At 71.9% G+C, this 113577-nt stretch carries 103 protein-coding genes, 1 tRNA gene and 1 pseudogene (1 of these 105 only partly in view); 67 read left to right on the top strand and 38 right to left on the bottom strand.

Annotation, left to right across the window (positions count from 1 at the left end):
- Window positions 1–187, top strand: the final stretch of a protein-coding gene (locus ABT123_RS21270) for an Rv3654c family TadE-like protein (protein WP_351316819.1). 206 nt of this gene lie to the left of the window's left edge; only the last 187 of its 393 coding nucleotides appear in the window; its start codon lies beyond the left edge, outside the window; its stop codon occupies window positions 185–187.
- Here ABT123_RS21270 and ABT123_RS21265 read toward each other — a convergent pair.
- Entirely contained in the window at window positions 153–2606 is a 2454-nt protein-coding gene (locus tag ABT123_RS21265; RefSeq protein WP_351316816.1) for a DEAD/DEAH box helicase, read from the bottom strand. The genes ABT123_RS21270 and ABT123_RS21265 overlap by 35 nt on opposite strands.
- Before the next feature lie 81 nt (window positions 2607–2687).
- Here ABT123_RS21265 and bldG point away from each other — a divergent pair, with 81 nt between their 5' ends.
- The 11 genes from bldG (at window position 2688) to ABT123_RS21210 (ending at window position 19013) form a co-directional block, all read left to right on the top strand.
- Window positions 2688–3029 carry an anti-sigma factor antagonist BldG gene (gene bldG / locus ABT123_RS21260; protein WP_030152678.1) on the top strand — a complete coding sequence of 114 codons (342 nt, stop codon included), beginning with the start codon at window positions 2688–2690 and terminating at the stop codon, window positions 3027–3029.
- 88 nt (window positions 3030–3117) lie between these two features.
- Entirely contained in the window at window positions 3118–3546 is a 429-nt protein-coding gene (locus ABT123_RS21255) for an ATP-binding protein (protein ID WP_351316812.1), read from the top strand.
- Window positions 3547–3803: 257 nt separating this feature from the next.
- The gene (locus ABT123_RS21250) at window positions 3804–6182 is read left to right on the top strand and encodes a sodium-translocating pyrophosphatase (RefSeq protein ID WP_351316809.1); all 2379 of its coding nucleotides are present in this window, start codon (window positions 3804–3806) and stop codon (window positions 6180–6182) included.
- A 185-nt stretch (window positions 6183–6367) separates the two neighbouring features.
- Entirely contained in the window at window positions 6368–6934 is a 567-nt protein-coding gene (locus ABT123_RS21245) for a small secreted protein (protein WP_351316807.1), read from the top strand.
- A gap of 226 nt (window positions 6935–7160) precedes the next feature.
- Window positions 7161–8669: a DUF7059 domain-containing protein gene (locus ABT123_RS21240; RefSeq protein ID WP_351316804.1), complete on the top strand. Its 1509-nt coding sequence runs from the start codon at window positions 7161–7163 to the stop codon at window positions 8667–8669.
- 102 nt (window positions 8670–8771) lie between these two features.
- Entirely contained in the window at window positions 8772–8969 is a 198-nt protein-coding gene (locus ABT123_RS21235; RefSeq protein ID WP_351316802.1) for a hypothetical protein, read from the top strand.
- A 266-nt stretch (window positions 8970–9235) separates the two neighbouring features.
- Window positions 9236–12064 carry a type I DNA topoisomerase gene (topA, locus tag ABT123_RS21230; protein WP_351316799.1) on the top strand — a complete coding sequence of 943 codons (2829 nt, stop codon included), beginning with the start codon at window positions 9236–9238 and terminating at the stop codon, window positions 12062–12064.
- A 300-nt stretch (window positions 12065–12364) separates the two neighbouring features.
- Window positions 12365–15655 (top strand): dTMP kinase, encoded by a 3291-nt coding sequence (tmk, locus tag ABT123_RS21225; protein WP_351316797.1) that lies wholly within the window; start codon window positions 12365–12367, stop codon window positions 15653–15655.
- A 110-nt stretch (window positions 15656–15765) separates the two neighbouring features.
- Window positions 15766–16977, top strand: a complete 1212-nt coding sequence (locus ABT123_RS21220) for a DNA polymerase III subunit delta' (protein ID WP_351316794.1) — start codon at window positions 15766–15768, stop codon at window positions 16975–16977.
- 244 nt (window positions 16978–17221) lie between these two features.
- Complete coding sequence (locus ABT123_RS21215) at window positions 17222–18808, top strand: alpha/beta hydrolase (RefSeq protein ID WP_351316791.1); 1587 nt, start codon at window positions 17222–17224, stop codon at window positions 18806–18808.
- A gap of 131 nt (window positions 18809–18939) precedes the next feature.
- Window positions 18940–19013: transfer RNA gene (locus ABT123_RS21210), tRNA-Thr, on the top strand.
- A gap of 81 nt (window positions 19014–19094) precedes the next feature.
- Here the strand turns inward: ABT123_RS21210 and ABT123_RS21205 are convergent.
- Complete coding sequence (locus tag ABT123_RS21205) at window positions 19095–19340, bottom strand: hypothetical protein (protein WP_351316788.1); 246 nt, start codon at window positions 19338–19340, stop codon at window positions 19095–19097.
- A 549-nt stretch (window positions 19341–19889) separates the two neighbouring features.
- Here ABT123_RS21205 and ABT123_RS21200 point away from each other — a divergent pair.
- From ABT123_RS21200 to ABT123_RS21190, 3 genes are read left to right on the top strand one after another with little or no spacing between them, the layout of a single operon-like run.
- On the top strand, window positions 19890–20378 hold the full coding sequence (locus ABT123_RS21200; protein WP_351316785.1) for a GNAT family N-acetyltransferase: 489 nt from the start codon (window positions 19890–19892) through the stop codon (window positions 20376–20378).
- Window positions 20379–20435: 57 nt separating this feature from the next.
- A complete protein-coding gene (locus ABT123_RS21195) occupies window positions 20436–20942 on the top strand; it encodes a SigE family RNA polymerase sigma factor (protein WP_351316782.1) in 507 nt (168 codons plus the stop codon).
- 53 nt (window positions 20943–20995) lie between these two features.
- Entirely contained in the window at window positions 20996–22261 is a 1266-nt protein-coding gene (locus tag ABT123_RS21190) for a hypothetical protein (RefSeq protein WP_351316780.1), read from the top strand.
- A gap of 22 nt (window positions 22262–22283) precedes the next feature.
- Here the strand turns inward: ABT123_RS21190 and ABT123_RS21185 are convergent, their stop codons facing one another.
- Entirely contained in the window at window positions 22284–24002 is a 1719-nt protein-coding gene (locus tag ABT123_RS21185) for a bifunctional 3'-5' exonuclease/DNA polymerase (RefSeq protein WP_351316777.1), read from the bottom strand.
- Window positions 24003–24543: 541 nt separating this feature from the next.
- Between ABT123_RS21185 and ABT123_RS21180 the strand changes: the two genes are divergently transcribed.
- Complete coding sequence (locus ABT123_RS21180) at window positions 24544–25773, top strand: DUF2786 domain-containing protein (protein WP_502971005.1); 1230 nt, start codon at window positions 24544–24546, stop codon at window positions 25771–25773.
- Between the two features lie 45 nt (window positions 25774–25818).
- Here the strand turns inward: ABT123_RS21180 and tatA are convergent, their stop codons facing one another.
- On the bottom strand, window positions 25819–26016 hold the full coding sequence (gene tatA, locus ABT123_RS21175) for a Sec-independent protein translocase subunit TatA (RefSeq protein ID WP_351316772.1): 198 nt from the start codon (window positions 26014–26016) through the stop codon (window positions 25819–25821).
- Window positions 26017–26134: 118 nt separating this feature from the next.
- Between tatA and ABT123_RS21170 the strand changes: the two genes are divergently transcribed.
- A complete protein-coding gene (locus ABT123_RS21170; protein WP_351316769.1) occupies window positions 26135–28189 on the top strand; it encodes an FUSC family protein in 2055 nt (684 codons plus the stop codon).
- Window positions 28190–28317: 128 nt separating this feature from the next.
- Complete coding sequence (locus ABT123_RS21165; protein ID WP_351316766.1) at window positions 28318–28563, top strand: DUF397 domain-containing protein; 246 nt, start codon at window positions 28318–28320, stop codon at window positions 28561–28563.
- A gap of 135 nt (window positions 28564–28698) precedes the next feature.
- Here the strand turns inward: ABT123_RS21165 and ABT123_RS21160 are convergent, their stop codons facing one another.
- The gene (locus tag ABT123_RS21160; protein ID WP_351316763.1) at window positions 28699–29202 is read right to left on the bottom strand and encodes an ATP-binding protein; all 504 of its coding nucleotides are present in this window, start codon (window positions 29200–29202) and stop codon (window positions 28699–28701) included.
- Window positions 29203–29524: 322 nt separating this feature from the next.
- Between ABT123_RS21160 and ABT123_RS21155 the strand changes: the two genes are divergently transcribed.
- The 6 genes from ABT123_RS21155 (at window position 29525) to ABT123_RS21130 (ending at window position 35055) form a co-directional block, all read left to right on the top strand.
- Window positions 29525–30403: a Sco1979 family transcriptional regulator gene (locus tag ABT123_RS21155; protein WP_351316760.1), complete on the top strand. Its 879-nt coding sequence runs from the start codon at window positions 29525–29527 to the stop codon at window positions 30401–30403.
- Between the two features lie 71 nt (window positions 30404–30474).
- Entirely contained in the window at window positions 30475–31932 is a 1458-nt protein-coding gene (locus ABT123_RS21150) for an aldehyde dehydrogenase family protein (RefSeq protein WP_351316757.1), read from the top strand.
- A 93-nt stretch (window positions 31933–32025) separates the two neighbouring features.
- Window positions 32026–32538 (top strand): DinB family protein, encoded by a 513-nt coding sequence (locus tag ABT123_RS21145; RefSeq protein ID WP_351316754.1) that lies wholly within the window; start codon window positions 32026–32028, stop codon window positions 32536–32538.
- A gap of 45 nt (window positions 32539–32583) precedes the next feature.
- Entirely contained in the window at window positions 32584–33201 is a 618-nt protein-coding gene (locus ABT123_RS21140) for a PadR family transcriptional regulator (protein WP_351316751.1), read from the top strand.
- 103 nt (window positions 33202–33304) lie between these two features.
- On the top strand, window positions 33305–34246 hold the full coding sequence (locus ABT123_RS21135; protein WP_351316748.1) for an ATP-binding cassette domain-containing protein: 942 nt from the start codon (window positions 33305–33307) through the stop codon (window positions 34244–34246).
- A complete protein-coding gene (locus ABT123_RS21130) occupies window positions 34243–35055 on the top strand; it encodes an ABC transporter permease (RefSeq protein ID WP_351316745.1) in 813 nt (270 codons plus the stop codon). Before ABT123_RS21135 ends, ABT123_RS21130 begins: the two co-directional genes overlap by 4 nt.
- A 10-nt stretch (window positions 35056–35065) precedes the next feature.
- Here the strand turns inward: ABT123_RS21130 and ABT123_RS21125 are convergent, their stop codons facing one another.
- Window positions 35066–36313, bottom strand: a complete 1248-nt coding sequence (locus ABT123_RS21125; protein WP_351316742.1) for an ion channel protein — start codon at window positions 36311–36313, stop codon at window positions 35066–35068.
- A 113-nt stretch (window positions 36314–36426) separates the two neighbouring features.
- On the opposite strand from ABT123_RS21125, the gene ABT123_RS21120 reads away from it, so the two are divergent.
- Together ABT123_RS21120 and ABT123_RS21115 are read left to right on the top strand one after the other, a co-directional pair.
- A complete protein-coding gene (locus tag ABT123_RS21120; protein ID WP_351316739.1) occupies window positions 36427–37185 on the top strand; it encodes a MerR family transcriptional regulator in 759 nt (252 codons plus the stop codon).
- A 94-nt stretch (window positions 37186–37279) separates the two neighbouring features.
- Window positions 37280–37930 (top strand): annotated as a pseudogene (locus tag ABT123_RS21115) (DedA family protein); the annotation flags it as partial.
- 130 nt (window positions 37931–38060) lie between these two features.
- Here the strand turns inward: ABT123_RS21115 and ABT123_RS21110 are convergent.
- Complete coding sequence (locus ABT123_RS21110) at window positions 38061–39719, bottom strand: threonine/serine exporter family protein (RefSeq protein WP_351316737.1); 1659 nt, start codon at window positions 39717–39719, stop codon at window positions 38061–38063.
- Window positions 39720–39886: 167 nt separating this feature from the next.
- Window positions 39887–40381, bottom strand: coding sequence for an inorganic diphosphatase (locus tag ABT123_RS21105; RefSeq protein ID WP_150212202.1), 495 nt, complete (start codon window positions 40379–40381; stop codon window positions 39887–39889).
- A gap of 156 nt (window positions 40382–40537) precedes the next feature.
- Here ABT123_RS21105 and dacB point away from each other — a divergent pair, with 156 nt between their 5' ends.
- The 6 genes from dacB to folE all read left to right on the top strand — a co-directional run bounded on the left by dacB (window position 40538) and on the right by folE (window position 48008).
- Complete coding sequence (dacB, locus tag ABT123_RS21100; RefSeq protein WP_351316734.1) at window positions 40538–42025, top strand: D-alanyl-D-alanine carboxypeptidase/D-alanyl-D-alanine endopeptidase; 1488 nt, start codon at window positions 40538–40540, stop codon at window positions 42023–42025.
- Between the two features lie 93 nt (window positions 42026–42118).
- Window positions 42119–43264, top strand: coding sequence for an Rv3626c family coenzyme F420 biosynthesis-associated protein (locus ABT123_RS21095; protein WP_351316731.1), 1146 nt, complete (start codon window positions 42119–42121; stop codon window positions 43262–43264).
- 188 nt (window positions 43265–43452) lie between these two features.
- Window positions 43453–44496: a tRNA lysidine(34) synthetase TilS gene (tilS, locus tag ABT123_RS21090; protein ID WP_351316729.1), complete on the top strand. Its 1044-nt coding sequence runs from the start codon at window positions 43453–43455 to the stop codon at window positions 44494–44496.
- A gap of 40 nt (window positions 44497–44536) precedes the next feature.
- Window positions 44537–45076, top strand: a complete 540-nt coding sequence (hpt, locus tag ABT123_RS21085) for a hypoxanthine phosphoribosyltransferase (RefSeq protein ID WP_351316948.1) — start codon at window positions 44537–44539, stop codon at window positions 45074–45076.
- Window positions 45077–45259: 183 nt separating this feature from the next.
- Window positions 45260–47287, top strand: coding sequence for an ATP-dependent zinc metalloprotease FtsH (gene ftsH, locus ABT123_RS21080; protein WP_351316726.1), 2028 nt, complete (start codon window positions 45260–45262; stop codon window positions 47285–47287).
- A 115-nt stretch (window positions 47288–47402) separates the two neighbouring features.
- Entirely contained in the window at window positions 47403–48008 is a 606-nt protein-coding gene (gene folE / locus ABT123_RS21075) for a GTP cyclohydrolase I FolE (RefSeq protein ID WP_351316723.1), read from the top strand.
- A gap of 85 nt (window positions 48009–48093) precedes the next feature.
- Here the strand turns inward: folE and ABT123_RS21070 are convergent, their stop codons facing one another.
- The 6 genes from ABT123_RS21070 to ABT123_RS21045 all read right to left on the bottom strand — a co-directional run bounded on the left by ABT123_RS21070 (window position 48094) and on the right by ABT123_RS21045 (window position 52963).
- Window positions 48094–48582: a DUF3180 domain-containing protein gene (locus tag ABT123_RS21070; RefSeq protein ID WP_351316720.1), complete on the bottom strand. Its 489-nt coding sequence runs from the start codon at window positions 48580–48582 to the stop codon at window positions 48094–48096.
- A gap of 58 nt (window positions 48583–48640) precedes the next feature.
- On the bottom strand, window positions 48641–49240 hold the full coding sequence (gene folK / locus ABT123_RS21065; protein WP_351316717.1) for a 2-amino-4-hydroxy-6-hydroxymethyldihydropteridine diphosphokinase: 600 nt from the start codon (window positions 49238–49240) through the stop codon (window positions 48641–48643).
- Window positions 49237–49596, bottom strand: coding sequence for a dihydroneopterin aldolase (gene folB, locus ABT123_RS21060; RefSeq protein ID WP_150209025.1), 360 nt, complete (start codon window positions 49594–49596; stop codon window positions 49237–49239). The genes folK and folB overlap by 4 nt, the downstream gene beginning before the upstream one ends.
- Before the next feature lie 103 nt (window positions 49597–49699).
- Window positions 49700–50086, bottom strand: coding sequence for a nuclear transport factor 2 family protein (locus tag ABT123_RS21055; protein WP_502971008.1), 387 nt, complete (start codon window positions 50084–50086; stop codon window positions 49700–49702).
- 115 nt (window positions 50087–50201) lie between these two features.
- Complete coding sequence (gene folP, locus ABT123_RS21050; protein WP_351316711.1) at window positions 50202–51074, bottom strand: dihydropteroate synthase; 873 nt, start codon at window positions 51072–51074, stop codon at window positions 50202–50204.
- Window positions 51075–51103: 29 nt separating this feature from the next.
- The gene (locus tag ABT123_RS21045; RefSeq protein ID WP_351316708.1) at window positions 51104–52963 is read right to left on the bottom strand and encodes a phosphatidylglycerol lysyltransferase domain-containing protein; all 1860 of its coding nucleotides are present in this window, start codon (window positions 52961–52963) and stop codon (window positions 51104–51106) included.
- Between the two features lie 149 nt (window positions 52964–53112).
- Here ABT123_RS21045 and ABT123_RS21040 point away from each other — a divergent pair, with 149 nt between their 5' ends.
- On the top strand, window positions 53113–54222 hold the full coding sequence (locus ABT123_RS21040; RefSeq protein ID WP_351316705.1) for an alpha/beta hydrolase: 1110 nt from the start codon (window positions 53113–53115) through the stop codon (window positions 54220–54222).
- 38 nt (window positions 54223–54260) lie between these two features.
- Here the strand turns inward: ABT123_RS21040 and ABT123_RS21035 are convergent, their stop codons facing one another.
- A complete protein-coding gene (locus ABT123_RS21035) occupies window positions 54261–55223 on the bottom strand; it encodes an ABC transporter ATP-binding protein (protein ID WP_351316702.1) in 963 nt (320 codons plus the stop codon).
- Window positions 55224–55356: 133 nt separating this feature from the next.
- Between ABT123_RS21035 and ABT123_RS21030 the strand changes: the two genes are divergently transcribed.
- From ABT123_RS21030 to ABT123_RS21015, 4 genes are all read left to right on the top strand, one after another.
- The gene (locus ABT123_RS21030; RefSeq protein ID WP_351316699.1) at window positions 55357–56040 is read left to right on the top strand and encodes an ABC transporter permease; all 684 of its coding nucleotides are present in this window, start codon (window positions 55357–55359) and stop codon (window positions 56038–56040) included.
- A gap of 4 nt (window positions 56041–56044) precedes the next feature.
- The gene (locus tag ABT123_RS21025; protein WP_351316696.1) at window positions 56045–56728 is read left to right on the top strand and encodes an ABC transporter permease; all 684 of its coding nucleotides are present in this window, start codon (window positions 56045–56047) and stop codon (window positions 56726–56728) included.
- A 24-nt stretch (window positions 56729–56752) separates the two neighbouring features.
- Window positions 56753–57748 carry an ABC transporter substrate-binding protein gene (locus ABT123_RS21020; protein WP_351316693.1) on the top strand — a complete coding sequence of 332 codons (996 nt, stop codon included), beginning with the start codon at window positions 56753–56755 and terminating at the stop codon, window positions 57746–57748.
- Between the two features lie 94 nt (window positions 57749–57842).
- Window positions 57843–58826, top strand: coding sequence for a hypothetical protein (locus ABT123_RS21015; RefSeq protein ID WP_351316690.1), 984 nt, complete (start codon window positions 57843–57845; stop codon window positions 58824–58826).
- Between the two features lie 24 nt (window positions 58827–58850).
- Here ABT123_RS21015 and ABT123_RS21010 read toward each other — a convergent pair whose 3' ends face one another.
- The 3 genes from ABT123_RS21010 to ABT123_RS21000 form a co-directional block, all read right to left on the bottom strand.
- A complete protein-coding gene (locus tag ABT123_RS21010) occupies window positions 58851–59444 on the bottom strand; it encodes a TetR/AcrR family transcriptional regulator (RefSeq protein ID WP_351316687.1) in 594 nt (197 codons plus the stop codon).
- 55 nt (window positions 59445–59499) lie between these two features.
- A complete protein-coding gene (locus ABT123_RS21005; RefSeq protein WP_351316684.1) occupies window positions 59500–60351 on the bottom strand; it encodes an arylamine N-acetyltransferase family protein in 852 nt (283 codons plus the stop codon).
- Between the two features lie 68 nt (window positions 60352–60419).
- Window positions 60420–61562: an NADH-quinone oxidoreductase subunit D gene (locus ABT123_RS21000; protein ID WP_351316681.1), complete on the bottom strand. Its 1143-nt coding sequence runs from the start codon at window positions 61560–61562 to the stop codon at window positions 60420–60422.
- A gap of 80 nt (window positions 61563–61642) precedes the next feature.
- On the opposite strand from ABT123_RS21000, the gene ABT123_RS20995 reads away from it, so the two are divergent.
- Window positions 61643–62161, top strand: a complete 519-nt coding sequence (locus ABT123_RS20995; RefSeq protein ID WP_351316678.1) for a PH domain-containing protein — start codon at window positions 61643–61645, stop codon at window positions 62159–62161.
- Window positions 62158–63543, top strand: a complete 1386-nt coding sequence (locus tag ABT123_RS20990) for a PH domain-containing protein (RefSeq protein WP_502971004.1) — start codon at window positions 62158–62160, stop codon at window positions 63541–63543. The genes ABT123_RS20995 and ABT123_RS20990 overlap by 4 nt, the downstream gene beginning before the upstream one ends.
- A gap of 29 nt (window positions 63544–63572) precedes the next feature.
- Here the strand turns inward: ABT123_RS20990 and ABT123_RS20985 are convergent, their stop codons facing one another.
- Window positions 63573–64250: a response regulator transcription factor gene (locus ABT123_RS20985; RefSeq protein ID WP_351316675.1), complete on the bottom strand. Its 678-nt coding sequence runs from the start codon at window positions 64248–64250 to the stop codon at window positions 63573–63575.
- Window positions 64251–64276: 26 nt separating this feature from the next.
- A complete protein-coding gene (locus tag ABT123_RS20980; protein WP_351316672.1) occupies window positions 64277–65485 on the bottom strand; it encodes a sensor histidine kinase in 1209 nt (402 codons plus the stop codon).
- Window positions 65486–65601: 116 nt separating this feature from the next.
- Between ABT123_RS20980 and ABT123_RS20975 the strand changes: the two genes are divergently transcribed.
- Window positions 65602–67050: an SAM-dependent methyltransferase gene (locus tag ABT123_RS20975; RefSeq protein ID WP_351316669.1), complete on the top strand. Its 1449-nt coding sequence runs from the start codon at window positions 65602–65604 to the stop codon at window positions 67048–67050.
- A gap of 106 nt (window positions 67051–67156) precedes the next feature.
- On the opposite strand, the gene ABT123_RS20970 is transcribed toward ABT123_RS20975, so the two are convergent.
- Window positions 67157–68707 carry a M28 family metallopeptidase gene (locus tag ABT123_RS20970; protein ID WP_351316666.1) on the bottom strand — a complete coding sequence of 517 codons (1551 nt, stop codon included), beginning with the start codon at window positions 68705–68707 and terminating at the stop codon, window positions 67157–67159.
- A 229-nt stretch (window positions 68708–68936) separates the two neighbouring features.
- A complete protein-coding gene (locus ABT123_RS20965; RefSeq protein WP_351316663.1) occupies window positions 68937–70061 on the bottom strand; it encodes a DUF5937 family protein in 1125 nt (374 codons plus the stop codon).
- A gap of 150 nt (window positions 70062–70211) precedes the next feature.
- Here ABT123_RS20965 and ABT123_RS20960 point away from each other — a divergent pair, with 150 nt between their 5' ends.
- On the top strand, window positions 70212–70409 hold the full coding sequence (locus tag ABT123_RS20960; RefSeq protein WP_351316660.1) for a hypothetical protein: 198 nt from the start codon (window positions 70212–70214) through the stop codon (window positions 70407–70409).
- Between the two features lie 115 nt (window positions 70410–70524).
- On the opposite strand, the gene ABT123_RS20955 is transcribed toward ABT123_RS20960, so the two are convergent.
- Window positions 70525–71706: a threonine aldolase family protein gene (locus ABT123_RS20955; RefSeq protein WP_502971003.1), complete on the bottom strand. Its 1182-nt coding sequence runs from the start codon at window positions 71704–71706 to the stop codon at window positions 70525–70527.
- Between the two features lie 157 nt (window positions 71707–71863).
- Between ABT123_RS20955 and ABT123_RS20950 the strand changes: the two genes are divergently transcribed.
- From ABT123_RS20950 to ABT123_RS20925, 6 genes are all read left to right on the top strand, one after another.
- Window positions 71864–72796: a Rossmann-like and DUF2520 domain-containing protein gene (locus tag ABT123_RS20950; RefSeq protein ID WP_351316657.1), complete on the top strand. Its 933-nt coding sequence runs from the start codon at window positions 71864–71866 to the stop codon at window positions 72794–72796.
- Window positions 72793–73785, top strand: a complete 993-nt coding sequence (gene panC, locus ABT123_RS20945) for a pantoate--beta-alanine ligase (RefSeq protein ID WP_351316654.1) — start codon at window positions 72793–72795, stop codon at window positions 73783–73785. Before ABT123_RS20950 ends, panC begins: the two co-directional genes overlap by 4 nt.
- Window positions 73782–75548: an L-aspartate oxidase gene (locus tag ABT123_RS20940; protein ID WP_351316651.1), complete on the top strand. Its 1767-nt coding sequence runs from the start codon at window positions 73782–73784 to the stop codon at window positions 75546–75548. The genes panC and ABT123_RS20940 overlap by 4 nt, the downstream gene beginning before the upstream one ends.
- Window positions 75549–75649: 101 nt before the next feature.
- Complete coding sequence (nadC, locus tag ABT123_RS20935; protein ID WP_351316939.1) at window positions 75650–76630, top strand: carboxylating nicotinate-nucleotide diphosphorylase; 981 nt, start codon at window positions 75650–75652, stop codon at window positions 76628–76630.
- A gap of 3 nt (window positions 76631–76633) precedes the next feature.
- The gene (locus tag ABT123_RS20930; RefSeq protein ID WP_351316648.1) at window positions 76634–77443 is read left to right on the top strand and encodes a type III pantothenate kinase; all 810 of its coding nucleotides are present in this window, start codon (window positions 76634–76636) and stop codon (window positions 77441–77443) included.
- A 1169-nt stretch (window positions 77444–78612) separates the two neighbouring features.
- On the top strand, window positions 78613–79059 hold the full coding sequence (locus ABT123_RS20925) for a helix-turn-helix domain-containing protein (protein WP_351316645.1): 447 nt from the start codon (window positions 78613–78615) through the stop codon (window positions 79057–79059).
- Window positions 79060–79567: 508 nt separating this feature from the next.
- On the opposite strand, the gene ABT123_RS20920 is transcribed toward ABT123_RS20925, so the two are convergent.
- Both ABT123_RS20920 and ABT123_RS20915 read right to left on the bottom strand, forming a co-directional pair.
- Window positions 79568–79879 carry a hypothetical protein gene (locus ABT123_RS20920; RefSeq protein ID WP_351316642.1) on the bottom strand — a complete coding sequence of 104 codons (312 nt, stop codon included), beginning with the start codon at window positions 79877–79879 and terminating at the stop codon, window positions 79568–79570.
- 4 nt (window positions 79880–79883) lie between these two features.
- Window positions 79884–80126: a hypothetical protein gene (locus ABT123_RS20915; RefSeq protein ID WP_351316639.1), complete on the bottom strand. Its 243-nt coding sequence runs from the start codon at window positions 80124–80126 to the stop codon at window positions 79884–79886.
- Window positions 80127–80237: 111 nt separating this feature from the next.
- Here ABT123_RS20915 and ABT123_RS20910 point away from each other — a divergent pair, with 111 nt between their 5' ends.
- From ABT123_RS20910 to ABT123_RS20885, 6 genes are all read left to right on the top strand, one after another.
- Complete coding sequence (locus tag ABT123_RS20910) at window positions 80238–80990, top strand: GntR family transcriptional regulator (RefSeq protein ID WP_351316636.1); 753 nt, start codon at window positions 80238–80240, stop codon at window positions 80988–80990.
- A gap of 70 nt (window positions 80991–81060) precedes the next feature.
- A complete protein-coding gene (locus ABT123_RS20905) occupies window positions 81061–81675 on the top strand; it encodes a hypothetical protein (RefSeq protein ID WP_351316633.1) in 615 nt (204 codons plus the stop codon).
- A gap of 14 nt (window positions 81676–81689) precedes the next feature.
- Window positions 81690–81860: a hypothetical protein gene (locus ABT123_RS20900; RefSeq protein ID WP_351316630.1), complete on the top strand. Its 171-nt coding sequence runs from the start codon at window positions 81690–81692 to the stop codon at window positions 81858–81860.
- 92 nt (window positions 81861–81952) lie between these two features.
- On the top strand, window positions 81953–82387 hold the full coding sequence (locus ABT123_RS20895) for a BlaI/MecI/CopY family transcriptional regulator (protein ID WP_351316936.1): 435 nt from the start codon (window positions 81953–81955) through the stop codon (window positions 82385–82387).
- Window positions 82388–82396: 9 nt separating this feature from the next.
- Window positions 82397–82945 (top strand): amino-acid N-acetyltransferase, encoded by a 549-nt coding sequence (locus tag ABT123_RS20890; protein ID WP_351316627.1) that lies wholly within the window; start codon window positions 82397–82399, stop codon window positions 82943–82945.
- Between the two features lie 142 nt (window positions 82946–83087).
- Complete coding sequence (locus ABT123_RS20885) at window positions 83088–83426, top strand: histone-like nucleoid-structuring protein Lsr2 (RefSeq protein ID WP_351316624.1); 339 nt, start codon at window positions 83088–83090, stop codon at window positions 83424–83426.
- On the opposite strand, the gene ABT123_RS20880 is transcribed toward ABT123_RS20885, so the two are convergent.
- Window positions 83405–84016 carry an SCO3374 family protein gene (locus tag ABT123_RS20880; RefSeq protein WP_351316621.1) on the bottom strand — a complete coding sequence of 204 codons (612 nt, stop codon included), beginning with the start codon at window positions 84014–84016 and terminating at the stop codon, window positions 83405–83407. The two genes, ABT123_RS20885 and ABT123_RS20880, sit on opposite strands and share 22 nt — an antisense overlap.
- A gap of 454 nt (window positions 84017–84470) precedes the next feature.
- Here ABT123_RS20880 and ABT123_RS20875 point away from each other — a divergent pair, with 454 nt between their 5' ends.
- Together ABT123_RS20875 and ABT123_RS20870 are read left to right on the top strand one after the other, a co-directional pair.
- Window positions 84471–86996, top strand: coding sequence for an ATP-dependent Clp protease ATP-binding subunit (locus tag ABT123_RS20875; protein ID WP_351316618.1), 2526 nt, complete (start codon window positions 84471–84473; stop codon window positions 86994–86996).
- Between the two features lie 397 nt (window positions 86997–87393).
- Window positions 87394–88008, top strand: a complete 615-nt coding sequence (locus tag ABT123_RS20870; protein WP_351316616.1) for a M23 family metallopeptidase — start codon at window positions 87394–87396, stop codon at window positions 88006–88008.
- Here ABT123_RS20870 and ABT123_RS20865 read toward each other — a convergent pair.
- The 7 genes from ABT123_RS20865 to ABT123_RS20835 all read right to left on the bottom strand — a co-directional run bounded on the left by ABT123_RS20865 (window position 88005) and on the right by ABT123_RS20835 (window position 94232).
- Window positions 88005–89168 (bottom strand): LamG domain-containing protein, encoded by a 1164-nt coding sequence (locus ABT123_RS20865; protein WP_351316613.1) that lies wholly within the window; start codon window positions 89166–89168, stop codon window positions 88005–88007. The genes ABT123_RS20870 and ABT123_RS20865 overlap by 4 nt on opposite strands.
- 92 nt (window positions 89169–89260) lie before the next feature.
- Window positions 89261–90574, bottom strand: a complete 1314-nt coding sequence (gene cseC, locus ABT123_RS20860; protein ID WP_351316611.1) for a two-component system sensor histidine kinase CseC — start codon at window positions 90572–90574, stop codon at window positions 89261–89263.
- Window positions 90571–91269, bottom strand: a complete 699-nt coding sequence (cseB, locus tag ABT123_RS20855) for a two-component system response regulator CseB (protein WP_351316609.1) — start codon at window positions 91267–91269, stop codon at window positions 90571–90573. The genes cseC and cseB overlap by 4 nt, the downstream gene beginning before the upstream one ends.
- Before the next feature lie 15 nt (window positions 91270–91284).
- Window positions 91285–91905: a hypothetical protein gene (locus ABT123_RS20850; protein WP_351316606.1), complete on the bottom strand. Its 621-nt coding sequence runs from the start codon at window positions 91903–91905 to the stop codon at window positions 91285–91287.
- Between the two features lie 23 nt (window positions 91906–91928).
- Entirely contained in the window at window positions 91929–92486 is a 558-nt protein-coding gene (locus ABT123_RS20845; protein WP_351316603.1) for a SigE family RNA polymerase sigma factor, read from the bottom strand.
- 196 nt (window positions 92487–92682) lie between these two features.
- Entirely contained in the window at window positions 92683–93597 is a 915-nt protein-coding gene (locus ABT123_RS20840; RefSeq protein ID WP_351316601.1) for an iron-sulfur binding domain-containing protein, read from the bottom strand.
- A 23-nt stretch (window positions 93598–93620) separates the two neighbouring features.
- Entirely contained in the window at window positions 93621–94232 is a 612-nt protein-coding gene (locus tag ABT123_RS20835; RefSeq protein ID WP_351316598.1) for a phosphatase PAP2 family protein, read from the bottom strand.
- 160 nt (window positions 94233–94392) lie between these two features.
- Between ABT123_RS20835 and ABT123_RS20830 the strand changes: the two genes are divergently transcribed.
- Window positions 94393–95235, top strand: a complete 843-nt coding sequence (locus tag ABT123_RS20830) for a hypothetical protein (RefSeq protein WP_351316596.1) — start codon at window positions 94393–94395, stop codon at window positions 95233–95235.
- 3 nt (window positions 95236–95238) lie between these two features.
- Window positions 95239–95784, top strand: a complete 546-nt coding sequence (locus ABT123_RS20825) for a hypothetical protein (protein ID WP_351316593.1) — start codon at window positions 95239–95241, stop codon at window positions 95782–95784.
- Here ABT123_RS20825 and disA read toward each other — a convergent pair.
- Both disA and radA read right to left on the bottom strand, forming a co-directional pair.
- Window positions 95781–96905, bottom strand: coding sequence for a DNA integrity scanning diadenylate cyclase DisA (gene disA / locus ABT123_RS20820; protein ID WP_351316590.1), 1125 nt, complete (start codon window positions 96903–96905; stop codon window positions 95781–95783). The genes ABT123_RS20825 and disA overlap by 4 nt on opposite strands.
- Before the next feature lie 271 nt (window positions 96906–97176).
- Complete coding sequence (gene radA / locus ABT123_RS20815; protein ID WP_351316587.1) at window positions 97177–98574, bottom strand: DNA repair protein RadA; 1398 nt, start codon at window positions 98572–98574, stop codon at window positions 97177–97179.
- Window positions 98575–98750: 176 nt separating this feature from the next.
- Between radA and ABT123_RS20810 the strand changes: the two genes are divergently transcribed.
- The gene (locus ABT123_RS20810) at window positions 98751–100538 is read left to right on the top strand and encodes a BACON domain-containing protein (RefSeq protein ID WP_351316584.1); all 1788 of its coding nucleotides are present in this window, start codon (window positions 98751–98753) and stop codon (window positions 100536–100538) included.
- A gap of 38 nt (window positions 100539–100576) precedes the next feature.
- Here ABT123_RS20810 and ABT123_RS20805 read toward each other — a convergent pair whose 3' ends face one another.
- Window positions 100577–101422: a DUF3109 family protein gene (locus tag ABT123_RS20805; protein ID WP_351316581.1), complete on the bottom strand. Its 846-nt coding sequence runs from the start codon at window positions 101420–101422 to the stop codon at window positions 100577–100579.
- Window positions 101423–101484: 62 nt separating this feature from the next.
- On the opposite strand from ABT123_RS20805, the gene ABT123_RS20800 reads away from it, so the two are divergent.
- The 4 genes from ABT123_RS20800 to ilvD all read left to right on the top strand — a co-directional run bounded on the left by ABT123_RS20800 (window position 101485) and on the right by ilvD (window position 106076).
- Window positions 101485–102438, top strand: a complete 954-nt coding sequence (locus ABT123_RS20800; RefSeq protein ID WP_351316578.1) for a Ppx/GppA family phosphatase — start codon at window positions 101485–101487, stop codon at window positions 102436–102438.
- An 88-nt stretch (window positions 102439–102526) separates the two neighbouring features.
- Window positions 102527–103363: a sugar phosphate isomerase/epimerase family protein gene (locus ABT123_RS20795; RefSeq protein ID WP_351316575.1), complete on the top strand. Its 837-nt coding sequence runs from the start codon at window positions 102527–102529 to the stop codon at window positions 103361–103363.
- A gap of 59 nt (window positions 103364–103422) precedes the next feature.
- Window positions 103423–104034 (top strand): TetR/AcrR family transcriptional regulator, encoded by a 612-nt coding sequence (locus tag ABT123_RS20790; protein WP_351316933.1) that lies wholly within the window; start codon window positions 103423–103425, stop codon window positions 104032–104034.
- A 191-nt stretch (window positions 104035–104225) separates the two neighbouring features.
- A complete protein-coding gene (gene ilvD / locus ABT123_RS20785; protein WP_351316573.1) occupies window positions 104226–106076 on the top strand; it encodes a dihydroxy-acid dehydratase in 1851 nt (616 codons plus the stop codon).
- A 47-nt stretch (window positions 106077–106123) separates the two neighbouring features.
- Here ilvD and ABT123_RS20780 read toward each other — a convergent pair whose 3' ends face one another.
- On the bottom strand, window positions 106124–108277 hold the full coding sequence (locus tag ABT123_RS20780; RefSeq protein ID WP_351316570.1) for a serine/threonine-protein kinase: 2154 nt from the start codon (window positions 108275–108277) through the stop codon (window positions 106124–106126).
- A 105-nt stretch (window positions 108278–108382) separates the two neighbouring features.
- On the opposite strand from ABT123_RS20780, the gene ABT123_RS20775 reads away from it, so the two are divergent.
- From ABT123_RS20775 to proC, 5 genes are all read left to right on the top strand, one after another.
- Window positions 108383–108700, top strand: coding sequence for a peptidase (locus tag ABT123_RS20775; protein WP_351316567.1), 318 nt, complete (start codon window positions 108383–108385; stop codon window positions 108698–108700).
- A gap of 36 nt (window positions 108701–108736) precedes the next feature.
- Window positions 108737–109255 carry a hypothetical protein gene (locus ABT123_RS20770; protein ID WP_351316564.1) on the top strand — a complete coding sequence of 173 codons (519 nt, stop codon included), beginning with the start codon at window positions 108737–108739 and terminating at the stop codon, window positions 109253–109255.
- A gap of 65 nt (window positions 109256–109320) precedes the next feature.
- Window positions 109321–110163, top strand: coding sequence for an ABC transporter ATP-binding protein (locus tag ABT123_RS20765; protein WP_351316561.1), 843 nt, complete (start codon window positions 109321–109323; stop codon window positions 110161–110163).
- Window positions 110160–110912: an ABC transporter permease gene (locus tag ABT123_RS20760; RefSeq protein ID WP_351316558.1), complete on the top strand. Its 753-nt coding sequence runs from the start codon at window positions 110160–110162 to the stop codon at window positions 110910–110912. The genes ABT123_RS20765 and ABT123_RS20760 overlap by 4 nt, the downstream gene beginning before the upstream one ends.
- An 87-nt stretch (window positions 110913–110999) precedes the next feature.
- Window positions 111000–111809, top strand: a complete 810-nt coding sequence (gene proC / locus ABT123_RS20755) for a pyrroline-5-carboxylate reductase (protein WP_351316555.1) — start codon at window positions 111000–111002, stop codon at window positions 111807–111809.
- Between the two features lie 48 nt (window positions 111810–111857).
- Here proC and trpS read toward each other — a convergent pair whose 3' ends face one another.
- Complete coding sequence (trpS, locus tag ABT123_RS20750) at window positions 111858–112853, bottom strand: tryptophan--tRNA ligase (RefSeq protein ID WP_351316552.1); 996 nt, start codon at window positions 112851–112853, stop codon at window positions 111858–111860.
- Between the last annotated feature and the right edge of the window lie 724 nt (window positions 112854–113577).

The following is a 113577-nucleotide window of genomic DNA, read 5'->3' as shown; positions in this document are numbered from 1 at the left end:
CCGGGCGCAGGATGCCCGGCCGGCCGGGTGCCGGCTGAAGGGCGAGATCGCGGAGGTCGCGGCCGAGGCCCGCGCCGGGCCCTTCACGGTCCGCATCCCGGCCCGCGCGGGCCCCGCGGCGGAGCCGGGGCCGGAGGCCGCCCGGAGCGGGCCTAGTCCTGGGGTGCGCCGGTCAGGAGGCGGGTGAGGAGGCGGACCGCGCCGCGTTTGTGGAGGGGGTCGTTGCCGTTGCCGCACTTGGGGGACTGGATGCAGGAGGGGCAGCCGGCCTCGCACTCGCAGGCGGCGATCGCGTCCCGGGTCGCGGTCAGCCATGGGCGGGCCGTACGGAAGGCCCGTTCGGCGAATCCGGCACCGCCGGGGTGGCCGTCGTACACGAACACGGTGGGCAGCAGGGTGTCCGGGTGGAGCGGCACGGAGACGCCGCCGATGTCCCAGCGGTCGCAGGTGGCGAACAGCGGGAGCAGGCCGATGGAGGCGTGCTCGGCGGCGTGCAGGGCGCCGCCGAGGATCTCCGGGTTGATCCGGGCCTCGTCGAGCTGGTCCTCGGTGACCGTCCACCACACGGCCCGGGTGCGCAGGGTGCGGGGCGGCAGGTCCAGTTTGGCCTCGCCGAGGACCTCGCCGGTGATCAGTTTGCGCCGCAGATAGGAGACGACCTGGTTGGTGACCTCGACGGAGCCGTAGCAGAGCCGGGCCGGGCCCCAGGGGACCTCCGCCTCGGTGTCGAGGACGGTGATGGATGTGGTGTCCCGGGCGGTGGTGGAGAAGGGCGGGTCCGACTCCTCGACCAGGGCCACCGAGTCCTCCAGGTCCAGGTGCCTCACCAGATAGGTGCGGCCCTGGTGGAGGTGGACCGCGCCGTCGTGCACGGCGGTGTGGGAGGCGGATTCGTCGACCGTGCCGAGCAGCCGGCCGGTGCCGGCCTCGACGATCTGCACCGGACGGCCGCCGCCGCCCCGGATGTCGGTCAGGTCCGAGGCCCGCTCCCGGCGGGTCCAGTGCCAGGCGGTGGCGCGGCGGCGCAGCAGCTTGGCGGATTCAAGCTGGGGGAGGAGGTCGGCCGCGGCCGGGCCGAAGAGGGCCAGGTCGGTGTCGGTGAGCGGCAGCTCGGCCGCTGCCGCGCACAGATGGGGGGCGAGTACGTACGGATTGTCGGGGTCCAGCACGGTGGCCTCGACGGGCTGCTGGAACAGGGCCTCGGGGTGGTGGACGAGGTAGGTGTCCAGCGGGTCGTCCCGGGCGATCAGCACGGCCAGGGCGCCCTGGCCGGACCGTCCGGCCCGGCCGGCCTGCTGCCACAGCGAGGCCCGGGTGCCCGGGTAGCCGGCGATCAGGACGGCGTCCAGGCCGGAGACGTCCACGCCCAGCTCCAGCGCGGTGGTGGCGGCCAGGCCGAGCAGCTCGCCGGAGTGCAGGGCCCGCTCCAGGGCACGGCGCTCCTCGGGCAGGTAGCCGCCCCGGTAGGCGGCCACCCGGCCGGGCAGGGAGCGGTCGACCGCGGCAAGGCGCTCCTGGGCGATGAGGGCGATCAGCTCGGCGCCGCGCCGGGAGCGGACGAAGGCGACCGTGCGGACCCCCTGCACGGCCAGGTCGGTGAGGAGGTCGGCGGTTTCGGCGGTGGCGGTGCGGCGGACCGGGGCGCCCCGCTCCCCGGCGAGCTCGGTCAGGGGCGGCTCCCACAGGGCGAAGACCACCTCGCCGCGCGGGGAGGCGTCGTCGACCACTTCGGTGACCGGGACGCCGGTCAGGCGGCTCGCGGCGGCGGCCGGGTCGCTGGCGGTGGCCGAGGCGAGCAGGAAGACCGGGTCGGAGCCGTAGCGGGCACAGAGGCGGCGCAGCCGGCGCAGCACCTGGGCGACGTGCGAGCCGAAGACGCCCCGGTAGGTGTGGCACTCGTCGATGACGACATAGCGCAGGGCGCGCAGGAAGGAGGACCAGCGCGGGTGGGCCGGGAGTATCCCGCGGTGCAGCATGTCGGGATTGGTGAGCACGTAGTTGGCGTACTGGCGGACCCACTCGCGTTCCTCGACGGGGGTGTCGCCGTCGTACACGGCGGGCCGGACGGCGTTGCCGAGCGGGGCGGCCAGTTCCCGTACGGCGCGGCGCTGATCGGCGGCCAGGGCCTTGGTCGGGGCCAGGTAGAGGGCGGTCGCGCCCCTTCCGTTGGCTGCCTCGGCCCCGTCCGCGAGGGCGCTCAGGACCGGGGCGAGGTAGGCCAGCGACTTGCCGGAGGCGGTGCCGGTGGCGACGACCACCGAGGTGCCGTCCAGGGCGTGCTCGGCCGCCGCGGCCTGGTGTTCCCACGGATGGTCGATACCGGCCGTTCGGATCGCGGCTACGACATCCGTTCGGATGCGGTCCGGCCAGACTGCATGACGACCCTCCCGAGGGGGCAGATGCTCCGTATGGGTGATGCGCGCAGCCCGGCCCGGCCCCCGTGACAGGCGGTCCAGGACCGTGCCGGGGGTGGGTCGGGAGTCCGCGGCGGCCGTGGGCCGACCGGGGCGGTGAGTACTGGCCATTGCCACCGAGTGTGTCACCGGCGTCGGGGACAATGGACGGAAGGCGTCGTGCGCGCCTGCCGGTAAGTGATTGAATGCCATTGCGGCAGCCAATCCCTCCACTACCTTCGGGTGGGGAGGCCCCTGGGGGGCGCCGCTCGATAGCAAGGTGCTGGAGGATCCGTGGACCTGTCCCTGTCGACTCGCACTGTCGGCGACCGCACAGTCGTCGAGGTCGGTGGCGAGATTGATGTGTATACCGCGCCCAAGCTGCGCGAGCAGTTGGTCGAGTTGGTGAACGACGGCAGCTACCACCTGGTTGTCGACATGGAGCGAGTGGACTTCCTCGACTCCACCGGCCTCGGTGTGCTCGTGGGAGGCCTCAAGCGTGTCCGTGCGCACGAGGGCTCACTGCGTCTGGTGTGCAACCAGGAGCGCATCCTGAAGATCTTCCGCATCACCGGTCTGACCAAGGTCTTCCCGATCCACACGACCGTGGAAGACGCCGTCGCCGCCACCGACTGACGGCTCCCGAAAACAGCAGAAGCAGCGGGGGCACCGGGCCGGAGGGCCCGGGCCCCTGTCAGCACGCCCGTAGTCCGAGGGGGAGTACATGGCCACCGTTGAACTCCGCTTCAGCGCCCAGCCCGAACACGTGCGGACGGCCCGCCTGGTCGCCGCCGCCGTGGCGCGCCGGGCCGGAGTGGAGGAGGCTGTGCTCGACGAGGTGCGCCTCGCCGTGGGCGAGGCGTGTTCGCGTGCCGTCGGGCTGCACCGGGGTGGCGGGCTGAGCGCACCCGTCCGGGTTGTGCTCACCGAGGAGGAGAAGGTTTTCTCCATCGAGGTCGGGGACGAGGTTTCGACCCCGTCCGGCGGGCCGTCCGCCGGCGATGCGGCTGCGGACCCGGATGCCGAGGGTGAGGACGAGATGGGCCTCGCGGTGATCCGCGGACTCGTCGACGACGTCGAGGTCACCCGTGGGGATTCGGGCGGAGTCATCCGGATGAGCTGGCCCGCCGCGGGTACTTCCGATCTTCCTTAGATCATTTCATCTCGGATTCCGATCTTATTCACAGACGATCAAAGGCCCTGCTGAGCAGGGCCTTTTTTCATGTCCGGAGATCAATGACCGGGCGTCAATGCTTTTGCCCCATTACCGCTTTCGGGCGGTAATGGAGTGGCGCGATCTTTCGTTGAGGAGCACCGGGAGGCCAATTCCGTTTCCCGCGTACTGTTTTGATCAGGTGAGGCTCCCTACAATCCGTCCACATCTTGAGCTCATCACGTCAAGGAGGACGTATGACGGGGCTCTTCACCCCCACGGCGGCAGCGGTACTGACCGATGAAAATCGGTTGATCGTGATTGTCATCGCAGCCGTCGCACTTGCCGCGCTCGTCGTTGCCCAGATCCTGGTCCGCCAGGTGCTCGCAGCCGACGAAGGCACCGACAGTATGAAAAAGATCGCAGCAGCCGTTCAGGAAGGCGCCAACGCCTACCTCGGCCGGCAGTTGCGCACCCTCGGCATCTTCGCCGTCGTGGTGTTCTTCCTGCTCTTCCTGCTTCCCGCCGACAACTGGACCCAGCGCGCCGGACGTTCCGCCTTCTTCCTGGTCGGCGCACTGTTCTCGGCAGCCACCGGCTACATCGGCATGCGGCTGGCGGTACGCGCCAACGTCCGCGTCGCCGCCGCCGCCCGCGAGGCCACCCCCGCCGAGGGCGAACCCGCCAAGGACCTGACCGCCGTGGCCCACAAGGCCATGAAGATCGCCTTCCGTACCGGTGGTGTGGTCGGCATGTTCACCGTCGGCCTCGGCCTGCTCGGCGCCTCCTGCGTCGTCCTGGTCTATGCCGCGGACGCGCCCAAGGTCCTGGAGGGCTTCGGCCTCGGCGCCGCCCTGATCGCCATGTTCATGCGCGTCGGCGGCGGCATCTTCACCAAGGCCGCCGACGTCGGCGCCGACCTGGTCGGCAAGGTCGAGCAGGGCATTCCGGAGGACGATCCGCGCAATGCCGCGACCATCGCCGACAATGTGGGCGACAACGTCGGCGACTGCGCCGGTATGGCGGCCGACCTCTTCGAGTCCTACGCGGTCACCCTGGTGGCCGCCCTGATCCTCGGCAAGGCCGCCTTCGGCGACCTCGGCCTCGCCTTCCCCCTGATCGTCCCCGCCATCGGTGTGGTCACCGCGATGATCGGCATCTTCGCCGTCTCCCCGCGCCGCACCGACCGCAGCGGAATGACCGCCATCAACCGCGGCTTCTTCATCTCCGCCGTGATCTCCCTGGTGCTGGTCGCGATCGCCGTCTACGCCTACCTGCCGGCCACCTACAAGGAGCTCCGCGGCGTGGAGAACCCGGCTATCACGGGCCACGCCGGCGACCCGCGCATCCTCGCGCTCGTCGCCGTCGCCATCGGCATCGTGCTCGCCGCCCTCATCCAGCAGCTCACCGGCTACTTCACCGAGACCAACCGTCGCCCCGTCCGGGACATCGGCAAGTCCTCGCTGACCGGCCCGGCCACCGTCGTCCTGGCCGGCATCTCCGTCGGCCTCGAATCCGCCGTCTACACCGCGCTGCTCATCGGCCTCGGCGTCTACGGCGCGTTCCTGCTCGGCGGTACGTCGATCATGCTCGCGCTCTTCGCGGTGGCCCTGGCCGGCACCGGCCTGCTCACCACCGTCGGCGTGATCGTCGCCATGGACACCTTCGGCCCGGTCTCCGACAACGCCCAGGGCATCGCCGAGATGTCCGGCGACGTCCAGGGTGCCGGTGCGCAGGTCCTCACCGACCTGGACGCGGTCGGCAACACCACCAAGGCCATCACCAAGGGCATCGCCATCGCCACCGCCGTCCTCGCCGCGGCGGCGCTCTTCGGCTCGTACAGCGACGCCATCGCGGGCGCCATCAAGGAGGTCGGGGTCAAGACCGGGGACATGGCGCTCAGCCTGGACATCGCCCAGCCCAACAACCTGGTCGGGCTGATCCTCGGTGCGGCGGTGGTCTTCCTCTTCTCCGGTCTGGCCATCAACGCGGTCTCCCGCTCGGCCGGTTCGGTGGTCTACGAGGTGCGCCGCCAGTTCCGCGAGCACCCCGGGATCATGGACTACACCGAGAAGCCCGAGTACGGGCGCGTCGTGGACATCTGCACCAAGGACGCGCTCCGCGAACTCGCCACCCCCGGACTGCTCGCCGTACTCACCCCGATCGCGGTGGGCTTCTCCCTCGGTGTCGGCGCGCTCGGCTCGTTCCTCGCCGGGGCCATCGCCTGCGGCACCCTGATGGCCGTTTTCCTCGCCAACTCGGGCGGTGCCTGGGACAACGCGAAGAAGCTGGTCGAGGACGGACACCACGGCGGCAAGGGCAGCGAGGCACACGCCGCGACCGTCATCGGCGACACCGTCGGCGACCCGTTCAAGGACACTGCAGGCCCAGCCATCAACCCGCTGCTCAAGGTCATGAACCTGGTGGCGCTGCTGATCGCCCCGGCCGTCGTGCAGTTCAGCTACGGCGACGACGCGAGCCCGGTGGTGCGGGCCGCCGTGGCGGCCTTCGCGATCGCCGTCATCATCGCCGCGGTGTACGTGTCGAAGCGGCGCGGCATCGCGGTCGGCGACGACAGCTCCGGCGGGGCCACCGAGCGGGTCGCCCAGCAGGCCGACCCGGCGGTGGTCTCCTGAGCCCTTCCTGAGCCCATCCTGACCTGCTCCAGGGCCCGTTCCGGGCTCTGGGGGCACGGTCGGGGGGCGTAGGCCCGAAAGGCGGACGGGCGGCGCGGACCAACGCGTCGTCCGTCCGCCTTTCTGCACACCCGGATGGCGGGCGTGTATGTTCCGGGCCGAGAGCCTTGGAAGGGACCAATCCGGTGAAGAAGAAGCTTGCGGCCGCGGTCTCCGGCGGTGCGGTGCTGATGCTCGTGCTGTCCGGCTGCGGCGGCGACGACGGTGACACGAAGGCCGATGACTGGGCCAAGAAGGTCTGCGACAAGTGGCAGCCCGAATACAAGAAGATCGATGCCGCCAACGCGGAGATGAAGCGGGTGGCCTCCGAGAGCAGCAAGCCCGAAGAGGTGCAGAAGACGGATTCGGCGGCCTTCCAGACCATGTCCGAGGCGTTCACCGGGATCAGTTCCGCGCTGCGCGCGGCCGGGGACCCGGGGGGCAAGGACGGCAAGGCGACGGCGGAGGCCGCGGCCAAGAGCTTCGAGGACACGGCCAAGGGCTACACCGAGCTCAAGACCAAGATGGATGCGCTCGACGCCAAGGACCAGGCGAAGTTCGCCGAGGGGCTCCTGGGGCTTTCGGGCGGCCTGGAGAAGGTGGCCGCGGACGAGAAGGCGGCCAAGGAGAAGCTCAAGGCGGGCACCCTGGAGAAGGCCATGGCGAAGCAGAAGGGCTGCCAGGCCACCACGCCTGCGCCCGCGCAGAGCTGACGGCCCCAGCCGGGCCCGCCGGCGCGCCCGGCCCGCCGATGCGCCTGACGCGTCGGCGCCCGGTGCGCGTCGGCAACCCGGCGGGCTGGAACTCGTCGGCAGCCGTAGCCGGGCCCGTGCCGTGCGCGTCTTCGTCCCCCGGGGCGGTCGGGGTCCCTCTTGGACCCCGGCCGCCCTGCGGCATGCCGGGGACCGGCCGGGGGCGTGCAGCCGACACAATGGGCGGGTGAGTACCAGCAGCCTGCCCTCGCCCGCCCGCGCCGCCGCTCTGCGCGCCGCCCTGCTCTCCGCCGGCTTCACCGCCGATGGCCTGCTCGACCTGCTCGGCGCCCCCGCGTACGCGGCGCTCGCCCGCAGCGAGACCGTGCCCGCGCTGCGCGCCACCCGGGGCGACGGCCCGCAGCAGAGCCTGGTCCGGCTGTTCCTGCTCCAGCAGCCCGTCCCGTACGCCCACGCGGAGGCCGCCCTGCCGGTCGAGGAGGCGCTGGCCGACGGCTGGCTCCGCCGTGAGGGAGCCGAGGTGTACGCCACGGTCGATGTGCGCCCGTACGGCGGCCCGGACGGGGAGGACTGGTTCATCGTCTCGGACCTGGGCTGCGCGGTCGGCGGTGCCGGCGGCATCGGCAGCCACGAGGAGGGCGTGGTCCTCGGGGTCGGCGGCGCCTCCACCACCCTCGCCGGGATCACCGTCCGCACCCCGGTCGGTTCCGCGCTGGACCTCGGCACCGGTTCCGGCATCCAGGCGCTGCACGCCGCCCAGCACGCCACCCGGGTCACCGCCACCGACGTCAACCCGCGCGCACTGGAGTTCACCCGGCTCACCCTGGCCCTCTCCGGCGCGCCCGAGGCCGAGCTGCTCACCGGTTCGCTGTTCGAGCCGGTCGGCGAGGCGACGTACGACCTGATTGTTTCCAACCCGCCCTTTGTGATCTCTCCCGCCGCCCGGCTCACCTACCGGGACGGCGGCATGGGCGGCGACGACCTGTGCCGCACCCTGGTGCAGCAGGCGGGCGCGCACCTCAACCCGGGCGGGTACGCGCAGTTCCTGGCCAACTGGCAGCACGTGGAGGGCGAGGACTGGCGGGACCGGCTGCGTTCCTGGGTGCCGCGCGGCTGCGACGCCTGGATCGTGCAGCGCGAGGTGCAGGACATCACGCAGTACGCGGAGCTGTGGCTGCGCGACGCGGGCGACCACCGCACCGATCCGCAGGCGTACGCGGAGCGGTACGAGGCGTGGCTGGACGAGTTCGAGGCCCGCAAGACCAAGGCCGTCGGATTCGGCTGGATCACCCTGCGCCGCAGCGACACGGACACCCCGTCCGTCGTGGTCGAGGAGTGGCCGCACCCGGTGGAGCAGCCGCTCGGCGAGACCGTCCTGGCCCACTTCGCCCGTCAGGACTACCTGCGCAAACACGATGACGCCTCCCTGCTGGAGGGCCATTTCCGGCTGGTCGCCGAGGTGATGCAGGAGCAGGTCGGCGCGCCCGGCGCCGAGGACCCCGAGCATGTGGTGCTCCGGCAGAACCGCGGGATGCGGCGGGCCACCAAGGTGGACACGGTCGGGGCGGGTTTCGCCGGAGTGTGCGACGGCTCACTCAGCGCGGGGCGGATTCTGGACGCGATCGCCCAGCTGGTGCAGGAGGACCCGATCGTGCTGCGCGACCGTACGCCCGAGTCGATCCGACTGCTGGTGGAGCAGGGCTTCCTGGAGCCGGCGGAGCTGCCGGAACGCTGAGTTCACCCGGGGTTCGCGTGCCGTACGCCGCCGGGTGCCAGGCTCGTTCGCACAGGAATCCGGGGGGATTCCGGGGAGCGGCTCGGGGGGAAGGGGTGCGGCATGGACAGAGTTCCGGCGATCTTTGCGGCCACGGTGTTCCTGCTGTTCGGAGCCGCTCTGCTGACGTGGACCGGGGCGCGCGCACTGCATCGCGCGCCGGTCGCAGAGGGCGCGCGCCCCGCGCTGGCGCTGCCGCTGGCCCTGCTGGCCGGCGGCACCTCGCTGGCCCTCGGTGTGTGGTGCCTGGGCCGGCTCTGAGACGGGTATTCCGACGGGTTTCCGACGGGTTTTCCGGCCCGCTCCGGGGGGCCGCGCCGGGCGGGGCCAGACGGCCCTCCGGCCACCCGGCCCGGTGATCGACAAGCGCCGGGCGCGGTATCCGGGCGGCACGAATGGCACTAGTCGGGTTACCGTTCGAGTGGCCGTTGCGGGCTTGTGCCGTTTGACACGGGGGCGGGTTGTACCGTCACACTCCGCAGCGTCGCCGTACTGCGACCGAGTGCCGACCGGAGAGAAGAGCCAAGTTGTCCCCGACTAGCGAGACCGCAAAGGGCGGCCGCCGACTCGTCATTGTCGAGTCCCCTGCCAAGGCGAAGACGATCAAGGGCTACCTCGGCCCGGGATACGTCGTCGAGGCGAGCGTCGGGCACATCCGCGACCTCCCGAACGGCGCGGCGGAGGTGCCCGAGAAGTACACGGGTGAGGTGCGTCGCCTCGGCGTGGACGTCGAGCACGACTTCCAGCCGATCTACGTCGTCAACGCCGACAAGAAGGCCCAGGTCAGGAAGCTCAAGGAGCTGCTGGCCGAGTCCGACGAGCTCTTCCTCGCCACCGATGAGGACCGCGAGGGCGAGGCCATCGCGTGGCACCTGCAGGAAGTCCTCAAGCCCAAGGTCCCGGTCCACCGGATGGTCTTCCACGAGATCACCAAGGACGCGATCCGCGACGCCGTGGCCAACCCGCGCGAGCTGAACCAGCGCATGGTCGACGCCCAGGAGACCCGCCGCATCCTCGACCGCCTCTACGGCTACGAGGTCTCGCCGGTCCTGTGGAAGAAGGTCATGCCGAAACTGTCGGCCGGCCGCGTCCAGTCCGTCGCCACCCGCCTCGTCGTCGAGCGCGAGCGCGAGCGCATCGCCTTCCGCTCCGCCGAGTACTGGGACCTGACCGGCACCTTCGCCACCGGCCGCGCCGGTGACGCCTCCGACCCGTCCTCGCTGGTCGCCCGGCTGAACTCGGTCGACGGCCGGCGTGTCGCCCAGGGCCGCGACTTCGGGTCGAACGGGCAGCTCAAGAGCGATGTCCTGCACCTGGACGAGGCGAATGCGCGGGCTCTGGCCGCCGCCCTCGCCGAGACCTCCTTCGCGGTCCGCTCGGTCGAGTCCAAGCCGTACCGCCGGTCCCCGTACGCCCCGTTCCGTACGACCACGCTGCAGCAGGAGGCCTCGCGCAAGCTCGGCTTCGGCGCGAAGGCGACCATGCAGGTGGCGCAGAAGCTGTACGAGAACGGCTTCATCACGTACATGCGTACGGACTCGACCATCCTGTCCGACACCGCCGTCGCGGCGGCCCGGGCCCAGGTCACCCAGCTGTACGGCGCCGACTACCTGCCGCCGCAGCCGCGGGTCTACGCGGGCAAGGTCAAGAACGCGCAGGAGGCGCACGAGGCGATCCGGCCTTCGGGCGATCGTTTCCGCACGCCTGCCGAGACCGGCCTGACCGGCGACCAGTTCCGCCTGTACGAGCTGATCTGGAAGCGGACCGTCGCCTCCCAGATGAAGGACGCGACCGGAAACTCGGTCACCGTGAAGATCGGCGGCAGGGCGAGCGACGGCCGGGACGCCGAGTTCTCCGCCTCCGGCAAGACGATCACCTTCCACGGGTTCATGAAGGCGTACGTCGAGGGCGCGGACGACCCGAACGCCGAGCTCGACGACCGCGAGCGGCGGCTGCCGCAGGTCGCCGAGGGCGACGCGCTGACCGCCGAAGAGATCACGGCGGACGGCCACGCCACCAAGCCGCCGGCCCGCTACACCGAGGCCTCGCTGGTCAAGGAGCTGGAAGAGCGCGAGATCGGCCGCCCGTCGACCTACGCGTCGATCATCGGCACGATCCTGGACCGCGGCTACGTCTTCAAGAAGGGCACCGCGCTGGTCCCGTCCTTCCTGTCCTTCGCCGTGGTCAACCTGCTGGAGAAGCACTTCGGCCGGCTCGTCGACTACGACTTCACCGCGAAGATGGAGGACGACCTCGACCGCATCGCACGCGGCGAGGCGCAGTCCGTGCCGTGGCTGAAGCGGTTCTACTTCGGCGGCGAGGCGGCGGCCGGTACCGCCGACGCGTCCGCCGCCGGAAACGGCGACGGCGACCACCTCGGCGGTCTGAAGGAACTGGTCACCGACCTCGGCGCGATCGATGCGCGGGAGATCTCCTCCTTCGCGGTCGGCGAGGGCATCGTGCTCCGGGTCGGCCGGTACGGCCCGTACGTCGAGCGCGGCGAGAAGGACGCGGAAGGCCACCAGCGGGCCGACGTGCCGGACGACCTCGCTCCGGACGAGCTGACGGTTGCGTACGCCGAGGAGCTGTTCGCGAAGCCGAGCGGCGAGTTCGAGCTGGGCAAGGACCCGGTCAGCGGCAACGAGATCGTAGCCAAGGACGGCCGGTACGGCCCGTACGTGACGGAGATCCTCCCCGAGGGCACCCCGAAGACCGGCAAGAACGCGGTCAAGCCGCGGACCGCCTCGCTCTTCAAGTCGATGTCCCTGGACACCGTCACCCTGGACGAGGCGCTGAAGCTGATGTCGCTGCCGCGGGTGGTGGGCGCGGATGCCGAGGGCGTGGAGATCACCGCGCAGAACGGCCGCTACGGCCCGTACCTGAAGAAGGGCACGGACTCGCGGTCCCTGGAGACCGAGGACCAGCTCTTCACCATCACGCTGGACGAGGCGCTGGCGATCTACGCCCAGCCGAAGCAGCGCGGCCGGGCGGCGGCCAAGCCGCCGCTGAAGGAGCTGGGCACCGACCCGGTCAGCGAGCGGCCGGTGGTCGTGAAGGACGGCCGCTTCGGTCCGTACGTGACGGACGGCGAGACGAACGCGACGCTGCGGCGGGACGACGACGTCGAGACGATCACGCCGGAGCGGGGCTACGAGCTGCTGGCGGAGAAGCGGGCGAAGGGGCCGGCGAAGAAGACGGCGAAGAAGGCTCCGGCCAAGAAGGCGCCCGCGAAGAAGGCCACGGCCGCCAAGAAGGCGACGGCCACGAAGACGGCGGCTGCGAAGAAGACGACGGCGGCGGCCAAGAAGGCGGCGCCCGCGAAGAAGACGGCGGCGTCGGCTCCGCCCGCCGAGTAGCAGCACCGGCAAACGGCGCGGGGCTGGGGTTGCGCAGCAATCCCAGCCCCGCGGCGTTTGAGGCGCGGGGTCCGGGGCGGAGCCCCCCGCGCGGCGGAGCCGCATATCCGGGACGGCGGGAAGGGGCGGGGTGGGGGAAGGCTCCGCGCAGCGACCCCCGCCCGCGCCCCCGGCTTCGGCGCAGGTCGGCGCTGTGCGGGCCCGGGCCCGGCCGGCGCGGGACGCCCCCCGGCGGCGTCCCGGCAGGGTGGTGCGGTGCTCGGACTCCGCCGAGCCGGGTGCAGCGGATAGGCTGGGCGGATGACGCGAGCCGAGCAGCCGACGGTCGTGCCCTCCGGGAAGGACCCCGTGAACCCCACCTACGACGAAGCCCTGGCCGCGGACTCCCGCGAACGGGCGGTGCGCGCCCTGCTGCGCACGCCCCGGCTCCGCCGGCTGTGGAGCGCCCAGCTGGTCAGCGGTATCGGCGATGCCCTCGCCCTGCTGGTCCTGGTCCTGCTGGCCTTCCAGGCGGCCGTCAGCGAAGCCGCCTTCGGCGGCGGCTACCGGGGCGCCGCCCTCGCGGTCACCGCCGTCTTCGGAGTGCGGATCCTCGCCACGCTGCTCACCGGCGCGGTGCTGCTGGGCCCGCTGTCCGGGCTGCTCGCCCCGCGCGAGCACGGCGGCAGGCTGGACCGCCGCTGGACCATGATCGGTGCCGATGGCGTCCGGCTGGCCCTCTTCGTCGTCGCCCCGCTGTGGCTCGACTGGATCCCCGCGCACGCCCTGACCGCCCTGCTCGCCACCGTCTTCGCAGCCGGTGTCGCCGAGCGCCTGTGGACCCTGGCCAAGGAGAGCGCGGCCCCCGCCCTGCTGCCCGAGCCGCCGCCCGAGGGAGCGACCGTACGGCCGCTGCCGGACCATCTCGACGCACTGCGCCGGCTGACCCTCCGTACAAGTGCCGCTGCTCTGCCCGTCGCCGCCGCGGTGCTGCTCGCCGCCACGCTGGTCGGTGCGGCCCTCGGCCTCGGCGTGGACTGGTTCGCCCAGAACCGGGCCGCCCTCGGCTCCTACGTGGCCGCCGGCCTGTTCGCCGCCTCCGTGTCGCTGCTGCTGCCGCTGGAACTGCCCGGTGCGAAGACCCCCCGGCCGCGTTCGCCGCTGGAGGGCCTGCGCGCCCCGAAGGCCGGAGACGGCCCGGAGAAGGGCCGTACCGGTGTCATCCCGCTGCTCGTCCTCGCCTGCGCGGCCGTCGCCGGAGCGGTGTCCTGCGCAGTCGCCGTCTCGGTGCTGCACGCCTTCGACCTGGGCGGCGGCCCGGCCGGCTTCGCGCTGCTGGTCCTCGCGCTGAGCGGGGGCACCGTGGCCGGCATCCGGGCCACCCAGGCCGGCAAGGTGCTGCCCGGGCTGTCCCGGCGCCGCCTGCTGGCCCTGGCCATAGCGGTCACCGGGCTGGCGCTGCTGCTGATGGGCCTGGTCCCGGACCTGGCCACAAACGTTTTCCTGGCGGTGCTGGCCGGCACCGCCGCGGGTGTCGCCGCCAACACCGGGCACACCCTGATCGACCAGGAGACCGAGGAGTTCCGCCGGGCCCGGGTCACCCAGCACCTCCAGGCCGTCGTACGGGTCGCCGTGGCGGTCGGCGCGATCGCCGCGCCCGTCCTGGCCGCGGCCATCGGCCCGCACCGGCTGGGCGGCGACGAGGTGGTGTTCGCCCACGGCGGCGCGGCCTTCACCCTGATGCTGGTCGGCGCGCTGCTGCTGCCGGTGGCCGTGACCGTGCTGGCCCGCGCCGACGACCGCAGCGGCGTACCGCTCCGGCGCGACCTGCGGGAGGCGCTGCGCGGCGGCGAGCCGGACCAGGCACCGTCCGCCAGCGGATTCTTCATCGCCCTGGAGGGCGGCGACGGGGCCGGAAAGTCCACGCAGGTGCAGGCGCTGGCCGAGTGGATACGCGGCAAGGGCCACGAGGTCGTGGTGACCCGCGAGCCCGGCGCCACGCCGGTCGGCAAGCGGCTCCGCTCGATCCTGCTCGACGTGTCCTCGGCCGGACTGTCGAACCGCGCCGAGGCGCTGCTGTACGCCGCCGACCGGGCGGAGCACGTGGACACGGTGGTGCGGCCGGCCCTGGAGCGGGGCGCGGTGGTCATCTCCGACCGCTACATCGACTCCTCGGTGGCCTACCAGGGCGCCGGGCGCGACCTGTCGCCCACCGAGATCGCCCGGATCTCGCGCTGGGCGACGGACGGGCTCGTGCCCCATCTGACCGTGCTGCTGGACGTGTCGCCGGAGGCGGCCCGGGAGCGGTTCACCGAGGCGCCGGACCGGCTGGAGTCGGAGCCGGCGGAGTTCCACCAGCGGGTGCGCGCCGGATTCCTGACCCTGGCGGCGGCCGACCCGGGCCGCTACCTGGTGGTGGACGCCGGACAGGACCCGGAATCGGTGACCACGGTCGTACGTCACCGCCTGGACCGGATGCTTCCGCTCTCCGAGGCCGAGGTGCAGGCCCAGGCGGAGGCCCGCCGGCTGGCCGAGGAGGAAGCGAAGCGCAAGGCCGCGGAAGAGGCGGCGCGCAAGGCCGAGGAGGAGCGGCTGCGCGCCGAGGAGGAGGCACGGCGCAAGGCGGAGGAGGAAGCCGCCCGGATCAAGGCCGCGGAAGAGGCCGCCCGCAAGGCGGAGGAGGAGCGGCTCCGCGCCGAGGCGGAGGAGCGCGCCCGGGCGGAGGCCGAGGCCGCCCGCCGGGCCGCGGAGGAACGGCAGCGCGCCGAGGCCGAGCAGGCCCGCGCGGAAGCCGAGCGACGGCGCGCGGAGGCCGAGGAGAAGGCCCGCAAGGCGGAGCAAGAGCGGCTGCGGCGGCAGGCGGAGGAGGAGGCCCGGCTGCGGGCCGAGGCCGAGGAGAAGCGGCGCGAGAAGCAGCGGCGGGCCGAGGAGGCCCTGCTGAAGGCGGAGGAGGCGCGGCGGCTCGCGGCTGCCACTGCCGCCTCGGCGGCGGCTGCTTCTGCGGCGGCGGCTGCGGCTGCCGCGGCTACGGCCTCGGGTCCGGCGGCTGCGCCGGCGGCGTCGGCCGGCCCGGCCGCCTCCGCTGCGTCGAAGGCCGCGGGGCAGGCCAAGCCGCGGGTTGGCCTGACCAAGGAGCCCGCGCCGGACGCCGCACGCGACCCGCGCCGGTCGCAGCAGCACCACCCCGACGACGCGGTGACCGTCGAGACGCCGGTGGTGCCGGCCGCCACCGACCGTCGGGTGATGAAGCCGGACGACATCACCGAGACCGTTCCGGTCCCGAAGATCGACCCGGCGGCCGAGACCTCCGTATTGCCCCCCGTACGGGTGACCGGTCCGGCCGAGGAAACGGCGGTACTGCCGCCGGTCCGGCCGGAGGAGAACCCCGCGGACCGGGTGCCGCCCGGCATCTTCCGGGACTCGGCCCGCGGCGCGGACGTCACCCGGGAGCTGCCCGTGATCGACGACTCGGGCCGTCCGCGGCGCCGGTCCGACTGGGCCGAGGAGACCCCGCTGGACGATCTCCCCAGCCTGGCGGACGAGCTGCTCGGCCCCCGCCGGGACGAGGACGACGGGGACGACACGGCGCCCCCGCGCCGGCCACGCCGCTGACCCACCGCCCGGCCGCCGGACCGGATTGTCAGTGGCCCGCGCCACAATGATCGGTGGCACTGGACAGAACACGACGGAACGCGACGAGCACGACGGAAGGAGGCGGCGGCATGGCCGTCTGGGACGACCTGGTGGGTCAGGAGCGCGTGCAGACGCAGCTCGCCGCCGCCGCGCAGGATGCCGACGCGCTGGTCACCGCGATCGAGGCCGGGCAGCCGGCGCCCGCCGCCTCCAAGATGACCCACGCCTGGCTGTTCACCGGACCGCCCGGTTCCGGCCGGTCCACCGCCGCCCGGGCCTTCGCCGCTGCCCTGCAGTGCACCAGCCCGGACCGCGCCCTCGGCGCGGCCCCGGGCTGCGGTTTCTGCGACGGCTGCCACACCACCCTGGTCGGCACCCACTCGGACGTCCAGATCGTCCGTACGGACCTGCTCTCCATCGGTGTGAAGGAGACCCGCGACCTGGTCCGCCGGGCCCAGCTCTCCCCGGCCGTGGGCCGCTGGCAGGTCATCGTCCTGGAGGACGCGGACCGGCTCACCGAGGGCGCGGGCAACGTCCTCCTCAAGGCCGTCGAGGAGCCCGCTCCGCGCACGGTGTGGCTGCTCTGCGCGCCCTCGCTGGAGGACGTGCTGCCCACCATCCGGTCCCGCTGCCGGCACCTCACCCTGCGCACCCCGTCGGTGTCCGCGGTCGCCGATGTCCTGGTCCGGCGGGACGGCATCGAGCCGGCCGTCGCCGCTGCCGCCGCCCGGGCCACCCAGGGGCACATCGGCCGCGCCCGCCGGCTGGCCACCGACGAGCGGGCCAGGTCGCGCCGTGCCGCCGTGCTGAAGCTCCCGCTCCGGGTGGACGACGTGGGCGGCTGCCTCAAGGCCGCCCAGGAGCTCGTCGACGCCGCCGCGGAGGATGCCAAGCAGGTCGCGGAGGAGGTCGACGTCAAGGAGACCGAGGACCTGCGGGCCGCGCTCGGCGCCGGTGCCGGGACGGGCGGCCGGATGCCGCGCGGTACGGCCGGCGTGATGAAGGAGCTCGAGGACCGGCAGAAGCGCCGCCGCACCCGCACCCAGCGCGACAGCCTCGACCTGGCCCTCACCGACCTGACCGGGTTCTACCGGGACGTCCTCGCCCTGCAGCTCGGCTCGGCGGTGGCCATTGCGAACGAGGAGATACGGGCCGACCTGGACCGGCTGGCCCGCGCGTCCGGACCGGAGCGGACCCTGCGGCGGATCGAGGCGATCATCGCCTGCCGGGACGCCCTGGACCGGAATGTGGCCCCGCTGCTCGCGGTCGAGGCAATGACGATGGCCCTCCGGGCCGGCTGACCCGGGCGGAACCCGGCTGACCCGGCTGGCCCGGATGAACCCGGCGGGCCGGATCCGGCGGGTCCGAATCCGGCCGGGCGGTCCGGGCCGGGCCCGCCGCCGGGCCGGACCCGGCCCGCCCGCCGGTTGACGGCTCACCCGTACGGGCGGGCGCCCGCCCCGTCGGGTGGCGGGGGTCGATCGGGTGGGGGTCCCGCCGGGGCAAGATCACCCCGGACCGGCCGGGAAGACGTAGGCTCCGGGGATGGACAAAGGTCGTCTGCTGCGCACCACCGGAACCGTGATCGCAGCCGCCGGGCTGCTGCTCTCCGGCTGTACCTCCGGCGGGCCCGCTCCGCATGCCTCGGCCTCCTCCGGCGGAGCCGCGACCGGCAGCGGGACCGGCGCAGGGACCGCCGCCGCCCAGCCCGCCCCCGCCCCGGCCGCGCTCCGCCGGTACTACGAGCAGAAGCTGAAGTGGCGGGACTGCGGCGTGCCCGGATTCCAGTGCGCCACCATGAAGGCGCCGCTGGACTACGCGAACCCCGGCTCCGGCCAGGAGGTCGAGCTCGCCGTGGCCCGCAAGAAGGCCACCGGCCCCGGCAAGCGGCTCGGCTCCCTGGTGGTCAACCCCGGCGGGCCCGGCGGATCGGGCATCGGGTACCTGCAGGCGTACGCGGGCATCGGCTATCCCGCCCCGGTCCGGGCCCGGTACGACATGGTCTCCGTCGACCCGCGCGGGGTCGCCCGCAGTTCCCCCATCGAGTGCCTGACCGGGCCGCGGATGGACGCGTACACCCAGGTCGACCAGACCCCGGACGACGCCGCCGAACAGGCCCGGCTGGTGGAGGCGTTCAAGGAGTTCGCCAAGGGCTGCGAGGAACGCTCCCGCAGGGTGCTGCCGCACGTCTCCACCGTGGAGGCCGCCCGCGACCTGGACGTGCTGCGCGCGGTCCTCGGCGACGAGAAGCTGACCTACGTCGGCGCCTCGTACGGCACCCTCCTCGGCGCGACGTACGCGGACCTCTTCCCCGGCCGGGCCGGCCGGCTGGTCCTGGACGGTGCGATGGACCCGTCCCGTACGGCGATCGAACTCAACCGGGACCAGACCGCGGGCTTCGAGACGGCGTTCCGGTCCTTCGCCCGGGACTGTGCGAAGCAGCCGGACTGCCCGCTCGGCCGGGGCACCCCGGAGCAGGTGGCCCAGCGCCTGAAGGACTTCTTCCGCAAGCTCGACGCCCAGCCCGTCCCCACCGGGGAGGCCGCCCGCCCGCTCGGCGAGGCACTGGCGACCACCGGCGTGATCGCGGCGCTCTACGACGAGACCGCCTGGCCGCAGCTGCGCGAGGCGATCACGCAGGCGATGGACGGCGACGGGGCTGGCCTGCTGGCGCTCGCGGACAGTTACTACGAGCGCGAGCCGGACGGCAAGTACGCCAACCTGATGTACGCGAACGCGGCGGTGAACTGCCTGGACCAGCCGCCCGCCTTCGCCGGCCCGGAGGCCGTGGCAGCCGCGGTCCCCTCCTTCGAGAAGGCCTCGCCGGTATTCGGCGCCGGCTTCGCCTGGGCCTCGCTGAACTGCACGTACTGGCCGGCCAAGGCGACCGGCACGGCCCGTCGCCTGGAGGCGAAGGGCGCCGCGCCGATCGTGGTGGTGGGAACCGTCCGGGACCCGGCGACCCCGTACCGGTGGGCCGAGTCACTGGCCGGCCAGCTCGACTCGGGCGTGCTGCTGACCTACGACGGCGACGGCCACACGGCGTACGGGCGGGGCAGCGACTGCATCGACTCCGCGATCAACCGCTACCTCCTGGAGGGCACGCCCCCGGCGGACGGCAAGAAGTGCTGACCGGCCCGCCCTCCGGCTGCCGCCGCCCCGCCCGACCGCAAACCTGGTTCGGGGCACCCGGATGGACCCTGTAGACTTAGCGCCGCTGCTGAGGACGCTCCTGTCATGCGGGAACCTGTTCCGTGCAGCATGCCGCCTTAGCTCAGTTGGCCAGAGCAACGCACTCGTAATGCGTAGGTCTCGGGTTCGAATCCCGAAGGCGGCTCTGTGAAAGCCCCAGGACTCACTCGCCGTGACCTGGGGCTTTTGCTTTTTTGCGACACTGCTCCCCGCGTGCGCGGGGCCCTTATGATCCGCCGACGCTGCCGGTGCCGGAGCGGTTTTTTGCGGTTCGCGCCAGCCATGCCCAGCGGGCCAGGCCGCCGACGATGAGGGACGTGATGATGGCGCCCCAGTCGATCACGTGGGGGAGGCCCGGGAAGAAGGCGAAGAAGGCGAAGGCTGACGCCGTGCCGACGGCGAAGGCGGCGAGGCCGGCGCGACGGCGGTTGCCTTCCCGGGCGAGGTCTTCGGGAGTGGGCTGGGTGGTCATGCGCGGCTCACTTCGTGATGTGGTGGCACTGGCCGGCCCGCCGGACACCGTTGACGTTGATGTACGCGCACGCTTTTCCGTAACGGGGCAATTTCTGGGGTGCGTTGTCGCGCATGGGGTTGATCTTGCACTCGGTGTGGGTCTTGCCGCGGGAGGTGCGGTAGATCTTGTTGGCGGTGTGACCTTCATGGTGACGCCGCCGACCTGATAGTCGAAGGTGGCCACGGGTGTGGAGCCGATTGCGCCGGCGTGTGCCTGCGCGGGAGGTAAGGCGGCCAGTGTGGCCATGGTGGCGAGAGCGGTGAAGATCCGGGCTGCGACGATTTCGCCCATTGGTGTCCCCTTCTGGCGGAGTGTGTCTGTAGATCGGAACTCCTGCTCGTCGGCCCGGGGTGTTGTTCCGCGAGACAGTCCACTGCGAAGAGTGATCAGCAGATTGGCATGCTGACTGCCCGTAACCATCGCCGTCCGGTGCGGTCTCGTGCGGGAGCGGACCGGGTGGCTCTGGGGAGAATGGGGGCGGCGCGTGGGGTGGATGAGGAGGCAGTGGTGAGTGACAGTCCTGTCGTGCGGGTGGCCGGGGAAGGGGATCTCGAGGTGGCCGCCGGGTTGTTCCGTGGCTATCTCGACTTCTACGAGGTCACGGTGGCGGACCCGGAGCAGCCCCGGGTGTTCCTCGCGGACCGGATGAAGGCCGGTGAGTCGCTGGTGCTGCTCGCCGAGGTGGCCGGGAAGGGGACGGTCGGGTTCGCGCAGATCTACCGGACGTTTTCCTCGCTTTCCATGCAGCCGCTGTGGATCCTGAGTGATTTGTACGTGGCGCCGGCCGGGCGGCGGACCGGGGCCGGGCGGGCGTTGTTGGGGGAGACCCTGCGGCGGGCGCGGGCGGCGGGGGCGGGCGGGGTGCAGCTGGAGACGGCGTACGACAACCGGATCGCCCAGGCGCTGTACGAGTCCGAGGGGTTCGTGCGGGAGGAGTTCCACGTTTACCTCCATGACCTGGAGAAGGTCTCCCAAGAGGTCTTCGAAGAGGGGTGAAACATTTCTGGTTTGCCGGTGCGTCGATGAGGTGAGACGGACGGCGAGGGGGAGTGGATGCGGCAGCGACGCAGGGAGGGGTTCCGGGAGTTCGCGGAGGGGCGGACCGGGCAGTTGTACCGGTCGGCCTGTCTGCTGACGAGCGGGGACACTCACCTGGCCGAGGATCTGGTGCAGGAGACCCTGGGGCGGATGTACCTGCTCTGGGGGCGGGTCTCCCGTATCGACAATCCTGCGGCGTACGCGCAGACCGTGCTGGTCCGGGCGTTCCTCACCCATCGGCGGCGGCGTTCGGCCGCCGAACACCCGGTGGGGGAGGTGCCCGAGGCGGTCGGGGGTGGCGCGGATCCCGTGCTGCGGATGACGCTGCTGGGGGCCCTGGGGCGGCTCGCGCCCAAGGATCGGGCGGTGCTGGTGCTCCGGTACTGGGAGGACCGCAGTGTGGAGGAGACCGCCGACGTGATGAACGTCAGCTCGGCGGCCGTGCGTACCCGGAGTTCACGCGCCCTCGCGCGGCTTCGGCAGGAACTCGGCGGCAGTCTCACCGAGTTCGCCGGCTGCTGAGCGTTCAGCGTTCGCGGCTGCATTCAAACCAAACGTGGAAGGTCTGGTTCCCCATGCCCTTTGAAGACGAACTCGGCGATGCCCTGCGGCGCACCGGCGACGGTTTCGCCACCGACCAGCAGGCCCTGGTGGACGGCGGCGAGCAGCGCGGCCGGCGGCTGGTGGCCCGTCGGCGGGTGGCCGCGGTCACCGGCACGGCCCTCGCGATGGCGGTGATCGGCGGCATCGGGGCGTACTCCGGCGGGCTGTTCGGCGGCGAGGGCAACGGCAAGGGGGGCGGGGGGAGTGTCGCCACGGCGCCGTCGCCGGCGCCCTCGGCCGGGAAGAGCGACGCTCCCGATAAGGGGGCCGGCACCGGGGCGGTGACCGCCGCGCAGATGGCCGCCAACCTCCAGTCGCTGTTGTCGGGGGGCACGTTCACCGGCACCCATGCCCGAGGAACCGACACCTCCGGGCCGTCTGTCTCCGGGGTGTACGACGACGGGAAGGGCAAAGCCGCCATCGGGTTGAGCCTCTCCCGGATCGACCCGGCCGGCACCATGGGCAAGCAGATGACCGAGTGCGGGGACAGGGAGCTCATCGGCTACGACAGCTGCACCTCCGAGAAGCTGGCGGACGGCTCGCGGCTGCTGCTCGTGCGTGGCTACGAGTACCCGGACCGGCGTGAGGACACCAAGCTCTGGAGGGCCACCCTGGCCACCCCGCAGGGCTTCCTGGTCGACGCGTCCGAATGGAACGCCCCGGCCGAGAAGGGCGAGGCGGTCTCCCGCCCCAACCCGCCGCTCACCCTGCCGCAGATGAAGGCCCTGGTCACCTCGACCACGTGGCACGCGGCCCTGAACGACCTGCCGGCCGCCAAGCCCGAGAAGCCCGCACCCGGCCTGTCGGGCGGGCCGGAGGCAGGGCCGATTCTGCAATCGTTGCTGCCGAAGGACGGGGTCACGGTCGTCGGCAAGGGCGGGGAGGGGGACTATGCCTATGCCGTGCTCGACGACGGCAAGGGCAAGTCGTTCGTCCAGGTCAACGTCCAGCCGAAGATGCACGACGTGGCCGGCCCGCTGTTCGGCAGCGGCGATGTCACCACCCTGCCGGACGGCACCAAGGTGAAGATCGAGAAGAAGCCCGGCGAGAAGGGCGGCGCCGGGGTGGTGTGGTGGACCGTGGACACCCTGCGGCCCAATGGCCTGCGGGTGGTGGTCTCCGCCTTCAACACCGGCAACCAGAACAAGCCGGCGACCCGGCCGGCCCCGCTGCTGACCATCGAGCAGTTGAAGGCGATCGCGCTCAGCCCGAAGTGGGTGCAGGGCGCCGCGTCGTAGCTGGTGCGGGTGGGCGCCCGGGTTATTTGGCGTCCGCGTAGCACTGCACTACCGCCGTGGTGAACGGGAACCGGACCGGGGTCTCGCCGAAGGCGATGCGTCCGGCCCGGTCCGCGGCGGTGCGGATCGCCTCGGTGACGGCCTCCGCCTCCTCGGCCGGGCAGTGCACGATCACCTCGTCGTGCTGGAAGAACACCAGCTCGGCGCGGAGCCCGGCGGCGGCTGTGGCCTGGCGCAGCGCCGCGAGCATCAGCAGGGCCCAGTCGGCGGCACTGCCCTGGACCACGAAGTTGCGGGTGAAGCGGCCTCGGGCCCGGGTGTTGGTGGAGGCGTAGCCGGGGGTCCACTCGTCCCGGGCCGCCTGGTCGTCGCCGGTGTCCGGCCCCGGCCCCGGTTCCTGGGGGAGGCCTGCCTCCTCGGCCTCCGCCGAGCCGGCGGCGGGCGGGCAGGTGCGGCCCAGCCAGGTCCGTACGAGCCGGCCCTCCTCGCCCGCGCGGGCGGCCTCGTCCACGTACCCGACGGCGCGCGGGAAGCGGCGGCGCAGGGCGGCGAGGTTCTTCAGGCCGTCACCGGAGGTCTGGCCGTAGACCGCGCCGAGGACGGCCAGTTTGGCCTGGTCGCGGTCGCCGGCGAAGCCCTGGCGGGAGATGGCCGTGTAGAGGTCCTCCGGGCGCCCGGCCACGTCCATCAGGCCGGGGTCGCGGGAGATGGCGGCGAGGACCCGCGGCTCCATTTGGTCGGCGTCCGCGACGACCAGTCGCCAGCCGGGGTCGGCGACCACGGCGCGCCGGATCACCTTCGGGATCTGCAGGGCGCCGCCTCCGTTGGTCACCCAGCGGCCGGTGACCGTGCCGCCCGGGATGTACTCCGGCCGGAACCGGCCCTCGTGCACCCAGTCCTTGAGCCAGCTCCAGCCGTGGGCGGTGTAGATCCGGTACAGCTTCTTGTACGCGATGAGGGGTTCGACGGCGGGATGGTCCAGCTCCTGGATCTCCCAGCGGCGGGTGGACTTCACCTTGATCCCAGCCTCGGCGAAGGCCTTGATCACATCGGCGGGGAGGTCGGGGCGGACGCGGCGGCCGAAGGCGGCGGACACCTGGTCGGCGAGCTCGGCGAGGCGGCGGGGCTCGCCGCCGCCCGCGTACCGCTCGCCGAGCAGCTCGGTGAGTACGGCGCGGTGTACGTCGGCCCGCCAGGGCAGCCCGGCCCGGTTCATCTCGGCGGCGATCAGGAAGCCGGCGGACTCGGCGGCGGTGAGCAGGCGCATCCGGTCCGGGTGGGCGGTGGCCTCGTGGCGGCGCATCTGGTCGGCGTAGACGGAGAGGAGGGCGTCGAGGGGGAGCGGGGCGGCGGGCTGCGGGTCGAAGAGGGAGGACTGGGTCCCGGGCTCGGCGGAGCGCTGTGGGGGGTCGGGCGGTACGGGTGTGCCATTGAGCCGGGCCAGGGCGGCTGCGGCGGACCGGGGCTGGCCGAGGCGGCCCTCGTGGCCGAGGAGGAGGAGCTCGGCGTCCTCGATGTCGTAGCAGCGGTCAATGCGGAGGCCTGCGGCGAGCAGGCGGGGGTAGACGGCGGCGGTGGACTGCCAGATCCAGCGGGTGTGGGGCGGGGCGGCGCGGACGGCGGTGGCGGGGTCGGGGGCGGTGATGGGGCTGGTTGGGCCGGTTGGGCTGGTGATGGGCGCGGCGTGCCAGCGGGCGTCGCCGTCTTCGGCCAGGGCCCAGCGGGTGGCTTGCTCGCTCATGAGTGCGAGTGTGGCAGGCGGGGCGGACATCGGCGGGGCGGCGCGCGTCGGCCCGCTGCGCGGAGCCATTCCCCCACCCCGCCCCTCCCCAAAACCGGGGCTCCGCCCCGGGCCCCACCGCTGTGCGGGCACCGCCCGGCACCCGGTCCGACGCTGCGCCCCGCCCCTGCCGGTGTGCGGGCTCCGCCCGGCACCCGGTTCCCGGGGCTGGGCCCCGGTCCCCTGCGGGGGCGGGCTCTGCCCGGTACCCCATAGTCGGGCTGGGCTCCGGGGCCTGCGGGCTGTGCCCGGTACCCGTTTTTTCGGGGCTGCGCCCCGGCCCCTGCGGGCTCCGCCCGGCAGCCGGTTCCGGGGCTGCTGCGCCCGGCCCGATTCGGGGCTGGTCCCCGGGCCCAGCCGGTGTGCGGGCTCCGCCCAGGGCCTCTGCGGGGGCGGGCTCTGACCGGTACCCCGCTTCGGGGCTGCGCCCCCGGCCCTGCGGCTGTGCCCGGTGCCCGTTCCGGGGCTGCGCCCAGGGCCCTGCGGGGGCTGGGGCCGGGGTATGGCGTGGGAGGGTGGTGGGGTGACTTTGGATGCCTCGCAGATTGTTGAGCGGGCCTGTGCCGCTGCCCTCTATGCCCAAGACGACGCCGGGCTCGACACCGGCGCCTCGCTGCTCGCCGCCGATCCGGCTGCCTGGAGCGGGGTCGGGCAGGCGTTGCTCGCGCGCGGGGAGACGTACATACGGCAGGCCTGGGAGCGGGGCTGGCAGCCCGCCGACCTGCTCCGGCTGGTCCGGCGGGACCTGGAGGAGCGGCAGCTGCGGATCACCGGCGATCTGATCGCCGCCGAAGCCCGCCGCTACGCCCGGCTGCCCGCCCGGTGGCCCGAGGCCGAGGTGTGGTGGGGCGCGGACACCGAGTACGCCGGGCAGCTCGCGCAGCGCGAGCGGACGGACCGGTTCACGCTGGCCACCGCCGTCCTCGAGGTGCTCAGGCTGCTGATCCGGCTGCCGTCGATCGAACCGGTGGGACCGATCCCGGGCGACCCCGCCGAGGTGCTCGAGGCTGCGCACATCGAGCCGCGCATGCTGGCCCGGATCCGGGCGCTGCTCGCCAAGGCCGAGGCGACCACCTACCCGGAGGAGGCGGAGGCGCTCAGCGCCAAGGCGCAGGAACTGATGGCCCGCCACACGGTGGACGAGGCGCTGCTGGCCGAGCGCGGCGGCGCGCCGGGGCAGACGCCGGGGGCCTGCAGGATCGGCGTCGAGCCGCCGTACGAGGAGGCGAAGGCGGTGCTGCTGGACGCGGTGGCCACGGCGAACCGCTGCCGGGCGGTGTGGAACGGCGCGTTCGAGTTCTCCACGGTGGTGGGCTTCGAGAGCGACCTGGAGGCGGTCGAGCTGCTGTACACCTCGCTATTGGTGCAGGGCACCGCGGCGATGACGCGGGCGGAGGCCGGCCAGCGGGCCGGCGGGCGCAAGCGGACGAAGACGTTCCGCCAGTCCTTCCTGCTGGCCTACGCCAGCAGGCTGGGCCACCGGCTGGCCGAGACGGCGGAGCACGCGGCGGCCGAGGCGGGCGGGTCGGACAACCTGCCGGCGCTGGTCGCGCGGGACGTCGCGGTCGGTGCGCGGGCGGAGGAAATGTTCCCGCAGACCACGACGACCCGGCTGCGCGGGGCCACGGACCATGCGGGCTGGACGGACGGCACGGCGGCGGCGGACGCCGCCATGGTGCACCGCGGCCGAGGCCGCACCCCGATCGACACCCGGCCGGGCAGGGCCTCGTAGAGCCTCGTAGGGGTGTCCGGTCGCGGCCCGGCAAGTGCCCTGCGGTCAGGGGGCTTCCGGGTGTCGGTCCGGTCGCGGGGGTTGTTCCTCCTCGGTGCGCAGTGCCCGGGTTTCCGCCTTCAGGATCCGCATCGACTTGCCCAGGCCGCGGGCCATCTCGGGGAGCTTCTTCGAACCGAACACCAGCAGGCAGACGACCAGTAGGACGATCAGGTGCCAGGGCTGCATTGCGTTCCTGAGCATGCGAGTACCCCTCCTCCGCGAGACGGCCGAGACGGCCGGGACGATCTGCTCATCGAACTCCTATGGCACAGTTCGGCACAAATCTGAAGAAGTCCTGAAAGAAGCTACTCTCGACCCCATGAGCTGGCTCCGGGCCCTGAAGGAGAGCGCCCGATCCGGGATGAAGGTCGAGCGGAACCGCTTGGAGCCGCTCCTTGCCCTGCGGGCCGCGGCCGGGCTGGCCATCGTGATCGGGGGCGGGCTGGTCCTGCTCGGTCCGGGTGCTGCCGCCAGTTCCGCCTTCGGGGCCTTTCAGGCGGCCATCGCCACCTTCCAGCGGAGCTGGCGGCCCCGCCCGGTGCTCGCCCTCGTCTCCGGGCTGACCCTCGCCGTCTCCACCTTCGTCGGCTATCTCGTCGGGTCCTCGCACACCGCCGCGTTCCTGGCGCTGCTCGCCCTCTGGGCCTTCCTGTCCGGGATGGCCTGGGCGGCCGGCCCCACCGCCGGAATCATCGCTTCCAGCAATGTGGCCATCATGCTGGTGACCGTCACCCTGCCCACCTCGGTCGCGCAGGCCGCCGGGCACGCCGCGCTGATCGCCGCCGGGGGTGTCGTCCAGGCCGCGCTGATCGTGCTCTTCCCGGTCCGCCGCTGGGGTGCCCAACGCGACGCGCTCGCCGATGCGCTGGCCGCCGAGGCCGACTACGCCCGCCGGCTGCGCCACGACCCCGAGGCCCCCTTCGACCCGGAACCGCTGATGACCGCCCGGGCCGCCGCCACCGTCACCCCGCGCCAGGCCCGCCGCCGCCCCGCCGAGCTGCACGGCGCGCGCGGGCTGGCCGAGCGGATCCGGCCGGTGCTGGCCTCGCTGGCCGACCCCGCCGTCGGGGCGCCCGCGGCGGGCCCGGCCCGGCACCGGGTGCGGGAACTGCTCTCCGCCGCCTCGACCGTGCTCGATGCCGCGGCCCACGCGATCCGGCACGGCGAGCCGGTGCGCCTGCCCGGCCCCGCGCTCGCCGTGCTCACGTCCCCGGACACCGCCGACCTGCTGGAGGGTCCGGCCCTGCGGGCGGCGCGGCGGCTCGCGGCCCTGCTGGAGGACGTCACGGAGACCGCGGCCCCCGGCTCCGGCCGCACCGCCGACCCCGCGGAATCGAAGCTGCGGCCCACCCTGCCGGCGCTGGTGCCGCTGGTCCTGCGCGCGGTACGGGCGGAACTCCGGCCCGCCTCACCGGTCTTCCGGCATGCGGTCCGGGTCTCCGTGGTCGCCCCGGTGGGCAGTGTCATCGGGTACGCGCTGCCGTTCGGGCACGCCTACTGGGCGCCGATGGCCTCCGTGATGGTGATGCGGCCCGACTTCAGCCAGACCTACTCCCGGGCCGTCGCCCGCTTCGGCGGCACCCTGCTCGGGGTCGCGGCGGCCACCGGGATCGTGCAGCTGGCACAGCCCGGGGTGTACCTGTCGGGGGCGCTCGCGGTGATCAGCGCGGGCCTGATGTACGCGCTGCTGCGCACCGGGTACGCCGTCTCGCAGGTCTTTGTGTCCGCGTATGTCGTGTTCCTGCTCGGCATGGGCGGCACCCGCTGGGACCAGACCGTGCCGGACCGGGTCGGGCTCACCCTGGTCGGCGGACTGCTCGCGATGATCGGGTACGCGCTCTACCCGGCCTGGGAGACCCCGCGGCTGCGGACCCGCCTCGCCGACTGGCTCACCGCGAACGGGCAGTACGCGGCAGCCGTCCTCCGGCAGTACGCCGATCCGGCCGGCGCCCACCGGCCCGACGTGCGCAGGGCACTGCTGGCGGCCCGCGATGCCCGGGTGGACTGGCAGGAGGCGCTGGCCCGGGCGGCCGGCGAACCGGTCCGGCACCGCGGGCTGTCCCGGGCGGCGGCGGACGCGGCGGGGGACGCCCTGGCGGAGCTGGGCCGTACCGCGATGCTGCTGGAAGCCCACCTCCCGGACCAGGAGCACCCGCCCGTCCCGGCGGCGGCGGAACTCGCGGAGGCCCTGCAAGCGTCTACAGAGGCGGGGGCGAAGGCCGTACGGGAGCGCCGGGTGCCGGAGTGGGAGGGGCTGCGGGCCGTGCTGGCGGAGTGGGACGGGGTCGAGATGCCGGAGTCTCCGCTGCTGCACAACGGGGCGGAGCTCTTGCTGGACTGTCTGGACGAGGTTTCGGAGGCACTCCGCCCCTGACCGGGCACCGGATCAGGCTCTCTGTGATCAAGGGAGCACCCCGCGTGCACGTGCATCTGCCCATGCAGATGCTAATGAACACAGCTATGATCCGGTGCAGTTGACATCTGCACTATCGGGGGCTTCCTGTGGACCACGCGTACAACGGGATGGCAGCTGCAGAACTCGCTTCTATGTACGGGCTGACCTGGCAGAAGAGCAGGCACAGCAACTCGCAGGGGTCCTGCGTGGAGTTCGCCAAACTGCCGGGCGGCGATGTTGCCGTGCGCAACTCGCGCTACCCGGACGGACCGGCGCTCGTCTACACGCCGGCCGAGATAGAGGCCCTGCTGCTCGGCGCGAAGGACGGCGAATTCGACCACCTCATCGGCTGACCGCCGGCTGATCGTCAGCACCACCGATCAAGCCATGCACGTGCACTGGCCGGGACCGATCGCAAGGATCGATCCCGGCCAGTGACATGTGTGTGTCCGTGTACGTGTGCGCCCTGCGCCGTGCTCCCGCCGCAGTCAGTCCTGGAGCAGGAACAGCGCCCAGACCACCTTGCCGGTGAGCCGCCCGGCCAGCGGGTGCCAGCCCCAGCTGTCGCTGTAGGAGTCCACCAGGAACAGTCCCCGGCCCGACTCCGCGTCGCTGTTCTCGTCCGTCTTCTCCGGCGAGAAGCAGCCCCCGGGGCTGTCCTCGCTGGGGTCCCGCACCGCGCACACCAGCCGGGTGCTCCACCGCATCAGGTGCAGCCGCACCGGCGGCTCCTGCTCCCCGCTCCGGACATCCTCCGGCAGGGCGTGCCGCAGTGCGTTGGTGACGAGTTCGGAGACCACCAGGGAGACGTCGTCGAAACGGTCGTCGAGGCCCCACTGGCCGAGCGTGGATCTGGTGAACGAGCGGGCGCCGCGCACCGCCTCGTACCGGGCGGGCAGGGCGCAGGAGGCGGACCCGGAGACGGCCGTGGGGTCGACCGGGGGCAGCCCCTGCCGTAACGGCTCGAGCATGGTCGATCCATTCATCCCCATGCGAGGCACTCCCGGGATTCGCGGACTGAGCGGCGGCTGTGTCCATGAAAAAACTGCGGGGTGGGTCCTGCGCCGGCGCGAACAGCACGCAGGTGCGCGGCACCATGCTTCCGAATGCGGAAGCCGGATGCAAGGGCAGATGCACGTGCACGCGCCGGTCCTGTCCACTCCCGTGACGGTTCTTGCCCATTTCTTCCTACGCATACTTACGGACTTCTTTTCCGAGAGCGCGGATTCCGTTACAGAACGAGTACGGGCCGATGCGTTTTGGTGGCAGACTGCGGGCCCTGGGGCACGGGGGCCCCGCGACGCGCTCATTGCGATGGGGAGGGCAGGACTAGTGACCGCAGACACCAGCGGTTCTGTGGTGCGCCGCATCCTCCTGGGCTCTCAGCTCAGGAGGCTCCGTGAATCCCGCGGGATCACCCGTGAGGCGGCCGGCTACTCGATCCGCGCATCCGAATCGAAGATCAGCCGCTTGGAGTTGGGAAGGGTGAGCTTCAAGGCCAGGGACGTGGAGGACCTCCTCACGCTCTACGGAGTCACGGACGGCGCCGAGCGCGAGTCGCTCCTCGGTCTGGTCCGCGAGGCCAACGCGGCGGGCTGGTGGCACAGTTACGGCGACGTGCTGCCGGGCTGGTTCCAGACCTACATCGGCCTGGAGGGCGCCGCCTCGCTCATCCGGATCTACGAAGTCCAGTTCATCCACGGTCTGTTGCAGACCGAGGCCTACGCCCACGCGGTGGTCAGCCGCGGCATGCCCGGGGCCACCCCGGCCGAGATCGACCGCCGGGTCGCCCTCCGCCTGGAGCGCCAGAAGGTCCTGGTCTCCGAGAACGCCCCGCTGTTCCACGCCGTCCTCGACGAGGCGGCGCTGCGCCGCCCGTACGGCGACCGCGCGGTCATGCGCGGCCAGCTGGAGCACCTCATCGAGATCTCCCAGCGGCCCAATGTGCGGCTGCAGGTGATGCCCTTCTCCTTCGGCGGCCATGCCGGCGAGAGCGGCGCCTTCACCCTGCTCCGCTTCCCCGAGTCCGACCTCCAGGACATCGTCTATCTGGAGCAGCTCACCAGTGCCCTCTACCTGGACAAGGATGAGGAAGTGGCGCAGTACAGCCGGGCGATGGAGCGGCTCCAGCAGGACTGCCCGGACCCGGGCCAGACCAGGGATCTTCTTCGAGGACTGCTCCAACTGTCTTGATTCGCACGTAGTATGACGTCTGTTCAGTCTCCGGTGCAGCGCACGGGTGCGCGCCTGCAGTAAGGGATGGCATGCCCATATTCGAGGACCTGGCTCACCAGTACATCGACGGCGAATGGCTGGCCGGCACCGGTTCGTGGGACATCATCGACGTCAACCCGTACAACGGGGAGAAGCTCGCGGCCATCACGGTGGCCACCGTCGATCAGGTCGACCGGGCCTACCGTGCCGCCGAGCGTGCCCAGACCGAGTGGGCCCGCGTCAGCCCGTACTCCAGACGTGCAGTCCTGGAACGCGCCCTGAAGCTCACCCAGGAGCGCGAGAAGGAGATCGTCGAGGCGATGATCGACGAGCTCGGCGGGACCCGTCCCAAGGCCGAGTACGAGGTCCACCTCGCCATGGAGTTCCTCCGCGAGGCGATGCAGCTGGCCGTCCGTCCCGAGGGCAGCATCCTGCCCTCCACGGTCGCGGGCAAGGAGAACCGGGTCCAGCGCCTCCCGGTCGGGGTGATCGCCGTGATCAGCCCCTTCAACTTCCCCTTCCTCGTGACCATGAAGTCGGTCGCACCCGCCCTCGCCCTCGGCAACGCCGTCGTGATCAAGCCGAACCAGAACGCCCCGGTGGTGGGCGGCGGGGTGATCGCCAAGATCTTCGAGGACGCGGGGCTGCCGGCCGGCCTGCTGAACGTCCTGGTCACGGACATAGCCGAAATAGGCGATGCACTGCTGACCCACCCCGTGCCCAAGGTGATCTCCTTCGCGGGCTCCGACCGCGTCGGCCGGCACGTGGGCTCGGTCGCCGCCCGCCACTTCAAGCGGACCGTGCTGGAGCTCAGCGGCAACAGCGCCCTGGTGGTCCTCGACGACGCCGACCTCGACTATGCGGTGGACGCTGCCGTGTTCAGCCGCTTCGTGTACCAGGGCCAGGTCTGTATGGCGGCCAACCGGATCCTGGTCGACCGGTCGATCGCCGAGAAGTTCACCGAGAAGTTCACCACCCGGGTGAAGGCCCTGCGGACCGGCGACCCGCACGACGCGGACACCCACATCGGCCCGCTGATCAACTCCTTCCAGGCGGACGCCCTGACGGCCCTGGTGGACCGGGCGGTCGAGGAGGGCGCCCAGGCACTGGTCCGCGGGTCTACGCGCGGCAATCTGGTCGAGCCCACCGTGCTGGCCGGGATCCCCGAGGACTCCCCGCTGCTCGGCCAGGAGATCTTCGGCCCGGTCGCCCTGCTGGTGGTGTTCGACGGCGAGGAGGAGGCCGTACGGCTGGCCAACGCGACCCCGTACGGACTCAGCGGCGCGGTGCACACCCGGGACATCGACCGCGGCGTGAAGTTCGCCGAGCGGATCGAGACCGGAATGATCCACGTCAACGACTCCACCATCGGGGACGAACCGCTGGCCGCGTTCGGCGGGGAGAAGGCGTCCGGGCTGGGCCGGCTCAACGGCCAGGCCACGATCGAGGCCTTCACCACCCAGAAGTGGATCTCCGTACAACACGGCCGGAGTTCCTTCCCGTTCTAGGACAGCAGCTGACCTAATCGGTCCGTAGCGTGGTTCTTGTCAGCAGGAGACACCAAGAATCCGCTACGACATCCGCTACGAAAGAGGTCGGTCATGGCTTTCCTTTCCACCGAGGTCCCCGGCGACGAGCGGGCCACGCTCCTGGCCTTCGTCGAGTCCCAGCGGGGCGCGCTCCGCGAGACGTTGGAGGGACTGACCGCCGAGCAGGCGGCGAGCCGCCCGACCGTGAGCGAGCTGTCCCTGTCCGGGCTGGTCAAGCACGCGGCCGAAGTGGAGTACAACTGGCTGCGGATGGCCCAGCAGCGGCCCAACGACCGGCTGCGCTCGGCGGGGGACTACCAGGACGGGTTCCGGCTGAGCGACGAGGAGAGCATCGGCGAGGTGCTGGCCTTCTGGGACCGGGTCAAGGCCGAGCTGATCACGTTCATCGAGGGTGTGCCGAGCCTGGACGACACCTTCCCGCTGCCCGATGCCCCCTGGTTCCCGAAGGACACGAAGGTCTCGATGCGCTGGCTGCTGCTGCACCTGGTGGAGGAGTACGCCCGGCACGCCGGCCACGCGGACATCATCCGGGAGACCGTGGACGGCACCAAGGCGATGGGCTGACGGTCGGGGCAGGTCGGGGCCGGTCGGCTGGATAGCCTGGGGCGCATGTCAGCGATCCGGCTTCTCGTCCTCGGGGCGGTCCGCCAGCACGGGCGGGCCCACGGCTATCAGGTGCGCAACGACCTGGAGTACTGGGGCGCCCACGAGTGGTCGAACGCCAAACCGGGTTCGATCTACCACGCGCTCAAGCAGATGGCCAAGCAGGGAGTGCTGCTCGCGCACGAGGTGGCCCCGAGCGCGGCCGGCGGACCGCCGAGGACCGAGTACGAGGTGACGGACAGCGGCCGGGAGGAGTACTTCCGGCTGCTGCGCACCGCGCTCTCGGCGTACGACCAGAAGCGCGATGCGCTGTCGGCGGCGCTGGGCTTCATGGTGGACCTGCCGCGCGCGGAGGTGCTGGAGCTGCTCGGGCGGCGGCTGAGCGGGCTGGCGGAGTGGCGTACGGCGGTGACCGAGTACTACACGCCGGAGGGCGGCCCGGAACGGCTCGGCCACATCGGCGAGATCATGCACATGTGGGTGCACTCGGCGGATGTGGAGGCGGAGTGGACCCGCGGGCTGATCGCCCGGATCGAGGGCGGGGCCTACTCCTTCGCGGGTGAGGGCGGGGATCCCTTCGTGGGGGTGCTGGCCGAGGGTCAGGAAAATCCGTACGCCCTCTAATCAAGTTTGACTAACCCGGTGGCCGGGTATAGCTTGACCGCCCGCAGCTAGTCAAGTTTGACTATCTGGCGGTCGGTGTCGGACTGGGTGTCGGACTGAGGGAGTGGTTCTTCTGATCGTGCTCGAAGGCGTTCACAAGCGGTACGGCGAAAAGCGCGCCCTGGCAGGACTCGACCTGGAGGTGAAGCCCGGAACCGTGCACGCCGTCCTCGGCCCCAACGGGGCCGGCAAGACCACGGCGGTCCGGGTGATGAGCACCCTGCTCCGGCACGACGAGGGCGTGGTCCGGGTGGCCGGACACGACGTACGGACCGAGGCGGCGGCAGTACGCGCCCGGATCGGCCTGCTCGGCCAGCACGCGGCGCTGGACGAGGAACTGGACGGGCGGCAGAACCTGGAGATGTTCGGCCGGCTCCACCACCTCGGCGCGCGCCGGGCCGGCCTGCGGGCGGACGAGCTGCTGGACCGCTTCGGGCTCGCGGACACCGGCCGCAAACCGGTCAAGCAGTACAGCGGCGGCATGCGCCGGCGCCTGGACCTGGCGGCCTCGCTGCTCACCGAGCCCGCGGTGCTGTTCCTGGACGAGCCGACGACCGGACTGGACCCGCGAGGCCGCTCCGAGGTGTGGAACGCGGTCCGCTCGCTGGTGGGCGGCGGGACGACCGTCCTGCTCACCACCCAGTACCTGGAGGAGGCGGACCGGCTGGCCGACCGGATCGCCCTGGTCGACGGCGGCCGGATCGCCGCCGAGGGCACCGCCCGGGAGCTCAAGGCCCGGGTCGGCGGGGCCCGGGTGGAGGTGGTCCTGGCGGACGGGGTGGCCCTGGCCGCGGCGGCCAGGGCCCTGCCGGGGGCTGCGGTGGACGAGGCGGGCCTCCGCCTCGGCCTGCCCGCGGGCGGGGCGACCGGCGCGGCCGACCTGGCGGCGGCCGTCCGGGCGCTGGACGAGGCGGGGGTGGAGGCGACGGACATTGCGCTGCGGCGGCCGACGCTGGACGAGGTGTTCCTGCAGCTGACCGACGGCGCCACGGAGGTGACCGCATGAGCGCGGCTACGAGTACGAGTGCGAGCACGGGCATCGCCTGGGCGGTGCAGGACTCCTGGACCATGACCCGGCGCGAGCTCGCGCACTGGGGGCGGCAGCCGGTGCAGGTGATCGTCGGGCTGGTCTTCCCGGTGATGATGCTGCTGATGTTCGGCTTCCTGGTCGGCGGCGGGCGCGGCATCGACGGCGACTACGTCGAGTTCCTGGTGCCCGGCATGCTGGCGCTGACCATGGCCTTCGGGCTGGAGGCCACCATGACGGCGGTCACCCAGGATCTGAACAAGGGGGTGATCGACCGGTTCCGGTCCATGCCGATGTCCTCCTCGGCGGTGCTGGTCGGCCGGAGCGCGGCGGACATGATCCAGTCGGCGCTGGGGCTGGCCGTGCTGGCGGGCGTCGGCATGCTCCTGGGCTGGCGCTGGCACGGCTCGCTCCCGGCGGCGCTCACCGCCTTCGGGCTGCTCCTGCTGTTCCGGTTCGCCATGCTGTGGATCGGCATCTGGCTCGGGATGCTGGCGGGCCGGCCGGAGCTGGTGCAGGCGGTCCAGATCCTGGTGTGGCCGGTGGGTTTCCTGTCCAACGCCTTCGCGACCCCGGCGTCCATGCCGGGCTGGCTGGGCGCGGTGGTCGAGTGGAACCCGATGTCGGCGACGGCCACCGCGGTCCGTGACCTGTTCGGCAACCCGGCGGCGGGGTCCGCGTCCTGGGCATCGGACCACGCCGCCCTGCTGGCGGTCCTCTGGCCGGTGCTGCTGCTGGCGGTGTTCTTCCCCCTGGCGGTGGGCCGCTTCCGCGGCCTCAGCCGCTAGCTCAGTTGGCTCAGTGCTTTGACCGGCCGTCTTCCGTCAGTTGGAGCAGGGGGCGGCCGGTCACCAGCAGCCAGGCCGGCAGTACGGCCACGCAGAGCAACGGCAGCACCCCCGGATCGGGCGCCAGCACGCCCGCCGTGAACAGGCTGAGCCAGCCCGACCGGGTGGTTGCCAGCAGTACGCCCAGTACCCCGCAGGTGACCCCCACCACGGGGTGGACGGCGGGCACCAGGGCGTTGGCCGACAGGCCCAGCGCCACCCCGACGAAGACCGCCGGGAAGATGCGCCCGCCCCGGAACCCGGCCGCCGATGCGGTCACCATGGCCACCAGCTTGACCACGCACATCAGCAGCAGCGTGCCCCAGCTGTACGCGCCGATGTCGGCGGTCAGCTCCTTCATCTGTTCCAGGCCCTTGAACAGGGTGAGCCGGCCGCCGAGCGCCCCCAGCAGCCCGAGCACCACGCCCCCGGCGGTCAGGGCGAGTACCGGGTTCCGGAGCGCGTGGAACACCCGGTGCAGGTAGGGGAACACGTAGATCGCGGCCAGGCCGAGCAGCGCGGCCACCGAGACGACCACCAGCGCGGCCAGCAGATCGATCCAGCCGGGCTTGCCGAACTCGGGCAGGTTCGTGCTGAAGGACTGGTCGGAGAGCAGGAAGGCGGTCAGGCCGGCCGCGCCGGCCGCCACCAGCGGCCCGAACAGCCGGTCCCACAGGGGGGTCGTGTCCTTGGTCGTGGACATCGTCTCGGTCAGCACCAGGGCCGCCGCCACGGGCGTGCCGAAGAGGGCGCCGACCGTCCCGGCCGCGCCCAGCCCGACCCACAGCGAGCCCTCCGCAGCCGGGAACGCCCGGTGCCCCAGCCAGTACGCGAGGGCGATGTTCGCGGCGAGGATGGGGTTCTCCGGGCCGAGGCTCACCCCGCCCGCCAGGGTCAGCCCGGCGGCCAGGAGCAGTCCGGGGACCCACCGGGGATCCAGCGGGGTCTCCACCAGCCCGGTGGTGGCCGGGTCCGGGCCGGCGTGGCCGTACACCTTCCACACCACCAGTCCGGCGATCGCACCGATCGAGGTCAGCATGATCATCATCCAGGCCACCGAGTACGGGCCGAGCCCCACCGCGTCCGGCAGGGTCCCCCACAGCACGTCCTGGAGCGCCTCCGCCGCCTTGCTCACCCCGATGTAGAGCAGGGCGGAGCCCACGCCGGCCACCAGCGAGGGGAGGATCAGCGGGAGCAAGGCGCGGGCCTGAGGCGTCATTCGCTTAACGTAAACCGACAAATAGCGCATATCGCGGAGGCGCCGCAGGCTTGCACCTCACGCCGCGTGAGGGCCCACAGTGAAGGGCGTACCCGATCAGAGGAGCGGAAGAAGTGAGCTATTCCGTGGGCCAGGTCGCCGGTTTCGCTTCGGTCACGGTGCGCACCCTGCACCACTACGACGAGATCGGCCTGCTCTCTCCGAGCGGTCGCAGCCACGCGGGCCACCGGCGGTACGAGGACGCCGACCTGGACCGGCTGCAGCGGATCCTGTTCTACCGGGAGCTCGGCTTCCCGCTCGACGAGATCGCGGTGCTGCTGGACGACCCGGACTCGGACCCGCAGGCACACCTGCGCCGGCAGCACGCGCTGCTGTCCGACCGGATCGACCGGCTCCAGCAGATGGCCAAGGCCGTGGAACACGCGATGGAGGCAGGAAAGATGGGCATCAACCTCACCCCCGAGGAGCGGTTCGAGGTGTTCGGGGAGCACGACCCCGAGAGGTACGCGGCGGAGGCCGAGGAGCGGTGGGGCGACACCGAGGCGTACGCCGAATCCCGGCGCCGGACCGCTTCGTACACCAAGGAGGACTGGCAGCGGATGCAGGATCAGACCGCCGACTGGGGTGCCCGCTACACCGCGCTGATGGAGGCCGGCCAGCCGGCCGACGGCGAGCGGGCGATGGACCTGGCCGAGGAACACCGGCAGCACATCCGGACCTGGTTCTACGACTGCACGTACGACGTCCACTGCTGCCTGGGCGAGATGTATGTCGCGGACGAGCGGTTCAAGGCGTTCTACGACGCGATGCGGCCCGGGCTGGCCGAGCACCTGCGGGACGCGATCATGGCGAACGCCGTCCGGAAGGCATAGCTGGAACCGGGGGGTGGCGGTGTGCGTTGATAATTGAGGGCACGACCTCCCGATGCACCGCCACCCCACCCCGAATTCCAGGAGTCCGGATCTCGTGAACACGCTTGCCCTCGCCCCGGAGTGGCTGTCCCCGGACTACCTGATCTCGAACTTCGGGCTGCCCGGCATCCTGATCATCGTCTTCGCGGAGTCGGGGCTGTTCGCCTTCCTCCCGGGGGACTCTCTGCTGTTCACGGCCGGTCTGCTGGTCGCGGACGGGAAGTACATCACGCAGCCGCTGTGGCTGGTGTGCACCCTGATCGTGGCCGCCGCGATCATCGGTGACCAGGTCGGCTACATGATCGGCAAGTTCTTCGGGCCGAAGCTGTTCAACCGGCCGAACTCGAAGCTCTTCAAGCGGGAGAACCTCGACAAGGCGCACGAGTTCATGGACAAGCACGGCCCCAAGGCCATCGTCCTCGCCCGGTTTGTCCCGATCATCCGGACCTTCGCGCCGATGGTCGCGGGCGCCGGCTCCATGAAGTACCGCACCTTCCTGACGTACAACATCATCGGCGGCGTCTGCTGGGGTGCCGGTGTGACCGCCGCCGGTTACTGGCTCGGCCAGATCGATTTCATCAAGGAGAACGTCGAGCCGATCCTGGTCGGCATCGTGCTGGTCTCGGTCATCCCGGTGGTCATCGAGGTCATGAAGGCCCGCAAGGAGTCCCGCGAGGCCGCCGCTGCCGAGGGCATCGACCCGGCCGACGCCTCGGCCCCCGCCCCGACCCAGAACGGCCGCGGTCGCCACGCCAAGCGCTGAGCGCACCGCACGCCCCCGCGGGGCCGGAGCTGCCACGGGCGGCTCCGGCCCCGCGGCCGTGTCCGGACAGGACCTAGAAGCCGCGGGTCCGCTTTGCCGCGCGGCGTTTGGCGGCGCTCGTCGCCCCCGGCATCCGCATGAACAGCCGCGAGGTCTCCGAGCCCAGGTTCACCCCGATGGCGATGGCCAGCGCGATCGCCGCCGCGTTGATCAGCGAGGCCAGCCCGGCGTCCAGCCGGTTCTCGGCGATGGACAGCAGCCCGTAGTACGTCGCCGAGCCCGGCAGCAGCGGCCCGATCGCCGCCGTGACGTACGGCAGGGCCGAGGCGTACCGGTAGCGCGAGAAGAGCTGCCCGAACAGGCCGACCAGCCCGGCCGCGATCGCGGTCGACGGCACCGGCGGGAGCTCGGCCGCCCGCAGCGCACCGAAGGTCACCCAGGCGACCCCGCCGTTCAGCGTCACGATCCACACGGTGGACCGCTCCTGCTGGAGCAGGATCGCGAAGGTGAACACCAGCACCATCGAGGCGGCGATCTGGAGCAGCGGCCGGCTCGGGATCTGGAGCACGTCGTCGGGATTGGGCGCGGCGCCCATCTGGAGGCCGACGTAGAGCACCGCCAGCACCCCGATGATGATCCCGATGAACAGGTACATCACCTCCAGCAGCCGGGCCGAGGCGGTGATGTAGTAGCCGGTCAGGCCGTCCTGCACGGCGGCCACCAGCGCGCGGCCGGGCAGCAGCGCGAACAGCCCGCCGGTGATCACTGCGGAGGACCGGACGTCGATCTCGGCGAGCTTGATGGCCACGCCGATCGCGGCGGGCGGCATCGCCGCCATCACGAACTGGTAGAACTCCGGCAGCCCGCGGCCCGCGCAGAACCAGGCCAGCCGGTCGCCCAGGACCGCGCCGAGCACAGCGGCGAAGAACACGAACACCCCGCCGCCGACCAGCGTGGAGGCGGCACCGGCGAGCAGTCCGGCGGCGGCCGTGAGCACCCAGGTGGGGTACGGGTGCCGGTTCCGGCGGATCTCCGCCAGGCGCCGGTAGGCCTCCTCCAGGGAGATGTCGATCTCGGGCGCGCTGATGTCGTCCACCAGCTGGTACACGGCGGCCAGCCGGGTGTAGTCGGTGCCCCGGCGGCGGACCGTCCGGCTCGCCGAGACCGGGTCGTCGACCAGGGAGGGCTGGTGGGTGATCGACAGCATCGTGAAGGTGACGGTCGGCTCGCAGCGGTCCAGACCGTAGCTGCGGGACACCGCGAACATCGCGGCCTCGACGTCCTCCGCGCCCTCGCCGCCGGCCAGCAGCAGCTCGCCGATCCGCAGGGTCAGGTCGAGCACCCTGCCGACGGGCGGCCCGGCCTCGCTCGGCTTCTGCGCGGGCTCGGCCACCGGACGGATGTCCACCGGCATCCGGAGCATCGTCCGCATCCGGTCCTGCCAGGGCGAATCCTTGATCCGGCCGAGCGGGAGGCCCTGCCCGGGGGTCTGGGCGTGCGGGGAGTTGGCGGCCCGGTAGGTGCTGGGCGTGGCGAACGAGGAGCCTTCCCGTTCGGCTGCGGCCGACTCGGTGCCCGCCGGAAGGGCGAATTCTGAGGTCGGGGCGTCCTCGGGCGGTACCCCCGGGCTCGTTCCGGAGGGTGTGGTGAAGGCGCTCCGCGCCTCGTCGGAGCGAGGCTTGCGGTCCTCTGCCCCCTCGGCTCCCTCTGCCCCCTCGGGCTCTGCCGCCACGCGCCCTCCAGTCCCCAGTCCCCGGCCCCGTTCCCAGGTCACCGGCCAGGGTCACCGGGCACCCGGGTATCAGTATGCGGAATCGTTTCGTCCACGGCTGCCCCGGATACGCCGAAGGGCACCCCCGGTCGACCGGGAGTGCCCTTCGGGACAGCGGTGGGGCGGAATCAGTGGTGGCCGCCCTGCGCCTGCAGGCGCTTGAAGGAGGCCTCGATCTCGGCCTCGGCCTCGGTGCGGCCGACCCAGTTGGCGCCTTCGACCGACTTGCCCGGCTCCAGGTCCTTGTAGACCTCGAAGAAGTGCTGGATCTCCAGGCGGTCGAACTCGGAGACGTGGTGGATGTCGCGCAGGTGCTCGACGCGCGGGTCGGAGGCCGGCACGCAGAGCAGCTTGTCGTCGCCGCCCGCCTCGTCCGTCATCCGGAACATGCCGATCGCGCGGCACTTGATCAGGCAGCCGGGGAAGGTCGGCTCGTCCAGGATGACCAGCGCGTCCAGCGGGTCGCCGTCCTCGCCGAGGGTGTTCTCGACGAAGCCGTAGTCGGCCGGGTAGCTGGTGGAGGTGAACAGGCGACGGTCCAGGCGGATCCGGCCGGTCTCGTGGTCCACCTCGTACTTGTTCCGCGAACCCTTGGGGATCTCGATGGTGACGTCGAACTCCACGTCCTGCTCCTCCATGATCAGCTTCTGCAAGCTCGATTGCTTCGAGTGATAGCGCGTCCGGCCCAGCCCTGCGGGTGGGGTGCCATGCTCGCGGCAAGACGCAGTGGTTAAGTGTCCCTCACGCACACGTGTGATCGCGAAAGGGGCTGGTCCGAGATGCCATTGATCAGAACCTGGCAGCTCGTCGCTGGTTCGGCCGCCGTAGGCCTGGTCCTGTCGGCCGGCGCGGTGGTGGCCGCCGGTCCGTGGGACTCCGGCCAGCGTAAGGCCGAGCGGGACGTGGCCGCCTCCCGGGGTCGGACGGGTGGCACAGATCACGGGGAACGGCGGCTTCCGCAGGCCGCGCCCAGTGCCCCCGGCGTCCTGTCCGCCGTACTGGCGCCCGGTGCGGCCCCCGGGTCGGTGGTCGGCGGCGGGGGCGGTCGGCAGCCGGCCCCGCCCGGCACCGGCGCCCCCCATGCCCCCGCCCCCGACGCGGCGGCGCTGGCCGCGGCCCTGAAGCCGCTGCTGGCCGATCCCGCGCTCGGCGGGCTGCGTACCGCCTCGGTCCTCGACACGGCCACCGGCACCGTCCTCTACCAGGCGAAGCCGGAAGAGCCGGTCACCCCCGCCTCCACCGTCAAGATCGCCACCGCGGCGGCTGCGCTGGCCGCCCTCGGGCCCGAGCACCGCTTCGCCACCACCGTGGTCCCCGGCCCCGGGGCCGGCCACATCGTCCTGGTCGGCGGCGGCGACCCCTCCCTCACCGCGAAGAAGAAGGCCCCGGCCGGCTCCGGCGGCAGCCTGGTCGCGCTCGCCGCCGACACCGCCCAGGCCCTCAAGGCCGCCAACACCACCAGCGTCACCCTCGGCTACGACGACTCCCTCTACTCCGGGCCCGTCCGCCACCCGATCGGCACCCTCGACAACATCGCCCCGGTCACCGCCCTGACGGCCGACGAAGGACGCCCCGACAACTCCTTCTCCGGCCCGGTCGACCGCACCGCGGACCCCTCCGGGGACACCGCCCGCGCCTTCGCGGCCCTGCTCCGCGAACGCGGCATCAAGGTCACCGGCAGCCCCGCCCGCGCCACCGCCCCGGCCGGCGCCACACCGCTGGCCGCCACCCGGTCCACCCCGGTCGCCGGCCTGGTCGAGCGGATGCTCACCCACAGCGACAACGACATCGCCGAGGCTCTGGCCCGGCAGACCGCCCTGGCCTCCGGGCAGCCCGCCAGCTTCGAGGGCGCGGAGAAGGCCGTCGCCGCCAAGCTCAACGGCCTCGGCCTGGACCTCACCGGCAGCCGCTTCGCCGACGGCAGCGGCCTCAACCGCGCGGACAAGGTCTCCGCCGGACTCCTCACCGGCCTCCTCGCCAAGGCCGCCGACCCGGCCCGGCCGGAACTCCGCCCGGTGCTCACCGGCCTCCCGGTGGCCGGCTTCACCGGCACCCTGCGCACCCGCAACTCCGGCAGCTCCCCGGGCGCCGGACTGGTCCGCGCCAAGACCGGCACCCTGCGCGGGGTCAACGCGCTGGCGGGCACTGTGGTCACGCCCTCCGGGCGACTGCTCTCCTTCGCCTTCCTGGCGGCGGACAACGACGACGGCCCGGCGGCGGAGAAGGCCCTGGACAAGCTGGCCGCCGCGGTCGCGACCGCCGGATAGCCCCGGACAGGCCCGGATGAGCCTGGACGGGCCCGGCGAGGTCCTGCCGTCCGCAGGGCTCCGCACCGGGCCCCGCCCACGTACGGTTGACGCATGACGAGCCTCGGTGGTGCTGCAACAGGGATGGTCGACTGGAACCTCGCGGTGACGACTGCGACCCGACTGGTACGGCCCGGCCCGGAGGTCACCCGGGACGAGGCCCGGGCCGTGGTGGCCGAGCTGCGCGAGTACGCCAGGACCTCGGAACGGCATGTCCGCGCGTTCACCCGGATGATTCCCGAGGGCGCGGCCGTCGAGGACACCCCCGTCCTGGTCGTCGACCGGGCCGGCTGGGTCAGGGCCAATGTCGCCGGCTTCCGGGAGCTCCTCGGGCCGCTGCTCGGCCGGATCCAGGACCGCCGCGGTGCGGCCCCCGGCGGCGCCGTCCTCGGCGCGGTCGGCGGCAAGGTCACCGGCGTCGAGCTGGGCATGCTGCTCAGCTTCCTGGCCTCCCGGGTGCTCGGCCAGTACGAGACCTTCGCGCCGGTCACCCGCGAGCTGCCCGGCTCCGCGGCCGGCGGCGGCCGGCTCCTCCTGGTCGCCCCCAACATCGTGCACGTCGAACGCGAGCTCGGCGTCTCCCCGCAGGACTTCCGGATGTGGGTCTGCCTGCACGAGGAGACGCACCGTACCCAGTTCACCGCCGTCCCGTGGCTCCGCGACCACCTGCAGGGCGAAATCCAGTCGTTTCTCGGCGCCACCGAGATGGACCCGATGAGCGTGCTCGAACGGCTCCGCGAGGCCGCCCAGTCGCTGGCCGGCGCCCGTCCCGAGGGCGAACGCGGCGACGAGGGACGCTCGCTGGTCGAACTCGTCCAGACCCCGGAGCAGCGCGAGGTGCTCGGCCGGCTCACCGCCGTGATGTCCCTGCTGGAGGGACACGCCGACTACGTCATGGACGGGGTCGGACCCGAGGTGGTGCCCTCGGTCGCCGAGATCCGCGAGAAGTTCCAGCAGCGCCGGGCCAGCGGCGCCGGCCGCCTCGACGCAGCCCTGCGCAAGCTGCTCGGCCTGGACGCCAAGCTCCGCCAGTACCGGGACGGCGAGCGGTTCGTACGCGCCGTCGTCGAGCAGGTCGGCATGGACGGGTTCAACCGGGTCTGGACCTCACCGAACACCCTCCCCACCAAGGCGGAGATCGCCAAGCCCGCGGACTGGGTGGCCCGCGTACACCGCAAGGGGACGGGCGAACAGGCGTAAACATGTCCCACTGGGGGAAGCAGCATCACCCGTCCGAGGGACCGTGGGGCGTAGAAGCGCGTGCGATGCTCGGGGAACGGCTCGGTTCTGTCACCATCAACGCACTCTGAGTGACATCTCGATCCCGGGCCACCACGCCTGAAGAGCATTCCGACTCGGTATCCGAACTCCACCGAAGGGCACCGGACATGGGTCCCCATCCTGCGGTCGCGGCGATACGCCTGGCGGTCCGCCGCGTACTCCACGACGTCCTCACCGACCTCACCCCCCGGCCGGACGGGCAGCAGCCGCTCGTCCTCGTCGCCTGCTCCGGCGGCGCCGATTCCATGGCGCTCGCCTCCGCCCTCGCCTTCGAGGCCCCCAAACTCGGCGTCCGGGCCGGCGGAGTCACCGTCGACCACGGTCTCCAGCCCGGCTCCGACCTCCGCGCCGCCGAGGTGGTCAGCCGTATGACCGCGCTCCGCCTGGAACCGGTGGAGTCCGTCGCCGTGCGCGTCGGCCGCGACGGCGGACCCGAGGCTGCCGCCCGCGATGCCCGGTACGCCGCCCTCGACTCTGCCGCCGAACGGCTCGGGGCCGCCGCCGTGCTGCTCGGCCACACCCGCGACGACCAGGCTGAAACCGTCCTGCTGGGCCTCGCCCGGGGCTCCGGCATCCGGTCTCTGTCCGGCATGCCCGAGGTCTCCGCCGGCCCCGGTGGGCCCGTCGGCCCCGGCGGATCCCGCCGTGGCGCCCGCTACCGGCGCCCCTTCCTCCAGATCGACCGCCAGACCGCCCGCAAGGCCTGCATGGTCCAGTCCCTCCCCGTCTGGGACGACCCGCACAACATCGACCCGGCGTACACCCGCTCCCGGCTCCGCCACGAGGGACTGCCCGCCCTCGAGAAGGCCCTCGGCAAGGGAGTGGTCGAGGCCCTCGCCCGGACCGCCCAGCTGTCCCGGGACGACGCCGACGCGCTCGACGCCTGGGCCGCCGAGGCCGAGGGGACCGTACGGGACGAATTCGGCCGCCTGGAGTGCGCCAAGCTGTACGCCCTGCCGCCGGCCGTCCGCCGCCGGGTGCTGCGCCGGGCCGTGGTCGCGGCCGGGTCCCCGGCGGGCTCGCTCTTCGCCCGCCACATCGAGGAAGTCGACCGGCTCATCACCGGCTGGCGCGGCCAGGGCGCCATCAACCTGCCCGGCCGGGTCGAGGCCCAGCGTCAGGGTGGCAGACTTGTCATCCGGCAGGGCTGATGGCACAACGAAAGTGATGTAGCGGGTGGACGAGAAGGACATGGGTGCCGACCTCAAGTCGGTGCTCATCACCAAGGAAGAGATCGACGCGAAGCTGGCCGAGCTGGCCGCGAAGATCGACGCGGAGTACGCGGGCAAGGACCTGCTCATCGTCGGCGTCCTCAAGGGCGCGGTGATGGTGATGGCGGACCTGGCGCGCGCCTTGTCCACCCCGCTCACCATGGACTGGATGGCGGTGTCCTCCTACGGCGCCGGAACCCAGTCCTCCGGTGTGGTCCGGATCCTCAAGGACCTGGACACCGACATCAAGGGCAAGCACGTCCTGATCGTCGAGGACATCATCGACTCGGGTCTGACGCTTTCCTGGCTGCTGTCGAACCTGGGTTCGCGCGAGCCGGCCTCCCTCGAGGTGGTCACGCTGCTGCGCAAGCCCGAGGCCGCGAAGGTCGCGATCGACGTCAAGTGGATCGGCTTCGACATTCCGAACGAGTTCGTCGTGGGCTACGGCCTCGACTACGCGGAGAAGTACCGCAACCTGCCCTTCGTGGGCACGCTCGCCCCGCACGTCTACGGCGGCTGAACCTGCGCGCGGCCCCAGGGAACCCTGGGGCCGCTCCCGCCGTTGGAGGTTCGAAGGCGGGTCTGTCAGCCGTACCGCAGGGCAGCGGGTGACAATACAGGGGTACATTCCGAAGAACAGTCTTTACTCACAGCAGCATTTACCTACGGGCAGGAGGGACGGGGCGATCACCGCCCCGTATGGATGGACGTGAAGCGATACTTCCGTGGGCCGGTCATGTGGATCGTGCTGGCCGTCCTCGCCGTGGTCGTGTTGATGAACGTCGTCGGCTCCGGCGGCGGCTATAAGTCAGTGGAGACCAGCGAGGTCGTCCAGGCGATCAACCAGAACCAGGTGCAGACAGCAAAGCTCACCACTGGTGACAGCCAGATGATCAAGATCGAGCTGAAGGACGGCCAGCAGCTCGGCGACAACAAGGGCAGCAAGTTCCAGGCCAACTACATCGGCGACCAGGGTGTGCAGCTGGCGACGATCCTCGACACCAAGGTCAAGGACCAGCAGCTCCCCGACGGGTACACCGTCTCCCCGGACAAGACCAGCCCGTTCCTGAGCGTGCTGCTCTCGCTCCTGCCCTTCGTCCTCATCGTCGTGGTCTTCCTGTTCCTGATGAACCAGATGCAGGGCGGCGGCTCCCGAGTGATGAACTTCGGGAAGTCCAAGGCCAAGCTGATCACCAAGGACACCCCGAAGACGACCTTCGCCGACGTGGCGGGCTCGGACGAGGCGGTCGAGGAACTCCACGAGATCAAGGAGTTCCTCCAGGAGCCGGCGAAGTTCCAGGCCGTCGGCGCCAAGATCCCCAAGGGCGTGCTGCTGTACGGCCCGCCCGGCACCGGCAAGACGCTCCTCGCGCGCGCCGTCGCGGGCGAGGCCGGTGTCCCCTTCTACTCGATCTCCGGTTCCGACTTCGTCGAGATGTTCGTCGGTGTCGGTGCCTCCCGGGTCCGCGACCTCTTCGAGCAGGCCAAGGCCAACGCCCCGGCCATCGTCTTCGTCGACGAGATCGACGCCGTCGGCCGGCACCGCGGTGCGGGCCTCGGCGGCGGCCACGACGAGCGCGAGCAGACCCTCAACCAGCTGCTCGTCGAGATGGACGGCTTCGACGTGAAGGGCGGCGTCATCCTGATCGCCGCCACCAACCGGCCCGACATCCTCGACCCGGCGCTCCTGCGCCCCGGCCGCTTCGACCGGCAGATCGCCGTCGACCGTCCGGACATGCAGGGCCGTCTGGAGATCCTCAAGGTCCACCAGAAGGGCAAGCCGGTCGCTCCGGACGTCGACCTCTCGGCCGTCGCCCGCCGCACCCCCGGCTTCACCGGTGCCGATCTCTCCAACGTCCTCAACGAGGCCGCGCTGCTCACGGCCCGCTCGGACAAGAAGCTGATCGACAACCACATGCTGGACGAGGCGATCGACCGCGTCGTGGCCGGCCCGCAGAAGCGGACCCGGATCATGTCGGACCGGGAAAAGAAGATCACCGCGTACCACGAGGGCGGTCACGCCCTGGTCGCGGCGGCCTCCCCGAACTCCGACCCGGTGCACAAGATCACCATCCTGTCCCGCGGCCGGGCCCTCGGCTACACGATGGTGCTGCCGGACGAGGACAAGTACTCGACCACGCGCAACGAAATGCTCGACCAGCTGGCCTACATGCTGGGCGGGCGCGCGGCCGAGGAACTGGTCTTCCACGACCCGACCACGGGCGCCGCGAACGACATCGAGAAGGCCACGGCCACGGCCCGCGCGATGGTCACGCAGTACGGCATGACCGAGCGACTGGGCGCGATCAAGTTCGGCGGCGACAACACCGAGCCGTTCCTGGGCCGCGAGATGTCGCACCCGCGGGACTACTCGGAAGAGGTCGCGGCGCTGGTCGACGAAGAGGTCAAGAAGCTCATCGAGACCGCGCACAACGAGGCCTGGGAGATCCTGGTCGAGAACCGGGACGTCCTGGACAACCTGGTCCTCGCGCTGCTGGAGAAGGAGACGCTGGGCAAGGAGGAGATCGCCGAGGTCTTCTCGACCATCGTCAAGCGCCCGGCCCGCCCCGCGTGGACCGGCTCCGCCCGCCGCACCCCGTCGACCCGCCCGCCGGTGCTCTCTCCCAAGGAGCTCCAGCTGACGAACTCGGCGAACGGCATGACCGCCGTGTCTCCGGTTTCCACGGACAAGGGCATCGAGGTGGCCCCGGAGGACCGCCCCGAGGTCTGACACAGTCCCGACCGGCCGACAGGCCCGGAATGACTGCCGCACCCCCCAGGTTCTAGCCTGGGGGGTGCGGCACTTTCGTGGGCCGGCGATTTTGGACAGGAACGAGGCACAGCAGATGACCGACCCAGTGACCCTGGACGGCGAGGGTACGATCGGCGAGTTCGACGAGAAGCGCGCCGAAGCGGCAGTCCGCGAACTCCTCATCGCGGTCGGCGAGGACCCGGAGCGCGAGGGCCTTCTGGAGACGCCGGGGCGGGTGGCGCGGGCGTACCGGGAGATATTCGCGGGCCTGTGGCAGAAGCCCGAAGAGGTCCTGACCACGACGTTCGACCTGGGTCACGACGAGATGGTCCTGGTGAAGGACATCGAGGTCATGAGTTCCTGTGAACACCACCTGGTGCCGTTCCACGGCGTGGCGCACGTCGGCTACATCCCGTCCACGGACGGCAAGATCACCGGTCTGTCGAAGCTGGCCCGCCTGGTCGACGTCTACGCCCGCCGCCCCCAGGTCCAGGAGCGCCTGACCACCCAGATCGCGGACTCCCTGATGGAGATCCTGGAGCCGCGCGGCGTGATCGTGGTCGTCGAGTGCGAGCACATGTGCATGACCATGCGCGGGGTCCGCAAGCCCGGCGCGAAGACCATCACCTCGGCGGTGCGCGGCCAGCTCCGTGACGTGGCCACCCGCAACGAGGCCATGTCGCTGATCATGGCGCGATGACATCCGGCGCCCGCCGGACCTCGTCCCCGGCGGAGCAGGGGCAGGAGCAGGAGAAGGAGCCCGGCGCCCGGGGCCCGGCGCCGGGTCAGGCGTGGGCCGGGGCCTTGCCCGGGTCGTCGTCCTCCGGGAGTTTGCAGACGCGCTCCAGGAACAGGGCCGCTGCGATGACCCCCGCGCCCGCCAGGACCGCGCATGCGGCGTAGACCGCCTGGTCGCGGCGGGCCGGGACCTGGGTGAGGTCCGCGAGCAGCAGGAACACGCCGACGCCGCCGTACATGCCGGCCACCAGGGCCGCGACCAGCGCACTGGCCTGGCCGAAGACCACCGCACGGGCCGCCATCAGGGGCTCGACCCCCTTGGCGCCCGGGCGGCGCTCCCGCTGCGCCTTCAGCCGGGCGCGCAGGGACAGGGCGGTGGCCAGCAGGACCACCGCGATGACGGCCAGCACGATGGGGGCGGCCAGCGGAACACCCGGCAGGGTGCCATAGGTGTTCCACAGCCGGGCGCCGGCCCAGGACAGGATCCCGGCGACCACGAAGATGCCGGCGAGGACCCCCAGCCGAAGTTGCTTCATGTGCCCGTTCCCCGTTCTCGTCCGATACCGCGTGTCACGGGTTCAGGCTAACGAACGCTTAGTCGGGGAGGTGGAGTTCCAGGTCCGGGCGCGGGGTGATGGTGGTGCGGTCGAGGTTGGCCAGGAGGGTTGCGACCGGGCCGAGGCCGGGGAGCTGGGCCTCCGGGTCGATGTCGTGCCAGGGGGCGAGCACGAAGGCACGCTGGTGGGCGCGCGGGTGCGGGAGGGTGAGCACCGGGTCGGCCGAGACGACGTCGGCGTACGTGATGATGTCGACGTCGAGGGTGCGGGCGCCCCAGCGCTCCTCGCGGACCCGGTGGAAGGCCTCCTCGATGGCGTGCCCGCGCTCCAGCAGGGAGGACGGGGGCAGGGTGGTCTTCAGGGCCACCACGGCGTTGAAGTACGCGGGCTGGGAGCCCGGTTCCACGCCCCAGGGCTCGGTCTCGTACACGGGTGAGACCGCCTTGACCCGCAGGCCCGGGGTGTCGCCGAGGGCGTCCACGGCGCCCTGGAGGGTCTCCAGGCGGTTGCCGAGGTTGGCGCCGAGGGCGATCACGGCCCATTTGGGGTTGGACAGGGTCACGTCGGCTGCGTCGACCGCCTCGACGACGGAGGCGGGGACGGGCTGCACCGTGGGGTCGCTCTGGGTCTGGTTCATGCGCGGCTCCGGGTGATCGTGATGGTCACATCGTCGAAGGGGACGGTGATCGGCGCGTCCGGCTTGTGGACGACGACCTCGACCTGCGCCACCGCTTCGTGTTTCAGGCACTGCTGGGCGATCCGCTCGGCGAGCGTCTCGATCAGGTCGACCGGCTCGCCCTGGACCACGTCCACGACCTCCTCGGCCACCACGCCGTAGTGCACGGTCTTCGCCAGGTCGTCGTCGGCCGCCGCGGGGCGGGTGTCGATGTGCAGCACCAGGTCGACGATGAAGGTCTGGCCTTCCTCGCGCTCCCGGGGGAAGACGCCATGGTGCCCGCGGGCCTTGAGGCCGCGCAGCGCGACACGATCCACGCGAATCACTCCTGTTTCGTAGGTTTCTTTCCTACGCCGAGTGCGGTCGGCGTCGTCTGCCGTCGAATTTACCTGCGATAAACAGCAAACCGTGCGATCGAGGTCACGCCGTCTCCTCGTCCTCCTCGTCTTCGTCCTCGGTGAGGACCGGAGAACCGTGGTGGGACCAGAGCCGCCACCCCTCGGATGTGCGTCGAAACACATTTGTGGCGACGACCAGCTGGCCGACGAGCGGGCCGAGGTCCTGGCCCTCCTCGGCGGGGCCCCCGCTGAGGATGTTCTCGGTGCAGGTGACGACGGCGGTGTCACTGATGACGGAGACCTTGGTGTCGGTCAGGAAGAACTGGATGTAGTCCGTGTGGGACATGATCAGGGCGTAGGAGCGGAGCACCTCGCCGCGGCCGGTGAGGACCGGCCAGCCGGGGTGCACGCAGGAGATCTCGTCGTCGAGCCAGAGCCCCGACAGGGCGTCGAAGTCCCCCCGCTCCATGGCCTCGTAGAAGGCCGTGTTGACCTCTTCGACCGCCTCGATGTCGGTTCTGCTCACCTGGCTCCTCTCGCTCCTGTCCGGATTCCGGGACGACCACATGGACGGATCAGACGGATCACATGGCTCCTTCCACGGCGCGCGCGACCCGAACCGCGTCCGCGGTGGCCCGCACCTCGTGGACCCGGACGGCCCAGGCGCCCTCGTGGGCGGCGATGGCGGACACGGCGGCGGTGGCGGCGTCCCGTTCGCGGGCGGGCGGCGGGGTGCTCTGCCCGTTCCCGGCCAGTACGCGGCCCAGGAAGCGCTTGCGGGAGGCGGCGACCAGCAGCGGGAAGCCGAGGGCGCGCAGCTCGCGGAGGTGGGCGACGAGGGCGAGGTCGTGTTCGGCCTGCTTGGCGAAGCCGAGGCCGGGGTCGACGACCACGCGCTCGGGGGCGATCCCGCCGGCGATGACGGCATCGATGCGGGTCCGGAGTTCGGCGGTGACCTCGCCGACCACGTCCTCGTACACGGCGAGGCTGTTCATGCCCTCGCTGAAGCCGCGCCAGTGCATGACCACGAACGGCACCTGGCAGTCGGCGACGGCCGGGATCATGCGGGGGTCGGCGAGGCCGCCGCTGACGTCGTTGACCAGGAGCGCGCCGGCCGCGACGGCCTGCTCGGCGACCTCGGCCCGCATGGTGTCGACCGAGACGGTGACCCCTTCGGAGACCAGGCCGCGGACGACCGGGACGACCCGGCGGAGCTCCTCGTCGGCGTCCACCCGGCTGGCGCCGGGCCGGGTGGACTCGCCGCCGACGTCCACCAGGTCGGCGCCCTGGGAGACGAGGTCGAGGCCGCGCTTGACGGCCGCGGTGGTGTCGAACCAGCGGCCACCGTCGGAGAAGGAGTCGGGCGTGACGTTGACCACGCCCATGACCGCGCAGCGGTCCCACTCCGGCAGCCCTTCGATCCGGCCCCTGACCTCGGGCCCGCGCATGCTGTTCATGTGTTCCAGGGTAGGGCTGCCTTAGCCGGTCAGGCGGCGCGCACCTCGCGCTCGGGCTGGGGGGTGGACAGCGCGGCCAGCTGGTGGGTGCGGTGGGCGCAGGTGCGGACCGGCTTCGGCCGGCGGCGGGCGGCGAACAGCCGGGGGAGTGCCAGGGTCACGAAGCCCTCGGCCTGCATCGCGGCGAAACCGATGCGGGGCAGGTCGCGGGTGGTGCGGAAGACGACGAAGCGGGGCTCCCAGCGGGGCTGGAACTTGGCGTTGAACTTGTAGAGGGACTCGATCTGGAACCAGCGGGAGAGGAAGACGAGGAGTCCGCGCCAGACGCGCAGGACGGGTCCGGCGCCGATCTTCTCGCCGCGGGCCAGGGCCGAGCGGAACATCGCGAAGTTGAGGGAGACCTTTTCGACCTTGAGGTCGGCGCAGGCCTGCAGGGAGGCCACGATCAGCAGCTCGTTCATGCCGGGGTCGGCGGCGCGGTCGCGGCGCATCAGCTCCAGGGACATGCCGTCGGAGCCCCAGGGGACGAAGTGGAGGACGGCTTTGAGGTCGCCGAAGGGGCTGGTGTCGCCCTCCTCCGTCCGGTGGGCGGTGGCTATCACGCAGTCGCCGTCGCCGGGGTCGCCGACCCGGCCCAGTGCCATGGAGAAGCCGCGCTCGGTGTCGGTGCCGCGCCAGGCGTCGGAGGCGCCGCGTACGGCGTCCAGCTCGGCTTCGGTGAGCTCGCTGACCCGGCGGACCTTGGTGGTGTAGCCGTTGCGCTCGATGCGCTTGACCATCTGGCGGACGTTGCGCATGGCGCGGCCCGAGAGGGAGAAGTCCTTGGCGTCGACGATGGCCTCGTCGCCGAGTTCCAGTGCGTCCAGGCCGGTCTCGCGGGTCCAGACCTCGCCGCCGGTCTCGCTGCAGCCCATCACGGCGGGGGTCCAGGAGTGGATCTTGGCTTCCGCCATGAACCGCTCGATGGCGCCGGGCCAGGCTTCGACGTCGCCGATCGGGTCGCCGGAGGCGAGCATCACGCCGGAGACCACGCGGTAGGTGACGGCGGCCTTGCCGCTGGGGGAGAAGACGACGGCCTTGTCGCGGCGGAGCGCGAAGTGGCCGAGGGAGTCGCGGCCACCGTGCTTGGCCAGCAGCTCGCGCAGCTTGGTCTCGTCCTCGTCGGTCAGCCGGGCGGCCGGGTGCTCGGGGCGGAAGGCCAGGTAGACGGTGGTGAGCGCGGTCAGCATGCCGAGGGCGCCGAGGGAGTAGCCGACGGTCCAGGAGACCCGTCCGTAGTAGTCCATCGGGCCCTCGAAGCCGAAGAGCCCGTAGATCACGTGCTGGATCTGCTCGTACAGGCCCGGGTCGCCCTTGAGCCGGCCGGGGTGGGAGTTGACGATGACCAGGCCCAGGCCGATGGAGCCGGCGCTCATCAGGACGAAGTTGGCCAGCGCCTTCCAGCGGCTGCGCGGGTCGGGCAGGGCCTTGAACTCGTTCTGGTGGCGCAGCAGTAGGGCGAGCAGCGCCGCGGCGATCACCACGCCGGTGATCGAGTGGCGGTAGTAGAACTGGGCGACCGCGCCGACCGGCAGCAGCACGACGGCGGCCCGCCAGGCGCGCCGCTTGCGCCGCTTCAGGCCGTGGGCGAGGAGCAGCAGCAGGACGCCCGCGCTGATGGCGAGGGCGGCGGCGAAGGGGCCGAAGGACCCGGGCAGCACCTCGGTGACGGAGTGGATGCGGCTGTGCCGGAAGCGGGGGAAGACGCCCGCGGCGATGTCGAGGAGACCCACGACGGTGACGGCGGTACCGACCAGGCCGGGGACGGACTCCGGCCGTGGCCCGCGGAGCAGTCGCTGGATGCGGTTCGGAACCTGACCGGACTTATCGGCATCTATCCTGCTGGACATCGCTTCCCGTTGCTCCGAGAGAGATCAAGTGGCCGAAGGCCGCGGCAGCCTCCGGAGTGTGCGTCCCTTAGGACGGCATCAAGGGGCGGCGGGTTCACTCTTGCTCCGGAAAAACTCGACCTGTCCTCCAGAAAGTCGGCTTACTCCTCATGGGTCTCACCAGTAATACGGTTCTGGTCCTGGCCATCATCGCCGGTGTGCTGCTCTTCGCGGCGACCGTCTGGCTCTGGCCGCGGCTGGCGGGCCGCACCTGGCGTGCCGTCACCGGCCGTGTCGGACTGCTGCTCGCGACCCAGCTGGCGCTGTTCTCCGCGGTCGGCCTGGCCGCCAACAAGTCCTTCCTGTTCTACGGCTCCTGGGCGGACCTGTTCGGGCAGCAGACGGGGATGGGCAAGGTCGTCGACCACTCGATGAGCAGCCGGGACGTCAAGATCGTCGACAAGCAGCAGCTGGACGTTCCGGGCGGCGACCGGCCGGCCGTGGGCGGGCAGATCCTGAAGGTCGCCATATCGGGGCAGAAGTCGAAGATCGACAGCCCGGGGTACGTGTACCTGCCGCCGGAGTACTTCCAGCCGAAGTACGAGCAGCAGAACTTCCCGGCCTCGATCGTGCTGACCGGCTACCCGGGCACCGCCGAGAACCTGATCAAAGGGCTGAACTACCCGATGACGGCCTTCAAGCAGGCCAAGGCGGGCAAGATGAAGCCGATGATCCTGGTCATGCTGCGGCCGACGGTGGCCCCGCCGCGGGACACCGAGTGCGTGGACATACCGGGCGGCCCGCAGACCGAGACCTTCTTCGCGCAGGACCTGCCGCAGGCCATCAAGGACACCTTCCGGGTCGGTGACAAGGCGCAGAACATGGGCTTCATCGGCAACTCCACCGGTGGCTACTGCGCCCTGAAGATGGCCGTCCACTACCCGCAGACCTTCGGGGCGGGGGCCGGCCTGTCCGCCTACTACCAGGCTCCGGAGGACCCGACGACCGGTGACCTGTTCCACGGCGACGAGCGGCTGAAGAAGCGCGCCGACGTGCTGCACAGCCTGAAGAACAAGCAGCCCACGGGCACCTCCTTCCTGGTCACCACCAGCGAGAAGGGCGAGGGCAACCTCAAGGACACCAAGAAGTTCATCAAGCAGGTCAAGGGGCCCGACCGGGTCTCGTCGATCGTCCTCGACAGCGGCGGCCACAACTTCAACACCTGGCGCCGGGAGATCCCCCCGATGCTGGAGTGGATGAGCGGCCGTATCCAGGCCTGAGCCGCCTTCCCGGGCAGGGTCTACGAGGCCTACGAGGCCTACGCGTCCTGGAGCGGGCCCCGGCGCAGCGCCCGGTGGACCCCCTCCGTGGTGAGGACGCCGGCCAGCTCGCCGGAGTCCGGATCGGTGACCCCGATCCGGCCCGAGTCCTCCTGGAGCAGCACCGCGAGCGCCTCCCGCAGCGAGGCGCCCAGCGGGACCGAGGCGGCCGGCGGGGTGCCGTGGGCCGCCGTCAGGTCGGCCGCCTCCACCGGGGTCACCGCGAGCCGCTTCAGGCTCCGGTCGGCGCCGACGAACCGGGCCACGTACGTATTGGCGGGCGCGGCCAGCACGGTTGCCGGGGCGGCGAACTGCTCGATGGTGCCCTGCCCGTAGACGGCGATCCGGTCGCCGAGCCGGACGGCCTCCTCCAGATCGTGCGTGACCAGCAGGATGGTCTTCCGCACCGATTTCTGCAGGGCGAGGAACTCGTTCTGCAGGCGCTCGCGGACCACCGGGTCCACCGCCCCGAAGGGCTCGTCCATCAGCAGGACCGGCGGATCGGCGGCGAGCGCCCGGGCGACCCCGACCCGCTGCCGCTGCCCGCCGGACAGCTGGTCCGGGTACCGGCCGCCGTACACCGCAGGGTCCAGGCCGACGAGTTCGAGCAGTTCGGCGGCGCGGGCGCGGGCCTTGGCCTTCGGGACGCCGAGGAGCTGCGGCACGGTCGCGGTGTTCTCCAGGACCGTCTTGTGCGGGAACAGTCCGACCTGCTGGATGACGTAGCCGATCCGGCGGCGCAGTTCGACCGGGTCGGCCGCGGCGATGTCCTGGCCGTCCAGCAGGATCCGGCCCCCGGTGGGCTCGATCAGCCGGTTGACCATTTTCATGGTGGTCGTCTTGCCGCAGCCCGACGGCCCCACCAGGGTGACCAGTTCGCCCTCCGTCACCTCGAAGGAGAGGTCGGCGACGGCGGTCGTCCCGTCGGCGTAGCGCTTGGTCACATGCTCGAATCGGATCACTTCGCCATCCTTCCCTACAGGAGCGCGGGATTTGTAAAGGGAGCGTTGCCTGGTTGCGAAGGATTCCGGCCGATGTCACCTCCGGGGGTTAGGGTCGCTCCTGAACACGAGTTCGGTGACAGGGGGTGAAGGTGTGGCGGCAGCGAACTGCCTGGTGGCGAACGACTGGATCTGCTGGGAGTACGTCCGCAGCCGGAGCCAGGAGCTGACCGACGCCACCCTCCAGCACATCGGGATCACCCTGCTCGCGGTGTCCATCGGCGTGGTCGTCTCGGTGCCGCTGGCGCTGCTGGCCCGCCGCGGGCGCCGGTACGCGGCTCCGGTGCTCGGCGTCTCCACCGTGCTCTACACGATCCCCTCGCTGGCCATGTTCTCCCTGCTGCTCCCGGTGTTCGGGCTGTCGGCGGCCACCGCGCTGGTGGTGACCGGCCTGGTGCTCTATTCACTGACCGTCCTGGTCCGCAACGCGCTGGCGGGGCTGGAGGCCGTACCGGAGGAGGTCCGGGAGGCCGCGCGCGGCATGGGATACGGGCCGGGGCGGCTGTTCTGGCAGGTGGAGCTGCCGCTGGCGCTGCCCGCACTGCTCGCCGGGGTCCGGATCGCCACCGTGTCCACGGTGGCGCTGACCACGGTCGGTTCGATCGTCGGCAAGGGCGGGCTGGGCAATCTGCTGGCCCCCGCGGTGGACAGCTCCTTCAAGGCTCAGGTGCTCACCGCCTCGGTGCTGTGTGTGCTGCTCGCCCTGGTCGCCGACCTGCTGCTGCTCGGGCTCCAGCGGGTGCTGACCCCGTGGACCCGCGTCGCGAAGGGGGCCTGACGGCATGGGCGGGGTGTGGGGCGGCACCTGGGACTGGCTCACGGACGGGGCCAACTGGGCCGGGGAGAACGGGGTCTGGCACCGGCTCGCGGAGCATGCGTACGTGAGCGCGCTGGCCCTGGCGATCGCCTGCGCGGTGGCCCTGCCGGTCGGCCTGTACCTGGGCCACCTCGGCAGGGGCGGCGCGCTCGCCGTCAACATCTCCAATGTGGGCCGGGCGGTGCCGGTGTTCGCCGTGCTGGCCCTGTTCATGGTCTCCCCGCTGCGCAACTCCGGCTATGTGCCCACCGTGACCGCGCTGGTCCTGTTCGCGATCCCGCCGCTGCTGACCAATGCGTACGTCGGCATGCGCGAGGTGGACCGCTCGGTGGTCGAGGCCGCCCGGGGGATGGGCATGTCCGGCGGGCAGCTGTTCCTCCGGGTGGAACTGCCGCTGTGCCGCGGGCTGCTGATGACCGGCCTGCGGACCGCCGCCGTACAGGTGGTCGCGACGGCCACGATCGCGGCCATGGTCGGCCAGGGCGGCCTCGGCCGGATCATCACCGCCGGCTTCAACACGTACAACACCCCGCAAGTCATTGCGGGCGCCCTGCTGGTGGCCCTGCTGGCGCTGCTGGTGGAGGGCGTCCTGCTGGCCGCCGACCGGCTGCTGTCGCCCGCCCGGCGCCGACTTCCCCGAACGTCCTGAACGGAGCCCTGAATGGATCACAGCATGAGCAAGGCGACGCGCGTCCTCGGCGCCGCGCTGGGCGCGCTGGCCCTCGGCGTGTCGCTGACCGCCTGCGGCGGCGACAGCCTGGAGAAGGCGAAGGACGGCGGCAGCCCGGCGAGTGCCGGCGGGACCGGCGGGGCCAAGGGCAAGCTGGTGATCGGCGCGGCCGGGTTCACCGAGTCCACTGTGATGGCCGAGCTGTACTCCCAGCTGCTGAAGGACGCCGGGTACGGCACCTCGATCACCACGGTCAAGAACCGCGAGCTGTACGAGCCGGCCCTGGAGAAGGGCGAGATCGACATCGTCCCGGAGTACGCGGCGACGCTGGCGGAGTTCCTCAATGCCAAGGTGAACGGGCCGAAGGCGCCGGAGGAGAAGCCGGTGGCCTCCAGCGATGTGGCGGCGACCTCGGCCGGCCTGGAGAAGCTGGCGGCTCCGCTGGGTCTCAAGGCACTCCCGGCGGGGCAGGCGGTCGATCAGAACGCCTTCGCCGTCAGCCGGGAATTCGCTGCGAAGCACCAGCTCAAGACCCTTTCCGACCTCGGGAAATCCGGTCTGAAGGTAAAGATCGCGGCGGGTGACGAATGCGCGGTCCGCCCCTTCTGCGCACCCGGATTGAAGAAGACATACGGAATCGACGTTTCCGGTATTGACCCCAAGGGCGTCGGCACTCCGCAGGCCAAGCAGGCCGTCAAGGACGGCGTCGACCAGCTGGTGCTGACCACCACCACGGACGCCACGCTGGACGGATTCGGCCTGGTCCTGCTCGAGGACGACAAGAAACTCCAGAACGCCGACAACGTGCTTCCGGTGGTGAACGTCAAGGACGCCGGAAGCCCGGAGATCGCGGCCGTGCTCGCCAAGCTCACCGATGCCCTGACCACGGCCGATCTGACCGAACTCAACCGCAAGGTCGATACGGAACGGGCCAAGCCGGCGGATGTGGCGAAGGCCTGGCTCCAGGCAAAGGGTCTGCTGGGGTCGGCCGGGAACTGAAACCCCGGCGGTCGCGCAGCCGGGGTAACCGCCTGGAAACAGATTTACCGGGCGGCTACCCCAAGCGACCTCCACTCCCTGTAAATTTCGGGCCATGCCCCGTGGACGCCACCGCAATCCCGAACCCCTGCACCGGCTGCTCACGCCTTCGGCGGTCGCCGGTGTCTCCGTCGCCACCGCCGCCGTGGCCTGGCTGCCTGCAGAAACGTTGGCGCTGAGACTGCTGGTGGCCGTCACGGCCACAGCCGGAATCACGAGTGCCGTGCTCATGCGGTCCTGGGACCGGGCGGCCGGGCGGCGGGTCGCCGAACTCGCCCGCGAGCGGGTCAAGGACGAGTGGCGAACCGAGGAACGCATAGCCGAGCTGGAATCCGACCTGGAGGAGTCCCGGGCGCTGCGCGCCAAGCTGGACGCCAAACTCCGGGCCAAGCGCGTCGAACTGGCGGGTCTGCGTGGCGAGCACGCCGCCCTGCTGCGGCGGTACGCCACGGCGGAGACCGAGCGGGCGAGCGCGCTGGAGGGCCGCCGGCTGCTGGCGATCGAGGCGGCCTCGCCGTCCTCCTCCGCTCCCAGGGAACTTCCGCCGGTCTCCGAGGAGCGCACGGCGGCGGGTGCCCCGACCCCGGTGGGCTATGCCCGGGCGAACGCGGCGCTGGCCGCGCTGGCGCGCCGGCGCGAGCGCCCGTCGGCCGCCCCGGCCCGCCGGCTGGCCGCCACGGTGGCCCCGTACACGCCGCCCCGGCGTTCCGCCGACCGGGTGGAGGGCGGGTTCGACTTCTTCGGCACCCAGGTCGCGGCCTCGCAGGCCTCGCAGGCCCGGGCGGCCATCGAGGCGGTGCAGCACGAGGATCTCGCCGATGTGGTGGGCGAGGAGGCGCTGGCCGCCCACAAGGCCGAGTCGTCAGCCCCGGTGGCCCCGGCCGGCCGGGCCGCACTGCCCGCCGGGCCGGCTGCGCCCGCCGGGGACTCCGCTCCCCAGGATGCCGATGCCGAGGGTGCCGGCCAGGTCATCGATCTGACGGAGCACGACGAGACCGAGCCGATCGACGTGGCCCGCCTGCGGACCGCGATCTCCTGACCGAAGCCGCCCCTTGGTGCGGCTTCAGCGTGCGTACGAGGCGATCAGCCGGGCCAGATGACGGCCCGCGAGCAGCAGCGGGGTCTGGCTCTGGCCGACCTGCGCCGCCGTTTCCGCCCCTTCCAGGGTGCTGATCACCGTCATCGCGAGGTCCCGGGAGTCCTCGGCGGAGAAACCGCCCGCCAGCAGGCGTTCCTCCACCAGCTGCCGCCAGTGGGCGAAGGCGGTCTCGCAGGCCGCCTGCAGATCGGGCAGCCGGCCCACCGATTCCAGGGCCGTGGCCGTCACCGGGCAGCCGTCCCGCCAGTCCGAGTCCCGCAGCGCCTCGGCCAGCAGCACCGCCACCGCCTCCACCGCCTCCGCCGGGTCGGTGTGCGAGGCCAGGCCGGTGCTCAGCATCTCGGCGAACTCCTCGCCGCCGAAGGCGAGCGCGGCCACGGCCAGCTCCTGCTTGCCGCCCGGGAAGAAGTGGTAGAGCGAGCCCAGAGTGGCCCCGGCCTCCTTCACCAGCTGCTTGACCGGGGTGGTCTCGTATCCGCCGTGCTGCATCAGCCGTGAGGCGGTGCGGATCAGGCGGTCGCGGGTGCCGAGGGCCCCTGCGGGGCCGGTGGTGGACATGGGCGCGATCGTACCGCCGAACTGGATAGAGCGTTCGTTCCAGCCCGGCCCCGGGTCAGGCTCTGGTGGCCTGTTCGGCCAGTCGGGCCTCGTGGGCGAGGGTCACCTTCGTCCAGAGTGCCGCCCGGTCGTCCGGGGTCAGATCGTCCAGCTCGCGTCCGAAGACCGTCGCGATGGCGTCGTAGAACTCCTCCGCGCCGGTCAGTTCGGTCTCGCTGGGGCCCTTGGCCCCGTCGATCCGGGTCAGCACCCGGCCGCGCAGCAGGTCGATCCCCTCCGCGTCGCGGCGCAGCAGGGTCAGGGTCCGGACGAAGGAGGAGTCCTCGGCGGTGGACAGCCGGAGGTGCTCGGCCTCGAAGTCCGCGGTCACCGCCGGGGCGGCGCGGAAGTTCGTCACCGGGAACGGGCCGCCGGCGCTGTGAACGGTCCAGCCCGGCCCGTCCGGCCCGGTGAGGGGCTCCATCCGGTAGCCGAACTCGCCCTGCTCGTAGCAGCCTTCGAGGAGCGGCAGCGGTTCGTACGGGCCGTCGCCCAGCCCGGCGTCGACGAAGTAGGGGGTGCCGTCGACCCGGACGGTCAGCGCCATGTGGTTGCCGTTGACCTCGCGCGCATCCAGGTCCTCGTACACGCCCCCGACGTGCCGGGTGACGTCGTAGCCCAGGGACTCCAGCAGCGCCGCGAACGCGCCGTTCAGGTGGAAGCAGTAGCCGCCCCGGCCGGCCGCGAAGCGGTGTGCCGACAGCTCGGGATCGATGCCGGGGGGCCGGCCGAGCTGGATGTCGATGTTCTCGTACGGAATGCGCTCCAGGTGGGCGCGCTGCAGGGCGAACAGGGCCTCGGCGGAGGGCGTGCCGGGGTCGGATATGCCCAGCCGGCGGAGGTAGCCGGCGGATATGCCAGAGATCATGGCTCAACCCTAGGCATCAAAGGGCGGCGAGCGCCCGTAAATCGCCCTCATTAAGGCCTGATTCGGCCCTACTTATCGATATCGCCGACCACGAAGAACAGCGATCCGAGGATGGCCACCATGTCCGCGACCAACTGGCCGGGCAGCAGCTCGGTCAGCGCCTGGATGTTGTTGAAGGACGCGGACCGCAGCTTCAGCCGGTACGGGGTCTTCTCGCCCTTGGAGACGAGGTAGTAGCCGTTGATGCCGAGCGGGTTCTCGGTCCAGGCGTAGGTGTGGCCCTCCGGCGCCTTCAGCACCTTGGGCAGTCGCTGGTTGACCGGGCCGGGCGGCAGCTCGGCCATCCGGTCCAGGCAGGCCACGGCGAGGTCGAGGGCGTTGTGGGTCTGGTCCAGCAGGCATTCGAAGCGGGCCAGGCAGTCGCCCTCGGTGCGGGTGACCACCTTGAGCACGTCCTGGAGCTCGCCGTAGGCCAGGTAGGGCTCGTCGCGGCGCAGGTCGAAGTCGACGCCGGAGGCGCGGGCGATCGGGCCGGACACCCCGTACGCGTGCACCGCCTCGGCCGACAGGACGCCGACCCCGCGGGTGCGTCCGCGGAAGATCTCGTTGCCGTGCACCAGCTTGTCGTACACGTCCATGCGCGTGCGGACATCGGCGATGGCGGCGCGGGCCCGGCCGAGCCAGCCGGCCGGCAGGTCCTCCTTCAGGCCGCCGACCCGGTTGAACATGTAGTGCATCCGGCCGCCGGAGATCTCCTCCATTACGGCCTGGAGCTCCTCTCGCTCGCGGAACGCGTGGAAGATCGGGGTGATACCGCCCAGTTCGAGCGGGTACGACCCGAGGAACATCAGGTGGTTCAGGACCCGGTTGAGCTCGGCGAGCAGGGTGCGCATCCACACCGCCCGCTCGGGGACCTCCATGCCGAGCATCCGCTCGACCGCCATGACCACGCCGAGCTCGTTGGAGAACGCGGACAGCCAGTCGTGGCGATTCGCGAGCATGATGATCTGCCGGTAGTCGCGCGCCTCGAAGAGCTTCTCGGCCCCGCGGTGCATGTAGCCGACCACGGGGTCGGCGCTGCTGATGCGCTCCCCGTCCAGGACGAGGCGCAGGCGCAGCACGCCGTGCGTGGAAGGGTGCTGGGGCCCGATGTTGAGCACCATGTCGGTGCTTTCCGCCGCGCCGCCGATACCGACCGTGGTCTCCGTCATGGCCGCATTGTCTCAGCCCACCGCCCGATCTCGTCCTCTGGTCCCACAGGTCGGATCGTCCCGCGTCCTAGGGTTGAGACATGGACACGGGGACGGGCGCCGGGACCGGCGCGGGGGCCGCTGCGGGGACGCCGGCCGAACCGGAATGGGTGGGTCTGCCGGGCGGGCTGCTCTCGCTGCGCAGGCTGTTGCTGGTGCTCTGGATGTCGGTGTTCGCGCTGGTCACCGCCGTCCTGCTGGGTCTGTGGGCGGGCCTGGGGTGGGCGGCGCTGGGGCTGTTCTGGGTCGCGGTGGCGGTCGGCGGCTGGGTGCTGACCGCCCGCAACTGGAAGTCCTGGCGGTACGCCGAGCGGGCCGACGACCTGCTGATCAGCCGGGGCGTCCTGTGGCACGAGCAGACGGTCGTCCCGTACGGGAGGATGCAGCTGGTTGAAGTCACCTCGGGGCCGCTGGAGCGGAAGTTCGGGCTGGCCTCCGTGCAGCTGCACACGGCCGCCGCGGCGACCGACGCCAAGATTCCGGGGCTGGACCCGGCCGAGGCGGAGCGGCTGCGGGACCGGCTGACCGCGCTCGGCGAGGCAAGGTCGGCGGGCCTGTGAGCACGCCCCCGCAGACCCCGCCCCCGGAGACCCCGTCCCCGCAGACCCCGCCCGCCTCTGGCAGTACGAGCCCGCCGCAGCCGAAGCTGCCCCCGCACGGGAACCGGCTGCACCCGCTCACCCCGCTGCGGCGCGCCTGGGTGCCGATCGGTGTGACCGCCAGTGTGATCTTCCAGCAGGGCGACCGGGCCACCCAGTGGATAGAGGAGGCCCGGTCCGCCTTCGGCGTGCTGATCATGGCCGCCGTGGTCCTGGCCGCCTGCCTCTACGGCTTCCTGAGCTGGTGGTTCACCTCCTACGCGGTCACCGACACCGAGCTGCGCATCCGGACCGGCCTGCTCTTCCGCCGCACCGCGCACATCCGCCTGGAACGCCTCCAGGCGGTGGACGTCACCCAGCCGCTGCTGGCCCGGTTCGCCGGGGTCGCCAAGCTCAAACTGGACGTCATCGGTACGGAGGACAAGGACGAGCTGGCCTACCTGGGCGAGGCGGAGGCCCGCGCGCTGCGCGCCGAGCTGCTGGCCCGCGCGGCCGGCTTCGCGCCGGAGGAGGCGGTGACCGTCGGGGAGGCCCCGGTGCGGGAGCTGCTCCGGGTCCCGGCCCGGCAGCTGACCGTCTCCCTGCTGCTCAGCCTCGGTGTGTGGGCGGCGCTGCTGGGCGGGCTGATCGCCCCGGTGGTGGTGTGGTGGCTGAGCGCCAGCCTGTGGGCTTCCCTGGCGATCCTGCTGCCGGTGCTGGGCGCCGTGTGGGCCGGCACTGCCGGCCGCTTCCTGAACGGGTACGACTGGACGGTCGCCGAATCCCCGGACGGGCTGCGCCTGGACCACGGCCTGCTGGACCGGGTCCACGAGACGGTCCCGCCCGGCCGGGTCCAGATGGTCCGGATCGTGGAGCCGCTGCTGTGGCGGCGCCGCGACTGGGTCCGGGTGGAGCTGGCGGTGGCCGGCTCGAGCAACGACCTGCTGGTGCCGGTCGCGCCGCGGGCCGCGGCGTACGAGGTGGTGGCCCGGGTGCTGCCCGGGGTGGATCTTGCCGCCCTGGCCTTCTCCCCCTCCCCGGACCACGGATCCCGCTGGGTGGTCCCCTTCTGGTGGAAGGGCTACGGCCTGGCGGTCTCCCCGCAGGTGTTCGGGGCCCGGCACGGCCGGCTGTGCCGGCGCACCGAGGTCGTGCCGCACGTGAAGGTGCAGAGCGTCCGGCTCCTCCAGGGCCCGTGGAAGCGGGCCCGCGGGGTGGCCGACGTCTGCGTGGAGACCGGGGCCAACGGCACGGTGACGGCCCACCTGCGCCCGGCCGCGGAGGCCGCCGCCCTGCTGTGGGCCCAGGCGGACCGCTCCCGCACGGGCCGCGCGGACGCGGCCCCGGACCGCTGGATGACCTGAGGCGGTCCGGCTGCGGGGCTGGACAGGGCCTAGCCCGCGCCGCCGCCCCCGGCCCGCACCATGCCCGTCTCGTACGCCAGCACCACCACCTGGACCCGGTCCCGCAGGCCCAGCTTGGTCAGGATGCGGCCCACGTGCGTCTTGACCGTGGCCTCCGACAGGACCAGCCGGGCCGCGATCTCGCCGTTCGACAGGCCCTGTGCCACCAGCAGCATGACCTCGCGCTCCCGGTCCGTCAGCCGCTCCAGCTCCTTGTGCTGCGGTTCGGCCGTGGTCGTCGGCAGCATCGGGGCGAAACGGTCCAGCAGGCGCCGGGTGGTGGACGGCGCCACCACCGCATCGCCGCTGTGCACGCTGCGGATCGCCGCCAGCAGCTCGGCCGGCGGCACATCCTTCAGCATGAAACCGCTCGCGCCCGCCTTCAGGCCGGAGAACGCGTACTCGTCCAGGTCGAAGGTGGTCAGGATGATGACCTTCGGGTGCTCCTCCGGCGCACAGATCCGCCGGGTCGCCTCCACCCCGTCGAGCTTGGGCATCCGGACGTCCATCAGCACCACGTCGACCTTGGTCGCCCGCAGCACCTCGATGGCCTCCAGGCCGTCACCCGCCTCCGCGACCACATCCATGTCCGGCTGGGCGGCGAGCACCATCCGGAAACCCGTGCGCAGCAGCACCTGATCGTCGACCAGCATCACTCGGATGGACATGCGTTGACTCGCCCTCATTCGTCTTCTCAGTGTTGCTGCTTCTTCAGCGGCAGCAGCGCGCTGATCCGGAAACCGCCGCCCGGCCGCGGCCCCGCGTCCAGGGTCCCGCCGACCATACCGACCCGTTCGCGCATGCCGATCAGCCCGTGCCCGGCACCGTCGGCGCCGCCGTCCTCGTACAGCTCGTGGGCCGCGCCCCGGCCGTCGTCCTCGACCAGCAGGCCGAGCCCGTCGTCGAAATAGACCAGCCGGACGCTGGCCCGCGCGTCCGGGCCGCCGTGCTTGCGCGTATTGGTCAGTGCCTCCTGCACGATCCGGTACGCCGTCAGCTCCACCCCGCTGGGCAACTGCCGCGGTGCCCCCTCGACCGCGAACTCCACGGTGAGCCCGGCCGCCCGGACCTGCTCGACCAGGACCTCGATCTGTTCCACGTCCGGCTGCGGCACATAGTCCTCGGACTCCTGCGGTTCGCCGGTGCGCAGCACGCCCAGCAGCCGGCGCATCTCGGCGAGGGCCTGGCGGCCGGTGCCGGAGATGGTCTGCAGGGCCTCCTTGGCCAGCTCGGGGGAGGCGTCCATGACATAGGCGGCACCATCGGCCTGAACCACCATCACCGACACGTTGTGCGCGACCACGTCGTGCAGCTCGCGGGCGATCCTGGCGCGCTCGGCGGCCACCGCCACCTGGGCCTGGGCCGCGCGCTCGTTCTCCAGCCGCTGGTTCCGCTCGACCAGCTGGGCGTAGTACGCGCGACGGGTGCGGACGGAGTCGCCGAGCACCCAGGAGAGCGCGAACATCGCCATCAGCAGGACAACGGTGAAGACCTCCTCGGGGCCGGTCGACTCGCTTCCGGTCAGTCCCCAGCGCAGCTGGGCCAGTGGCGGGGCGGCGAGGCCCAGCCCGAGGGCGGTGCGGGAGATCCAGCGGGGGACGTCGCCGGCGGCGACGGTGTAGATCACGACGAGCATCGCGAAGTCCGCGGCGTTCGGCAGGGAGCCGGTGAGCAGCTGGTACAGGCCGGTGCCGGCGGTGACCCACAGCATCGGCACGGTCCACTTGCGGCGCAGGGCGACGGCGGCGGACAGCGCGATGACGACGGGAACGGCGATCAGCCGCTCGCCCGTCGAGTCATAGCCCCCGGCGACCTGCAGCATTCCGAAACCGAAGAGGACGACAGCCCAGAAGCTGTCGACGCCCGTCGGGTGTCTGCGGAGGAAGTCGTAGAGGCGCTGCACGTAACCCAGAGTAGGGAAAGGAGATAGGTGCTGGAGTCAACCACAGGTGCGATCCGTGGGACAGGGGAGTACTCCGCAAGGTGGAGGGCGAGCTTAGCCTTTGTGTGGTGAGCACGGTGAGCACTGAGGGTGAGAGCACGGAACGGCCGCCTATTGGGTGGCGGGCCGCCATGGAATCGGCGCTGTACGGGCCGGACGGGTTCTACGTGCGCCCGGGCGACGGCACCGGGCCGGCCGGCCACTTCCGTACGTCGGTGCACGCCTCCCGCCTGTACGCGGGGGCGGTGGCACGGCTGCTGTGCCGGGTCGACGAGGAGCTGGGCCGGCCGGGGCGGCTGGACCTGGTCGATGTGGGGGCGGGGCGGGCGGAACTGCTGACCGGGGTCCTCGCGGCGCTGCCGGCGGCGGTGGCCGGGCGGGTGCGGGCGTACGCGGTCGAGCGCGCGGCCCGGCCGGAGGGGCTCGACCCGCGGATCCGGTGGGTCCCCGAACCCCCCGAAGGGACGACGGGGCTGCTCTTCGCGAACGAGTGGCTGGACAACGTACCGCTGGACGTGGCGGAGGACGGCCGGTACGTACTGGTCGCCCCGGACGGTACGGAGAGCCCGGGCGGCCCGCTCACGGCCGCCGACCGGGACTGGCTGGACCGCTGGTGGCCGGGCGGCGGCCGGGCGGAGATCGGCCGCACCCGGGACGAGGCCTGGGCGGCGGCGGTGGGCTCCCTGGCCCGGGGCCTGGCGGTGGCGGTGGACTACGCGCACACCGCCGGCGCGCGGCCGGCCTGGGGCACGCTGACCGGCTTCCGCGCGGGCCGCGAGGTCCGGCCGACCCCGGACGGCACCTGCGACGTAACGGCCCACGTGGCCCTGGACGCCTGCGCTGCCGCCGGGGCGGCGGCCTTGTCGAAGCGCGCCTCGGGTGCCCCGGCATCGGACGGCCCGGCTTCGGGTGGCCCCGGGCGGGGTGGCCCTGGGCCTGGTGGCCCCGGGCCTGGTGGCCCCGCGTCGGGCAGGCCCGTACCGGGTGCGACTGGGTCGGGGGCCTTTGCTTCGGGCGGCCCGGCTTCGGGTGCCCCGGCTTCAGGCGCCCGCGCGCCGGGTGGCCCGGCGGCGGGCGAGCCCGTGCCGAGAGCCCCCGTTTCGGGCGGCCCCGCGTCGGGCAGGCCCGTGTCGAGTGCCACCGGGTCGGGATCCTTTACTTTGCACGGCCCGGCTTCGCGCGGCCCCGCGGCGGGCGAGCCCGTACCGGGTGCCCCTGGGTCGGGTGTCCCCGCTTCGGGTGCCCTCGCTTCGGGCGAGGCCGGGGCGGGCGGCCCGGGGACTGGCGGGCCCGCGGCGGGCAGCCCCGGGTCCGGGCCTCCTGTGCTGCTGACGCAGCGGGAGGCTCTTGGCGGGCTCGGGGTTTCCGGGGGGAGGCCGCCGCTGGCGCTGGCTTCCGCCGATCCGGCGGCGTATGTCCGGGCCCTCGCCTCGGCCGGTGAGGCGGCGGAGCTCACCGCCCGGGGTGGGCTGGGTGACTTCGGCTGGCTGCTCCAGCCCGTGCACCTTCCGGCCTGGCGGCCGTAGGGACGGGCGCGCCCGCCTGCGGGCCGTGGCCCCGGGCATCGCCCGGGAACGGCACCGGCCCCCGCCGCGCAGCGTGCGGCGGGGGCCGGTGAAGGCAGGGCCGGGGTTACCGGGTCACGTGGTCGTGGCCCTCGTGGAGGCCGCCGCCACCGCCCGCCGAGCCGTCGGTCGGCTGCGACACGACCGGCTTCGACAGCGGAGCCAGGTCGAAGGCGTAGTGGCCCACCGCGTCCGCGATGACGTCCACGTTGATGTCCAGCGCCTTCTGGTCGATGTTCGTGATGTCGTCGCCCTCGCCGTGGTAGTTCACGTCGTACGCGACACCCGCCTGGCCGCCGAACTTCGCGGCCTGCGCCTCCGTCTTGATGCCCTCCGCGCCGGTGAACGTGCCGCCCGACGGGATGCCCACCTCGATGAACGGCCCGTAGTCGGAGCGGCCGGAGAAGTCCGTGCCCTCGTGCGGGATCCGCTTCGAGTCGAGGAAGTCGGTGATGCCCTTCTCGATCTGGGCCGAACCCTCCGGGCCGGGACCCGCGCCGACGCCGTCCGAGTTGTCACCGTCGTAGACGAAGTACGCCGCGTTCGGCGAGCCGATCATGTCGAAGTTCAGGTAGAGCTTGATCTGCTTCTTCTGCTCGTCCGTCAGCGAAGCGACATACGCCTCGGATCCGAGCAGTCCGAACTCCTCCGCCGACCACCAGGCGAACTTGACCTTGTTCTTGATCTTGCCCTGGTTGGACGCGAGGCGCTGCGCGACCTGCAGGATGCCCGCCGAGCCCGACCCGTTGTCGTTGATGCCGGGACCGTCCGCCACCGAGTCCAGGTGGGCGCCGAGGAACACCGTGTTGTTCGCGTCGCCGCCGCGGGTCTCCGCGACCACGTTGTACGTCTTGCGGTTCTCCCGCAGTTCGCGGATGTCCAGGGTCACCTCGACCGGTCCGGCCGTGGCCTCGGCGGCGAGCTTCTCGCCCTCCGCCTGGGTGACGCCGCCGGTGGGCACCTTGCCCAGGGCCGGGTCGCCGATGGTCCCGTTGAGGGCGCCCTCGGTGTTGTTGTAGATGACCGCGCCGACGGCACCGGCCGCAGCCGCGTTCGTCTGCTTCGCCTCGAAGGTGCAGCCGCCCCGCTTGATCAGGGCGATCTTGCCGGTGAAGGCACCCGCGGCGAAGTCGCCGGGCTGGCAGCCGTTGCTGCCGTCCGCGTCCACGGGGGCGACGGCGACCTGTGCGGTCACGCCGTCGGCCGGGCCGCTCGCCGTGTAGGTCATCAGCTTGATCGGGACGTCCCGTCCGGCCGACCCGTTCACGGTCAGCTTCTCCGCGAGCGTCTCCACGTACACGAAGTCGAACTCGTGCCGGGTGACCTTGTAGCCGGAGGCCCGCATCACGGCCTCGACGTACTTCGCCGACTGCTCGTGGCCCTTCGAACCCGCGACCCGGGTGCCCTTGTTGTAGTCGGCGATGGCCTGGAACACCTTGAGGTGGTTGTTGGCGCCCTTGCCGGTCGCCTCCTTCACCAGCTTCTTCGCGAGGGCGTCGCCGCGCGCGGCGTCACTCTGCGGGCCGGTGGCGCCGGCCGGTCCGGCGAGCAGCAGCGGGGAGACGAGGGCGGCGGCAGCCAGCGTGGCGGTGGCTACGGCTATACGGCGTGAGGGCATGGAGGTCCTTTCACGGCAGGCAGGCAGTCTGCGGACATGCAGGAGCGGACATGCAAAAGCGGGCATGCAGGAGCGGCAGCGCACTGTGTGGGGGGAGTGGTGGACGCACGTTAGACACCAAGGCGCCACTCTGGCCAGAGTTTTCGCTGATTCCGGTTTATGAAATCCGTATATCGGTACGATGTCGCCGTATCGACATGGCAGGCCGCAGGCCGCAGCGGCGGCGCGGCTAGCGGAGTATTCCCTCGATGAAGTCCGAGCCGATCCGCGCGACTATGGACAGATCCAACTGATGCTGGGCATACCGGCCCTGACGGCGGGTGTGCAGCAGCCCGGCCTTCTTCAGCACGGACAGGTGCCGGGACACCTCGGGCGGGGTGATCCCGTGGACGTTCGCCAGCTCGCTCGTCGTGTACGAGGCCCGGGCCAGGCTCCGGCACAGCATCATCCGCATCGGGTGGGCCAGGGCTTCCATCCGCCGCTGGAGCAGCTCCACCGAGCCCGGCGCGGTGGCCAGTTCGGGGGAGCCGAGCGGGTAGTGCACCACCGGGCGCCAGCCGGACGCGTGCAGCACCAGCAGGTGCGGCCAGCCGAAGTGCGTGGGAACGAAGACCAGTCCGGTGCCGACGGCCGGATCGGTCGCGGTGGTCGACCCGTTGGTCATTTTGTCCGCGGTGATCTTGGTGCCCGCCTCGTCCACGCTGAGCGCCGCCGAGACCTCCTTCAGCACCGCCGGCAGCCCCTTGCGGCGCAGCACCTCCGTCTTGTGCCGGGTATCGGCGGTCTGCTGCGGTTCGATCCGCCGCCACATCTCCGCGAAGAAGGCCTCGTCGCACTCCTCGACCAGGCGGCGCAGCCAGGCCCGCACCGCCGCGGTGTCGTCCAGCAGCCGGGTGGAGAACTCCAGCCGGCCGGGCCCGAGGGCGGCAGCCGCCTCCAGGGCCCGGGCGCGGGCGCCCGGGTCCGTCAGCGGCGAGGGCCCGCCGTCCTCGCCGTAGCGCCTCAGCCAGGAGTGCTCCAGGGCGGCCGTCACGAAGGTCTCGTCCTCCAACCGGTCGAGTACGTCGAGCTCCTCGGCGAGCGTCGCCGCGGGCAGCCCGGAGCCGTCCGGGAGCCCCGCGAAGGCCATGAAGATGTCGGCGAAGGAGCTCCGCCACAGGAAATCGCACTCCAGCAGCCGGTCCGCGAGGCACGGGTCGAGCGCGGCGGCGGTGGCGGCGGTCCAGGAGGCGAGGCCGGGGTGGTGGGCGGGCTGGGAGAGCGCGTGCAGGGCCATGCAGAGCTCCGCGAGCGGCGAGGGCGCGAAGACGATCTGCTCCGCGGGGAGCCCGGCGATGTCGATGGTGACGCTCATTGCGCCATTCTGCGGGGGCTCGCGCGTCGGGCTCGCCCCGGCAGGGCCATCTGCGGGGCGGCCATCCGGGCCCGCCCGTCGCCCGCCCGTCGATTGACGGGGGCCGTCAATCGACGGGCGGGGTGTGCGGGGCAGGTCCAGGGTGGATACATGACCGCGATCGAGCAGTACCTCATCGACAGCTACCGGGCCGCCCAGCACGGCGACCCGATGCCGCCGCCACCGGGCCGCGACGACCTCGCGGTGCTGCGGCAGGCCCGCTCCTACGAACAGTTCCGCGCCGTGCTGGACGGCCGCCCCGCCGCCCACCCCTGGCGCGCCGCCCTGCACCGCCTACGGCTGCGCTGACCCTGCGGTGCGGACCGGCCGAGCCGACCCGGCAGTGCTGACCGGCTGCGGGCCGTGCGGCCGGGCCCGCAGCCGGGCCCAGGAGCCGCGCCTGTAGGCACGGCTCCCGCCGTACCTACAGCCGGGCCGTGAACTCCGCGACCGCCGCCCGGACGTCCTGCGCCGTCCACTCCAGGCCCGGCCCGGTGACCGTCAGCTCGGTCACCGACAGGCCCGGCGGGCCGTCCGCGGACCAGACGCGGAACAGCGAGGTCCCGGTCTCCTCCGCCTGCCGCACCCCTGCCTCGGTCAGCCGCTCCGCCTCGTACGGCAGCCAGACCTGGAACTGGTGCGTGTGCGGGACCTCCGGGTGGATGCGGAACCACGGCACCCCCGCCTCCGCCAGGCCCTCGCCCAGCGCCGCCGCGACCACCCGGGCCCCGGCCACGTACGACGGCAGCCTCGGCAGCTCCTGCTCCAGGCCCGCCAGGGCCGACAGCGCCTGCGGGAACTGCTGGAAGATCTGGCCCCCGTACCGGTGCCGCCACGCCCGGGTCTCCTCCACGAAGCCGCGCGGCCCCGCCAGCGCCGCCCCGCTCAGCCCGCCCAGCGACTTGTAGAAGGACACGTACACGCTGTCCGCGAGCCCCGCGATCTCCGGCAGCGACCGCCCGAAGTGCACGGTGGTCTCCCACAGCCGCGCACCGTCGAAGTGGATCACCGCCTCCCGTTCCCGGCCGGCCTCGACCAGCTCCTCCAGCTCCTCCCACGAGGGCAGCAGGAAGCCCGCGTCCCGCAGCGGCAGCTCCAGCATCAGCGTGCCGAACGGCTCCGGGAGGTCGCGTACCTCCTCCGCCGTCGGCAGCCGCCGCTCCCTGGTCGGATGGGTGGTCCGCAGCCCCGACACGGCGGTCAGCGCCCCGCCCTCCCAGACCTCCGGGTGGCTCATCGGATGCAGGGCCACCAGCGGATTCCCGGTCCGGCCCGCCCAGCAGCGCAGGGCCACCTGCTGGGCCATGGTCCCGGTCGGGAAGTACGCCGCGTCCTCCGTGCCGAGCAGCTCCGCCACCCGGGCCTCCAGATCGGCGACCACCCCGTCGCCGTAGACGTCCACGGGCCGGTCGCGGACGTCGGGGGCCTCGCCCAGCGCGGCCAGCCGGGCGAGCAGCTCCCCGACCCTCGGCTCCCGCACGCCCCGGCTCAGCACCCTCCGGGCCCCGCGCCAGGCCGCCACCTGCCGCTCCCGCTCCGGCGTCTGCTCTTGGTCTTGGTCTTGGTCCTGCTTGTGTACGTCCTCGTCCGCCATGTCCTCGATCATCTCCCCGGCCGTCCCCGCGGCGCCCCGCTTTTTGCCCGGCCCGTGCGGCGCCCCCGCCACCGCCCGGCCACGACAGGGGCCTGACAACCCCCAGGGGCTAGCATGGCGACGTATCGTCCGGTACCCCTCGCGGACTGGAACGGAAGGCCTTCCCCGCGTGAACGCAACACAGCAGGCCCGCCCTGCCCGGCTCACCGTCGGTGTCGTCGGCGCCGGCCGCGTCGGCCCCGCGCTGGCGCGTGCCCTGCAGCTGGCCGGACACCGGCCCGTCGCCGTGTCCGGCGTCTCCGACGCCTCCCGGCGGCGTGCCGCGGAGATGCTGCCCGACGTGCCACTCGTACCGCCCGCACAGGTGCTCGAACGCGCCGACCTGGTGCTGCTCACCGTCCCCGACGACGCGCTGCCGCCGCTGGTGGCGGGCCTCGCCGAGACCGGTGCGGTCCGGCCCGGCCAGCTGCTCGTGCACACCTCCGGCCGGTACGGGACGGCCGTACTCGATCCCGCGCGGCGGGCCGGCGCCCTGCCGCTCGCCCTGCACCCCGCGATGACCTTCACCGGAACCACGGTCGATGTGGACCGGCTGGCCGGCTGCTCCTTCGGAGTCACCGCCCCCGACGAGCTGAGGCTCGCCGCCGAGGCGCTGGTGATCGAGATGGGCGGGGAGCCCGAGTGGATCGCGGAGGCCTCCCGTCCGCTCTACCACGCAGCCCTCGCGCTGGGCGCGAACCACCTGGTCACCCTGGTCGCGCAAGCCATGGAACTGCTCCGCACGGCCGGGGTCGAACACCCCGACCGGATGCTCGGCCCGCTGCTCGGCGCGGCCCTCGACAACGCCCTGCGATCCGGGGACGCCGCCCTGACCGGGCCGGTGGCCCGCGGCGACGCCGGGACCGTTGCCGCCCATGTCGCGGAACTGCGCAAGTTCGCCCCCGGCACCGTCGCCGGCTACCTCGCGATGGCCCGTACCACCGCCGACCGCGCCCTCGCCCAGGGCCTGCTCAAGCCCGAACTCGCCGCGGACCTGCTCGAGGTCCTGGCGGACACCACGGCAGACGGCGCCGGGGGACCTCGAGGAGGGGACGGACGATGACCACCAAGCTGATCGGCACCGGCGAGGAGCTCCACACCCTCCCCCGGCACGGCCGCCGCGCCGTCGTGATGACCATGGGCGCCCTGCACGAGGGCCACGCCACCCTGGTCCGCGCCGCCCGCGAGCACGCCGGCCCCGACGGCCAGGTCGTCGTCACCGTCTTCGTCAACCCCCTCCAGTTCGGGGCGGGCGAGGACCTCGACCGCTACCCCCGCACCCTCGACGCCGACCTCCGCATCGCCGAGGACGCCGGAGCCGACGTGGTGTTCGCCCCCGCCGTCGACGAGGTCTACCCCGGCGGCCACCCGCAGGTACGGATCTCCGCAGGCCCCATGGGCACCCTGCTGGAAGGCGCCACCCGCCCCGGCCACTTCGACGGCATGCTCACCGTCGTCGCCAAACTCCTCCACCTCACCCGCCCCGACACCGCCTTCTTCGGCCAGAAGGACGCCCAGCAACTCGCCCTGATCCGATGCATGGTGACCGACCTCAACTTCCCCGTCGGGATCGTCGGCGTGCCCACCGTCCGGGAGTCCGACGGGCTCGCCCTGTCCAGCCGCAACCGCTACCTGTCCGCACCGGAGCGCCGCACCGCGCTGGCCCTCTCCCGCGCCCTGTTCGCCGGCCGCGACCGGCTCGCCGCGCAGGCCGCGCTCGCCGCCCGCGCCGAAGCCACCGGCTCCACCGAGGCCCGGGCCACCGCCCTCGCCAAGCTCGGCGAAGCCCGCGCCTCCGCCGATGCGCACGCCGTCTCGGTGGCCGGCGCCGGACTCCCCGACGCCGTACGGGCCGCCGCCCGGGGCGTGCTCGACGACGCGGCCCGCGCCGAGGAGCCCCTGGTCCTGGACTACCTCGCCCTCGTCGACCCCGCAGACTTCACCGAGATCCCGGCCGACTTCACCGGCGAGGCCGTCCTGGCCGTCGCCGCGAAGGTCGGGACCACCCGGCTGATCGACAACATCCCATTGGAGTTCGGAGCACACGCGTGAGCACCTCGTCAGGCAGAGCCACCACCGGAGACGGCAGCGGGACCGGCATACGGCTGCACGCCCCCGCCCCCGGCTGGGCCCTCGACGCCGACGTGGTGGTCGTCGGCTCCGGAGTCGCCGGCCTGACGGTCGCGCTGCGCTGCGCCGCCGCCGGCCGCCGTACCGTCGTGGTCACCAAGGCCCGGCTCGACGACGGGTCCACCCGCTGGGCGCAGGGCGGCATCGCCGCCGCGCTCGGCGAGGGCGACACCCCCGAACAGCACCTCGACGACACCCTGGTCGCCGGCGCCGGACTCTGCGACGAGACCGCCGTACGCCTGCTCGTCACCGAAGGCCCCGGCGCGGTCCGCCGGCTGATCGCCACCGGCGCCGAGTTCGACCGGGACGCCGACACCGGGGAGATAGAGCTCACCCGGGAAGGCGGCCACCACCGCCGCCGCATCGCGCACGCCGGCGGCGACGCCACCGGCGCGGAAATCTCCCGCGCACTGGTCGAGGCCGTGCACGCGGCCGGGATCGAGACGGTCGAGAACGCCCTTGTCCTGGACCTGCTCCAGGACGCCGAAGGCCGCACCGCCGGAGTCACCCTGCACGTCATGGGCGAGGGCCAGCACGACGGCGTCGGCGCCGTCCACGCCCCCGCCGTGATCCTCGCCACCGGCGGCATGGGACAGGTCTTCTCCGCCACCACCAACCCGTCCGTGTCCACGGGCGACGGGGTCGCGCTGGCGCTGCGTGCCGGAGCCGAGGTCTCCGACCTGGAGTTCGTCCAGTTCCACCCGACCGTGCTGTTCCTCGGCCCGGACGCGGAAGGACAGCAGCCGCTGGTCTCCGAGGCCGTGCGGGGCGAAGGCGCGTACCTGGTGGACGCGGACGGGGTCCGGTTCATGACCGGGCAGCACGAGCTCGCCGAGCTCGCCCCCCGCGACATCGTCGCCAAGGGCATCATGCGCCGCATGCAGGAGCAGGACGCCCGGCACATGTACCTGGACGCCCGGCACTTCGGCCGGGAGATGTGGGAGCAGCGGTTCCCCACCATCCTCGCCGCCTGCCGCTCCCACGGCATCGACCCGGTCACCGAGCCGATCCCGGTCGCGCCCGCCGCGCACTACGCGAGCGGCGGCGTACGCACCGACCTGCGCGGACGCACCACCGTGCCCGGGCTCTACGCCTGCGGCGAGGTCGCCTGCACCGGCGTCCACGGCGCCAACCGGCTCGCCTCCAACTCCCTGCTGGAAGGCCTCGTCTTCGCCGAGCGGATCGCCGAGGACATCGTCGCGCACCCGCCCGCCCCGGCCGCCCCCGGCGTTCCGGTGCCCTACCGCGGCCCGCTGCTGCCCGCCGAGGCCCGCCTCGACATCCAGCGGATCATGACCCAGGGTGCGGGCGTGCTGCGCTCCGCCGACTCGCTGCGCGCCGCCGCCGACGCCCTCGACTCGCTGTACGCCGCCGCCCTCTACAACCTGGAGATCCACGGCAAGACCGCCGAACCCGGGGTGGACACCTGGGAGGCCACCAACCTGCTGTGCGTCGCCCGGGTCCTGGTCGCCGCGGCCCGCCGCCGCGAGGAGACCCGCGGCTGCCACTGGCGCGAGGACCACCCCGAGCGTGACGACGCCGAATGGCGACGGCACCTCGTGGTACGCCTGTCCCGGACCGAGAAGCGCGCCCTGGTCGTGACCGAGACCGACACCGCGGACTTCCCGTCCGTGGACACGCCCCTCCGCACCCCCGTGCACCCCATCCTGAGCCAGGAGTCGTAACCGTGAGCACCTCCGAGCAGCACGACCACGAACACGAGCACGACCACGAGCACGAGCTCGAGCACGACCACGAGTACGAGCTCGAGCACGCCGAACTTCCGCTGATCGGCCAGAACGCCGAGGGCGGCGGCTGCGGCGACGACTGTGCCTGCGGCGGCGAGGAGTCCGGCCTCGACCCGGCCCTCGCCCAGCTCCTGGCGGACGCCGGCCTCGATCCGTACGAGGTCGAGGCGATCGCCGAGATGGCCGTCTCCGAGGACCTGGACGGGGGCGTGGACGTCACCACCGTCGCCACCGTGCCGGAGGACGCCACCGCCACCGCCGACTTCACGGCGCGCGAGGCCGGTGTCGTTGCGGGGCTGCGGATCGCCGAGGCCGTGTTCTCGATCGTGTGCACCGACACCTTCGAGGTCGAGCGGCATGTGGAGGACGGCGACCGGGTCGAGGCCGGGCAGGTCCTGCTGTCCGTGACCGGGCGCACCCGCGATCTGCTGACCGGCGAGCGCAGCGCGCTGAACATCGTCTGCCGGCTGTCGGGCATCGCGACGGCGACCCGGCAGTGGGCGGACGCCCTCGAAGGCACCGGCGCGCGGGTCCGGGACACCCGCAAGACCACGCCGGGGCTGCGCTCCCTGGAGAAGTACGCGGTCCGGTGCGGCGGCGGCGTCAACCACCGCATGTCGCTGTCGGACGCGGCCCTGGTGAAGGACAACCACGTGGTGGCGGCGGGCGGGGTCGCCCAGGCGTTCAAGGCCGTCCGGGCCGCCTTCCCCAACGTGCCGGTCGAGGTCGAGGTCGACACCCTGCACCAGTGCCGCGAGGCCATGGACGCGGGCGCCGACCTGATCCTGCTCGACAACTTCACCCCGATGGACACCGAGGAAGCCGTCATCCTCAACCGCGAGCACAACAAGGGGCGGGCCGTCCTGGAGTCCTCCGGCCGGCTGACCCTGGAGAACGCGCGGGCGTACGCGCAGACGGGCGTCGACTACCTGGCGGTGGGCGGGCTGACGCACTCCTCGCCGATCCTGGACATCGGCCTGGACCTGCGCGACTCGGGCGAGCCGCGCGAGGCGGTGTAACGGATGCTGCTGACCATCGACGTCGGCAACTCCCAGACCGTGCTGGGGCTGTTCGACGGACCCGAGATCATCGAGCACTGGCGGATCTCCACGGATCCGCGGCGCACGGCGGACGAACTGGCCGTGCTCATGCAGGGCCTGATGGGTATGCACCCGATGCTCGGCAGCGAGCTGGGCGACGGGATCCACGGGATCGCGATCTGCTCGACGGTGCCGTCCGTCCTGCACGAACTGCGCGAGGTCACGCGGCGGTACTACGGCGACGTGCCGGCGGTGCTGGTCGAGCCGGGCGTCAAGACGGGCGTGCCGATCCTGACCGACAACCCGAAGGAGGTCGGATCGGACCGCATCATCAACGCGTGCGCGGCGGTGGAGCTGTACGGCGGGCCGGCGATCGTCGTGGACTTCGGGACGGCGACCACCTTCGATGCGGTGTCGGCGCGCGGCGAGTACGTGGGCGGGGTCATCGCCCCCGGCATCGAGATCTCGATGGAGGCGCTGGGGGTGCGGGGTGCGCAGCTCCGGAAGATCGAGCTGGCGCGCCCGCGGAACGTGATCGGCAAGTCGACGGTCGAAGCGATGCAGTCCGGTGTGGTGTACGGGTTCGCGGGGCAGGTCGACGGGGTCGTCACGCGGATGGCGAAGGAGCTGGTCGGGCCGAACGGCGACCCGGACGATGTGCGGATCATCGCGACGGGCGGGCTGGCGCCGATGGTGCTGGGCGAGTCGGCGGTGATCGACGACCACGAGCCCTGGCTGACGCTGATCGGCCTCCGGCTGGTGTACGAGCGGAACGCACCGAACTTCACGTGACGGATGTACGAAGGGCCAGAGGCGGGTCACGCGCTTGAGCTGCGCGACCCGCCTTTGGTGTGGGTGAGGCCCGCTCCTGGCGGGGCCCGCTCTTTTGCCCCTCTCGGGGTTTCCCGCCCGCCCCCCTGCGGGCTCTGGGCGGGCAGAGTCCGGCGGTGGGGCGGGGTTGTTTCGGCTCCGTGGGCCGGAGTCCAGACCCGGAGCCGCAGCTGCGGGGCTCGCAGCGCGGGCCCGCTTCTTTGCCCCCCTCTCGGGGCCGGGGCGGGCCGGGGTTTCCCGCCCGCCCCCGCGGGCTCTGCCGTGACGGAGTCCGGCCGTGCGGCGGGGCTGCTTTGCCTCCGCTGGGCGGAGTCCAGAGCCAGAGCTGTGGCTGCGTGGCCCGCAGTGCGGGCCTGCTTGTCTGCGTGGGTTCGCGGTGCGGGGCTCCTAGCGCGGGCGCGCTTCTTTGCCCCCCTCTCGGGGCCGGGGTGCGGCGGAGTTCCCCGCCCGCCCCCGCGGGCTTTGGGCGGGCGGAGCCTGGTGGTCGGGCGGGGTGTTTCGGCTCCGTGGGCCGGAGTTCAGACCCGGAGCTGGAGCTCCGGGGCGCACCCCGTGGGCCTGCTGGCCTGTTGAGCGGTGCCCTCCGCTGGCCCCGGCTGGGGGCCACGTCCGCTGCAGGGCGGGGGCCGGGGTGGCGGGGTTTCGCGTGGGCGGTGTCAGGTGGTGTCCGGGGGCTGCCCGTCAGTCCCAGTGTCGTTCCGTGTCGGCCGTCGGCTTCAAGGGCGCTCGCTGCGCTCGCGTCGCTTCGCGATTCCGCTTCGCTTCACCCTTGACCCCGCCGTCCGCCCCGGAAAGACAAGGACTGTCGGGCGGCCCCCGGGGGAGGGCCGGCATGGGGGACGTGTCCCAGACGCGGGCTCGCGAGGGTGGCGGGGCGGCGGCTGCCGCCCGACCGGCCGCCCTTGCGGGCGGAGAGCTCCGATTCCTCGAAGCCGGGGCCCAGTTGGCCCGGCGGAGCCCCCGGGCGCGGCAGATTGCTACGCGCTCCGGCCGGTTTGGCGGCCCAAGGCCGTGAGAGATTGCTACGCGCTCCTGCCGTCGGGTGACAGATCAGCTGCAGTCCCCGAGGGCGACGGTTTCGGTTCTTTCGAATTCTGGGAGAGTGGAGGAGAACGTCGAAGGGATGCACCATGCGTGGCACGGTCGAAGACAGGACTCTTCTGCCCGAGCATCGAGCCGAGATCGCGGAGCTGTACGCCTATCTGGATCGGCCTACCTCCACGGTCAGGCCGGCGATACTGCAGGGACCGGACGGATCCGCACGAACATTGCCTGCAGAGGTGCACGAGGCGCTGCTGCTCGTGGTGAAGGCGTTGGCCGAAGGCAAGGCGGTCACGATTGCGCCCGTGCACACGACTTTGACTACTCAGGAAGCAGCGGATCTGTTGGGCGTGAGCAGGCCCACCCTGGTGAAGATCCTGGACCGCGGTGAGATCCCGTACTCGCGGCCCGGCCGCCATCGGCGGGTGCTGTTGACCGACGTACTCGAGTATCAGTCGCTGCGCCGAGGCCGACGTCGTGCAGCGCTGGATGAACTCGTCCATCTCACCGAGCAGTCAGGGCTCTACGAGGACTGACTGGGGAACTCTGTGCTGAGGGTTGTGCTCGATACATGCGTTCTCTATCCCAAACTAACCGCTCTGGTCGGCTGACATCCTGGACGAGCTCCAGCGCAACATCGCCAAGAGGACGAACGAGGCGACGGCCAAGCGTCTGGTCGTCGCGATGAGTGCTGCGTTTCCCGACAGTGTGGTGACGGGATATGAGGCGTTGATCCCAGCCATGCGGAATGACCCCGAGGACTGACACGTCCTTGCCGCGGCTGTCCGGGGCGAGGCGGATGCTGTGGTCACTCTCAATCTTCGCGATTTCCAGACCGATGCCGTGTGGCCCTACGAGATCGATGTGCTCACACCCGATGAGTTCCTGCTGGGCGCTCTCGATCTAAGGCCGACGGACACGATGTCGGTTCTTGCCGGCGCGGCATCACCTTTGCCGGCCGTCCAGGCGCGCGGAGAGGGCCGGTTGTGCGAAGTCGGGGCCGGATATCCGGCCCCGATGGGGTCGTGCGAATGCTGGTGGTGGTCAGACCGGGGGGCGGCCTGGGGTGGGGGTTGGGGGAGGGGACGGGAGTGGGGGGCCCGGGTTGGGTGGGGGTTCCGGGTAGCCCGGGTTGCGGTGCTTTTCCATCGTGACCTTGGCCCAGCTCAGGCGGTAGACGCCCAGCGGCGGGAAGAGTTCCACGCGGACCGGGTAGCCCTGCTCCGCGCAGGAGAGGCAGAGCAGGTCGCGGCATGTGCCGAGTGGTGAGGTGCGTACCGCCTGGACCGGGTCCCGCCAGCACGCTTCGCAGGTCACGACGTCCGTCGCGCTCGTGACGAACTCGGCTGTGATCACTCGTTCACCTCGATTCCTTGTCGATCTCGACCCACACCGTGTCGCCGTCGTGGGTGCGCAGATGGCCGTAACGAGCCCCTTGGGCAAGCGCGCCGAGGATCGCCACGTGCGTCGTCGGGGCGAGTTCTTCGGGGAGGTCCGCCTCGATCCGGATGCCGTCGACGGTGCTGACCAGCCGCGGCTCGGCGCCGGTCGCGGCGGCGAGCAGGGCGGCCAGGGCCGCGGCCTGGGTCTCGACGGAACGCACGGGGCCCCCTCAGGGTGAGCGGTTGGTCGCTCATCGTAATGCTGAATGCTCAGCTTCGACCTGATGGGTTAGCTTGTCAACGTCGGGAGAGATAGGGACAGGACGGCCCAAATGCCCCGTGAGACTGCGTACTTGCAGGTGGCCGATGCGCTCCGCGCCCGCATCGAGGCCGGGGAATGGCCGATTGGCGCGAAGCTGCCTTCCCGGGCCCGTTTCGCGCAGGAGTACTCCGTCGGCCAGAGCGTCGCGCAGCGCGCCATGGAGCGGCTGATCATCGAGGGGTTCCTGGAGGGACGTGCCGGTTCCGGTACGTACGTCCGGCGCCCGCGCAAGCGGCTGCGGCTCGTACGGTCGCGGCAGCGGGCGGGGCGGACCGGGAGTCCGTTCCATGCCGAGGTGGCGGGGCTGGGGCAGGCGGGCAGCTGGGAGTCGCGCTCGGAGGCGCGGGTTCCGGCGCCGGAGTCCATCGCGGCCCGGCTCGGCATCGCGCCGGGCGATCCGTGCGTGGTGACGCGCTACGAGTTCCTGGCCGACGGCCGGCCCGTCCAGCTCTCCGAGTCCTGGGAACCGCTGGCCCTCACCGACCGCACGCCGGTGGCGCTGCCCGAGATGGGGCCGCTGGCCGGGGCGGGGGTCGTCGAGCGGATGCGGGCGATCGGGGTGTCGGTGGTCAGGGTGGTGGAGGTGCCGCGGCCGGCCCGCGCGGGCCAGGAGCAGGCCAATCTGCTGGGGATCAGCGTCGGTGACCTGATCACCGAGATCGAGCGCACCTACTACGACGCCGCCGGGCGGCCCGTGGAGACCGCCGACATCGTGGTCGCGGACATCCGCTCGGAGATCGTTTACGAGTTTCCCGTCGAGTGATTCCGGTGCGCGCCGCGCCCGGGGTGGGGATATGGGGGGATTTTGTCGGATTAGCGCGTATCTTCAGCCCATGCCCACGCCCTTCGGATCCCGTGGCGGTATGGCGTTCAGCGCTGCTGAGCTGCGCGTACTGCGACGGTCTCTCGCCCATGCCCTTCAGTCCTCCGCCGGCCCCCTGACGGCCACCGAGGTGCAGGGCTGCCTGCAGCTCGCGCAGGCCGTCGATGATGCCGTCGACGAGGCCGGGCGGCTCAGAGCCTTCCTGCTGGAGGATCTCCGGCGGTACCGGGAGGCGCTGCCGGGGAGCCTGGGCGGGTACCTGGAACTGCTGCAGGACGCCCTCGCTGCGGGGTACGAGCCCGGGGCCGACGATCTGGCGGCGCTGCGGGCGCTGCGCCGGAACCCGGTGGCCGCGGCGCTGCTGGAGCGGGCGCAGGTGATCGCCGAGCGGTCCCTCCGGCGGCGGCTCGGCGCCCCGGCACCGCGCACCCGGCTGCTGGCCATCGCCGGCGGCCGGGACGAGGGCAAGGGCGAGGGCGAGGGTGAGGGCGGCAAGGAGGAGGGCGGGAAGCCTGTGCCGGCGCCCAAGCCGACGCCGGAGCGGCCCATTCCCACGCCGGGCGAGGTGTTCCCGCCACGCCGCAAGCCGACGCCGCCCCCGGCGGCTGCCTGCGTCGCCGGGTAGCTACGCTAAAGGGCATGGACTACGTTTCCGCGCTCGTGCCCCCCGTCGTGATGGCCGTGTTCTTCATTGCTCTCGTCGTGACGATCGTGAAGAGCCAGGGCGGCAGCAACAAGGCCAAGGAGGATGCCGCGGTCGACGCCGTGGTGGCCCGCGCCGAGGCGGCTCAGCAGAAGCGCAATCCGTAGTTATAGCGCTGACGGGCGGTGCGCCCGTTTTTCTTGGAGGGTGTCGGGCGAATAGCCGGGCAATTGCGGACATGCAGGACTATCGTGCTGTTGTGCCTCGCCCCTTGGGAGAACTCGAAGACGCCGTCATGACGCGGGTGTGGCAGTGGAACCGCCCGGTCACTGTTCGGGAAGTGCTGGAGGATCTCCAGCAGGAACGCTCCATCGCGTATACGACGGTCATGACCGTCATGGACAACCTTCATCAGAAGGGCTGGGTCCGGCGCGAGGCCGAAGGGCGCGCCTATCGCTATACGGCGGTCTCCACCCGCGCCGCCTACTCGGCCGCACTGATGAACGAGGCCTGGTCCACCAGCGACAACCCCGCAGCGGCCCTGGTGGCCTTCTTCGGGATGATGTCGGCGGAGCAGCGCGAGGCGCTCCGGGATGCCGTCCGGATCGTCCAGCACGACGATGACGATGGTGATGGCGGCGATGACGGCCATGACGGCGAGACGGAGCGGCAGGGCGGGGAGCCGGGGCGATAGCGTCCGGGCATGGAAGATGATTCGCCCGTGCAGTCGGACAACGGTGCAAATGCAAAAGCAGTGACGATCCGGCGTGCCCGTACCGGTGATGTTCCCGCACTGCGCCGGCTCCTCGACCAGTACGTGCAGCAGCGGATCCTGCTCGACAAAGCCCCCGTGACCCTTTACGAGTCCATCCAGGAGTTCTGGGTCGCCGAACGCGGCACGGACGGCCGGGTGGTCGGCTGCGGTGCTCTCCATGTGATGTGGGAGGACCTCGCCGAAGTCCGCACGCTCGCCGTCGACCTCGAGTTGAAGGGCGGCGGAGTCGGTCACCGGGTGCTGGAGCAACTGTTGCGCACAGCCCGCGAGGTGGGTGTGCAGCGGGTATTCTGCCTCACCTTCGAAGTGGACTTCTTCGCGAAGCACGGCTTCGTGGAGATCGGTGAGACTCCGGTCGACACGGATGTCTACACGGAGCTGCTCCGTTCCTATGACGAGGGCGTCGCGGAGTTCCTCGGTCTCGAACGAGTGAAGCCGAACACCCTGGGCAACAGCCGGATGCTTCTGCACCTCTGAGGGATGAGTTTGCACGCCCTATGTCCGAATCGCGTACGTTTCCCATCCAGTTGCGGTCCTGAACCTCTCCCGGGGGGTTTGTGTTTTGCAGGCAAAAGCGGTTTCCTTTCCGCGTACTGCATTTTCGATGAAAGGAAATCCGGTGGCGCAGAAGGTTCAGGTCCTTCTTGTCGACGACCTCGACGGTGGCACGGCGGACGAGACCGTCACGTTCGCGCTGGATGGCAAGACCTACGAGATCGACCTCACCAGCGCCAACGCGGAGAAGCTCCGCGGTGCGCTGGAGGAGTTCGTGAAGGCCGGTCGCCGCACGGGTGGCCGCGCTGCCGCGGGCCGCGCCAAGGGCCGGGCCGCCGCTTCGGCCGGCAGCCCGGACACTGCCGAAATCCGCGCGTGGGCGAAGGCCCACGGTTACAACGTGAATGACCGCGGCCGGGTGCCCGCCGACATCCGCGAGGCCTACGAGAACGCCAAGGGCTGACGCCGTAGCCCGGTGAGCCGGGCCCGGAGGCATTCCGTGGCCGCCGCTCCGACCAGCCGTACCAGGTCGGGCCCGGCGGACCGCCCCGGAGCTGCCAGAGACGGCAGCAGTGCCTCGCACCCCGACTCGGGGGGCCGCAGCCACACCGCGGCCCCCCGAGGGCTGTGACCGCCCGCGACGAGGGCGTCAGGGCCCGCCGGGAGGCCACCGGGCGGGACGGGGGCCGTGATCCGGCCGCCGGCCCCCAGGGCGGACAGCTCCAGGGGCACCCCGCCCCACTCCAGCCAGTCCAGCAGGCCGGGGAGCTCCTCCGCGCTGCCCGGGGCCACCAGGAAGCGCATCAGGCCCCCCGCCAGCGCCACCGGCCCGGTGGCGACCGGCCGGCGCAGCACCTGGGCACCCGCGTCCGACGGCAGCTCCAGTACGTCGTACAGCTCGCCGGTGACCAGCTGCGCGGGCGGGCCGCCCGCGACCGGCCAGCCGAGCACCCGCTCGTACCAGCGGGCGTGATCGGCGTCCCGGCGGGTGTCCGCGGCGCCCTCCGGGGCCCTCCGCGGCAGCGGGACGGTGACAGGGGCCTGGGGTGTCATGACTGCGCAACCCTCCGGGCACCCCATGGGTTACGCAGCGCACCCGGACCAATGCGGAATGTAAAGGCCGGACGGGTCTCCGTCTCACATTGGGGACGCAGGTCTGTTCGCCCTTAGCGGAGGGAACCGGTGCCGGGGGCATGGAGTGTCAGTGCTTGCGGGTAAGACATTCCTAGTGGATCGGGGCGACACGCTGATTTGACCGGCTCCCGTTCGCCATCGGCGTACTCATGTGACGGGTATCTGCCTGGCCTGCGGGAACATCGTCTCGCACCATCGGGTTGGAGCAGTTGTCGGCTGTTCAAGACGGGGAATCCTCGCTGAGATGTGGGGGTGAGCCTGGGACGGATGTCGGCAGTTGGAATGAGCTGTCCCGCCCCGCGGGACTAGCATGCGGAAGGACAGGGAGGGGACCGCCCCCTTACTGCCCGACCGCTCTGAGGAGCGATTAACGATGTTCGAGAGGTTCACCGACCGCGCGCGGCGGGTTGTCGTCCTGGCTCAGGAAGAAGCCCGGATGCTCAACCACAACTACATCGGCACCGAGCACATCCTTCTGGGCCTGATCCACGAGGGTGAGGGTGTCGCCGCTAAGGCCCTGGAGAGCCTCGGGATTTCGCTCGAGGCGGTCCGCCAGCAGGTGGAGGAGATCATCGGTCAGGGCCAGCAGGCCCCGTCCGGCCACATTCCCTTCACCCCTCGCGCCAAGAAGGTCCTGGAGCTTTCCCTCCGTGAGGCTCTTCAGCTCGGCCACAACTACATCGGCACCGAGCACATCCTGCTCGGCCTGATCCGCGAGGGCGAGGGTGTCGCCGCCCAGGTCCTCGTGAAGCTCGGCGCCGACCTCAACCGAGTCCGGCAGCAGGTCATCCAGCTGCTCTCGGGCTACTCCGGCGGCGGCAAGGAGTCGGCCACGGCCGGCGGCCCGGCCGAGGGCACCCCCTCGACCTCGCTGGTCCTGGACCAGTTCGGCCGCAACCTCACCCAGGCGGCCCGCGAATCCAAGCTCGACCCGGTCATCGGGCGCGAGAAGGAGATCGAGCGGGTCATGCAGGTGCTCTCCCGCCGGACCAAGAACAACCCGGTGCTGATCGGCGAGCCCGGCGTCGGCAAGACCGCCGTCGTCGAGGGCCTGGCCCAGGCCATCGTCAAGGGCGAGGTGCCCGAGACCCTCAAGGACAAGCACCTCTACACCCTGGACCTCGGCGCGCTCGTCGCCGGCTCCCGCTACCGCGGTGACTTCGAGGAGCGCCTGAAGAAGGTCCTCAAGGAGATCCGCACCCGCGGCGACATCATCCTGTTCATCGACGAGCTCCACACCCTGGTGGGTGCGGGTGCCGCCGAGGGCGCGATCGACGCCGCCAGCATCCTCAAGCCGATGCTGGCCCGCGGTGAGCTCCAGACCATCGGTGCCACCACGCTCGACGAGTACCGCAAGCACCTGGAGAAGGACGCGGCCCTGGAGCGCCGCTTCCAGCCCATCCAGGTCGCCGAGCCGTCGCTGCCGCACACCATCGAGATCCTCAAGGGTCTGCGCGACCGGTACGAGGCCCACCACCGCGTCTCCATCACGGACGAGGCCCTCGTGCAGGCGGCCACCCTGGCCGACCGGTACATCTCGGACCGCTTCCTGCCGGACAAGGCGATCGACCTGATCGACGAGGCCGGCTCCCGGATGCGCATCCGCCGGATGACCGCGCCGCCGGACCTCCGCGAGTTCGACGAGAAGATCGCCGGTGTCCGCCGGGACAAGGAGTCCGCGATCGACTCCCAGGACTTCGAGAAGGCGGCCTCGCTCCGTGACACGGAGAAGCAGCTGCTGGCCGCGAAGACCAAGCGGGAGAAGGAGTGGAAGGCCGGCGACATGGACGTCGTCGCCGAGGTGGACGGCGAGCTGATCGCCGAGGTCCTCGCGACCGCCACCGGCATCCCGGTCTTCAAGCTGACCGAGGAGGAGTCCTCGCGACTGCTCCGCATGGAGGACGAGCTGCACAAGCGCGTCATCGGTCAGAAGGACGCCATCAAGGCCCTTTCCCAGGCCATCCGCCGTACGCGGGCCGGCCTGAAGGACCCGAAGCGTCCCGGTGGCTCGTTCATCTTCGCCGGCCCGTCCGGTGTCGGTAAGACCGAGCTCTCCAAGACGCTCGCCGAATTCCTCTTCGGCGACGAGGACGCGCTGATCTCCCTCGACATGTCGGAGTTCAGCGAGAAGCACACGGTTTCCCGTCTCTTCGGTTCGCCCCCCGGATACGTGGGCTACGAAGAGGGCGGCCAGCTCACCGAGAAGGTGCGCCGCAAGCCGTTCTCCGTCGTCCTCTTCGACGAGGTCGAGAAGGCCCACCCGGATATCTTCAATTCCCTTCTCCAGATCCTGGAGGACGGTCGTCTGACCGACTCCCAGGGCCGGGTCGTGGACTTCAAGAACACGGTCATCATCATGACGACCAACCTGGGTACGCGGGACATCTCGAAGGGCTTCAACCTGGGCTTCGCCGCCGTGGGCGACGTCAAGACCGGGTACGAGCGCATGAAGGCCAAGGTCAACGAGGAGCTGAAGCAGCACTTCCGCCCCGAGTTCCTGAACCGCGTCGACGACACGGTGGTCTTCCACCAGCTGTCGGAGGAAGACATCATCCAGATCGTCGACCTGATGATCGCGAAGGTGGACGAGCGGCTGAAGGACCGCGACATGGGCATCGAGCTCAGCGCGGAGGCCAAGCTGCTGCTCGCCAAGCGCGGCTACGACCCGATCCTGGGCGCCCGCCCGCTGCGCCGGACCATCCAGCGCGAGATCGAGGACATCCTGTCGGAGAAGATCCTCTTCGGCGAGCTGCGCCCCGGTCACATCGTGGTCGTCGGCAAGGAGGGTGAGGGCGAGACCGCCAAGTTCACCTTCCGTGGCGAGGAGAAGTCGGCGCTGCCGGACGTTCCCCCGATCGAGGCGACGGGCTCCGGCCCGGACCTGAGCAAGGGCGCGTAGCGCTCCGGACAGCCCACAGGGGCGGCCCCGGGACCTGTAGAGGTCCCGGGGCCGCCCCTTTTGCTGTGCGGCTTGCTGTCCAGCCGTGTGTCAGCCGTGTGCCGGCCAGGGGTCGCGAGGGCGGGACTTTGGTCCTGAAACGGACATTCCGATACCCCCCACCGGTGACAAGCCGCACAGGACAAATCGGACCTACTAGGTCATCCCGTAGATCCAATGAGGTATCCGGACGAACCCTTACCCCAGTCAGAAGGCGGTCAATAGGGGCGGAAGGCTCGGTGCCTGCTACGAGGTTCCGTAGTAATTGCGGCCTTTGAGAAGTAGGCCCGACTCGGGTTACCAAAGATGAGCCGGTTCCCCCGGCATTCCACATACCCCGTCCTCGGAGGACTCACACATGTCTGCGAAGCCCTTCCGTACCACCCGCATCCGCACCGCCGTCGTCGCCACCGGTATCGGTGCCGCCCTGGCCCTCGGAGCGGCCGGAACCGCTTTCGCCGCCGTGGCCCCCCAGACCCCGCTGACCGCCAAGCTCGTCGCCGCGCAGGCCGCCGCCCAGGCGAAGCCCGCCGCCGACACCGCGCAGAAGTCCGCGGCCTGGAAGAAGCCGGTGAAGGGCTACACGCTCACCGCGACCTTCGGCAAGGGCGGCAACATGTGGACCAGCAAGCACTCCGGCCAGGACTTCGCCGTTCCGGTCGGTACCCCGGTCAAGGCCGTGTCGGCCGGCACCGTGGTCAAGGCCGGCCCGAACGGCGGCGGCGACGGCCCGGCGTACGGCAACGCGGTCGTGATCAAGCACGCCAACAACACGTACTCGCAGTACGCGCACCTGTCGAAGATCCAGGTCAAGATCGGCCAGAAGGTCGCGGCCGACAAGCAGATCGCCCTCTCCGGCAACACCGGAAACTCCAGCGGTCCGCACCTGCACTTCGAGATCCGCACCACTCCGAACTACGGCTCCGCCGTGAACCCGGTCGCCTTCCTGCGCGCCGAGGGCGTGACGATCTAACCGATGAGCCAGGAGTGCGACGGCTTGATCTTCCGGTCGAGCTTGTTGTTCTTCAGCGCGGCCACCTGATCCGGGGCGAGGGCCTGGTTCCACACCCGGACGTGGTCGAGCGGACCGATCCAGGCGCCGCTCCAGATCCCGTGGTGCCGGGCCCGGCCCAGCTGTACCGGGCCCGGGCCCGACCAGATGCCGTTCGGCACCGCGGCCGTGCCGGCCGGCTTGTCGTCCACGTACAGGGCGATCGTCTTCTTCTCGGCGTCGTAGGTGCCGGTCAGCAGCGCCCACTCCTTGACGCCCTTCGAGGCGTCGCCGACGGCCTGCACCGCCGTGGAGGCCGCGCCCTTGTCGCCGGTCTGCACCCGGAACACCCAGGATTTCTTGCCGGCCGACTCCTCGAAGCCCAGCTCGAAGGAGTACGAGACGCCGTCGCCCTGGCTGATGGCCATCCGCGAACCCCGTTCGGACACGTTGAACGCGCGCGCCGAGACCGTGAAGCTCTTCGTGACGTCCACGGCCGGCTCGGCGCCCTGCCCGTAGGAGTTGGCGCTGCCCTTGAAGCGGGCCTCGCTCCGGTTGTCCAGCTTGGCCACCGCGGCGTCCGAACCGAGCGCGATGTGCAGCCTGCCGTTGCGGTCCCGCAGCTGATTGGGCTCGCCGTCCACCGTGGGCGAGTCGTTGTCGCCCGCGGGCTTGTCCCCGGGGTCGCCCGAGGGGCCGGGCGAGCCCGAGGCCACCACGTCCGGCGTGTCCGGAGAGTCTCCCGTGGTGCCCTGCCACACGAACCAGCCGCCGCCCGCCGCGAGTACGACGGCCAGTACGGCGGCCCCGATGACCAGCGCCTTCTTCTTGCCGCGCCGGGACTCGTTGCGGTCCGCCAGAGCCTGCCAGTCCGGCTCGTCGGTGGCCTGCAGCGGAAACGCCGCCGGCTGCTGCTGCCAGTCCGGCTGCGGCGCGGCCTGCTGCGGGAACCCCGCGGCCTCCGTGGGCAGCCCGGCGGCCCAGGCCTGCGGCTCGGGCTGCGGCTGCTGGTACGGGTTGGGCTGCCCGGCCTGCGGATACCCGTATCCGCCGGGCGTCTGCCCCGCCGGGTATCCGTAGCCGCCGTTCCCCGTCGCCGGGTCGGGCTGCGGGCTGCTCGTGCGATCCGTACCGTCAGTCATGGCACGGATGCTAGAACATCAGACTTGTCGGATGAACGCCCACCGGTACCGATCCGGACTCGACCGGCCCGCGGCGGCCCGGTGGGAGGGCATCACTGGGGCAGCTGGAGGATCGGGAAACTGCCGGTCGCCGTCGGTGCGTGCTCCGGCAGCCACAGCACCGCCACCGCTCCCGCCGCCTCGCCCGCCCGGTCCGTGCCACCCGGTCCCGCCACGTTACGGAACGTCAGGCGGGCGCCGAGCACCCGGGCTTGGCCGGCCGCGATGGTCAGCCCCAGCCCGTGGCCCACGCCCGCCCGGTCCGTCGAGCCGGTGCGGAACCGGCTCGGTCCGTCGCGCAGCAGGGCCTCCGGGAAGCCGGGCCCGTGGTCCCGTACGCGTACCACCCGGCCCTCGACGTCCACTTCGACCGGCGGTCTGCCGTAGCGGGCGGCGTTCGCGAGGAGGTTGCCCAGGATCCGCTCCAGCCGGCGCGGGTCGGTGCTGACTATCTCGTCCGCGACGATCCGGATGGAGGCCTCCGGCATCAGCGAGGCGACCCGGCGGCTGACGAACTCGCCCAGGGCCACGTCCTGGAGCTCGGCCCGCTCGGACGCGCTGTCCAGCCGGGCCACTTCCAGTACGTCCTCGACCAGCACCCGCATCGCCTGCGCCCGGTCCCGTACGAGCTCGGTGGGGCGGCCCGGCGGCAGCAGTTCCGCGGCCGTCAGCAGGCCGGTCACCGGGGTGCGCAGCTCGTGCGCGATGTCCGCGGTGACCCGGCGTTCGGCCTCCAGCCGTTCCTGGAGGGCGTCGGCCATGGCGTCCACGGCCCGCGCCAGATCGTCGGTCTCGTCCCGGACGACCCCGCCGACCGCGTCCCGCACCCGGACGTCGGGGTCGCCGTGCGCCACCCGGGTCGCGGCGGTCGCCGCCTTGCGCAGCCGTCGGGAGATCTGCCCGCCGATGAGCACGCCGAGCGCGGAGCCGCCGATGACCACCGAGAGCGAGCCGATGACCAGGGCCTGGTCCAGGTCGCGCATCATGTCGGCGCTCTCCCGGAACTGGCTGTGGATGGACAGCACCTGCCCGTTGCCGAGCGGCACCGCCGCCCACACCTCGGGAAGCGTGCGCCCGTTCTCCTGGACGTAGGTACCGCGCCGCCCGCCGCGTGCCTTGTCCCGCAGCGGGGCCGGCAGTTCCGGGTCGTTGATCTTGGCGCCCATCATCGGCTTGCGGCCGGCGTCGGCGTTGCGCGAGATGAACTGCACGCGGTCCAGCTGGACATTGCGCTGGTTTTCGAGCATCGACACCCGGGCGGCGCTGTGCACCACCAGGCTGAGCGCGAGCGCGATGAGGGCGCCCACGGCGGCGATGGCGAGTGTGATCTTCCAGCGGATGCCCGTGCGCAGAGTGAAGCGCTTCATCCCTTGAGCTTGTATCCGAACCCGCGGACCGTTTCGATCCGGTCCTGGCCGATCTTGGTGCGGAGCCGCTGGACGTGGACGTCCACGACCCGGGTGTCGCCGCCCCAGTCGTAGTCCCAGACCCGTTCGAGGAGCCGGTCGCGGGAGAGGACGGTGCCGGGGGCGGAGGAGAACTCCAGCAGCAGCCGCATCTCGGTCGGGGTCAGGGCCACCGGGTTCCCGGACTTGTGGACCTCCATGCCCTCGGTGTCGACCTCCAGGTCGCCGAAGGACAGCACCCCGCGTTCCCCGGCCGGGCCGGCCTCGCCGCCGCCGGGGCCGCCGGCGTGGCCGAAGCGGCGCAGCACGGCGCGGATCCGGGCCACCAGGACCGAGCCGTCGAAGGGCTTGGTGACGTAGTCGTCGGCGCCGGCCTCCAGGCCGAGCACCACGTCGATGCTGTCCGCCCGGGCGGACAGCATGATGACGGGCACCGTGGACTCGTCGCGGATGCGCCGGCAGAGACTGACGCCGTCCATGCCGGGGACCATCACATCGAGCAGGGCGATGTCGGGGCGGTTCGCGCGGAACGACTCCAGGCCCGACAGGCCGTCGGGCATGGCGGTGACCACGAACCCGTCGCGTTCCAGCGCCAGGGTCGTGGCCTCGCGGATGACGTCGTCGTCCTCGACGAACAGGACATGGGTCTCGGCCATTGCGGAAGCCTCGCCTCAGTTCTTCTGTGTCACGGCCGGGGCGGGCAGGGCGCCGCCGTCGACCACGTTGCTGTAGTCCGTGTGCACGCGGCTGAGCAGCGCGAACTTCTCGCCCGACCAGCGGTACGTGATGACGTCCTCCCCGGAGGGGTAGGCAAGGGTGTCGCTCTTGGCGTACACCGGCTTGCTGATCACCAGATCGCCCCGGTCGATCTCCGCGTAGACGGGTGGCTGCTCGTCCGCGAAGACGTTCTCGTACCGTCCGCCGTCCTCGCGGTACACGTAGGAGCCCAGACCCATCGCATCATCGCAGGACAGCACGTTGACGACGACATCGTCGACGTTGTTGCCGGTGATCTTCCCGTAGCTGACGTCGACCGGGTACTCCTTGCCCGCGCAGGGCTTGAGGTCCTGCTTGATCCCGGCGCTGACCTTCGGGTCCGCCTTGAGCAGCGCCACGGGGTCGATCTTCGCCATCGGCGAGGCCTCTACGCTGCCCCCGGGGGACGGGGTCGGCGCGGTCTTGGCCACGGCTTCCGAGCGGGCCGGACCGCCGTCCTTCAGGCCGGTCCCCCCGGTGGAGCACCCGACCACGAACAGCGCGGTGCCGACGAGGACCACCGTCCCCGTCGACACCAGTACCAGCGAACCTCTGCCGCTCAGGCCGCGCACCGCTCCCGCCCCTCGTCACGCACGTGGTCACCGCGCTCCAACGCTCGCATGTCCAGGTCGCGGCTCTCCAGCTCCTGCCGGAGGCGGGCCAGTGCCCGGTGCAGAGTGCTCTTCACGGTTCCCGCCGACATCCCGAGCGCCGCGGCCGTCTCCTCGGTGCTCATCTGCTCCCAGTGTCGCAGTACCACCACACTGCGCTGCTTGGGTGCGAGCACTTTCAGGATGTCCATCAGCAGGGCGCGGTCGGCGCGCTGCTCGGAGCCGTCCTCGATGCGGGCGTCCGGGAGCTGCTCGGTGGGGACCTCTTCGAGCTTGCGGGCGCGCCACCACTCGGTCCGGGTGTTGATCATCACGCGGCGGAGGTAGGCGTCGGCGAGGGACTTGTCGGCGATGCCGTCCCAGCGTCCGTAGGTCCGGACGAGCGCGGTCTGCAGGAGGTCCTGTGCGTCGGTCGGGTCCGGGACCAGGCGCCGGGCGCTGCGCAGCAGCGCGTCCTGCCGAGTGCGTACGTACTCTTCGAATTCGAGTACCTCGCCGTGCGCCATCTCAGACCGCCTCCGTTCCGTAACCGCTCTTCGTCCCCTGCTGATGGATTCGAAGGTACGGAGGGGTTGTCACGAGGCTGTGCGGTCCAGACTTCGGTGGGCGCACGGCTACCCATAGGTTGTGTAACAACGCCTTTGAGCTGCGGTTTCCGGTGGTGAAGCGGAATCCCAGACTCAGGTTTGGATCAGGTCCGGATCAGGTTCGGGGGAGGCGGTAGCTGCCGCCCTCGAGGGGTTCCACCAGGCCGTCGGAGACCAGCCCGTCGAGCGCCCGGGCCCGCTGGACCGGCTCGTCCCAGACCGCGTCGAGAGCCGCCTGCGGAACCGGGCCGACCGCTTCCCGCAGTACGGCGAGCAGCTTGCCGCGGACCTGCCGGTCGGTCCCGGCGTACGTCTGGCCCCGCCGGGCCGGCCCCTCGTGCGGCGGCTTCCCGGCCAGCCGCCAGGCGCACAGACCGGCGACCGGGCAGCGGGCGCAGTCCGGGTTCTTCGCCGTGCACACCAGGGCGCCGAGCTCCATGGAGGCGGCGGCCCAGCGGGCGGCCGTGTCCTCGTCCTCGGGCAGCAGGGCCCGGGCGAGCCGCCGCTCGGCGGCGGTGGTGGCGTTCGGCGGGTACTCGACGCCGGTCGCGGTCCGGGCGAAGACCCGGCGGACGTTGGTGTCCAGCACCGCGTGCCGCTGCCCGTACGCGAAGGAGGCCACCGCGGCGGCCGTGTACTCGCCGATCCCGGGCAGCGCGAGCAGCTGTGCGTGCTCCCGCGGTACGTCGCCCCCGTGGCGTTCCGTTATGGCCACGGCCGCGCCGTGCAGGCGCAGGGCACGGCGCGGGTAGCCGAGCCGGCCCCAGGCGCGGACGGCCTCGCCGGGCGGTTCGGCGGCCAGATCGGCGGGCCGGGGCCAGCGGGCCAGCCACTGCTCGTATACCGGCAGGACCCGCTTGACCGGGGTCTGCTGGAGCATGAACTCGCTGACCATGACCCCCCAGGGGCCGGCCTCGGGGCGGCGCCAGGGCAGGTCGCGGGCGTGCTGGTCGAACCAGGCGATGACGGGGGAGTGGAGCGCGTGCGCGCTGTCGGCGTCGAGGGCAGGAGTCGCAGAGGTCGCAGTCATGGCACTCCGCATCCTGGCACGGATCAGGTGCGGTGTGCCGGGCCCGGACCGGTGAACCAGACGGCCGGAGCGATGCCGCTGTGACGCATGGTGATGATGAGCCGACTGGTCGGACCGGCCAGGACCATCATGAGGAGCGCGGCCAGCGAGCCGCCCAGCAGCAGACCCATGGCGACGTCGTGCGGGTAGTGGACGCCGACGAACACCCGGGAGAAGGCCATCAGCAGGGCCATCGGCACGGTCAGCAGTGCCAGGCGGGGGGCTGCCAGCGCGAGGGCGATGGCGGCGGCCCCGGCGATCGCCGAGTGGTTGCTCGGGAAGGACCAGTCACCGGTGACCGGGCACTCGATCAGTGAACGTGCGGCGCCGGCGACCGCCCGGCAGGGGCGTTCCTCGCGCACCGTGGACTTGACGGCTTCCGAACCGACGTACGCGAGGGCGGTGACGAGCGGTGCGAGGACGGCGAGCGCGACCGCCCGCGGGTCGCGGGCGCGGGAACGCCACCACAGGGAGAGGAAGAGCACCCCGAAGAGGAGCAGCCCCAGCTCGGTCCAGAGCTCGGCGAGCGTCTGGGTCCAGCCGGGGGTGGTCCGGGCGAAATCGGTGATGTCTCGGTAGAGGTCGGAGCTGTCCATGGTCACCGACAGTACGTAAAACGGACTAACGTCTGCATCATGCGGATGGCCGGTTCGGGCGGGTTCCGGATACCTCTCCAGGATGATCATCGCCAAATCTCGCCCGCCGCCCGGCATGTGGGGCACTGATCGGCTCCCGGACTCTCGTAAAGTTCCCTTCGTGGGATCTCTGCGCAATCCGGTCGGGCCGCTTCCCTCCTCCATCTACTGGCGACGGAGGGCAGTTCTGGCATCCGTCGTGGCACTGCTCGCGCTGCTCGCCGTATGGACCGTCAGTTCCGGTGGCGGGAAGGTGAGCAACGACGGCAAGGGCTCCGGCGGCCCTGATCCGATCGCCTCGATCACCCCGGGTGCACCCGGCAAGGGTCCGGCGATCAGTCAGGCGCCGGGCGGACGCGACGAGTCGGGCGGCAGCGTCGGCTCGGGTACCGGCGGCTCCGGTTCCGCGGCGGGCGCCGGGAGCGGGACCGGCACCGGCAAGAACGGCGAGCCGGGCGGCGGCGCGGGCGGCGGCTCGAGCTCCGGCTCCGGCAACGGCACGGGCACATCGGCCGGTTCCGGCGGCAGCTCGGCGCAGGTCCCGGCCGACTCCGGGCTTCCCACCTGTGCGCCCAACGCACTCCAGTGGGAGATCAAGAGCGCGAAGAACGAGTACGAGGCCAATGAGCGGCCTCGCCTCGACCTGGTCGCGCGCAATGTCTCCGGCACCACCTGCAAGGTGGATCTCGGCCCCAAGCAGGCCGTGCTGACCATCCTTCAGGCCAGCGTCACCAAGGCCGTCTGGTCCTCCGACCACTGCCCGGCCGGCGCGGGGAACGTCTTCTACCGGCTGCCCGCCAAGGGCGAGACCAGCCAGTCGCTGGAATGGGACCGCAAGTTCAGCGCCGCCGACCGGTGCGGCACGCCGCCCGAGGGCAGCGCGGTCCCGGACACGTACGTCGTCGAGGTCAAGTCCCCGGGCATGCCGGTGGCGCGGACCTCGTTCGTCCTGAAGTCGGACTGACCCATGCACATACGTACGCGGATACAGGCCGCGGTACTCGCGGCCGTCGCCGTCGTGGCGGCGGTCGGCTGCTCCCACCCGCTCGCGGACCTCGGCCCGCTGCCCCCGAGGTACTCGGGGCCGCCGCTGGAGGCTGACCTGGTGGTGCGGGAGCTGAGCGAGTCCCTCGGCGAGGCGGGGCTGGGCCTGGTGCGGGCCTCTCAGGTGCACATCCCGACCCAGTGCACCGAGCACCTGACCGGCACGTACCCGGCGGCCACGGCCGACGCGGCGCTCAAGGACGGCTTCTCCCGGGCACGGAAGCGCGGCTGGCAGGACGGACCGGATATGCGCCCGGCGCTGACCCTGAGCAAGGGCAACTGGACGGCGATGGCGCAGCCGGCGGGCGACAACGGGGACGACTCCGGTAACACGACGATCCTGGTGACCCTGGTGTGCTACGGCTCCACGTCGAAGCCGCTGCCGAACAGCCCGTCCCCGGCTCCGTCACCGACCGCGGACGATGACTACGAGAACGACGACTACGAGGACGACCCGGACCTGACCTAGACGTACCGCTCCAGGATCGAGGACTCGGCCAGCCGGGACAGGCCCTCCCGGACGCTGCGCGCCCGCGCCTCGCCGACTCCGTCGACGGTCTGCAGGTCGTCCACGCTCGCCGCGAGCAGCTTCTGCAGTCCGCCGAAGTGCTCGACCAGCCGCTCGATGATCGCGCCGGGCAGTCGCGGAACCTTCGCCAGCAGCCGGTAGCCGCGCGGGGAGACCGCCGAGTCCAGGGTCTCCGGGGAGCCGGTGTAGCCGAGCGCGCGGGCCACGATGGGCAGCTCCAGCAGCTCCGCGTGGGTCAGCGCGTCCAGCTCGGCGAGCGCCTCGTCCACGGTGCGGGAACGCTTCGCCGTGGGCTCCGGCACGTAGTCGCGGATGACGAGCTCGCGCTCCTGCTCGATCCCGACGGTCAGCTCGTCGAGCTGGAGGGACAGCAGCCGGCCGTCGGTGCCGAGCTCCACCACGTACTCGGCGATCTCGGTGGCGATCCGGCGGACCATTTCCAGCCGCTGCCCGACCGCCGTCACATCGCGGACGGTGACCAGGTCCTCGATCTCCAGCGCCGACAGGGTGCCGGCGACCTCGTCGAGGCGCAGCTTGTAGCGCTCCAGGGTGGCCAGTGCCTGGTTGGCGCGGGACAGGATCGCCCCGGACTCCTCCAGGACCCGGCGCTCCCCGTCCACGTACAGGGCGATGAGCCGCATGGACTGGGACACCGAGACGACCGGGAACCCGCACTGCTTGGACACGCGGTCGGCGGTCCGGTGCCGGGTGCCGGTCTCCTCGGTCGGAATCGAGGCGTCCGGCACCAGCTGGACTCCGGCCCGGAGGATCTTGGTGATGTCCTTGTCGAGGATCAGCGCGCCGTCGAGCTTGCAGAGCTCGCGCAGCCGGGTCGCGGTGAACTCCACGTCCAGCACGAAACCGCCGGTGCACATGGCTTCCACGGCCTTGTCCATACCGAGGACGATCAGGCCGCCGGTGTTGCCGCGGACGATCCGCTCCAGGCCGTCACGCAGGGCCTGACCAGGGGCGACGGCGGTCAGTGACGCGCGCATCAGCGCGTCGTGCTTGGAGCTTGCGCCGGACTTCCCGGGTGCTGCTGCCCCGTCCTTGGCTGCCACTGCACTCCTCCGGTCGCGGGTTGCGCCGCCGGGCCCCGCGTGCGCGGGGAGTGGGCGGACCGGCACAAAGTCTACCGGCGCATGCCATGGCCCTGCCGGTGGTTACCGCGGAGCCACCGCACGGGACCCCGCCCCGGCCCGCCGGCCACGCCCACCTGCGGGCCGAAACCCGGCTCCGCGGCGCTGCGGCTATGCCCGCCCGCGGGCCGAAACCCGGCTCCGCTGGTGTACGGAGCCGTGGTCCGCCTGCCCCGGGCTCGGCCCGCGCCCCCTATTCCGCCTTGGCTGGGCGGCGGCTGCGGGGGAGGACCCGTAGTGCGTCGCCCATGTCCGCGACCTCGGTCACCTTCATGCCCGCCGGCACCTTGCCCGGGTCCGAGGGGACCAGCGCGTGCGTGAAGCCCAGCCGGTGTGCCTCCGCCAGCCGCCGCTGGACGCCCGTCACCCGCCGGACCTCGCCGGCCAGGCCCACCTCACCGATGGCGACCAGGTTCTTCGGCAGCGGGACGTCGCTCGCGGCCGAGGCCAGGGCCAGCGCGATCGCCAGGTCCGCGGCCGGCTCGGTCAGCTTCACCCCGCCCACCGTGGCGCTGTAGATGTCCCGCTTGCCGAGCGCGGTGATCCGGCCGCGCTGCTCCAGGACCGCCAGCATCATCGAGACGCGGGAGGTCTCCAGGCCCGAGGTGGTGCGCCGGGGGGACGGGATCTGCGAGTCCACCGTCAGCGCCTGCACCTCGGCGACCAGCGGGCGCTTGCCCTCCAGGGTCACCGTCAGACAGGTCCCCGGGACGGCCTCGGCCCGGCGGGTCAGGAACAGCCCGCTCGGGTCGGCGAGCCCGGTGATCCCCTCGTCGTGGAGCTCGAAGCAGCCGACCTCATCCGTGGCCCCGTACCGGTTCTTGACCCCGCGCACGAGCCGCAGCCGGGCATGCCGGTCGCCCTCGAAGCTCAGCACCACATCCACCAGGTGCTCCAGCAGCCGCGGTCCGGCGATCGCCCCGTCCTTCGTCACATGGCCGACCAGCAGCGTGGACATGCCGCGCTCCTTGGAGGCCCGGATGAGCGCGCCGGCCACCTCCCGCACCTGGGCCATGCCGCCCGGCGCCCCGTCGATCTCGGGCGAGGCGATGGTCTGTACGGAGTCCAGGATCAGCAGGGACGGCTTCACCGCGTCCAGATGCCCCAGCACCGCCGACAGGTCCGTCTCCGCCGCCAGATACAGGTGGTCGCTGAGCGCGTTGATCCGGTCGGCCCGCAGCCTGACCTGGCTGGCCGACTCCTCGCCCGTCACATAGAGCGTGCGGTGCGCGTCGCTCGACGCCTTCGCCGCGACGTCCAGCAGCAGGGTCGACTTCCCCACGCCCGGCTCGCCGGCCAGCAGCACCACGGCCCCGGGCACCAGCCCGCCGCCGAGCACCCGGTCCAGCTCGTCCACTCCGGTCGACCGTGCGGTCGCCTGCCGCCCGTCCACCTGTCCGATCGGCACCGCCGCGGTGGAGACGCGCCCCGCCGCGGTGGTCCGCACGGCGGGCGCACCCTGCTCCTCGACGGTCCCCCAGGCCTGGCATTCGGGACACCGCCCGAGCCACTTCGCGGTGGTCCAGCCACACTCGGTGCAGCGGTAGGACGGCCGGTCCTTGGCGGATGATCGGGATGTACGGGCAGCCATGCGCCCCACGGTAACGGGCGGCACCGACAGCGCAGGGCGCGGTGGGCAACCGCAGACGCTCCGGGCGCTTCGGACGTCAGGACACGTGTCCTGTTTTGTGCGATCTGGTCACCCGTAAGGATTAAAAGTGCTGAAGGCTTCCGGGCCGTCACCGGCGCGCCGCCTACGGTCGCCGGGTGACCAGCAGCAGTCAGGCACAACCCGCCCCGCACTCCGGCGCACACCGGGCGCACGGGCGCGCGCTCCCCGAGGGGGAACAGCCGCCCGCTTCCCCGCACGAGCCGTATCTGGATGGCCTGTTCACGTACTGCCTTTCGGTGCTGTGCGATCACGGGGCCGCCGTCGAGGTGCTGGCCGAGGTGCTGGCCGTGGCCGAGCGGTACCCCGGGCGATGTCCCGGCGAGGGCGAGCGGCGGGCCTGGCTGTACGCCCTGGCGCGCTGGGCCTGCCTGCGCAGGCTCGCGGAACAGCGGCGGGTGCGGCACGTCAGCAGGCAGGGCGGTCGCCGGGGCCGGCCGGGGGCGGGCGTCGGGGCGCACGGCGCGGGGCGTGCGCCGGAGCAGCAGGGGCGCACAGAGGCGCACAAGCCGGCGGCCCAAGCGGCCGAAGCCGAGGCCGTCGAGGCTGCGGAAGCCGCCGAAGCCGCGGAAGCCGCCCGGCAGCGGGCCGAACTCGCCCGGCTCGCCTGGCCCGAAGCCGCCGGTACCACGCCCGAACAGCGGGAGGCGCTGGAACTGGCCGTCCGCCACCGCTTGGCGGTGCCGGAACTCGCCGCCGTGCTCGGCACCGCCCCGGCCACCGCCCGCGAGCTGCTCTCCGGTGCCGCCTGCGAGGTCGAGCGGACCCGCGCCGCCCTCGCCGTCGTGGAGACCGGCTGCTGCCCCGCCGTCGCCCGCCTCACCGGCGACAGCCAGCTGCTGCTGTCCAGTACCCTCCGTGCCGAGCTGGTCCGGCACGTGGACGACTGCCCGCGCTGCCGCCGGGTCGCCGAACGGGTCGGGGCCGCCGCGCCCTGGCCCGGCTCCGGCGGCACCCGCACCGCCGCCCTGCCCCTGGTCCCGGCGCCCCGGCGGGCCGTCCACGCGGCAGCGCTCGGCGCCACCCGCTCCGGCCGGTCCGCCGCCCCCCGCTTCACCCGGACCGGGTTCCCGATGGACCCCAAGGACCGGGCGGCCCGCCGCAACCGGTTCCGGGCCGGGGCCGTCACCACCACCGTGGTGGCCACCGTGGTCGCCGCGCCCGTGCTGGCCCTGTGGGCCGCCTACCGGGGCGCGCCGAGCACCGAGGAACCGACGGCCGGCGGCGCCACCCGGATCTCGGCCAGCGAATCGGAGATCCCGGCCCGCGCGGACGGCCGCCGGCACACCGGGTACGAGAACGCCGGCAACACGGCCCGCACCGGCGCCGAGCCGGGTTTCCTGCGGGCGGGCCGGACCTCCGACGTGTCCGTCGAGGTGATCAGCACCGGCGGCGCCACCACCCCGCTGCGCCCGGGCGGCCCCGGCCGGATCGAGGCCGACGCGGTGTCCCGGGGCGGTACGACGTATCTCCTGCTCACCGCCTCCGGCGGCGCCCCGGTGGACTGGCGGCTCCGGTCGGACGCGCCCTGGCTGCGGGTCAGCCAGGCCTCGGGCACGCTCGCGCCCGGCGAATCGATCACTCTGCTGATCACCGTGGACCCGTACGGCCAGCCGCCCGGGCCGTGGCGGGCCCGGGTCGGCGTCGATCCGGGCGGCGCGGTCATCGCCATCCAGGGCCGGGGCCATCTGGCCCCGCAGCCGTCGGGGCAGCCCACCCCGGCTCCGCAGCCGACCCCGGAGCCGACGCCCACCCCGACCCCGGAGCCGACGCCCACGCCCACCCCGGAGCCGACGCCGACCCCGACTCCGACCCCGGAACCCAGTCCGCAGCCCTCCGAAGGAACGGTTTCCCCGTCCCCGCAGCCGTCACCGCCCGCCGGCTGACCCGGCTGACCCAACGGACGCCGGAGCCAGGGAACGGCTCAGGCCACCGGGTCGGCCGGATGCGGAGCCATCGGCAGCAGCGAGGCCAGCCGGGCCTCGCACAGCTCGACCAGCGCGTCGTACCCCGCCTTGCCCATCAGCTCGATCAGCTCCGCCCGGTACGACACGTAGACCGGCTGGCCCGCGCCGTGCGCGGAAGTGGCCGACGTGCACCACCAGTGCAGGTCGTGGCCGCCCGGACCCCAGCCGCGCCGGTCGTACTCGCCGATCGACACCTGGAGCACCCGGGTGTCGTCGGGCCGCTCGATCCACTCGTACGTCCGCCGGATCGGCAGCTGCCAGCACACGTCCGGCTTGGTCTCCAGCGGCTCCTTGCCCTCCCGCAGGGCCAGGATGTGCAGCGAGCAGCCGGCCCCGGCCGGGAACCCGGGCCGGTTCAGGAAGATGCACGCGCCCTTCCAGCGGCGGGTCTGCTTGTCGCCGTCGTCGTCGAGCTGGGTCCACCCCGTCTCGCTGCCCACATCGTGGAACTCCCACAGCTCCGGGGTGAGCCGTGCCACGTGCTGTGCGACGCGCTTCTCGTCGTCATCGTCGGAGAAGTGCGCGCCGAGCGTGCAGCAGCCGTCCGAGGCCCGTCCGGCCTTGATGCCCTGGCAGCCGCTGCCGAAGATGCAGGTCCAGCGGGAGGTCAGCCAGGTCAGGTCACACCGGAAGACCTGCTCTTCGTCGGCGGGGTCCGGGAACTCCACCCAGGCCCGGGGGAAGTCCAGGCCCTTCTCGTCGCCCGCCGCAGCGGCCGACGCGGACGGCCCGGCGGCCTGCCCGGCGGTCCCGGCGGTCTTGACGGGCTTCTTCTTCGTCTTGGCCTTCTTCGTATTTGGCACAAACCCAAGCCTAAGCGCCCCTTACGTCACCCATCCGCGTTCGTGCCAGTAGCGTTTCGCGTATGAGACTCGGTGTCCTTGATGTGGGTTCGAATACGGTCCATCTGCTGGTGGTGGATGCGCACCCCGGCGCGCGCCCGCTGCCGGCGCACTCGCACAAGGTGGAACTGCGCCTGGCGCAGCTCCTCGACGAGCACGGCGCGGTGAGCCCGGAGGGCGTGGAGCGCCTGGTCTCGGTCATCACGGAAGCGGTGCAGGCGGCCGAGGACAAGGGCTGCGAGGAGGTCCTGCCGTTCGCGACCTCCGCGGTCCGGGAGGCCACCAACGCCGACGAGGTCCTGGACCGGGTCAAGGCCGAGACCGGGGTCGACCTCCAGGTGCTCAGCGGGGAGGACGAGGCCCGGCTCACCTTCCTCGCCGCCCGCCGCTGGTTCGGCTGGTCCGCCGGGAAACTGCTGATCCTCGACATCGGCGGGGGCTCACTGGAGATCGCTAAGGGCCTGGACGAGGACCCGGACGTGGCCGTCTCGCTACCGCTGGGCGCCGGCCGGCTCACCGCGGGCTGGCTGCCCGGCGACCTGCCGGACCCGGCGGACGTCAAGGCGCTGCGCCGCCATGTGCGGGCGCAGATCGCCCGTACGGTCGGCGAGTTCAACCGCTTCGGGGCGCCGGACCGCGTGGTGGGGACCTCGAAGACCTTCAAGCAGCTGGCCCGGATCGCGGGTGCGGCCCGGTCGACGGAGGGTCTGTACGTGCAGCGGGGGCTGACCCGCAAGGCGCTGGAGGAGTGGGTGCCGCGGCTGGCGGGGATGACCACCGGCCAGCGGGTGGCCCTGCCGGGCGTGTCGGAGGGCCGGGCGGGGCAGCTGCTGGCGGGCGCGCTCGTTGCCGAGGGGACCATGGATTTGTTCGGGGTGGACGAGCTGGACGTCTGCCCCTGGGCGCTGCGCGAGGGCGTCATCCTGCGCCGCCTGGACCACCTGCCGGCACCGAGCCCGGAGCCGATCGTTCCGTAGCCGCGGCAGCCGTCGCAGCCCTTGCAGCCCCGCGCAGCCCGTCGGCCCGGCCGCAGCCGGGCGGGGGCCGGACCCGTACCCTGTCTCCGTGGCAGAACCAGTCCGGATCCCCGACGCGAAGGTCGCGTTGTCCACCGCCTCGGTCTACCCCGAGTCCACGGCGACCGCCTTCGAGATCGCCGCGCGCCTCGGCTACGACGGTGTCGAGGTGATGGTCTGGACGGACCCGGTCAGCCAGGACGTCGAGGCCCTGCGCCGGCTCTCCGAGATCCACCAGGTCCCGATCCTGGCCGTGCACGCCCCCTGCCTCCTGATCACCCAGCGGGTGTGGTCCACCGACCCGTGGACCAAGCTGCAGCGGGCCCAGGCCGCCGCCGAGCGGCTCGGCGCGTCCACCGTGGTCGTCCATCCGCCGTTCCGCTGGCAGCGCCAGTACAGCCGTGACTTTGTGACCGGCATCTGGCGGATGGCCGACGAGACCGACGTCCGGTTCGCCGTCGAGAACATGTACCCGTGGCGCTACCGCGACCGCGAGATGCTCGCGTACGCACCCGAGTGGGACGTCACCAAGGACGACTACCGGCACTTCACGGTCGACCTCTCGCACACCGCCACCGCCCGCACCGACGCCACCGCGATGGTCGACCGGATGGGGGACCGGCTCGCCCACGTCCACCTCGCGGACGGCAACGGCTCCGCCAAGGACGAGCACCTCGTGCCCGGGCGCGGCAGCCAGCCCTGTGCCGAGCTGCTGGAACGGCTGGCCCTGAACGGGTTCGACGGCCATGTGGTGATCGAGGTCAACACCCGGCGCGCCATGTCCTCCGCCGAGCGCGAGGCGGACCTCGCCGAGGCCCTGGCCTTCACCCGGCTCCACCTCGCCAGCGCGGGCGCCGCCGCCCCGCACCGGGTCCCGCGCCCGTGACCGGCGTACCGGAGGGGTCGGACGTACCGGAGGGGCAGGACGTACCCGAGGGGCAGGACGTGCCGAAGCGGCCTCGGCGCGGCCCCGGCCGGCCGCCCCGCGACGAGGCGGACGACGGCCCGAGCACCCAGGAGCGGATCCGCCTCGCCGCCCGCGAGGTGTTCGCCGAGCGCGGCTACGACAAGACCTCCGTCCGCGGGGTGGCGAAGGCCGCCGGCGTCGACCCGGCCCTGGTCCACCACTACTTCGGGACCAAGGACGACCTCTTCGCCGCCGCCATCGAAATGAGCATGGAGCCCGCCCTGGTCGTCCCGGCCATCCTGGCGACCGGCCCCGACGGCATCGGCGAGCGGCTCGCCCGCTACTTCCTCGGCGTGTGGGAGAACCCGGTGACGCGGGCCCCGCTGCTGGCGGTCATCCGGTCCGCGCTCACCCACGAGGCGGCGGCGAAGGTGCTGCGCCGGCTGGTGCTGCGCCGGGTGCTGGAGCGGGTCGCGGCCGACCTCAACGTGCCCGACCCCACCTTCCGTGCCGAGCTCGCCGCCTCCCACATGGTGGGCATCGCGATCCTGCGGTACGTGCTCGAAGTCGAGCCGCTCGCCTCCGCCGACCCGGAGGCGATCGTGGCCCTGGTGGCCCCGACCCTGCAGCGGTACCTGACAGAGGAGTGAGGCGGTCCCGGCGCGGCCCTGACCGGGGCCGGGGCGGCGGACGTGGGCCGCAGCGGCGCGGTGACCGCTGACTGAGCCCGGCGTCCCGCCATCCGGACACCGCGTCCGCATCCTGAAGCCGGGGGCGTAATCTCGTAAACAGCCATGCAGTCGCATTCTGCTCGTATTCCGCTCTATGGGGAGTGAACCCGATGCCCGAGCTGAGGTCCCGCACCGTCACCCACGGCCGCAACATGGCGGGCGCACGAGCCCTGATGCGTGCATCGGGCGTAGCGAGCGAGGACATCGGCAAGCCGATCATCGCGGTCGCCAACTCCTTCACCGAGTTCGTCCCCGGGCACACCCACCTGGCCCCGGTCGGCCGGATCGTCTCCGACGCCATCCGGGCCGCGGGCGCCATCCCCCGCGAGTTCAACACCATCGCGGTGGACGACGGCATCGCCATGGGCCACGGCGGCATGCTGTACTCCCTGCCCTCCCGCGACCTGATCGCGGACTCGGTGGAGTACATGGTGGAAGCCCACTGTGCCGATGCGCTGATCTGCATCTCCAACTGCGACAAGATCACCCCCGGCATGCTGATGGCCGCCATGCGCCTCAACATCCCGGTGGTCTTCGTCTCCGGCGGCCCGATGGAGGCCGGCCAGGCCACCCTCGTCGACGGCACCGTCCGCAAGCTCGACCTGATCAACGCGATCGTCGACGCGGTGAACGAGAACGTCTCCGACGAGGACGTCCTCCGCATCGAGGAGAACGCCTGCCCGACCTGCGGCTCCTGTTCCGGCATGTTCACCGCCAACTCGATGAACTGCCTGGCCGAGGCCATCGGCCTGGCCCTCCCCGGCAACGGCTCGGTCCTCGCCACCCACACCGCCCGCCGCGCCCTGTACGAGAACGCCGGCCGCACGGTCGTGGAGATCACCAAGCGGTACTACGAGCAGGACGACGAGTCCGTCCTGCCCCGCAACATCGCCACCCGCCAGGCCTTCGAGAACGCCATGGCCCTGGACATCGCGATGGGCGGCTCGACGAACACGATCCTGCACCTGCTGGCCGCGGCCCAGGAGGCCGGCCTCGACTACGACCTCAAGGACATCGACGAGGTCTCGCGCCGCGTCCCGTGCCTGGCGAAGGTCGCGCCGAACGTCGCGCCCGGCGGCACGTACTACATGGAGGACGTGCACCGCGCCGGCGGCATCCCCGCCATCCTCGGCGAGCTGCACCGCGGCGGCCTGCTCAACAAGGACGTCACAACGGTCCACTCGGACAACCTGGAGGACTGGCTGGCGCAGTGGGACGCCCGCTCCGGCACCGCCTCCGAGGTGGCCATGGAGCTGTGGCACGCGGCTCCCGGCTGCAAGCGCTCCGCGACCGCCTTCTCCCAGTCCGAGCGCTGGGAGACCCTGGACCTCGACGCCGCGGGCGGCTGCATCCGCTCCGTGGAGCACGCGTACTCCAAGGACGGCGGCCTCGCGGTGCTGCGCGGCAACATCGCCGAGGACGGCTGTGTCGTGAAGACGGCCGGCGTGGACGAGTCGATCTGGACCTTCGAGGGTCCGGCGGTGGTCTGCGAGTCCCAGGACGAGGCCGTCGAGAAGATCCTCTCCAAGAAGATCAAGGAAGGCGACGTGGTCGTCATCCGCTACGAGGGCCCGCGCGGCGGCCCCGGTATGCAGGAGATGCTCTACCCGACCTCCTTCCTCAAGGGCCGCGGCCTGGGCAAGGCCTGCGCACTGATCACGGACGGCCGCTTCTCCGGCGGCACCTCGGGCCTGTCCATCGGCCACGCCTCCCCGGAGGCGGCCTCGGGCGGCACGATCGCCCTGGTCGAGGACGGGGACCGGATCCGCATCGACATCCCGAACCGCTCGATCGACCTGCTCGTCTCCGACGAGGAGCTGGCGGCCCGCCGCGAGGCGCTCGGCGGGGTGTACGCCCCGAAGAACCGCGAGCGGAAGGTGTCGGCGGCGCTGCGTGCCTACGCGGCGATGGCGACCAGCGCGGACAAGGGAGCGGTCCGCGACGTGAGCCTTCTCTACTGACAGAGCTGTAGGCGACGGACAGATCCGTAAGCGCTACCGGCCGGGTGCTACCAGCCGGCCGGGTCCGCGCCGGTCACCGCGAACACGGAGCCGTCGGGGGCGGTGGCAAAGACCCGGCCCCCGGCGACCACCGGCGCGGGCCGGGTCCCGGCATAGGTGTTCCGGCCGGTGCCCATCCGCGGGTCGGTCTGCCCCACCGGACGCCCGGTGGCCGCGTCCACGGCCAGCAGCCGACCGTCCGCCGCGGTCAGGTGCACCCGGCCGTCCGCGAAGACCGGCCGGGACGCCACGCTCAGGCCCGTCTCCAGCCGCCACTTCTCGCCCTGCCCGCCGAGGGCCACCAGGGTGCCCGAGGTCCCGAACAGGTACACCGTCCCGTCTGCCCCGACCTCGGCCTGAGCCTGTACCAGCGGGGCGGTGAGCGGGATCTCCCGGACCGCCCGGGTGCGCAGGTCGACCCGGAGGACGGCCCGGGTCGAGGAGCGGACGTCGGTCACCGGCAGGTACAGCCCGTCCCCGGCCACCCCGGCCGGGCCGGCCGATCCGGGGGCCCCGAGCTGCCACAGCACCCGCCCGTCGGCCGGGTCGACCGCCGAGATGCGGGTCGAGGTGCCGTCGGGGCCGGGCGTGGCCACGTACACGGTGGTCCGTCCCGATTCCGGCGGGCCGGGCCACCACAGGGATCCCACCCCGGCCACCCGCTTGGTCCACCGGGCGGTGCCGGTGGCCGCATCCAGCGCGGTGACCGATCCGTCCACGGCCGCGATCAGCACCTGCGCCCCGGCCGGTACGACCTTCGCGCCTGCGGGCAGTTCCTTCCGCCAGCGCTGCCCGCCGGTCGCCGGGTCCAGGGCCTGGAGGAGTCCGCTGCCGTCGGCGACGGCGAGGACGAGCCCGCCGGCGTGCTGCGGGGCGGTGTGCTGCGCGGTGCTCCCGGCCTTCCCGGTGTCGGCCACGGTCCACCGCTTCGAGCCGTCGGCCGGGTCCACCCGGGCGGCGGTCACCCCCAGACCCGAGCAGTACAGGGCCCCGTCCGCCCAGGAGCAGGCCGGGGCCTGGTTCGCCGCCCGCTGCGGGCCCAGCTGCGCCGTCCACGGGGCGAACGCCTCGGGCCCGGGCCGCTCCCGGGCCGCCGCCACGGTTCCGGTCGGCTCCTCGGCCGTACGGAGCTGGAGGTAGCCGCCGACCGCGCCGCCGGTGAGCAGCAGCCCCAGCGTCACCGCCAGGGCGACGGCGGTCCGCCGCCGCAGCCGGCGCCCGCCGCCGGCCGGCTCCCCCGTCGCATCCGCCGCGTCCGCCGGGATCCGCCGGTGGGTGACCTCCTCGGCCACGGCCACGGCCGGCCGGCGCGGCTGCGGGATGAAGGCCCGGGTGTCCTCGGAGGTCGGGTACGCCGCCGCGCGCAGGGCGACGATCAGCTCGTCGGCGGACGGCCGGTCCGCCGGATCCTTGGCGAGACAGCGCCCGACGATCACCGCGAGCTGCGCCGGCACCCCGGTCAGATCGGGCTCGCTGTGCACCACCTGGTACGCGACGATGTAGGGACTGTCGGAGTCGAAGGGTCCGCGCCCGGTGGCCGCGTGCACCAGCACCGCACCCATCGCGAACACGTCCGCCGCCGGCCCGACCTCCCGCGGGCGCTGGAACTGCTCGGGTGCCATGAACGGCGGGGTCCCGATCAGCTTCCCGGTTTCCGTCCGCAGATCACTGTCGTAGGGCCGGGAGATCCCGAAGTCGATCACCTTCGCGCCGTCGGCCGCCATCAGTACGTTGCTCGGCTTCAGGTCCCGGTGCACCACCCCGGCCCGGTGGATGTCGCGGAGTGCCTCCGCCAGCCCCGCGCCGAGCCGGGCCAGCTCGGGCCCCGTCAGCAGCCGCTCCCGCGCGCGCTCGGCGAGCGTCGGCGCGTCGATGAACAGGGTGGCCATCCAGGGCCGCTCGGCATCGGGGTCGGCATCCACGACCGGAGCGGTGAAGGCGCCGCTGACCCGCCGCGCGGCGGCGATCTCCTGCCGGAACCGGGCCCGGAACTCGGGATCCACCGCGTGTTCGGCGTGGACGACCTTGACGGCGAGTTTCAGCCCGGAGGCCGAGGTGGCCAGATGGACGACGCCCATGCCGCCGGAACCGAGCACGGATTCCAGCCGGTACTGCCCGGCGTACTCGGGAAATCCGGCCTGCTCCGCACGCAACGACTGCATGGCCCACCACCCCCGCGGGAGCCTAGTCGATGGGCCGTACGATTCCTCGGCAGCCTGCTACCCTGCGCGAGTTGCCGAGCGGAACGCTCAACGGGGGAGATGCACATGTCGGTTGAGAACGAACTGAACCAGCCCGAAGCCGTGGCCGAAACCAGTGCCACCGCGGGCGGCGGCTACCCGTCGTTCCCGGTCGCCCCCGGCTACCGGGTGAACGTCCGCAGCGGACCCGGCACCAACTACTCCGTCGTCCGGGTGCTGCCGTACGGCGCCTGGGTGACGATCAACTGCCAGACCCCCGGCACCAGGGTTTCCGGCCCGTACGGCACCTCCAACATCTGGGACTGCGTCGGCAACGGCGAGTTCGTCGCCGACGCGTACGTGAAGACCGGCGTCGACGGGTACGTCACCAGCCGCTGCGGCTGACGCCCTCCCAACACGCGGGGGGAGATAATCGGCCGTGTGAGCGACGACCAGCGAGACCAGACCAGCCCCGCCGAGACCCCGGCCGTCGGCCCCCAGCCCGAGCCGATCAAGTTCTTCGGCACCACCTGGGTGAACCACGACGGCGGCTACCTGCTGCGCCGCATCGGCATGGCCCTCGGCTCGCTCGCCGCGGCCGTGGCGGGCGCCCTGCTGCTCCAGCTCGCCTACGAAGGCCTGGCGATCGGCGACGTCGGGCCCTTCCTCTCCATCTCGGTCGTCGTCCTCTTCGCGATCTGCAGCGCCATCGCCTTCGCCAAGACCTGGGAGTCCTTCGGCCGCCGCCCGGCCCCCTCCTCGGACGAGGCCTCCCTCAAGGGCCTGAAGACCATCGGTTTCATCGGCTCCCTGGTCGCGTACTTCCTGCGCTGCCTGGTCGAGGCCCCCGGCGAGAAGCTCCACCGCGCCGAGTACGAGAAGGCCGCCGCCGAGTTCGCGCGCCGACGCAGCAGCCGGACCGGAAACCCCGCCGCCCGCCGCCCCAAGCGCAAGAAGTAAGCCTCCACCGCCCTCTCTGTTGACGCCATTGACGCCCCGGCACCGCCAGGCGCATTATTCATCACATGATGAATAAAAGAGAGGCGGCGCCCTCGCCCGCCGTACACGCCCGCGGACTCACCGTCCGCCGCGGCACCGGCCGAGCCCTCCACACCGTCCTCGACGCCATCGACTTCGACGTCCCCCGAGGCCGGATCACCGGCCTCCTCGGCCCCTCCGGTTGCGGAAAATCAACCCTCATGCGCGCCGTCGTCGGCACCCAGGCCCACGTCACCGGCACCCTCGACGTCCTCGGCCGGCCCGCCGGCCACCCCACCCTCCGCTCCCGCATCGGATACGTCACCCAGGCACCCTCGATCTACGACGACCTCACCGTCCGCCAGAACCTCCACTACTTCGCCGCCGTCCTCGACCCCGGCCGCGCCGCCGCCGACCGCCGCGCGGAATCCGTCCGCCGGGTCCTCGCCGACGTCGACCTCACCACCCACACCGACGCCCTGGCCTGCACCCTCTCCGGCGGCCAGCGCAGCCGCGTCTCCCTCGCCGTCGCCCTGCTCGGCACCCCCGAGCTGCTCGTCCTCGACGAACCCACCGTCGGCCTGGACCCCGTCCTCCGCCGCGACCTCTGGAACCTCTTCCACGAGATCGCCCGCACCCGCGGCGCCACCCTCCTCATCTCCTCCCACGTCATGGACGAAGCCGAGCGCTGCCACGACCTGCTGCTCATGCGCGAGGGCCGCATCCTCGCCAAGGACACCCCCGACGGCCTGCGCGACCGCACCCGCACCGACACCGTCGAAGCAGCCTTCCTCCGCCTCGTCGACGACGCGAACGCCGCCGCCCGCCAGACAGCCCTAGAAGCCACCCACACCACAGCAATCACCGCAGCAACCGAGGGGACCCGATGAGCACCACCGTCATCAACGGCGCCCGCACCACCGCCACCGCCGCCCGCGTCCTGTGCCAGCTGCGCCACGACCCGCGCTCCATCGCGCTGATGCTGCTGGTACCCGTCCTGATGCTGACCCTGCTGCGCTACGTCTTCGACGGAAACCCGCGCACCTTCGACCAGATCGGCGCGTCCCTCCTCGGCATCTTCCCCCTCATCACGATGTTCCTGATCACCTCCATCGCCACCCTCCGCGAACGCACCTCCGGCACCCTCGAACGCCTCCTCGCCATGCCCCTGGGCAAGGGCGACCTCATCGCCGGCTACGCCCTCGCCTTCGGCGCCCTGGCCGTCATCCAGTCCTTCCTCGCCACCGGCACCGCCCTGTGGGTCCTCGGCCTCGACGTCATCGGCTCCCCCTGGCTGCTGCTGCTCGTCGCCCTGCTCGACGCCCTGCTCGGCACCGCCCTCGGCCTCTTCGTCTCCGCCTTCGCGGCCTCCGAGTTCCAGGCCGTCCAGTTCATGCCGGCCGTGATCTTCCCCCAGCTGCTGCTCTGCGGCCTGTTCGCCGCCCGCAGCACCATGCAGCCCGTACTCGAAGGCCTCTCCAACGCCCTGCCCATGTCCTACGCCGTCGACGGCATGACCCAGGTCCTCACCCACACCGACATGACCGCCGCCTTCGTCCGCGATGTCGCCGTCGTCGCCGGCTGCGGCCTGCTCGTCCTGGCCCTCGGAGCCGCCACCCTCCGCCGCCGCACCGCCTGACCACCCACCGGACACCCCGGCCCCGGAACCCGCCCGGGTGCGAGGATGGCGGCGTACGTACCCCCAGTTCGGCGAGGTGAATCGGGCATGACCCAGACAGTCGCAGTCCTCGGTACCGGCAAGATCGGCGAGGCCCTGCTCAGCGGCATGATCCGGGGCGGCTGGCCCGCCTCGAAGCTGCTCGTCACCGCCCGCCGCGCCGAACGCGCCGAGGAACTCCGCACCCGCTACGGCGTCGAGGCGGTCACCAACGCCGAGGCCGCCAAGCGCGCGGACACCCTCATCCTCACCGTGAAGCCCCAGGACATGGGCAAGCTCCTGGAGGAACTCGCCCCGCACGTCCCCGCCGACCGCCTGGTCATCAGCGGTGCCGCCGGCATTCCCACCTCCTTCTTCGAGGAACGGCTCGCCCCCGGCACCCCCGTCGTCCGCGTCATGACGAACACCCCTGCCCTCGTCGACGAGGCCATGTCCGTCATCTCGGCCGGCAGCCACGCCACCGCCGCCGACCTCGCCCACACCGAGGAGATCTTCGGCGGCGTCGGCAAGACCCTCCGGGTCCCCGAATCCCAGCAGGACGCAGCCACCGCCCTGTCCGGCTCGGGCCCCGCCTACTTCTACTTCCTCGTCGAAGCCATGACCGACGCCGGCATCCTCCTCGGCCTGCCCCGCGCCCAGGCCCACGACCTGATCGTGCAGGCCGCCATCGGAGCCGCCGTGATGCTCCGCGACAGCGGCGAGCACCCGGTCAAGCTCCGCGAGGCCGTCACCTCCCCGGCCGGCACCACCATCAACGCGATCGTCGAGCTGGAGAAGCACGGCGTACGGGCAGCCCTCATCGCCGCCCTCGAAGCCGCCCGCGACCGCAGCCGCGAACTCGCCACCGGCAACAGCTGACGCCGTACGGACCCCCGCCGGCCGGGGGTCCGTACGTACGCCCGCCCCTCAGGGAGCGAGCAGCCCAATGGCCTCGTACGCCCCATCCACGACCGGCCGCGCAATGCCCCGGGCCCGCTCCGCCCCCGCCCGCAGCACCTTCTCCACCGCCGCCGGATCCGCCGCCAGCTCGGCATGCCGCTCCCGCACCGGCCGCAACAACTCGACCACGGCCTCCGCGACATCCCGCTTCAGCTGCCCGTAGCCCGTGTATCCGGCGGCCAGCTCCACCGGATCCCCACCCGTGCAGGCGGCCAGGATGTCCAACAGATTCGCCACCCCCGGCCGGGCCGCGCGGTCGTAGACCACCCCGCCCTCGTTGTCAGTCACCGCCCGCATCACCTTCTTGGTGACGGCCCCCGGCTCGTCGAGCAGATAGACGACCCCGGCACTCACCTCATGGGACTTCCCCATCTTCGACCGCGGGTCCTGGAGGTCCATCACCCGCGCGGCCACCGCCGGATGCGTCGCCCTCGGCACGGCGAACGTCGGCCCGTACCGCTGGTTGAAGCGCACCGCCAGATCCCGGGTCAGCTCGACGTGCTGCCGCTGGTCCTCCCCGACGGGCACCTCCTCCGACCGGTACGCCAGGATGTCCGCCGCCATCAGCACGGGATACGTCAGCAACGACAGCCGCACCCCGTCCCCGGCCGCCTGCGCCCTGCCCGCCTTCTCCCTGTACTGGATCATGCGCCGCAGCTCCCCGTCCGAGGCCGTGCACTCCAGCAGATAGGACAGCCGCGTGTGCGCGTCGACATGGCTCTGCACGAAGAGGGTGCAGCGCTCCGGATCCAGCCCGGCCGCGAGCAGCAGCGTCGCTGCCTGCCGACTGAGGCGCCGCACCCGCGCCGGATCGTGCTCGACGGTCAGCGCATGCAGATCGACCACACAGAACAGCGCCTCGTCCGGCTCCCGCTCGGCGGCGACCCACTGCCGTACGGCCCCCAGGTAGTTGCCCAGCGTCAGATGCCCGGTCGGCTTGACCCCGCTGAAGATCCTCGTCATGTCCCTCTGCTCCCTGTGGTGTGGGTGTCGGCTGTGTCGGTACCGGCGCTGTCAGCGGCGACCGAGCCACCCCGGGAGGGGAGAAACAAGAACGGCCGCCGTAGCGGCGGCCGTGGAGCGCATGCGTGCTCGCGTGAAAGGTCGGCCGCCGTCAGGCGGCCAACCAGCGAAGGTTGAGCGTGAGCGCATGCGTAGTCACGGATCCAGGCTAGCCGTGGAGGGCGCCCCACGCCCGGGGTTGACACGGGTGTCCGTGGTCCGTAAGGTTCTTCGAGTTGTCCGAAGTGAGCGCCGACCACGGTCGGTCCCCGGACAGCCATCCCGCAACACTCATTCGAACGAACGACGCACTTTGTCGTCTCGTTTTCATGCGTATTTGCGAATGAGGAATCCGTGTCCGATGGACACAGTCGCCGATTAGGTCGGGGGCAAGGAATCCGCTAAGGTCTCACCACGTCGGAACAGCCCAACGGGCCGGGAAGACAAACCCCGCTGACTGGGAGTCAGGCCCGAAAGGATCTGATAGAGTCGGAACCGCCGGAAAGGGAAAGCGCGAAAGCGAAAACCTGGAAAGCGCCGAGGAAATCGGGTCCGAAAAGATCTGATAGAGTCGGAAACGCAAGAACAAAGCAAGAACAAAGCAAGAACGAAGGAAGCGCCCGGAGGAAAGCCCGCGAGGGTCAGTACAAAGGAAGCGTCCGCACCTTGAGAACTCAACAGCGTG

Source organism: Streptomyces sp. NPDC002054 (genome assembly GCF_040296685.1).
In the GTDB taxonomy this organism is placed as follows: Bacteria; Actinomycetota; Actinomycetes; order Streptomycetales; family Streptomycetaceae; genus Streptomyces.
The sequence above is the reverse complement of the archived record's forward strand: the minus strand, read 5'-3'. Positions and strand labels throughout refer to the sequence as shown.

Excerpts from the sequence above, each read along its gene's own strand:
- ABT123_RS21265 (WP_351316816.1), bottom strand. The coding sequence starts at position 2,606 with ATGGCATTCAATCACTTACCGGCAGGCGCGCACGACGCCTTCCGTCCA.
- ABT123_RS21255 (WP_351316812.1), top strand. The coding sequence starts at position 3,118 with ATGGCCACCGTTGAACTCCGCTTCAGCGCCCAGCCCGAACACGTGCGG.
- ABT123_RS21250 (WP_351316809.1), top strand. The coding sequence starts at position 3,804 with ATGACGGGGCTCTTCACCCCCACGGCGGCAGCGGTACTGACCGATGAA.
- ABT123_RS21235 (WP_351316802.1), top strand. The coding sequence starts at position 8,772 with ATGGACAGAGTTCCGGCGATCTTTGCGGCCACGGTGTTCCTGCTGTTC.
- tmk (WP_351316797.1), top strand. The coding sequence starts at position 12,365 with ATGACGCGAGCCGAGCAGCCGACGGTCGTGCCCTCCGGGAAGGACCCC.
- ABT123_RS21220 (WP_351316794.1), top strand. The coding sequence starts at position 15,766 with ATGGCCGTCTGGGACGACCTGGTGGGTCAGGAGCGCGTGCAGACGCAG.
- ABT123_RS21215 (WP_351316791.1), top strand. The coding sequence starts at position 17,222 with ATGGACAAAGGTCGTCTGCTGCGCACCACCGGAACCGTGATCGCAGCC.
- ABT123_RS21205 (WP_351316788.1), bottom strand. The coding sequence starts at position 19,340 with ATGACCACCCAGCCCACTCCCGAAGACCTCGCCCGGGAAGGCAACCGC.
- ABT123_RS21195 (WP_351316782.1), top strand. The coding sequence starts at position 20,436 with ATGCGGCAGCGACGCAGGGAGGGGTTCCGGGAGTTCGCGGAGGGGCGG.
- ABT123_RS21190 (WP_351316780.1), top strand. The coding sequence starts at position 20,996 with ATGCCCTTTGAAGACGAACTCGGCGATGCCCTGCGGCGCACCGGCGAC.
- ABT123_RS21185 (WP_351316777.1), bottom strand. The coding sequence starts at position 24,002 with ATGAGCGAGCAAGCCACCCGCTGGGCCCTGGCCGAAGACGGCGACGCC.
- ABT123_RS21180 (WP_502971005.1), top strand. The coding sequence starts at position 24,544 with ATGGCGTGGGAGGGTGGTGGGGTGACTTTGGATGCCTCGCAGATTGTT.
- tatA (WP_351316772.1), bottom strand. The coding sequence starts at position 26,016 with ATGCTCAGGAACGCAATGCAGCCCTGGCACCTGATCGTCCTACTGGTC.
- ABT123_RS21170 (WP_351316769.1), top strand. The coding sequence starts at position 26,135 with ATGAGCTGGCTCCGGGCCCTGAAGGAGAGCGCCCGATCCGGGATGAAG.
- ABT123_RS21160 (WP_351316763.1), bottom strand. The coding sequence starts at position 29,202 with ATGGGGATGAATGGATCGACCATGCTCGAGCCGTTACGGCAGGGGCTG.
- ABT123_RS21155 (WP_351316760.1), top strand. The coding sequence starts at position 29,525 with ATGGGGAGGGCAGGACTAGTGACCGCAGACACCAGCGGTTCTGTGGTG.
- ABT123_RS21150 (WP_351316757.1), top strand. The coding sequence starts at position 30,475 with ATGCCCATATTCGAGGACCTGGCTCACCAGTACATCGACGGCGAATGG.
- ABT123_RS21145 (WP_351316754.1), top strand. The coding sequence starts at position 32,026 with ATGGCTTTCCTTTCCACCGAGGTCCCCGGCGACGAGCGGGCCACGCTC.
- ABT123_RS21140 (WP_351316751.1), top strand. The coding sequence starts at position 32,584 with ATGTCAGCGATCCGGCTTCTCGTCCTCGGGGCGGTCCGCCAGCACGGG.
- ABT123_RS21130 (WP_351316745.1), top strand. The coding sequence starts at position 34,243 with ATGAGCGCGGCTACGAGTACGAGTGCGAGCACGGGCATCGCCTGGGCG.
- ABT123_RS21125 (WP_351316742.1), bottom strand. The coding sequence starts at position 36,313 with ATGACGCCTCAGGCCCGCGCCTTGCTCCCGCTGATCCTCCCCTCGCTG.
- dacB (WP_351316734.1), top strand. The coding sequence starts at position 40,538 with ATGCCATTGATCAGAACCTGGCAGCTCGTCGCTGGTTCGGCCGCCGTA.
- ABT123_RS21095 (WP_351316731.1), top strand. The coding sequence starts at position 42,119 with ATGACGAGCCTCGGTGGTGCTGCAACAGGGATGGTCGACTGGAACCTC.
- tilS (WP_351316729.1), top strand. The coding sequence starts at position 43,453 with ATGGGTCCCCATCCTGCGGTCGCGGCGATACGCCTGGCGGTCCGCCGC.
- hpt (WP_351316948.1), top strand. The coding sequence starts at position 44,537 with ATGGGTGCCGACCTCAAGTCGGTGCTCATCACCAAGGAAGAGATCGAC.
- ftsH (WP_351316726.1), top strand. The coding sequence starts at position 45,260 with ATGGACGTGAAGCGATACTTCCGTGGGCCGGTCATGTGGATCGTGCTG.
- folE (WP_351316723.1), top strand. The coding sequence starts at position 47,403 with ATGACCGACCCAGTGACCCTGGACGGCGAGGGTACGATCGGCGAGTTC.
- ABT123_RS21070 (WP_351316720.1), bottom strand. The coding sequence starts at position 48,582 with ATGAAGCAACTTCGGCTGGGGGTCCTCGCCGGCATCTTCGTGGTCGCC.
- folK (WP_351316717.1), bottom strand. The coding sequence starts at position 49,240 with ATGAACCAGACCCAGAGCGACCCCACGGTGCAGCCCGTCCCCGCCTCC.
- ABT123_RS21055 (WP_502971008.1), bottom strand. The coding sequence starts at position 50,086 with ATGGAGCGGGGGGACTTCGACGCCCTGTCGGGGCTCTGGCTCGACGAC.
- folP (WP_351316711.1), bottom strand. The coding sequence starts at position 51,074 with ATGAACAGCATGCGCGGGCCCGAGGTCAGGGGCCGGATCGAAGGGCTG.
- ABT123_RS21045 (WP_351316708.1), bottom strand. The coding sequence starts at position 52,963 with ATGTCCAGCAGGATAGATGCCGATAAGTCCGGTCAGGTTCCGAACCGC.
- ABT123_RS21040 (WP_351316705.1), top strand. The coding sequence starts at position 53,113 with ATGGGTCTCACCAGTAATACGGTTCTGGTCCTGGCCATCATCGCCGGT.
- ABT123_RS21025 (WP_351316696.1), top strand. The coding sequence starts at position 56,045 with ATGGGCGGGGTGTGGGGCGGCACCTGGGACTGGCTCACGGACGGGGCC.
- ABT123_RS21020 (WP_351316693.1), top strand. The coding sequence starts at position 56,753 with ATGAGCAAGGCGACGCGCGTCCTCGGCGCCGCGCTGGGCGCGCTGGCC.
- ABT123_RS21015 (WP_351316690.1), top strand. The coding sequence starts at position 57,843 with ATGCCCCGTGGACGCCACCGCAATCCCGAACCCCTGCACCGGCTGCTC.
- ABT123_RS21010 (WP_351316687.1), bottom strand. The coding sequence starts at position 59,444 with ATGTCCACCACCGGCCCCGCAGGGGCCCTCGGCACCCGCGACCGCCTG.
- ABT123_RS21005 (WP_351316684.1), bottom strand. The coding sequence starts at position 60,351 with ATGATCTCTGGCATATCCGCCGGCTACCTCCGCCGGCTGGGCATATCC.
- ABT123_RS21000 (WP_351316681.1), bottom strand. The coding sequence starts at position 61,562 with ATGACGGAGACCACGGTCGGTATCGGCGGCGCGGCGGAAAGCACCGAC.
- ABT123_RS20995 (WP_351316678.1), top strand. The coding sequence starts at position 61,643 with ATGGACACGGGGACGGGCGCCGGGACCGGCGCGGGGGCCGCTGCGGGG.
- ABT123_RS20985 (WP_351316675.1), bottom strand. The coding sequence starts at position 64,250 with ATGTCCATCCGAGTGATGCTGGTCGACGATCAGGTGCTGCTGCGCACG.
- ABT123_RS20970 (WP_351316666.1), bottom strand. The coding sequence starts at position 68,707 with ATGCCCTCACGCCGTATAGCCGTAGCCACCGCCACGCTGGCTGCCGCC.
- ABT123_RS20965 (WP_351316663.1), bottom strand. The coding sequence starts at position 70,061 with ATGAGCGTCACCATCGACATCGCCGGGCTCCCCGCGGAGCAGATCGTC.
- ABT123_RS20960 (WP_351316660.1), top strand. The coding sequence starts at position 70,212 with ATGACCGCGATCGAGCAGTACCTCATCGACAGCTACCGGGCCGCCCAG.
- ABT123_RS20955 (WP_502971003.1), bottom strand. The coding sequence starts at position 71,706 with ATGATCGAGGACATGGCGGACGAGGACGTACACAAGCAGGACCAAGAC.
- panC (WP_351316654.1), top strand. The coding sequence starts at position 72,793 with ATGACCACCAAGCTGATCGGCACCGGCGAGGAGCTCCACACCCTCCCC.
- ABT123_RS20930 (WP_351316648.1), top strand. The coding sequence starts at position 76,634 with ATGCTGCTGACCATCGACGTCGGCAACTCCCAGACCGTGCTGGGGCTG.
- ABT123_RS20925 (WP_351316645.1), top strand. The coding sequence starts at position 78,613 with ATGCGTGGCACGGTCGAAGACAGGACTCTTCTGCCCGAGCATCGAGCC.
- ABT123_RS20910 (WP_351316636.1), top strand. The coding sequence starts at position 80,238 with ATGCCCCGTGAGACTGCGTACTTGCAGGTGGCCGATGCGCTCCGCGCC.
- ABT123_RS20905 (WP_351316633.1), top strand. The coding sequence starts at position 81,061 with ATGCCCACGCCCTTCGGATCCCGTGGCGGTATGGCGTTCAGCGCTGCT.
- ABT123_RS20900 (WP_351316630.1), top strand. The coding sequence starts at position 81,690 with ATGGACTACGTTTCCGCGCTCGTGCCCCCCGTCGTGATGGCCGTGTTC.
- ABT123_RS20890 (WP_351316627.1), top strand. The coding sequence starts at position 82,397 with ATGGAAGATGATTCGCCCGTGCAGTCGGACAACGGTGCAAATGCAAAA.
- ABT123_RS20880 (WP_351316621.1), bottom strand. The coding sequence starts at position 84,016 with ATGACACCCCAGGCCCCTGTCACCGTCCCGCTGCCGCGGAGGGCCCCG.
- ABT123_RS20875 (WP_351316618.1), top strand. The coding sequence starts at position 84,471 with ATGTTCGAGAGGTTCACCGACCGCGCGCGGCGGGTTGTCGTCCTGGCT.
- ABT123_RS20870 (WP_351316616.1), top strand. The coding sequence starts at position 87,394 with ATGTCTGCGAAGCCCTTCCGTACCACCCGCATCCGCACCGCCGTCGTC.
- ABT123_RS20865 (WP_351316613.1), bottom strand. The coding sequence starts at position 89,168 with ATGACTGACGGTACGGATCGCACGAGCAGCCCGCAGCCCGACCCGGCG.
- cseC (WP_351316611.1), bottom strand. The coding sequence starts at position 90,574 with ATGAAGCGCTTCACTCTGCGCACGGGCATCCGCTGGAAGATCACACTC.
- cseB (WP_351316609.1), bottom strand. The coding sequence starts at position 91,269 with ATGGCCGAGACCCATGTCCTGTTCGTCGAGGACGACGACGTCATCCGC.
- ABT123_RS20845 (WP_351316603.1), bottom strand. The coding sequence starts at position 92,486 with ATGGCGCACGGCGAGGTACTCGAATTCGAAGAGTACGTACGCACTCGG.
- ABT123_RS20840 (WP_351316601.1), bottom strand. The coding sequence starts at position 93,597 with ATGACTGCGACCTCTGCGACTCCTGCCCTCGACGCCGACAGCGCGCAC.
- ABT123_RS20835 (WP_351316598.1), bottom strand. The coding sequence starts at position 94,232 with ATGGACAGCTCCGACCTCTACCGAGACATCACCGATTTCGCCCGGACC.
- ABT123_RS20825 (WP_351316593.1), top strand. The coding sequence starts at position 95,239 with ATGCACATACGTACGCGGATACAGGCCGCGGTACTCGCGGCCGTCGCC.
- radA (WP_351316587.1), bottom strand. The coding sequence starts at position 98,574 with ATGGCTGCCCGTACATCCCGATCATCCGCCAAGGACCGGCCGTCCTAC.
- ABT123_RS20800 (WP_351316578.1), top strand. The coding sequence starts at position 101,485 with ATGAGACTCGGTGTCCTTGATGTGGGTTCGAATACGGTCCATCTGCTG.
- ilvD (WP_351316573.1), top strand. The coding sequence starts at position 104,226 with ATGCCCGAGCTGAGGTCCCGCACCGTCACCCACGGCCGCAACATGGCG.
- ABT123_RS20780 (WP_351316570.1), bottom strand. The coding sequence starts at position 108,277 with ATGCAGTCGTTGCGTGCGGAGCAGGCCGGATTTCCCGAGTACGCCGGG.
- ABT123_RS20775 (WP_351316567.1), top strand. The coding sequence starts at position 108,383 with ATGTCGGTTGAGAACGAACTGAACCAGCCCGAAGCCGTGGCCGAAACC.
- ABT123_RS20765 (WP_351316561.1), top strand. The coding sequence starts at position 109,321 with ATGATGAATAAAAGAGAGGCGGCGCCCTCGCCCGCCGTACACGCCCGC.
- ABT123_RS20760 (WP_351316558.1), top strand. The coding sequence starts at position 110,160 with ATGAGCACCACCGTCATCAACGGCGCCCGCACCACCGCCACCGCCGCC.
- proC (WP_351316555.1), top strand. The coding sequence starts at position 111,000 with ATGACCCAGACAGTCGCAGTCCTCGGTACCGGCAAGATCGGCGAGGCC.
- trpS (WP_351316552.1), bottom strand. The coding sequence starts at position 112,853 with ATGACGAGGATCTTCAGCGGGGTCAAGCCGACCGGGCATCTGACGCTG.